This window comes from Stenotrophomonas sp. YJH_SMC_82, from assembly GCF_059368875.1.
This window is the reverse complement of sequence record NZ_JCAFSE010000005.1, coordinates 110,494-221,574: the sequence shown is the minus strand read 5'-3', so window position 1 is coordinate 221,574 and position 111,081 is coordinate 110,494. Positions and strand designations below refer to the sequence as shown.

Sequence of the window (111,081 nt, the reverse complement as noted above, 5' to 3'; positions counted from 1 at the left end):
CTGCCGAACTGAACCAGCAGGGGGCGGATCCCTTTCCAAAGGAAAGGGCTCTGGCCCCGGATGCCTGATAATGGCGCCATCCCGAACTTTCCGGCCGCGCCTGCGGCCAGGACCCCTGCAATGACCTACGCAAAGCACAACGCAAAACCCGGCGCGAAATCCGCCGCAAAGAAGTACTACAAGCACTGGGCCGAATCGGGCCTGGGCAAGGGCAACGTGCTGATGGAAGCGCGCGGCGACAAGATCGTGCGGCAGGTGGAAATCTACGGCACCAAGATGGTCTGGGCCGACGAGCACGCCCACAGCGATGACCGTTTCCTGCTGGCCGACCAGCCGGTGTCGTTCCTGGATTTCGACGAGGACGACGAAATCTCCGCGCGTGAATTCGAAGCCGCCTGGAAGAAGGCACGGGAAGCCACCGGCTACCCGGTGTAATCCTCCCGGCTCCCGCCCTTGTAGCGCCGAGCCTTGCTCGACGCTGCAAAAGCGGGCATGTGAAATGTTATATAATTACATTTCACCGTAACCGCCCCTTCCCATGAAGACTCCCACCCTTGTGGCCGCCCTGGCGGCCGCGCCGTTCGCCCCTGAAGCTTTCGCACAGGCCGCCGATGCCGCGCTCACCCTCGGCAAGGTGCAGGTGCACCAGCACGGCGAAGGCCAGCTCAGTGCGCACCAGGTGCTGACCTCGGTGGACGTGCTGGGTGCAGACCAGATCGAAAACAGCAACGTTTCGCACAGCTGGGAACTGCTCGGGCAGATGCCCGGCATCCAGCTCACCGAAACCCGGCAGGGTGCCGAATCGGGCAAGGTCAGCTTCCGCGCCTTCAACGGCGAGGGCTACCTCAATGCCATCAAGACCCTCATCGACGGCATCCCCAGCAACGTCAACAGCGGCAACCAGCGCTTCATCGACATGCTGTTCCCGCTGGACATCAGCTACATCGAAGTAGTGCGTGGTACCAACGATCCGCGCTATGGCCTGCACAACATCGGCGGCAACGTGAACTTCGGTACGCGCCAGGGCGGCAGCTACACCGATGCGCGCCTGGCCTACGGCAGCTACAACACCCGTGATGCGCAGCTGGCGATTGGCCGCGAAGCCAATGGCTTCGCGCAGAACTACTTTGTCGGCACCCAGGCCAGCGATGGTTATCGCGACCACGACACCTCCAGGAAGTACTCGCTGGGCGGCAAGTGGTTCTTCGGCACGCTGGACGAAGGGCTGCGCGTGGGCCTGACCGCGCGCGCCTACCACCATGAGGCCGACGAACCGGGCTTCATGACCGCCGAGGAACTGCGCACGCACCGCCGTGGCAGCGAGCTGCGCAACGGCAACGACGGCGATGACCGCGACATGCGCCAGATCGCCGCGCACGTCGACCTGAAGCTGTCCGACGCACTCACCTTCGGCACGCGGCTCTACTACAACCGCTATGAAGACGACCGCCGCGTGACCTTCAGCGACCTGCCCACCGGCAACCTGCCGCGCCAGCGCCGCGTGTGGGATGAACGCCAGACTGGCCTGCTCAGCACGCTGACCTGGCAGGCCAGCTCCACGCTTACTGTCGAGGGCGGCCTGAACTACGAGCAGCAGGACAACGGCTATATCCGCGAGCGCTATGCCTACGCCGAACCGACCGATTACAGCCAGCCGCCGGCGCGCGTGCAGAACGACGACCGCCACAGCATCGACAACTGGGGCGCCTACGTGCAGGCGATCTACCAGCCCGCCGAGGCGTGGAAGATCGTGCCGGCCTATCGTATCGATCGCTTCAGTGGCCGCACGCACCTGATGAACGGCATCACCGCCCGGCTGCAGGATTACGGCAGCATCGGCCAGCCCAAGCTGAGCATCATCCACAGCCTGGGCCAGACCACCCACGTCTACGCCAACTGGGGCCGCACCTTCCAGGTGCTGACCGGGTCCACCGCACCGGCCTACCTCACCCCGGGGCAGGCGCCGATGCAGCCGTCCACCAATACGGGCATGGAGCTGGGCCTGAAGTTCCAGCCGTTCCAGGGCGCCCAGGCGCGCCTGGCGGTGTGGCAGCAGGACGCGGAAAACGAGGTATCCAACATGCCTGCCACCGGCACCACGGTCACCCTGGGCAAGACCCGCCGGCGCGGCGTGGATGCGCAGTTGAGCCTGCAGCTGGGCGATGACTGGACGGTATGGGCGTCGCACGCCTACCAGGAAGCGAAGATCACCCGCGACGACCGCGATGCCGGCATCTCCCTGCACGGCCGCGAAGTGGCCGCCACCCCGCGCCACATCAGCAATCTGGGTGTGGACTACCGCGCCAGCGACGCGCTGCGCCTCGGCCTGCAGGCACGCGCGCAGGGCGACTACTACCTTGAGGAGCGCAACGTGGCCGGCAAGTTCGGTGGCTTCGCCGTGCTCGACCTCAGTGCTGCCTATCAGCTCACCCCGCGTTTCAGCGTGGACCTGCAACTGAAGAACGTCACCGGCCGCCAGTACGCCTACGCCTGGTACGACAGCTTCTTCTGGGACAGCGCCCGCCCGATGTTCTCGCCGGCGCCGGGCCGCAGCGTATTCGTCGGCCTCAACATGAAGCTGTAGCCGGCCACGCATCTGGCAATGGTCGAGCTTGCTCGACCTGCAGCAGGGGTCAGATCCCTTTCCGCCAGGAAAGGGCTCTGACCTCGAACCCCGCGTTTTGCACTACATTGGTGCAATGTCCGACCCCGCACCCCCGCCGTCCCTTGATGCCCTGGGCACGCCGCTGGCCTGGGCCGGGGCCGATGGCTGCATTGCCGGCTGCAATCCGGCCTTCGCCCGCTGGCTGGGCGTCAGCGTCCGGCGCCTGCTGGGTCGGCCATTGGCCGCACTGGAAGTGCAGGGCGAGGCACTTGCCCATTTCCTGGCCCGCGATGAGCGCGACAGCCTGCGCCTGAACCGGCTGGCGCTGGCGGTGCCCGGCGAGGCGCCGCGCTTCGCCGAGGGCTGGATGAGCCGCCGCGACGATGGTGGCTGGCTGCTGGAGGCGCATCCGGTCGATGAATTCCCCGGGCTGGACCCAACCCAGGCGCTGCCCAGTGCGCTCAGCGCGGCGCTGAAGGGCCTGGCCCACGAGCTGCGCAACCCGCTGGCCGGGCTGAAGGGCGCGGCCCAGCTGCTGGCCCGCCGCGCGGCGCAGCGCGACGCCAGCGAACGTGAGCTGATCGAACTGATCGGCTCGGAGATCGAGCGCCTCAACGGCCTTCTCGACCAGCTGCTGTCGCCGGCCCCGGCCGCGCCGCATGCGGAACTGAATATCCATGCCGCGCTGGAACGTGTGCTGCGCCTGGCCGAGAACGAGGCCGGCTGGGCGGTACGCCTGCAGCGCGACTACGACCCCAGCATTCCCGAATTCCACGGCGACGCCGACCGCCTCACCCAGGCGGTGTGGAACCTGGTGCGCAACGCGATCCAGGCCGGTGCCGGCAGCATCACCCTGCGCACCCGCGTGGAGCATGGGGTGCGCATCGCCGAGCAGTTGCACACGTTGGCCTTGCGCCTGGAAATCGCCGACGACGGCCGTGGCGTGCCCGAGGAGCTGGCCGAACACCTGTTCCTGCCGCTGGTCAGTGGCCGTGCCGAAGGCACCGGGCTGGGCCTGGCACTGGCCCAGCAGGTCGCGCGCGAGCATCGCGGCACGCTCACCTACCGCTCGCGTCCGGGCCATACCGTGTTCACCCTGCTGTTGCCGATCGGCAACGGCGCCGCTCCTGCCGAGGAGGCCCCGCGCGATGTCTGAGTCCCCCACCACCGCACAGCGCATCTGGGTGGTCGACGACGATCGTGCGGTGCGCTTCGTACTGTGCACCGCGCTGCGCGAGGCGGGGTACCAGGTCGTCGATTTCGACAGTGCCGCTCCCGCCCTGCAGGCGTTGAGCGCGGGCCCGCCACCAGCGCTGCTGTTCACCGATGTGCGCATGCCCGGCGACGATGGCCTGGTACTGCTGGACAAGCTCAAGGCCGCGTTGCCGCAGCTGCCGGTGGTGGTGATGTCGGCCTATACCGATGTCGCCAGCACCGCCGGTGCGTTCCGCGGGGGCGCGCATGAATTCCTGTCCAAGCCGTTCGACCTGGACGATGCCGTGGCGCTGGCGCAGCGTGTGCTGCCGGCCGTGGCGCCCGCGCTGGCCGCCCCCAGCCCCGCCGCCGAAACGCCCGGCGACCAGCCGCCGCAACTGGTGGGCGATACCCCCCCGATGCGTGCGCTGTTCCGCGCCATCGGTCGCCTGGCGCAGGCACCGCTGGCGGTGCTGATCACCGGCGAGACCGGCACCGGCAAGGAGCTGGTGGCCAATGCGCTGCACCGCGAATCGCCGCGTGCGCAGGGCCCGTTCGTCGCGCTCAATACCGCCGCGATCCCGGCCGAACTGCTGGAGAGCGAGCTGTTCGGCCACGAAGCTGGCGCCTTCACCGGTGCGCAGCGCCGTCATGTCGGCCGCTTCGAGCAGGCCAACGGCGGCACGCTGTTCCTGGATGAGATCGGCGACATGCCGTTGCCGCTGCAGACCCGCCTGCTGCGTGTGCTGGCGCAGGGTGAGTTCTTCCGCGTCGGTGGCCGCGAGCTGATCCGCGTCGATGTGCGCGTGGTGGCCGCCACCCACCAGGATCTGGAAGGCCTGGTCGCGCAGGGCAAGTTCCGCGCCGATCTGCTGCATCGCCTGGACGTGGTGCGCCTGCAGTTGCCGCCGCTGCGTGAGCGCCGCGAGGACATCGCGCAACTGGCCAGCACGTTCCTGGCCGCCGCCGCACGCAGGCTGGATACGCCGCCGAAGCGCCTCACCGCCGCGGCTCTGCAGGCGCTGCGCGAACACGACTGGCCGGGCAACGTGCGCGAACTGGAGAACGTGTGCTGGCGGATGGCCGCGCTGGCCGCCGCCGACACCATCGGCGTGGCCGATGTCGATACCGCGCTGAACCGCGCGCGCGGCCGCCGCAACAGCGGCAGCGCAGCCGATCCGGGCCAATGGGAAGCGCTGCTGGCCGAATGGGCGCGCCGTCAGCTGGCCGAGGGCGTGGAAGGGCTGCACGCGCAGGTGCGCGAGCGGGTCGACCATGCCCTGCTGGAGGCAGCGCTGCAGATCACCCACGGTCGCCGCGCCGAAGCCGCTGCCCGCCTCGGCCTCGGCCGCAATACCCTTACCCGCAAGCTGGGCGCCGGGCGCCGCCGCGGGGGCCATTGAACGGTCCCTGCACGCGATCCTCGCGCCCGCTTGCCGAACCGTTGATCGTTCATGGACGATGCAATGCTTAGTGTCACCTGCAAGGAGTCTTCGATGCGTCTGTCCTTTGCCATCCTGCCGTTGTCCGCCGCCGTGCTGCTGTCTGCCTGTGGCAGCGCGCCGAAGAAGGCCGAGCCCACCCCGCCGCCGCCCACCGTGGTCAGCGCAGCGAAGCAGGGCGAGGCCAATCTGTCGCCGGCCTCGGCCAGCATCGTCAGTGGCCGCATCGCACTGATGGTGGAGCCCGGCGGTATCCACATCACCGGCCTGATCGGTGGCCTGCAGCCGTTGCAGCAGGCCGGTTTCCACATCCACGAGCGTGGCGACTGCAGCGCGGTGGATGCCAGCAGCGCCGGCAACCACTTCAATCCCGGTGGCGCCGCGCATGGCCGCGCCGGCACCGGCAAGCACCACCTGGGCGACATGGACAACCTGCGTGCCGATGCCCAGGGCCGCGCCAACGTCGATATCCACCTCAAGGGCGTTACCCTTGGCGGAGGCGCCGCCACCGATATCGCCGGACGTGCACTGGTCGTGCATGCCAACGCCGACGACTATCGCAGCCAGCCCGCCGGCAATGCCGGCGTCCGCATCGCCTGTGGCGTGATCCGGGTCGTCCGCTGATCACTGCAGGCAACATCCAGGGAGAGATTCCAATGCGTCTGATCCACACTTCGCTGTTTGCGGCCATCGCCGCGCTGGGCCTGGCGGCCTGCGGCCAGCAGCCGGCCGCTCCGCAGACGGAAACCCCGCCGGCCGCCCCGGCCGAGGGCGCCACCACCGAACCGGCCGCAACGCCAGCCCCGGCGGATGCACCGGCTGCCGATGCCTCGGCCACCGCCGAACTGGCACCGACCCAGGGCAACGAAACCAAGGGCAGCGTCACCTTCAAGGTGGTCGACGGCAAGGTCCACGTGACCGGCCAGATCACTGGCCTGAAGCCGGGCAGCGAGCACGGCTTCCACATCCACGAGAAGGGCGACTGCAGCGCGCCGGACGGCATGAGCGCCGGCGGCCACTTCAACCCGGGCAAGCAGGATCACGGCAACGTCGCCACCGATCCGCACCACGGCGGCGACATGCCCAACATCAAGGCCGACGACAAGGGCGTGGCCAGCATCGACGGCCCGGTGTCGAGCAATGTCAACATCGGCAAGGGTGATGACTTCGACATCATCGGCCGCGGCCTGATCGTCCACGCCGATGCGGACGACTACAAGACCCAGCCGACCGGCAACGCCGGCGCACGCCTGGCGTGTGCGGTGATCCAGAAGGCCCCGTAAGAATCAAGGAACGCCGGCGCAAGCCGGCGTTCTTCTTTATCGGTAGTGCCGGCCGCTGGCCGGCAATCGCAGATCCGGACGTTGCCGGCCAGCGGCCGGCACTACCCGTCTTCAGCGCGCCAGCAGCTCGCGCGCGTCCTGGCCGGCCTCGCAGTGCACGAACAGCACTGCGGCCATTTCTGCTGGAGACGGAAAACGCCGGCGCAAGCCGGCGTTTTTCATTATCGGTAGTGCCGGGCGCTGGCCGGCAATCGCAGATCCGGACGTTGCCGGCCAGCGGCCGGCACTACCCGCCTTCAGCGCGCCAGCAGCTCGCGCGCGTCGTGCCCGGCCCCGCAGTGCACGAACAGCACTGCGGCCCTTTATGCTGGAAACGGAAAATGCCGGCGCAAGCCGGCGTTCTTCTTTATCGGTAGTGCCGGCCGCTGGCCGGCAATCGCACATCCGGAGGTTGCCGGCCAGCGGCCGGCACTACCCGCCTTCAGCGCGCCAGCAGCTCGCGCGCGTCCTGCCCGGCCTCGCAGTGCACGAACAGCACCGGCACGCCGTGCGCTTCCAGCACCGCGGCCATCTGCCGCTGGCGCATCAGGAACTGCTCGTAGATGCCCTGCAGGCGGTCGCAATCGTTCTTGCTGTGGTTGTAGTACGCGCACCAACCCGCCGGATCGAACAGCGCCATGCGTGCCTCGCCATGGGTATAGCGCAGCAGCGGCTCGGGCGCGGCATTGAGCCACTCGTCTTCGCCCGGCGCCATGATCGCGGTCTCGATCAGCGGCCACAGCGCCGCCAAGCCCTGGTTGTCGTACTGCATCGACATCATCGCGGCCAGGTCGTTCACGGTGAAATAGCGCGCGTGTTCGATGCGGGCACCGAAGCTGTTCTGTGCCATCAACGCGGTGTCGGCATGCGCCATGCCGTTGGCCAGCAGTGTTTCTTCCAGCGCATTGGCCACCGCGTTGGTGGTGGCCACGTCGCTGCCGGTCAGCAGGAACGGCACCACGCGCAGGCCGCCCCCCACCAGGGTCGCATCGGCCTGGAACGGCAGCGGCACATCGCCTGCGGCATCGGTGCCGAAGGCCAGCAGGCGCGGGCCCTGGTTGCGGCCCGGGGCACGCATCTGCAGTTCTTCCAGGCGGCGATGGATCGGCCAGCCCGGGCGCAGTACTTCGGCCGGGTCGAAATGGGCGGCCGCGAACACCAGGTCCAGCTCGGCCACCTGCGGCACCAGCTTGGAAAGGTCACGGCCGACGCGTTCGGCCAGTTCACCGGCCTGTTCAGCGCTGAGCACCGCCTGGCGGGGGATTTCGCCGCCGGCCAGTTCCAGGGCCAGCACGCCAAGGGCATTCATCGCGGGGTCGGGTTTGCTCATGGTTCCACGGTTGGCCCATCACAGGGCGGCAGCTACACTTGGCTCCATTATGCCTGCTCCGCCGTGCAGGCCATGTTGCAGACACCCTCATCCATGCCAGGTATCTCCATGCCCAACGCTCGTCCCGTCGCCATCCTCGGTGGCGTCCGCATTCCGTTCTGCCGCCAGAACACCGCGTATTCGGATGTCGGCAACCTCGGCATGTCGGTCCGTACGCTGGGCGCGCTGGTCGAACGGTTCGGCCTGCACGGCCAGCAACTGGGTGAAGTGGCGATGGGTGCGGTGATCAAGCACTCCAGCGACTGGAACCTGGGCCGTGAAGCCACGCTGTCCTCCGGCCTGTCGCCGCTGACCCCGGGCATCACCCTGCAGCGCGCCTGCGGCACCTCGCTGGACAGCATCATCACTGTCGCCAACAAGATCGCGCTGGGCCAGATCGAATCGGGCATCGGCGGCGGTTCGGACACCACCTCCGACGTGCCGATCGTCTACGGCAAGAAGCTGCGCGCGCGCCTGCTGGCCGCCAACCGCGCCAAGAGCACTGGCGACAAGATCCGCGCGCTCACTTCCGGCTTCAAGTTCTCCGAGCTCAAGCCCGAGTTCCCGGGCGTGGCCGAGCCGCGCACCGGCAAGAGCATGGGCGACCACTGCGAGGACATGGCCAAGGAATGGAACATCTCGCGCGACTCGCAGGATGAGTGGGCGGTGTCCTCGCACAAGAAGCTGGCCGCCGCCTATGAGCGTGGCTTCTTCAACGACCTGATCGCACCGTTCCGTGGCGTCGAGCGTGACAACATCCTGCGCCCGGATACCTCGCTGGAAAAGCTGGCCACGCTGAAGCCGGCGTTCGACAAGGTTTCCGGCCGTGGCACGCTGACCGCCGCCAATTCCACCCCGCTGACCGACGGTGCCGCTGCGGTACTGCTGGCCAGCGAAGAGTGGGCGCGCGCGCACGGCCATGAGCCGCAGGCCTACCTGCGCGACGCGCATGTCTCTGCGGTGGACTTCGTGCATGGCGAAGGCCTGCTTATGGCGCCAACCATCGCGGTGCCGGAGATGCTCAAGCGTAATGGCCTGACCCTGCAGGACTTCGACATCTACGAGATCCACGAAGCCTTCGCCGCGCAGGTGCTGTGCACCCTGCGTGCGTGGGAGAGCGAGGATTACTGCCGCAACCGCCTGGGGCTGGACGCACCGCTGGGCCGCATCGACCCGGACAAGATCAACCTGCTGGGTTCGTCGCTGGCCACCGGTCATCCGTTCGCCGCCACCGGCGCCCGCGTCATTGCCACCGCCGCCAAGCAGCTGGCCGAACGCGGCGGTGGTCGCGCGCTGGTGTCGATCTGCACCGCCGGCGGCATGGGCGTGGTGGCGATCGTCGAACGCTGATCGCTGCGACCGCGCGCTAACCAAGGTTGGCGACTACCAGAAATGCGTGCTGGATCTGCTGTGGTAGATGCCGACCTTGGTCGGCCGTGAAACGGCATCGCTCGGAAAGGCCACGCGCCAACCAGGGTTGGCGACTACCGGGTCCCGCAGATGAAAACGCCGCCCAGTGGGCGGCATTTTTTGTCCGGTGGGTGCCGACCGTTGGTCGGCACGCTTCAGCAGCGGTCACGGCAACCGCGGATTACCGAATTCGTCGCGCTCTTCGTTGGCGTCATACACCGGCGGCTGCACCGCGAGCGGCTGTTCTTCCACCGTGGCACGCAGTGGCGTCTCGCCGCCGCGCACCAGCGCCACGCTGTCCTCGCCGCGCTGCAGGCGCAGCGCATTGGCCAGGCACTGCGCGGCCAGCGCGTGTTCGCCACGCTGGGCGAACAGTTCACCCAGCGCTTCCCACGCCGGTGCACCGGCGCCCGCGGCGATGGCCTCGTGCAGGAACGCATCGGCGGCCTCCCACTGCTGCTGGGCCAGGGCCACGCGGCCCTGCGCCAGGCGCAACGCGGCCGAGCCGTCATGCACGTTGCGCCAACGTGCGAGGTTGGCCTGGCGGGTAGCCAGGCGCTCGGCCGGCAGACGGCCATACAGCGCCACCAGTTCGTCATCCCAGCGCTGGTCCAGGGCCTGTTCCAGCGCCAGCAGCGCCGGCTCGTCCCAGTCCAGCGCCACCGCGCGGCTGGCATAGGCGCCAACCACGTCCGGAGTCGGTCGCAGTGCCTTCGGCGTGGCTTCCCACTGCGCGGCCAGTGCGTTGACGTCGGCCGCTTCCAGCAGCGCTTGTGCAGCCAGGCGTGCTTCCAGTTCACTGCTGGCCTCGGCCGGCAGCACCTTGCTCTGGCGCAGTGCACCCAGCTGGCCATACGCCTCGTGGGCGCGGCCGGCCTGTGCCAGTGCCTCGGTGCGCAGCCACAGGCCACGTGGCGGCAGCGGCTGGATCGCCGCTACGTCCAATGCGTTGATCGCATCCACCGGCAGATCGCGCGCCAGCAGCTGTTCGGCGCGCAGCAGCGCCTGCAGGGTGGCATCACTTTCGCCCAGGCGCTGCAGCAGCGCCTCGCCAGCCGGGCCGTCGGCACGTGCCTGCGCGCTGCGCACGGCGTTGGCCAGCGCCACCGCGCTCACTTCCGGATCCTTGGCGGCACCGTCCAGCAGTTTCTCGGCACGCTGCCACTGGCCGTGCTCATAGGCCTGCAGGCCGTCGATCAGGCGCACCCGGCCCTGTTTGCGGCGGTAGCGGCCCCAGGCGCGGAACGGTGCGGCGATCAGGCTCCACAGCAGCCATAGCACCAGCACCGCGATCACTGCCAGCAGCGCCACCTTCGGCAGGTTGCTGTGGTAGTCGTAGCCGCCGTAGCGCAGGGTCACTTCGCCGAAGCGGTTCAGGTCATCGGCGCCGAGCCATTGCGCAGCGACCACGCCGATGGCCACGGCCAGCAACAGCACGACCAGGGATTGCAGGGGTTTCATGCGGGCTTACCTCCGGTCGGTCTGGGTGCGCAGTTGTTGCAGGGTGCTGCCAAGGACAGCGTCGTTGGCCTGCAGCGGCAGTTCGCGCAAGGCCTTCAGTTCAGCACGTTGCGCGCGCAGGGCTGGTGAATCCGGCCAGCGCCGCTGTGCCCAGTGCTCCACGCGGTCCAATGCGGTATTGCGCCCCGCGCGGTCGCCGCGCTCGATTGCCGCACGTGCCAATGTCAGTTCCAGCTGCAGCGCGTCGTCGGCATTGCGCTGTTCGGCGGCGGTCAGCGGGCCGTTCTGGCGGCTCGGGGTGATGTCCACGAACGGCGCCAGAGCTGCCTGCCACCAGGGTTTGGCGGTGCTGCTGCCGGTTGTGCCGGTGATCTGCGAAGGCAGGCCCTGCAGTGCCCTGCCCACAGCATCCAGACGCTGCAGCGACTGCACGCGTGGGCCGCTGCCGAGCGCATCCAGTGCCTCGCGCTCCTGCACCAGCGCCTGACGCAGGTTCAGGCCATCACTGTCGGGCAGTTCGGCCAGTGCCGTCGCGGCCTGGGCGTACAACCGGCGTGCGCCTTCCACATCGTCGGCGTAGTTCAGGCGCTGCGCGGCCTGGGTCAGCAGCAGTTCGGCCTCATCGCGCTGTACCGCCTGGCGGCCCTGGTTGGCGCTGTCGGCCAGCTTGGCCAGGTTCTCTTCCAGCAATGCGCTGCGCTGGGAAAGGCCCAGCATCTCGTCGCGCAGCACGCGGTTGGTGGCGGCCGCGTCCTGCAGGCGCTGGCTGGTCGCGCGCTGGTCACGACGCAGCGCATCCAGCGTGGCCTCCAGGCCCTTCAGCTGGACAGCCGTGGTCTGTGCCTGCGCTGCCTGTTCGTTCTGTTGCTGTTGCCAGACATACCAGCCGGCATAGCCGCCCACGCCGAGCACGACCACACCGGCCAGCGGCAGCAGCCAGCGCACGGGTCGACGGGGCGGGGAAACGGGCGGAGTGTCGTTCATCGGGCTTCCTTGTCGGCAACGTCGCCGGTCGGGGGCCGGCAGGCCGCGTTGTGCACAGCATCACTGTTGCCGACGACAGCGGCAAGCGTGACCCACGTCCCTGTTCAGGTCGCTGCCGGGACGGTGAGCGTGGCGTGTGCGGCCGCCACCAGCTGCGCGCTGGTGGGGCCTGCCGCGCGCACGACATGCTGCAGGCCCAGTGCCCGGGCCTGTTCGCCGAGGCGATCACTGGCCACCACGGCAGTCGCGTGCGCCTGCAGGCGCTGCTGCAAGGGCGGCGGAAGCTGCTGCCAGAAATGCTGCAGCGCTTCGCCACTGCTCACCGCCAGCATCCACGGCTGCGCTGAATGCGCCAATCGGGCCAGCGCACGGGGCGGCAGGTGCAGAAGGCGACGCTGGTAGATGTCGGCACGTTCGATTGTGGCGCCGGCCGCCTGCAGCTGCGCGGCAATCAGGCCACGCCCGCCGGGCGCGGTCACCAGGCCGATGCGCAGGCCCTGTACGTCAGCCAGCACCGGCAGCGCCAGCAGGCCTTCACTGTCCATCCGCTGCGGCGCATGCACCTCGGTGATGCCGTGTGCCCGCAATGCGCGCGCGGTGCCTTCGCCGACGGTCAGCCACGGGCTGCGCTGCGCCTCGGCCAGCGGCAGCAGGGTGGCGGCCGCGGTCACGGCGGCCGGGCTGGTGAACACCACCCGATCACAGTTCAGCGCGCGTTGCAGCTGGCGCAGCACGGGCGTGCCGTTCAGGCGCTGCAGGCGCCAGGGTGGCAGGGCCAGGACATGCCCGCCCAGCCCAGCAACGGCGCGGCGCAGCGCCACATTCTGGCCCTGCGGGCGCAGCGAGATCAGGGTCCAGCGCGCGCCGGAACGGGTGGCGCCAGTGGGTATCGTATGGTCGGCCATTGCCTGCATTATGCGGGCCCTTCGTTGTCGTGGTCGCTGCTCCGATGTCCGTTGATGCCCTGACTTCCTCGTTGGCCGCCCTGCAGGACGTGCTGGACTGCATGCCGGCGGTGCGCGCCATGCAGATCCAGCTCGACGGCTATGCCGATGGCGTGCTGCGCATCACCGCGCCGCTGGCCGCCAACGTCAACGACAAGGGCAACGCCTTCGGCGGCAGCCTGGCCTCGGTGCTGACCCTGTCCGGCTGGGCGCTGGTCAGCCTGCGCCTGCGCCTGGCCGGCCACGATGCCGAGGTCTACGTGGCCGACAGCAACCTGCGCTACCTGGCCCCGGTCTACGAAGACCTGCACGCCCACGCCGAAGCGGCCGAGGCCACCGGCTGGGATGCCTTCCTGAACACCTTCCGGCAGCGCCGCAAGGCCCGCATCAGCATCATCGCCACCCAGCCCGGCGCCGATGGCAAGCCCGCCGCCGAATTCAGCGGTCGCTTCGTTGCCTTCGCCAAAGGGTAGGATGGCAGGCTGACGTTCTGGGGAAACCACTGATGCGCCGCCTGATCCAGTTCCTGATCTGTTCCCTGCTGCTGGCCAGTGCCGTGGCCTCGGCCGACGACCTCAGCCGCAAGCAGCGCAAGCTGCTGGAAGAGACCCAGATCGCCTACGGGGCGACCATCCGCTGGGGCAGCATGGACGATGCCATCGGCTACCTCGACCCCAAGCTGCGCAAGGAAAAGCCGCCCACCGAGTTCGAGCTCAACCGTTACGCGCAGCTGCGCGTGTCGTCCTACCGCGAGCGCAGCAGTGCCTCACTGGACGGGGGACTGGTCGAGCGCCGGGTCGAAATCGGGGTGATCAACCAGAACACCCAGGCCGAGCGCACGGTGGTCGTGGTCGAGCGCTGGCGCTGGGACCCGGAAGCCAAGCGCTGGTGGCAGACCGCCGGCCTGCCGGACCTGTGGAAGGGGCAGTGACGGGCCGCGTCCGGCTTGTGCGACAATCGGCGCCCGCTTAATCGACCCGTGACCTGAGTGAATTACGAAGAGTTGCTGGCCTTTGCAGGCCGAAACCCGATGCTGTCCGCGGCCCTGGTCGGCCTGACCGTGGCCATCATCGTCACCGAGATCCGCCGCCTGTTCCGGGGCTTCAAGGGCATCAAGCCCGCCGAACTGACCCAGCTGATCAACGCGGGCGGCACGGTGGTGGTCGACCTGTCGGCCAGCGGTGACTTCGAGAAGGGCCACATTGCCGGCAGCCGCAACGCCCAGGCCAGTGCCTTCGGCCCGGACCACAAGCTGGTGGCCAACGCCAAGCAGTCGCCGGTGGTGCTGGTGTGCCGCAGCGGCAACGCCTCGGAAACCGCCGCCAAGGCGCTGAAGAAGGCCGGCTTCGAGAAGGTCTACGTGCTCGACGGCGGCATTCCCGCCTGGCAGCAGGCCGAGCTGCCGCTGGTCAAGGGCCGCAACTGATTGCCGCAGGTGGCGGATCCGGCCTTGTATGGGCCTGATCCCGCCCCCATCGCAGTAATTCGACCATCGTTTTCATTGCATTCATTGGAGTTACTGGAAATGTCCGAAGAGATCACCAACGGCGCTGCTGCGCCGGTCGATGCCGCCACCGGCCCCGCTTTCACCGTCGAGAAGATCTACGTCAAGGACGTCTCCTTCGAGTCGCCGAACGCCCCGACCATCTTCAATGACCAGGTGCAGCCGGAGCTGCAGCTGAACCTGAACCAGCAGGTGCAGCGCCTGGGTGAGAACGCCTTCGAAGTCGTGCTGGCCGTGACCCTGACCTGCCAGGCCGGTGAGCGCACCGCCTACGTGGCCGAAGTGAAGCAGGCCGGCGTGTTCGGCCTGGTCGGCCTGGACCCGCAGTCGATCGACGTGCTGCTTGGCACCCAGTGCCCGAACATCCTGTTCCCGTACGTGCGCCAGCTGATCAGCGACCTGATCCAGGCCGGCGGCTTCCCGCCGTTCTTCCTGCAGCCGATCAACTTCGAAGGCCTGTACGCAGAAACCCTGCGCCAGCGCCAGGAGCAGGGCGACGCACCGTCGCTGGCTGACTCCGAGCCGGCTGGCAACGCCTGATTCCTGCCGCGACGTCACGGATGAGCACTCCCGCTGACAAGATCGCCGTGCTGGGCGCCGGTTCCTGGGGAACCGCGCTGGCCAGCCTGCTCGCACGGCACGGTCATCCGACCGTGCTGTGGGGGCGCGACGCTGCCGTGGTCGAGGCCATCGACCAGCGCCACGAGAACCCGCGCTACCTGCCGGGCATCCCGCTGCCGGACAGCCTGCGTGCCACCACCGACCTGGCGTCGGCGGTGGAAGGCGCGGCCTGGATCCTGGTGGTGACCCCGTCGCATGCCTTCGGTGAAACCGTGCGTGCGCTGGCGCCGCTGCGTCCGGCCGGTGCCGGCGTGGCCTGGGCCACCAAGGGCTTCGAACCCGGTTCGGGCCGTTTCCTGCATGAAGTGGCGCGCGAAGTGCTGGGCGAGGACGTGCCGCTGGCCGTCGTCACCGGGCCATCGTTCGCCAAGGAAGTAACCCAGGGCCTGCCCACCGCGATCACCGTGCACGGCGACGTGCCCGAGTTCGCGCAGACGGTGGCCGAGGCGATGCATGGCCCGGCGTTCCGCGCCTACACCGGCGACGACATGGTCGGTGCCGAGCTGGGCGGTGCGATGAAGAACGTGCTGGCGGTGGCCACCGGCGTGGCCGATGGCATGCAGCTGGGCCTCAACGCCCGTGCCGGCCTGATCACCCGCGGTCTCAATGAAATGCTGCGCCTGGCTGCGGCGATCGGCGCCAAGCCGGAAACGCTGATGGGCCTGGCCGGCCTGGGCGATCTGGTGCTGACCTGCACCGGCGATCTGTCGCGCAACCGTCGCCTGGGCCTGGCCCTGGGCCGTGGCCAGACGCTGCAGGATGCCGTGCGCGAAATCGGCCAGGTGGTCGAGTCGGTGCAGACCGCCGACGAAGTGATGCGACAGGCACGCCGCCATGGCATCGACCTGCCGATCTCCGACGGCGTGCGTGCCGTGCTGCACGGCGAGCAGACTCCGGAAGAAGGCCTGCGCGCACTGCTGGCGCGGGAACAGAAACCGGAATACCCGGACACGCTGTTCAAGTGAATCGAAAAACCCCGGCCACGTGCCGGGGTTTTTTATGTGCGCGAGCCATCCACGCATGGCGTGGATCTACTGCCGAACCCGCTTCTGGTAGCTGCCAACCTTGGTTGGCGCCCGACGGCGGCAATCACCGCGCCCGTGGCGGCGCGCTGGTGTTGTCCATGTCCGAGAAGATCAACCACGGCCCGTCGCCCACGCGCTTCAGCGTCAGCGTGAACTTGCCGGTGTCCCCCTCGTTGCTGCCGTAGCGATACGCACCAATGATGTAGCCCCTGTTGCCCTCCACCGAGTGAGCCAACGCCCGCAGCCGCAACGGACTGCCGCCCTGGCCGGCATACGCGGCCTCGATCGCAGTACGCCCGCGCACCGGCGGCTGGTTGCTCTGCAGTACAAGACCATCCTCGGCAAGCAGCGCAGCCAATGCCCTGGCATCAGCCGAGCGCCACGCCCGCTCGTAATCGCGTAGTACGCGCTCCAGCGGTGCGGGCAGGGCTGCGCCCGGGAGAGGCCGTGCAGGCTTCGCGTTTTCTGCATCGTGGGCAATTGCCGGCGATGCCAGCCGCAGGGCACTGCAGAAGATCTTGGCGAGTCGTGTACGGCGCATGCGTCCGGCTCCAGGCGATGACGGGACGCTACGAACGCATCCTGGCACGGTGCTGGTTAGAATCACGCGGCTGCCGATTTGCTGGATGCAGCGCAGATCAGACAAGGACAGGGAATGAAGATTCGAATCACAGGGATGGCACTGACGGTCGCATTGCTGGCCGCCTGCGGGCAGGCACCGGCACCCGATGCAGCACCAGCCGCACCAGCACCGGCCACAGAAGCACCTGCGGCCACGGCAACGGTGGGCGAGAAGGCGCCATCCATCGAAGGTGGCGTGGATCCCTCGGTGTGGGACAACGAAGGCGAACCGGAAGACCCGAGTGCCGGCGGCGAACTCACCTGCGCGGACAACCCGCTGGCGACGCATTTCTTCACCCTGGTGGGCGGCAATACCGTGGACGACTGCGGCCGCAAGGACCCGAAGGTGCTGGCCGCGTTCAACGCCCTGATGAAGAACACAGCCGCAGCCGAATCCGCTGACAGGGAGATTCCATCGCTGCGCGAACGCCTGTTGAGCGGGCCCAGCGGTCCTGGTGAGCTGCTGGTGCTGCAGGGCGAGCCGTGGTGGTTCTATACCGCCTGCCAGGCCCACGACTGCCCCGGCACCGCGTTGGCGATGCTGTATTCGCCGACGGAGGCGAAGATGGTCGGCCGTCTTACCGCGCGCTGTCGTGTGTGGTGGCTGGGCGAGCCGACGGCGGAACAACGTGCGCAGATTGAACAACGCCAGCCACTGCAGGATGCCGCGTTGAAGGAAGACAGCGCGCTCTGCGAGTGATGTGGTGCCCGCCTCATCCTTCCGGCTGCATGCGCGCGCTGGCCTGTGCGTTCATGGTCAGGCACGCCAGGATCAGCCCTTCCATCACCCGGTCGCCCACGTACTCGGCCTCCGTGCCGTTCTGACGCACGCGCTCGGCCGCCAGCAGCAGCTCCAGCGTCACGCGTTGGCCGGCCAGTGCACAGTCCGCATCGGCCAGCGCCATGCAGCGGCCCGGCATCTGGTGACGCTCTGGCCAGGGCTGGCCGTCGGCGGCCGCGCCTTTGCCGATGCGGTGAAGCGTGGCGATGAAGGCATTCGGATCGGTCGCAGCCGCGTGCTCTGGCGGCCCACCGCCAGTGGCGGATGAGCGATGCGGATGCAGGCGTGGGAAGTCCGGTGATGTCATGGCAGTGCCCCGTGCAGGACAGACGGTAGCCGCCACGCAAAGGTGGCGGGCGGAGACGTGGCTCGAAAACCGGGACAGTGCGTACAAGGCCGGCAGGCACAAGGCCTCCACGCTCCGCCCGCCATAGTCGGCAGACGAATTGCCCGCCGGCGCCACACTGGGTGACGCCGACGGGCAGGCGCATACAACGTACGCATTGCCACGGGTTTTCGAGGCCCGGCCACCTTTTTCCGGTGGCACGCCATCTGTACCGCCGTCGCTGCGAAACGCCAATCAGACGAGTTGCAAACAGCGTTCGATCAAAGACGCTTTCAGCATTCTTGCATGCTGTTAAGTCGTCGCAGACGCAGGCGCCGCAACGGCCGTAGCAGCATGGGGAATATGCGACATGGTTCGAACTTGATGACAGGGATATGGGTACCCCACCAAGCCGATGACGACAGTGCGGAGCGAAGAACGTAAATCGAACTCGCCCCACTCTGGTTGTCAGCGCTCTTGGGGTCTTTCGTACCAGGCCTGAGTACGGTTGACGATGCGCACCACGGACAGCATGACCGGCACCTCGATCAGCACGCCCACCACCGTCGCCAGCGCCGCCCCGGAATGCACGCCGAACAGTCCCACCGCAGTCGCCACCGCCAGTTCGAAGAAGTTGCTGGCACCAATAAGCGCTGACGGGCCGGCCACGCAATGTGCCACGCCCAGCCGACGGTTGAGCAGGTAGGCCAGGCCCGAGGTGAAATAGACCTGGATCAGGATCGGCACGGCAATCAGCGCGATTACCAGCGGTTGCTTCACGATCTGCTGGCCCTGGAACCCGAACAGCACCACCAGCGTCAGCAGCAGCGCGGACAGGGACAGCGGCCCCAACCTTCGAAGCGTGAGTTGCAGGCCCGCCTCGCCGCTGCGCAAAAGGATCCAGTGCCGCAGCAGTGCAGCAGCCAGCACCGGCACCACGATGTAGAGACCAACGGACAGCAACAGCGTATCCCACGGTACGGTGATCGCCGACAGGCCGAGCAGCAGTGCAACCACCGGCGCGTAGGCAACCACCATGATCGCGTCGTTCAACGCCACCTGGCTCAGGGTGAAGTTGGCATCACCGCGGCACAGGTTGCTCCACACGAACACCATGGCGGTGCAGGGTGCGGCTGCCAGCAGGATCAGCCCGGCGATGTAGCTGTCGATCTGTGCTGCGGGCAACCAGTCGGCGAAGGCATGGCGCAGGAACAGCCAGCCCAGCAGCGCCATCGAGAACGGCTTCACGGCCCAGTTGATGAACAGTGTTACCCCGATGCCCTTCCAGTGTTGCTGCAACTGGCGCATCGCGCGGAAGTCGACCTTCAGCAGCATCGGGATGATCATCAGCCAGATCAGCACCGCAACCGGCAGATTGACCTTGGCCACTTCGGCGGACGCCAGCACCGCGAAGGCACCGGGCAGGAAGTGGCCCAGCAGCGTGCCCATCGCAATGCACAGCACAACCCACAGCGTCAGGTGTCGCTCGAACAGACCCATGGCAGTGGCACCGTCACTGCGCGCCGTCGGTCGGCAACAGCTGGCCGATCCGGTCCAGCGCGTGCTGCAGCGCTTCGCGTTCGGACCACACCGATTCGGGCAGTGCGAGCAGCGCACGCAGGCGGGTTTTCACGATGGCATGGGCCAGCGCGAAGGCTGCGGCCTTGTCGGCATCGCTGCCTGCCACGGCGGCCGGATCGGGCAGGCCCCAATGGCTGCGGATGAAGTCACCGAACACCACTGGGCAAGCTTCGGCAGCGGCCGCATCACACACGGTGATGACCAGGTCCATGGGCGCTGCATCCACGAACTCGTCCCATGATTTGCTGCGCAGCCCTTCAACGAGCATTCCTTCGGCATGCAGTTGTGCCAGCGCGAACGGATTGACCTGGCCGGTGGGCTGGCTGCCCGCACTGAATGCCCTGAAGCGATCGCTGTCCCAGGCGCGCAGGGTGGCTTCAGCCAGCACGCTGCGCGCGCTGTTGCCGGTGCAGAGGAACAGGACATTGCGGGTCATGTGGCAATCGCTTCGATGGGGTGGGTCGTGTGCGGTATCAGCACTTGCTGGCGGGTTCGGCGGGGACGCACTGGTTGCTGGATGAGCCCGCGCAACAGTTGTGCGTGAGGTACTCGATCAAGCCGTTCATGGCATCGAAGTTGGCGCGGTAGCAGACGTGGCGGCCCTGGTTCTCGCTCTCCACCAGCCCGGCCTGCACCAGCTCCTTCAGATGGAAGCTGAGCGTGGCCGGCGGCACCTGCAGGGCCGTAGCGATGTCGCCCGCCATGCGCCCTGCCGGGCCGGCCTCCACCAGCAGGCGGAAGGCAGCCAGGCGGGTGGCATGACCGAGGGCGGTCAGGGCGGAGATTGCATTCGATGTTTCCATGTTTCTAGAATAATCGAATGAATGAGCCAATCACAAGCCTGGACCTGCCCAACCTGGTGGAATCGTCATTGCCCCAGCCCAATCATCACCAGCTCGCCGCGGCAGATCTGGGGCCGCCACGCATCCTCCTGCTCTACGGCTCGCTGCGGCCCCAGTCGTTCAGCCGCAAGCTGGCGCTGGAAGCCGAGCGACTGCTGCGCCATCTGGGGTGCGAAACCCGGGTGTTCGATCCGCATGCGCTGCCGATGCTGGACAGCGTGGACCCGCACCACCCTGAAGTGCAGCGACTGCGCGAATGGTCGCAGTGGTCGGAAGGCCAGGTATGGGTCAGCCCCGAGCGGCACGGCACGGTCACCGGCGTGTTCAAGAACCAGATCGACTGGTTGCCGCTGGAAGATGGCAGCGTGCGGCCCACGCAGGGCAGGACGCTGGCGGTGATGCAGGTGGGCGGCGGCTCGCAGTCGTTCAACACGGTCAACGCGTTGCGCGTGCTTGGTCGTTGGATGCGCATGCTGACCATCCCCAACCAGTCGTCGGTGGCCAAGGCCTGGCAGGAATTCGATGACGACGGCCGGATGAAGCCCTCGCCGTACTACGATCGGGTGGTGGATGTGATGGAAGAGCTGGTGAAGTTCACGCTGCTGACGCGGGGCCGGTCGGACTACCTGGTAGACCGTTACAGCGAGCGGAAGGGCGACGCGCACGCCGCGGCATTGGCGCGGGCTGCAGAGGCTACGGCTTCCTGATCCTCATTGGTGCCGATGTGAGGCACGCTCACCCAAGCAGCCTCTTCACCCTTGAAGCTGCAAGGCGGATGATCACCACATAGGCCAGCAACATGCCGGTGCCGATGCCCATTACTTCGATTTCCCAGTTGCGGCGGTAGGGAGAAGGGCCCATGAAGGCCCACGCCAGAAGCACCGCCGCAATCAGCAAGGCGCTGCGATTGGCCTTCGAAATGAGCGCATCTTCGGTCGCGTGCCCCATGTTCGGATCCCAGGAACCGAGCAGCCACCCCAATCCACGCAGGTAGTCGCGCGCCACGAAGAACAGGAAGACGAATACGCCTCCCATCGTGCTCAGCAGAAACTGGAAGAGTGGGTCCACCGGCGGCCTCATGGACGAGGCAGACATTGCCTCGCAGGATCGTCTACGGGCGCAGTATGCCAGCGTGCCGGGCCTCGGGGGCACCACGCCTCACACGCAGGCGACTCTCCATGAGCAGACTGTGCATCGCAGCCGCCCGGCGGGCGGCATGTGCCCACAACGCCCAGGGCGGACGCACAAACGCACTACTCGCCAGCGTGCTGTGCGGTCTTCTTTTGGTTGCCATCTGTGACGGCACGGCTCTGCGCGAACTCCGGGAACGTCTTCGCGATCGAATCCTTGTCCGGCAGGATGTAGAACACACCGCCCTTCTCGAACGTGGACTGCACGATCTGCTCGTAGAACGCGGGCGAGACATTGATGCAGCCGTGGGTGACGCGGTTGTCGTCCGGCGAGGGCGATGCCAACCGCTCGGCGCGCTTTTCCTTCGGGCTGCCCGGCGGTAGCGGGTGCATCGACACGGCGGAATCGTAGTCCACCCACAGCACGCGTCCGGCATCGTCGGACGGGCCGTAACCGCCAATGAAGCGGCCGGCAGGCGTGGTGCGGTCGTGGCCGGGAATCGCGCTCAGTGCGAGCTTGGCGACGCCCGGTGCGGAATGGTCGCCGATCGCCGACCCAAACAGCGCCGGTGCGGCGCCGCGCAGCTTGCCGTCACCGCCGAAGACCAGAACCTGCGCCGCCGCCTTGTCCATGACCGCAAACGGATAGCCCTGGTTGTCCTTGCTGGCGACCACCCAGCCGGCCAGCTCGATCACTGTCTCGGACACGCTCTGGTCGGGCGGAAGTTCATCAACGGCGGCGACCGATGGTGCAGGTGCGTCCTTGTCCCTGGCGTTGGCTACGCCGCTGCACGCAACGGCCAGTGCCATGGCCAGGGAGGCATGGAGGGCGCGGCGTGCAGGGGAGGGGGAAGTACGAATGGGACGGCTCCTTGCAATGCAATCGTGGGTGGAAGGATGCCAGTGGCCGGCGAAGGCCACTGGGTCCCCGATACACCCGATACAGAGGTGGATCAATTCAAAAGGTGAGGGAGCGATTACCCGCGCGGCTTGCGGCCGGCAGGTGCCCTTTCAAGCTGCTGCACGCGACCTTCGATCTGGTCCAGGCGCTGATTGGCCTGCTGTGCGGACTGGTTGGCGGACTCCGCGCTCTGCGCAGCGCCCTGCACCTTGACGTCGAGCTGATCGAGACGCGAGTTGATGGTTGCAAACTCGTTCTTGTATGACGCGCAGGCGCCAAGGCTGACGGTGGCGATGAGCGCTACAGCAAGTGCGCGGGCCGTCTTCATGTGTTGCGGGTTCAGGTTCATTGCACTCCCTCCTTCGTCTGGGGAAGCTGGAATATAGCGGCGTTTGTTCCCGCCGCTACCAAGCGCTTTCAGCTGGAATTTGAATACGTGGAAGCACTGTGAAGCCGGCCTCTGACCCAACATTAACAAGCGGGATCAGGCGAGCTGATCTACGTCGGCGGCGTGCCTTGTGCCTGTTCAAGGTCGCCAATTCATCAGTATGAAGCGGCTCTCACAGCACTTGCGTTTCCATGCCTTTGGCAGCAGTGCAGGCAGGCGTCCATCCACTCGCCTCGAACACGGTCGCGGCGGCGTCGGGCCGCACATCCAGCAGCGTGGCGATGGCCCTGGTCCTGTCTGGCGCGCGGGAAACATAGCTGCGCGCGATGCGGTAGCCGACCCAGTATCCGAGATCTCCACGTCGTGCTTCATCGCCGGGGCCGTTGTACAGCCACTTCGAAAGATCGGTGCCCCCACCGTCCTGTACGAACGCGCGCTCCAGCGCACATTCGCGGCCCTGGGCCCAGCGACGCAGATGCGCGTTGGCCGGTTGCCCCGAGATCAGTTCACCCACGTACTCGGCGCCGCCTTCAAGCAACGTCTGATAGAGCAGGGTGGGCTGCTCTACGTCCACGCGTGCACCGGGCTGTTGCACGTGCACATACTCATGCGCGATCAGATGCACGAAGCGGTCACCTACATCGGCCTGCATCCAGTCGGCGTTGCACAGTGCTTCCAGTCCGATCACCACACCATCTTCGGTGGTGACGCCGCCGCTGTTACCCCGCCCGACCAGCACGGTGACCGGAGGAAAACGTGCAGTGGGGAGCAGCGTGCCCAACCGATCGAGTGCGTCGGCAACCCGCGCGCGGATCGCCGGCAATGCCGCTGCACAGGTCCGCGCCCTGGCGAACAACGCCGGCTTGTCCTGGATGGTCCTGGCCAAACGCTCCATTGATCCGATGCGGCTGTCGGTGAAGCTGCGCAATGCCTCCGTGCCGGTGTCCAGATAGCCGCGCTGCAGGTCTTCGGCACTGGGTTTTCCTCCAGTGGCATCCAGCACGCTGAAGAAACGCGTGACATCGTCTGTCTGTACCACGATGCGTGCAGAAGGTTGGGCGCGCTCGGCCGCGTTGGCTGGCAGCTGCATCATCGGCAGGGCGACGAGGAGCAGCACCCGCACCGCGCGGCGCGCATGGGGCGGAAACAGCAGTGATGCGACGGACGCGTGCGGCATGTGGAGTTCCCTGAACGCCAGCCTTATTTATACACCAGTCAGTTCAATATTCAGGGTCGATTAGACCCCCTAACGGATAATTCACACCTGTCGACCGCCTCCTCTCTCTCCCCCTCCTGGGAGGCGGCCGACGAAACCAAAATAATTAAAGGTGTGTCCCGATGAACAAGAATTCGCTGCTCGCCCTGGGTCTCCTGGCTGCCCTGCCGTTCGCTGCATCGGCAACCGACGGCCTGTCGTACAACTACGTTGAAGGCGGCTACGTGAACACCGATGCCAAGGGCGGCGACGCCGATGGCTGGAAGGTGAAGGGTTCCGTGGCGGTGCACCCGAACTTCCACATCTTCGGCGACTACAGCGCGCAGGAGACCGACAAGTTCAAGAATGACGTCGACCAGTGGCGCATCGGTGCCGGCTACAACTACGGCATCGCACCGAACACCGACCTGGTGGCCCGCGTTGCGTACCAGAAGTTCGACATGAAGCATGGCCTGGACTTCAACGGCTACTCGACCGAAGTCGGCGTGCGCACCGCGTTCAACCCGTACGTGGAAGGCTACGTGATGGCCGGCTACGAGGACTACACCAAGAAGCACGGCATCAACCCGGACGGCGAGTTCTACGGCCGCGTCGGCGCCACCGCCAAGTTCAACCAGAACTGGGGCCTGAGTGGCGAAGTGAAGCTGGCCAAGGCCGGCGACCGCGAGTGGTTCGTGGGCCCGCGCTTCACCTGGTAACAAACGCCTGTCGTTAGTGCGTGTTGTGCTGGCGTGTGACTCTCTCTCTCTCTCCCACACGCCAACCGAAGCCCGGCCTCGCGCCGGGCTTCACTTTTATGGGCCCCGTGGCGCCACAATGCGGCATGGGCGACCCTTCCTCTCTTGCAGGCACCGGCACGACCTACCAGGAACATCTGACGCCTGCGCCGCTGCGCGGCCACTTTGGCCAGCTGTGGCAGAGCCAGCTTCCTGCCGATGCCGATGGGCACATCACCGTATTGCCCGATGGCTGCGTGGATATCCTCTGGCGCGACGGTGCGCTGTTCGTCGTCGGCCCGGACCGTGTGGCCGCGCACCCGGCGCTGGCACCCGGTGCGCAGGTGCTGGGCGCACGCTTCCGCCCCGGCCAGGCATTGGCCGCGCTGGGCCTGCCTTTGGCCGGGATCATCGGCCAGGCCGTGCCACTGGCTGATCTGAAGGGCGCGTGGGCGAACAAGGCGGCGGCCTCCATCGGCGACACCGCGCCTGCACAGCGCCTGCAGCGAATGGCGCACTGCCTGCAACAGCACATGGGTGCGGCCGCGCTCGATACGCCGGCGCAGCGCGCCCATGTCCTGTTCCAAGCGCTCGCCGCGGGTAATGCCACGCTGGATACGCTGGCGGCGCAGTTGGGCCTGAGCCCGCGCAGCCTGCGGCGTTTCAGCCAGTCGCAGTTCGGCTACGGCGCCAAGACGCTGGAGCGGATCCTGCGGCTGCAACGTTTCCTGCGCCAGAGTCGCGCGCTGCCACAGCATTCGTTGGCGATGCTGGCCGCTGATGCCGGCTATGCCGACCAGGCCCATCTCAGCCGCGAGGCGCGCGAGCTGACTGGCATGACCGCCAGCGAGCTGCGCCTGGAGTGGGGACAATGATGGCCGTTTTGTTCAAGACCGCCGTGCCGCGCTGACCGAAGCTGGGGTTCCAATCACGGAGCAACCTCATGAGCCACGAAGCTACCCACGAAGCCGAACGCCGCATCGACAACATCGAATTCAACGTCGCCGACATCGCCCGCAGCAAACGCTTCTACGGCGAGGTGTTCGGCTGGCAGTTCACCGACTATGGTCCGTCCTACACCGAGTTCGACGATGGCCGGCTGAAGGGCGGCTTCGTGTCTGACGCGCCGTTGCGTGCTCACGGAGGACCGCTGGTGATCCTGTACTGCGCGGACCTGGCCGACGCACAGCAGCGCGTGGTCGCCGCCGGTGGCGAGGTGGTGCAGGCGGTGTTCGCCTTCCCCGGCGGCCGCCGCTTCCACTTCCGCGATCTGGACGGCTACGAGCTGGCGGTCTGGAGTGATGTGGACTGAGGTCTTCGTACCTTCGCCGGTGGACGGAACGAGAACCGCTCCGTCCCCGGTCAGGCGGTTCCGCTATGATCGCCCGCACATCGCCACACGCGATGCGTCCGCCTCAAGCCAGCAGGAACCGCCGTGAACTCCCAGCCCGCACCGATCACCGCCGTCAACCACACGCTCGACAACGAGCCGCAGCAGATCACTGCGCCGCTCACCCATTCGGCGGCGTTCCTGGTGCTGAAGGTGAAGGATGACGAGGCGTCGATCGCCAAGGCGCGCGAGGTGCTGGCCAGTACCGACGATCTGATCAAGAACACCGCCATCCGCGAGATCGAGCGCACCTTCACCTGCAACGTGGCCATCGGCCATCGCGTGTGGCAGCCGCTGGTAGGCTCCACGCCGCCACGCGAGCTGAAGCCGTTCCGCGAGATCAAGGGCGCGACCCACACCGCCGTGTCCACGCCCGGTGACCTGCTGTACCACATCCGCGCACGCACCATGGACCTGATCGTGGCCTTCGAGCGCAACCTGCTGATGGCGTTCGGCGATGCGGTGGAAGCAGTCGATGACGTGGCCGGCTTCCGCTATTTCGATGGCCGCGACCTGCTCGACTTCGTCGACGGCACCGCCAATCCGGAAGGACTGTCGCTGCCCGAAGCCACGATTGTTGGTGACGAGGATCCGGACCACGCAGGTGGCAGCTACGTGGTGGTGCAGAAGTACCTGCACAACCTCGATGCCTGGCGCGCGCAGAAGACCGAGGCGCAGGAAGCGATCATCGGCCGCACCAAGCACGACAACATCGAGCTGGATGATGCGCCGGCCGATGCGCAGAAATCGCACAAGACGCTATGCACCATCGAGGACGCCGACGGCGAGCACGAGATCCTGCGCGACAACATGCCGTTCGCCAACCCGGGCCGTGGCGAGTACGGTACCTACTTCATCGGTTACACCCGCCGCCTGTGGGTGATCGAGAAGATGCTCGAGCGCATGTTCATCGGCAATCCCGCACCGCTGCATGACCGCATCCTTGATTTCTCCACCGCCACCACCGGCGTGACCTTCTTTGCACCCTCGCGCAAGGTGCTGGCCGACCTGGGCGAGTGATCAACGCACGCGTATGCATCTGGAGGACGTATGTCTGTCTTGAGAGCCCCATTCCTGGCGGCATTGTTCATGGGCATCGCCGGCTGCTCGACAGCACCTGGTCTGCTTGAACAAACGCCCGAGTCATTTGGTTCTTCGAAATCGGTACAGCAGGTCACCGTTTGCCTGTCCCAGACATGGACACAACGCAACAAGGTCGTGCGCGTGCTGCCCACCGAATCCGGGCAGCGCATTGTCATCGACAACCCTGTGAACCATGGGGTGATTGCCATTGTCGAGCTTGCCCCTGTCCCGACTGGTACGTCTGCACGCTACTGGAAGGGTGCAGGCCTCACCGGCTGGACACGTGATGATCTGAAGGCTTGTCTGGACTGATCGAAGGCAATCCCTCGCAATCGGGCAAGCTCGAAGCGCCGGGCCATCACCGGCCGCCATCCGCCTGTCATCTATGGCGCCGACCATGGCGCGCTGGATGGGAGTGCAGGAGGCAGGCGATGGTGTCAGCAAACAGGACCGGCCTACGCCGCTGGTGGCGGCGTCTGGCTGCGGTGTTCGGCGCGTTGGCACTGGGGAGTGCCAGCGTTTCCGCGCAGGAAGCCCCTGCGCACTGGATGGCCTACGCCGCCGCCGTGGGTGGCCAGCTGCAGCAGCGCCTGCAGCAGGAACAGGACCCGCAGGCGCAGCGTGTGCTGGCGTGGTTGCAGGCGCACCCTGACACACCGGCACCGCTGCCGGTGAGCGTGTGGATCGCGGCGGATGGCCGTATTTCGAAACTGGAATTCGACAGCCTGGGCGATGCCCAGGTCGACGCCGACCTGCGCGCGACGCTGCAGGCCGCGCCGTTGCAGGCGGCACCGCCGGCCGACATGCGCCAACCGCTGCGCCTGGGCCTGTTGCTGGAGCCGAAGTAGATCCACGCCATGCGTGGATGTGGTGGGTAGATGCCGACCTTGGTCGGCAGGCGCGCACCAACCCAGGTTGGCGACTACCGGTAGCCCGGCCGCGCATGGCGTGGCGCTACCGCGTTGCCACCTGCGGTTCACGCGCGGCGGCGCTCCATGCGCGCAGGCCGAACACGGCCAGGCCGAGGAAGAACACGTACAGTGCCGCGGTCACGTGCAGCGACTTGAACAGGTACGCACCCACATAGACCACGTCCACCGCGATCCACACCCACCAGCAGGCCACGTGGCGGCGTGCCTGCCACCACTGGCCGACCAGGCTCAGCGCGGTCAGCATCGCGTCCAGCCAGGGCAGCGCGGCATCGGTGAAGGTGTGCATGGCCGCACCCAGCGCCACGCCACCGCACAGGCCGAAGGCCAGGTCGCGCAGCAGCGTGCCGCGTGCCAGTGGCACGATGCGGATGCTGCCCTCATCGGCGGCGTGCTGCCGCCAGTTGAGCCAGCCGTAGACCAGGAAGCCACCGAAGGCGACCTGCAGCAGGGTGTCCGAGTACAGCTTGGCCTCGGCGAACACCAGCCCATACAGCGCCACCGACAGCAGGCCCACCGGCCACGCTGCCAGCCGGCGCCGGGCCATCAGCCAGACGCCGAGGATGCTGCACAGCGCGGCGGTCCACTCCAGCATCACGCCGCTCACAGCGCGAACGTCACCGACAGGCGGGCCTGTCGCGGTGCACCGGGGAACAGGTAGTAGTCACCGCCGCTGCTGCCGGTATCGCGCCAGTAGAAGCGGTTGAATACGTTGTCCACCGACAGGTTCCAGGTCACCGCGCGTTCGTGCAGGCGATGCTGGAAGCGCAGGCCGGCATCGAACACCGAGTAGTCCGGCGCGCGCACGCCACCGTCGGCGCGTGCCACGTTGGCACCGGCATAGCGCCAGCCACCGGTCACGTCCAGGCCCTGCACGAACGGCAGCGCGTAGGCCATGTGCACGCTGGCGCGTACCTTCGGCACGTTCACCAGCTGATGGCCTTCATAGGCCGGCGTGCCGGTGTCGCGCGCGCGCGCCTGCAGCACGCTGGCGCTGGCCACGATCTGCAGTGTGTCGGTCAGCTGGCCGTTGGCGGTCAGCTCCAGGCCGGTGTGGGTCTGCGTGCCTTCCTCGACGAAGGTGTAGCCGACGTCGCTGCTGTCGGGCCTGGCGTACTGGTACGGCTGCGAGATGCGGAACACCGCCGCGCCCAGGGTCAGTGCTTCGACCGGCACGTACTTCACGCCCACTTCCAGCTGCCGCGACTGCACCGACGGCAGGAAAGTGTCGGCATTGCTGGTCCAGAACGGCGCTTCCTGTCCCAGCGAAATGCCGCGCACGTAGCTGGCATAGGCGTTGAGCTGATCGGTGGCCTTCCACACCACCGCGGTCTGCGGCAGGAACCGCGACAGGCGGCTGTGCCGCTGCGGAACGCCACGCTTGTCGTAGGCACGCTCGTTCAGGCGCACGAAGCGGCCACCGGCCAACCACTGCCAGTCATCGCCAAAGCTCATCCGGTCCAGCGCGAAGAACGCGGTCTGGCGGCTGTCCAGGCGTCGTGCGGAGGGGCCGGGCATCTTCGGCGACGGCTCGAACACGGGCACCTGCGGGTCGTGGATGTTGCTGGTGCCGACGTACTCGTTGACGCTCGGGCGCTTGTCCACGGTGCGGCGGAAGTAGTCGGCACCGAGGGTCAGCTGATGGCCGACGCTGCCGGTCTCGAAGCGGCCACGCAGCTCGGCACGGGCCTGCTGGTTGCGGCGGGTGTCGTCCGGGCTGCGGTAGTCGTAGACATCGTAGTCGCCGTTGGGCGCGAAGTAGTTGCCTGGCACGCTGCCATCGGCGCACTGCACGGCGTAGTAGCAGCCGTAGGCGAAGGCGACGTTGTCATCGATCACCGAGCGGCTGTGGCCGACCGAGACGCGCGACTGCCAGGCATCGTTGAAGTCGTAGGTATGCAGCGCGGTGATGTTGGTGCTGGCGATATCCACCGGGCGCTGCCACGGCTGGTAGCCGAGCAGGTGCTCGCGGTCGACACCGCGCGGCAGGTCACGCGCGCCCAGCAGCTGGTAGCCGGACACCGAGCGCTGCGAGCTGGTCTGGTAGTTGGCATCCACTTCCAGCTTGCCGCGCTCGCCGATCAGCCAGTCGGCGGCCAGCGAGTAGAAGTTGCGGCGGCCATCGGCGTGCGCGACGTAGGAATTGCTGGAGTCCCATGCGGCATTCAGGCGCAGGCCGAAACGCGGGGTGATCCAGTGGCCGACATCGACGGCGACGTAGCGTGAGCCTTCCGAATCGGTGCCGAGCGTGGCGGTGCGTACTTCAGCCGGGCGCTTGCCGATGTAGTTGATGATCCCGCCCGGCGCCATCACCCCTGCCGCCAGGCCGGCTTCACCCTTGAGGATCTCGACCGACTGCACGTTCTCCAGCGCCAAGCGTTGCTCGCCGGCGATGGACAGCCCGTTGAAGCGGTAGCCGGTGGCGGCGTCCAGCGCGAAGCCGCGGATGGCGATGTTCTGGTAGTAGCCCACAGGTGCATACGCATCACCCAGCGAGGCATCGTTGCTGGCCAGCTCGGACAGCGAACGTACCTGGCGACGTTCGAGATAGTCGCGCTCGAGCACGTTCACCGAAGCCGGCGTGTCCTTCCACGAACCGCCGCCGAAGGCATTCACGCGCGAGGTATCGGCCTTCGGCTTGCCGGCCTCCACGCGCACCGCCGCCAGTTCGGTCGGCGAGCGTTCGGCACCAGTGGCAGCCGCATCGGTGGTGGCCTCGGCCTCGCTGGCATGCAGCGGCAGCGCGGCGCAGAGGGCGAGTGAGAGCAGGGTGGGGCGCAGGCAGCGGTTCATTCGGTTCGTCTTCGGACAACAAGGGAGACGAAGCGACGGCGCGCAGGTGCACCGGCCCATGATGGGGGTGTGGCTGCGGCTCAAAGCTCCCTACGCCGGTGCAAACCGGATCAGGTTCCAAGGGACTCTCTCAGCCTGGCAGATCCAGGCACCCCCGCTTCAGGTGACCATTTCACTACAAATGGTACGGATTTGCGAGCGCCAGCCGGGGTCAGATCCCTTTCCTGCGGAAAGGGATCTGACCGCAACGCTGCGTCAACCGGATCACGCGACGGCGTGCAGGGCCTGCAGCAGTGCCCGCCCCGGCGCGCTGTGGAACCACGCCGGATGGCCCAGCATGAAGGGCTGCCAGGCCACGTCGGCATTCGCGGTTGAGCGGGTGACACCTTCGAAGTACTCCACTTCGGACAGTGCGAAGTCGAAATGGACCATTGGCAGCAGGTCGGCCAGCAGGTGCACGCGTGCCGCCGACAACGGCAGCACCTCGCGGTAGCCGTCGAGCAGGGCCAGCGCGATATCGATGCGCACCGCCTCCATGCCGCGCTCCAGTTCCAGCCACGCCACTGCGTTGCGCTCGATCGCGGTGGCGAGGTCGAACAGCGCGCTGGTGGGCGACGCCAGGCCGAAATCCAGCACGGTGCTGACCTCGCCGTTGCGCCACAGCAGGTTGGAGACATGCCAGTCGTTGTGCGCCCACAGCCGGGGCTCGGCGCGCAGGCGCTCGGCCAGGCCGGCGTGCCACGGCAGCACGTCGCGCTGCAGCTGTGCTTCCCATGGAATGCGCGCGAGATAGCGTGCCAGCCCGGGACGTTCATCCAGTCCTGCCTTGATGGCGGCGATCGGATCGTCGGCACGGATCAGGTCGTCGCGCGCCACCAGCAGATGGGTGCTGCGCTGGGGCGCGTGGTAGCTGGCGGCGGCACGGTGCAGCTGTGCGAGCGTGCGCCCTGCTTCGCGGGCCTGCGCGACATCGGTCAACAGCGACCACGACACCGCGTCGCGATACAGGTCGTCGCCCACGCCGACATCGTGCAGTTCAAACGTCCATTCGCCGTGTTCGACCGCAGTGTGGCCATCGGTGGCCGGCAGCACCTGCACCACTGGCACGCCGGCGGCGGCGAGATGGGCGATGAAGTGGTGTTCTTCTTCCAGACAGGCCGCGCTGCGCACGCTGTGGTGGTGGCGCTTGATGAACACCGCGCCGCGCGTGCCGTCGACGATGGCGGCGGCAGACAGCGGCCGCGGGCTGTGCCAGCGCGGTTGGCTGTGCCCGCCCAGCTGCGGGTAACGCGTACTCAGCCACGCGATGTCCGCCGCGCTGATCGGTGGCCAGTCGGCAGCGACCTCGTCGTTGTTGAGGCCCTGCACGCGGTGGGAGGAAGACGTCATGCCACAGTCCGATCGGGAAAGTCACATCCAAGGCTGCGCATTCAACGCCATGCGCGTGGCCAACGCAAACGGGCGGGTCATCGACCCGCCCGTCTCCGCGTCATCGGTATGTCGGCGCTGCTTACCAGCCGCGATGGCGGCCGCGGTCGTGGTAGTAGCGGTTGTCGTAGTAGCGCTCACGCTGCCAGCGGCGGTCATCGCCACGGTCGTAGTAGCCACTGCGGTAGTAGCCACGGTCGTAACGGCGATCGTAGCGGTCGTCGTAACGGCGATTGTCGTAGTAACGGCGGTCGCGGCGGTCGGAGGTGGTCAGGTTGCCGATCGCGCCGCCGGCCACGGCACCGCCGACGGTGGCCGCAGGGTCGCCGTTGGACAGCAGGTTGCCGGCCACGCCACCGACCACGGCGCCGACCAGGGTGCGCTTGTCCTTCCTCGACATCGCGCTGGCATCGCTGACCACGGCGACACCGGCAACCAGTGCCAGGGCCATCGCCAGACCACGGAAGCTGAGTGTGGAAGTACTGAGCATGTTCGGTTCTCCTGTGAGGTGCATGCCACGCTGGGCAGGGAGGGCGCGGGGCGCCCCGGCTGCCGTGGAGACCACGCTGGCGTTCCGACATTGCCGGAACATTGCCTGGCCTACCGGGCGGCTTGCGCATTCATCTAGCGGCAGGCGGCATGAAGCAAGGCTGAAAGTGGCTTTTACCGCTCAGCTGGCAGAAAGGGAAAGGGCCGCGCATGGCGCGGCCCCTCCCGGTCTGCAAGGCGCTGCGGGCTCAGACGCCCATGGCCTTCTGCGCCTGGCGGGTCTGTTCCTGCTGCGCGTCCTGCTGCTGGTGCAGCACGTTCGGCGCGCCCTGCACCGCGCCGCTGCTGAGCGCCATGCTCTGCTCGCTGGCGGTGCGGGTTTCCACCGCAACGCGGCTGGCCGCCGGGTCACCGACCGTGCCCTGCACGGCGAACAGGCGCTCACCGTTCGGGCTGGGCACCACCGCGTCGATGCGCTGCAGGCCGGCGGCATGCGCCTCCCTGGTCAGGGCCGCTGCGGCGCTTTCCAGCGCGTGGCGGTCCTTGAAGGTGCCCGCCGGCATCCGCTCCAGGCCTTCGGTGGCCTGCAGGTACATCGGATTGCGCGGGTGCCGCTCGTCGTTCAGCAGCGGGCGCTCGCGGGCCTCCTTGATCGCATCCAGCGTCTTTGCACCGACGATGCCGTCGGCAACCAGCCCGTTGTCCTTCTGCAGCTGGCGTACCGCCGCTTCGGTATTGCGGCCGAAGCGGCCGTCCTCGGCCAGCGGCTTGCCGTCGGCCCCGGCATAGCCGAGGTGGCCCAGCTGCTCCTGCACCTTGCGCACGCCCTCGCTGTGCGCGCCCGGCTTGTACAGCTCGGCGTGCGGGGCGGCAGCGGCCTTGTGTTCGGCCGCAGGCTTGCCCTGGGTCTGCTCATGCGATTGGGTGCGGCTTTCCAGCAGGTCGCGCGCCTTGGACAACGGGTCCGACGCGAACAGCTTCCAGTGCGGGTGGTCCTTCACCTGCTTGAGGTAATCCTCCACCGGCATGGTGTGCACGCCCTTGCTGCCGGTGGACTGGCTGATCAGCAGCTTGTCGGTGTTCGGGTCGCGCACCACCATCACGATGTGGTCGATGCCATTCCAGTGCTCGTGGCGGGTCCTGGCCGTATCCAGGCCGATGACCATGCCTTCCTTCAGCGCACCGGGCTTGAGGATGGCGTCGCGCTCGAGCAGCACGCCGGACTGTTCGACGGCCTTGTGCACGATGCCGCCGGAACCGAGGTTGCCCAGGTCGATGCGGTCGGCCTTGCTGAAGACAGCGTGCCCGGCCTTCTGGTTGATCTCGTCCATGGTCCGGTTCTGCAGGGTGCCGACCCAGCCGGAGCAATCGATGTAGCCCTGGTCCACGTTCTTGCCGGTCTTGCCCGGCACGTACAGCGCGTGGCCCGGGATGTTGATGGCGTACTTCACATCGTCGTACTTCACGCCAGCGTCGTACGCGGCGTGCAGTTCGATGCCCGGCTTCGGCGCAGCAGGAGCCGTTGCGGTCGCCGCCAGCGTGGCCGCAGCGGCACCCACTGCGGCGGTCTGCGCAGGTGTGCCTGGAGCCTGGGCCTGGCCCGGTGCCACGGTCTGCGGCGTGATGTGCTTTTCCGGGATGCTGATCGCTGCGTACTTGTGGATGTAGTAGCTGGAGAAGGTCCGCGCCAGGTCGCCGTCGTTCATGCCACGCATTTCGGCCAGGGTGTGGCCGGTCAGCGCCTTGGCATCGGACCCGATCTGGTTGAGCACGTTGCGGCGCATGTTGATCTCTTCGCCATGGCCGTTGCGGACCACGCCGAAGGTGCCGGTGGCGATCGCGGTCTGCACCGAGCCATAGCCGGCGCTGCCCTGCTGGTGGGCCAGGTACAGGTCCAGGCCGGTCGGCGTGTCGCCGCCGGACAGGTACGGGTGGCCGGTGCGCTCATTGCGGCGCGCCATCGAGCCCAGGTTGTCCTGGTACATCTGCGCGGCGGCTTCGGTGTTGCGGGTCGGGTCGAATTCGTGGCCGGTCAGGTGGTATTGGCGGGCCGAGCCGGGCACGAACTGGAACAGGCCTTTGGCGCCGGTCGAAGTGTTGTGGGCGCGCTCGTTGAAGGTGCCGCCGGTCTCGATGTGCGCGAAGCGCATGAAGTCATCGACCGGGATGCCCTTCTGCCGGGCGACCTGCTCGACGATGTCCAGGACTTCCTTTTTGCTGTAGTCATGCTGTGCCATGACGTTTTCCTCGGGGTTGATGGAGCGGCCGATGCCGCGAATCGCCAACCGGACTCATCCGTGAGTCAAGAACATGTCGGTCAACAGGTAACCCGCCTGCGGCGGATGGAAATCAGGGCGCGATGTACTGCTGGGCCTTGCTGTCGAAGCGGTAGTGCACGGTGTCGCCGGCACCCAGCGCGCGGGTCTTGCCCGGGGCTTCGATGGTGGTGCCCTTGAAGGTCACGGTCAGCTGCGGCAGGCCGTTGCCATCGGCCACGAAGGCCAGTTCGCCATCGCTGTCGGTGCACGGCATCACGTTGCCGTCGTCGCAGGCCGCGCTGTTGTCTTCGCCGGTGCGCACCGAGCCGACGTAGCGCCAGACCTTGCTGTCCAGGTCGTCCTCGCTGCGCTTGGGGTTGAACAGCAGCAGGGCGTAGCCGCTGCTGCTGATGCCGCGGTCGAAGCTGCTGGTCGGCACCGCCAGCAGCAGGCGGCCGTCGGCGGTGCGGTGTTCGATCGGCTTGCGCCGGGTATCGACGTCGTCGGCCTTGTCGTAGGCGCCGAGTGCACCGATGGTCCATTCCTGGCCGCGGAACTTCCACGGCTTCTTCGCGTCGCCGCCGGCCAGCACGAAGGTGGCCTCGGCCAGATTGGCGCGGTCGTCGGGGCCGGCCGGCTGCTGTTCGCCCGGCTTGCCGTAATGCTCGCGGGTGTCCCAGGAAAAACCGGTGTAGTAGGTGGTGCCGTCCAGGGTGAAGCGGTGGCCGAACCAGAAGGTCGCCACGCTGCCGTTCTGGACTTCATAGGACGTCGCACCGTCGCCATCGACCTGGTAGATGAAATACATCACGGTCGGCGCGTCCGGCGGGGTGACGGCGGCATCGGGAGAGGGGTTCTGCATCGGGGCAACATCCTGTCGGGGCGCTTTGGCAGCCTGCGCAGGCGCAGGCCGGGAGGACGAGGGGGCCGGATCGGCGGCGCTGCAGGCGGCAGCGGAAAGGGAGACGAGCAGGCACGCCGCGAATGCGCGCAGGGGCCGCAACGGCAGGGTCCAACGTAGCTCGGGGGGGGACTGCATGCGCCTCTCCATGGTCAGCGTTGCCGGGCCAGACGGCCGGCAGGAAGCCGCACCCCATCCACCACGGACGGGAGCGAGGACATGAGCCGGTCGATTCCTTCGACCTCGCATTGAGAACTCATGCCCGTCCATCTTGGCACAGATCCGCAGGCCGTCAAAGAGGGGGGGCGGCAGCCGGGTCTGTGATGTGAAGTGCGTCTCAGATCTTGCCGTCACGCAGGTAGTCGAACAATTCGGCGTCGCCCTTCAGCCCCAGCTTGAGCATGGCGTCGCCCTTCTGCCGGCTGATGGTGCTGACGCTCTTGTGCAGCTGCAGCGAAATCTCCTTCACCGTCATGCCGGTGCCGAGCAGTCGCAGCACCTCCACTTCGCGTGGTGACAACGGCTTGCCGTCGCCCTCGCGCATGCGCCAGCTGCCGGCCGCGTCCACCCGCTCGCGCAGGCTGCGGCTGATGTAGGGCTGGCCGCGGTACACCGACTGGATGGCCTGCGGCAGCTCGTCCATTGACGAACTCTTGTCGACCAGACCGAGCACGCCACTGTCGAGCACCATGCGCAGGATCGCCAGGTTGCTGGAGACGCTGAGCATCAGCACCGGCAGGTCCGGATGCCGGCGGCGGATCATGCCGATCATGGCGAAGCCATCGGCCTGCGGGCTGCCCGGCATGGAGTAGTCGGTGACCAGCAGGTCACAGGGCTGGTTGGCGAGCAGGGTCATCAGCGCCTGCGCGCTGTCGGCCTCGCCGACCACGCGGCCCACGCCGCTCGACTCGATGACGGCGCGGGTACCGATGCGGACCACCGGGTGATCGTCTGCGATGATGATGCGCAAGCTCATGCTCTAGTATGGCCATCGGGCACGCCGGGCCGCGACCATCGCGGTCCCTGGCAGGATTCTAGGAGATCGACGCAGATGCGTAGGTGGGCTGTTCGCGGGCTGCTCCTGCTGCTGGCGGTGCTGGCCCTGCCCGTGGCCCAGGCACAGCCGGCCCCTGGGCTGCTGCCGCTCAGCCCGTTGCAGCGCGAATACCTGGTGGCGCATCCGACCATCGTTGTCGGGCAGTATGACAGCGGTTGGCCGCCCTTCGAGTCCCTCCGTGACGGCCAGCAGGTCGGTCTGGGACCGGACTACCTGTCGCATCTTGCACGCCAGCTCGGCATGAAGGTCGAGGCGCGCCGCTATCCGGACTGGACATCCGTGCTGGATGCGGCATGTCGTGGCGAGATAGACGTGGTGATGAATGTCGGCCTCAGTGCCGACCGCACCCGCTGCATGGTCTATACCGCGGCCTACAGCGAAGCGCCGCTGGCCCTGGTGGGCCGGCCGGACGACCTGCGTGCCTCCGACATGCCCGACCTGGAGGGTCTGCGGGTGGTGATCGAGCAGGATTTCCTGACCGGTCCGCAGGTGCGCGCCCGATTCCCGCGTGCCCGCCAGCTTGTCGTAAACGACACGTTGAGCGCATTGCAGATGGTCAGAGACGACAAGGCCGACGTCTACATCGGCAATGCCTTTGTCGCCACCGAGCTGATTGCCAGCCGGCGCCTGCAGGGCGTGGCGCTGTTGCGGCCCAGCGACCTGCCCCCTGAACGGCTGCACTTCGGCATTCCCAACAGCAAGCAACCCCTGGCTGAAGCCCTGGACCTGGCGCTGGCGGCCACCAGCCAGGCCCAGCGTGATGCCCTCGCACAACGATGGCTGCCACCGCCGCACTGGTCGGCATCGGCGCAGCTGGCGCTGAGCCAGGCCGAGAAGCGCGTGCTGGAGCAGCCGTTGAAGATCGGTTTCGCCCCGAATGCCGCGCCACTGTCGTTCACCGGCGAGGATGGCCGGCCCAGCGGGCTGGCCAGCGAATACCTGCAGCGCCTGATGCAGGCCGGTGCCAACCTGCAGGTCGAGGACAGCCACGACTGGTACGAGGTACGCGAGAAGGCCCGCCGCGGTGAGCTGCAGGCGGTGATGGGCATTCCTGTCGATTCACGGTACCTGGGCCCGGACTGGGTGTTCAGCCAGCCCTTCATCAGCGTGCCGAACGTGATTGTGGTCAGGAGCGATGGCGAGTCGCTGCTGGGCCTGGCTGACCTGCAGGGCAAGCGCGTGCTGCTGTCCGACCCGGAGCGTGTGCGCGGCTACGTGCTGCAGCAGGCACCGCAGGCGCGGATCATCGCTGCACGCAGCGCCGAACAGTCGCTGCAGCGCCTGCTCGCTGGCGACGCCGATGCGTACATTGGCAACCTTGCCGTGGTCGATCACCTGCTGCGCAGCCGTTTCCCGGGGCGGCTGCAGGTGGCGGCACCGGCCGGCTTCAACGACCAGCTGGTGCTGGCTGTGGACCGCCGCCACGCGGCACTGGCTACCACCTTCGATCGCCTGCTGCTGCAGATGACCCCACGCAAGCGCGAGGCCCTGCGCAATGCCTGGCTGGGGGTGGAGTACCGCAACGGTGTCGACTGGAACAAGGTGCTGCGGTGGGGCGTGCCGGTGCTGCTGGTGCTGCTGACCGCGCTGCTGGTACATGGCGTCGGCCATTGGCGGCTGCGCCGCGAGGTGGCAGGACGTCGCCAGCTGGAGCAGCGTCTGGCCGAGGTGACCGACAACCTGCCTGCAGTGGTCTATCAGGCGCGTCGCGACGCCGATGGCACGCTCAGCTTCCCGTTCATCGCCGGTGACCTGCCTGCGTTGTTCGGCATTACACGGCAGCAGGCCGAACAGGATGCGAGGGTGTTGCTGGAACGCATCGAGGAAGAGGACCGCGCGCACATCCTGCACTCCATCGAGCAGGCCGCGCGCCAGTTCGCCCCATTGATCCTGGAGTTCCGCCTGCGCAGCGATGGGGAGGGCGTGCGCTGGGTGCGCAGCCAGGCCCACCCCTATGCCGCCGAAGAGGGCGCGGTGATCTGGAGCGGTTACTGGGTGGACGTGAGCGAAGCGCGGATGCAGGCCGATGCCCTGGCGGCGGCGAAGGCGGACGCCGAGCAGGCCGCCGAGGCCAAATCGCGCTTCCTGGCCACGATGAGCCATGAGATCCGCACGCCGATGAGTGGCGTGCTGGGGATGCTGGAGGTGCTGGCGCACTCACCGCTGGACAGCGAACAGCAGCGCATCCTCGGCGTTATCGAGGATTCGGCCCAGATGCTGCGGCAGATCCTCGATGACATCCTCGATTACTCGCGGCTGGAAGCAGGGGCGTTGCGCCTGGAACCGGTGCCGCAACCGCTGCGGCCCCTGCTGGAGAGCGTGTGCCGCCTGCTGTCGGCCCAGGCCAGCGCGCGTGGCCTGGCGCTGCACGTGCAGATCGATCCCGAGCTGGCGCCGGCCCACGAAGTGGACGGCGTGCGGCTGCGTCAGATCGTGTTCAACCTGCTCAGCAATGCCATCAAGTTCACCGCACAGGGCGAGGTGCGCCTGCAGCTGGAGGTGCTGGGGCCGACCAGCGAAGACGGCGTGCAACCGCTGTGCCTGAGCGTTACCGACACCGGCATCGGCATCGCACCGGAACAACTGCAGCACCTGTTCGCGCCCTTTACGCAGGCCGGTGCCTACATCCAGCGTGACCACGGCGGCACTGGCCTGGGCTTGAGCATCTGCCAGCGACTGGTGCAGATGATGCAGGGCGAATTGACCCTGCACAGCACGCTGGGCGAAGGAACCCGCGCCGAAGTGCGGGTATCGCTGGTGGAGGCCGGCAGCGAGGACGCGGCGGCACTGCTGGCCGAGCAGGACCAGTCCGCGCTGCTGCCCGCCGCGCTGCGCCAGGCGCGGGTGCTGGTGATCGAGGACCACCCGACCAACCAGGCGATGATGGCGTGGCGGCTGCAGCAGCTGGGCGTGCCCCATGTGCTGCTGGGCGATGGCCAGCAGGCGCTGGATCGCCTGTCGTCGGAGAGCTTCGACCTGGTGATCACCGACTGCCGCATGCCGGTACTCGATGGATTTGGCTTCACCCGCCTGCTGCGCGAACGCGAGGGCCGTACCGGCCAGCCGCGGCTGACGGTGCTGGCGCTGACCGCCAGCGTGCTGGACGACGATGCGCGCCGCTGCCGGGAGGCCGGCATGGACGAGGTACTGGCCAAGCCGCTGTCGCTGGCCACGCTGCGTGCGGCGCTGCTGCGCTGGCTGCCGCAGGCCCAGGGCCAGTCGTTCGAGGTGCCGGTGCCGGAGGTTGCCGCCGACGACGGTGAAGCATTGCCTGATCTGGCCACCCTGCAGCAGCGCTTCGGCTCGCGCGTGGTGGCCGAGCAGCTGCGCGACAGCCTGTTGCAGGCCAGCGAGGGTGACCTGGCCGCCGTGCAGCGCGCCGTGCAGGCTGGCGACCGCCAGGCTGCGGCGCTGCACCTGCATCGCCAGGCCGGCGGGCTCGGGGCGATCGGGGCCACGGCACTGGCCCAGCAGGCCAATGCCCTGGTCGAGCGCCTGCAGGATGCGGCAGAGGCCGATACGGCGCCGTTGTTCGCCACCGTAACGACGTTCGTGGCGCGGCTGCAGCAACAGCTGCAGCGCCTGGCTCACTGAGCCGACTGCTGCTGCAGGTAGGCGATCACCAGGGCGCGGCGTTCTGCGCTGGGGAAGGCGTTGTACATGCGGGTGCCCGGCACCAGGTGCGTGGGTGACTGCAGGAAGGTATCCAGCGTCTGTGCGGTCCAGGTGATGTCGGCGCGGCGCATGCCGTCGGAATACCCATAGTCGGGCAGGCTGCCGGCGCGGCGGCCGATCACGCCGTGCAGGTTGGGTCCGAAGCGGTGGATGCCACCGGGCTGCACGGTGTGGCAGCCGGCACACAGTTCGAACGCGCGCTGCATGGCCTGCTGCCGGGCCTGTTCGGGCGTGGCCGGCACCGCGGGCGGGCGCTGGCAGGCCGTGGCAAGCAGGGCCACGGCAACGGCGGTGAGCAGGCGGCAGGCACGCATGGGTGGGCAGGATAGCGGTGCGGTGGAGCGGTCGGGCTGCGACACACGGTCGCAGCCCGGGGCGATCACATGCCCGAGTAGTTCGGGCCGCCGCCGCCCTGCGGGGTCACCCAGACGATGTTCTGGGTCGGATCCTTGATGTCGCAGGTCTTGCAGTGCACGCAGTTCTGCGCGTTGATCTGCAGGCGCGCGTTGTCGGCTTCGCCAACGAACTCGTACACACCGGCCGGGCAATAGCGGGCTTCCGGGCCTGCGTACTCGGCCAGGTTCACCTTCACCGGAATGCTGGGGTCCTTCAGCGTCAGGTGGCTGGGCTGGTTCTCGTCGTGGTTGGTGCTGCTCAGGAACACCGAGCTGAGGCGGTCGAAGGTCAGCACCCCATCCGGCTTCGGGTAGGCGATGCGGGTGTGCTTGGCGGCCGGTTCCAGGCAGGCATGATCCGGCTGCGTGCGGTGCAGGGTCCACGGCGGGTTGCGCACGCCCAGCTTCGGCAGCAGCCACTGCTCGACGCCGGTCATCAGCGTGGCCACGGTCTGGCCCTTCTTGAACCACTGCTTGAAGTTCTTGGCCTGCTGCAGTTCGGTGAACAGCCAGCTGGCTTCGAACGCCTTCGGGTAGGCGCTCAGTTCATCGTGCTGGCGGTCGGCGGCCAGCGCGTCGAACGCGGCGTCGGCGCACAGCATGCCGGTCTTGATCGCGGCATGGCTGCCCTTGATGCGGCTGGCGTTGAGGTAGCCGGCCTCGCAGCCGACCAGTGCACCGCCCGGGAACACCGTCTTCGGCAGCGACAGCAGGCCACCGGCGGTGATCGCACGCGCGCCGTAACCGATGCGGGTACCGCCTTCCAGATGCTTGCGGATGGACGGATGGGTCTTGAAGCGCTGGAACTCTTCGAATGGGCTCAGCCACGGGTTCCTGTAGTCCAGGCCGACCACGTAGCCGATGGCGACCTTGCCGCCGTCGGCGTGGTACAGGAACGCGCCGCCGTAGGTGTCGCTGTCCAGCGGCCAGCCGGCGGCGTGAACCACCAGACCCGGCTCATGCCGGGACGGGTCGATCTGCCACAGCTCCTTGATGCCGATGCCGTAGGCCTGCGGGTCCTTGCCTTCGTCCAGCGTGTAACGCGCGATCAACTGGCGGCCGAGATGGCCGCGCGCGCCTTCGGCGAAGATCGTGTATTTCGCCTGCAGCGCCATGCCGCGCTCGAACGCCGGGCCGATGCTGCCATCCTTCTCGATACCCATGTCGCCGGTGGCCACGCCGATCACTTCACCGTTGTCGCCGTACAGCACCTCGGCTGCGGCGAAGCCGGGGAAGATCGCCACTTCCAGCGCCTCGGCCTGCTGCGCCAGCCAGCGGGTCACTTCGCCCAGGCTGATGATGTAGTTGCCTTCGTTGTGGAAGCACTCCGGCAGCAGCGCGTTGGGCGTGCTGCGCGCGCCGGTTTCGCTGAGGAACAGGAATTCGTCACGGGTGACCTTCTGCTTCAGCGGTGCGCCGCGCTCGGCCCAGTCCGGGAACAGCTCGGTCAGCGCGCGCGGATCCATCACCGCACCAGACAGCACGTGCGCGCCTGGTTCGGACCCCTTCTCCAGCACGCACACCGACAACTCGCGGCCGGCTTCGATCGCGCGCTGGCGCAGGCGGATCGCGGTGGCCAGGCCGGCGGGGCCGGCGCCGACGATCACCACGTCGAATTCCATTACTTCACGCGGGGGCAGGGCGTTGGCTTCAGCGCTCATCGATTGCATGACTCGTGGGTAGGGCCGGCATCGGGGCCACCGGCGGTGCCTGGGAATCGCGCGTGCAGCCACGAGCGAAACGGTTGTTTGAATGTGTCAGGGTACCGGGCCGCGCGTGATCGAGCTAGATCGCCGATGTTCACGTCACGATTGCTGCGGTGCAGCGTAAGGCTGCGGCCCGGGTGGGTGCCGACCCTGGTCGGCACGCTCTGCCCGGATGACCGACAATGGCCGGGTCCTGACTGCGCGTGAGTGCCATGGCTTTGCATCCGTACGATCTGTTCGATGTCCGTTCCCTGCTCAATGAGGAAGAGCGCGCGGTGCAGGAGAGCGTCGCCCGCTTCACCAACGAGCGCGTGCTGCCGATCATCGGCGATGCCTTCGACCAGGCCCGTTTCCCCTCTGAACTGGTGCCGGAGATCGCCTCGCTGGGCCTGCTGGGCGCCACCCTGCCGGCCGAATACGGCGGCGGTGATCTGGGTGCGGTCAGCTACGGCCTGATCTGCCAGGAGCTGGAGCGCGGCGATTCGGGCCTGCGCAGCTTCGTCTCGGTGCAGAGCTCGCTGTGCATGTACCCGATCTATGCCTACGGCAGCGAGGAACAGCGCCAGCAGTGGCTGCCGGCGATGGCACGCGGCGAGCTGATCGGCTGCTTTGGCCTGACCGAGGCGCATGGCGGTTCCGATCCGGCCAGCATGAAGACCCGCGCGGTGCGCGACGGCAGCGACTGGCGCATCAGCGGCAGCAAGATGTGGATCACCAGCGGCCCGGTGGCCGACCTGGCCATCGTCTGGGCGCAGACCGAGGACGGCATCCAGGGCTTCGTGCTGGAGAAGGGCATGGCCGGCTTCACCACGCAGGAGATCAAGCACAAGATGAGCCTGCGCGCGTCGCTGACCGGCGCGCTGTTCTTCGATGACGTGCGCGTGCCCGACAGCCACCGCCTGCCGAACGTGAAGGGCCTGAAGGGGCCGCTGGGCTGCCTGACCCAGGCCCGTTACGGCATCAGCTGGGGCCCGATCGGTGCCGCCGTTGCCTGCCTGGATGAAGCGCTGGGCTATGCCAAGGAGCGCGTGCTGTTCGGCCGCCCGCTGGCGGCCACCCAGAGCGCGCAGATCAAGCTGGCCGAAATGGCCCGCCGCATCACCACCGCGCAGCTGCTGGCGCTGCAGCTGGGCCGCCTGAAGGAAGCCGGGCAGCTGCAGCCGCAGCAGGTCAGCCTGGCCAAATGGAACAACTGCCGCATGGCCATCGACATCGCCCGCGAATGTCGCGATCTGCTGGGTGGGGCCGGCATCACCACCGAACACGTGGCGATCCGGCATGCACTGAACCTGGAATCGGTGATCACCTATGAAGGCACCGAGACCGTGCACCAGCTGGTGATCGGCCGCGAACTGACCGGCATCAACGCGTTCTGAAACCTGGTTCCGGTGGGTGCCAACCTTGGTTGGCACATCTTTCCAGAAGTTTCTGCAGCCGCCTTGACCTGTCTTTGGTAGGTGCCAACCTTGGTTGGCACACCCCTTCGGCACGAGACCGGGGAACAGTGCGGACCAAGGTCCGCACCCACCAGAAGCAGGTCACACCCACCAGCAGCGATCCACAGCCACCCCGGAGCGGTTTACGCGCCGCCGGCAAACCCATGCTGCCGCCACGCCTCGTACATCACCACGGCAACGGTGTTGGAAAGATTGAGGCTGCGGTTGCCCGGCCGCATCGGCAGGCGCAGGCGGCGGCCATCCGGCAGCGCATCGAGCACGTCCTGCGGCAGGCCACGGCTTTCCGGGCCGAACAGGAAGGCATCGCCATCTTCGAACGCCACGCTGTCGTAGCGGACGCTGGCACGCGTACTCAGGGCGAACAACCGCTTCGGTGCGATCCGCGCCAGCGCGGTGTCCAGGTCGGGGTGCACCTGCAGGCGCGAGTACTCGTGGTAGTCCAGGCCGGCGCGCTTGAGCTGCTTGTCTTCCAGTGCGAAGCCGAGCGGCTCGACCAGGTGCAGCTGCGCGCCGGTGTTGGCGCAGAGCCGGATCACATTGCCCGTGTTGGGCGGGATTTCCGGTTGGAACAGGATTACGTGGAACTGGGGCGCGGCATTCATCGGCGCAGTGTACCTGCGACGGCGGCCGCCTCTACGGCGCACGCCCTGCGCTGGGCAGGGCGGCACCGCTTACGGGCGCAGCAGGACCTGGGCGGTTTCGGTGGCCAGGGCCTGCAGGTCTGCAGCGCTCGGACGCACCTGCAGGGCCGGCAGGTTGACGATCACCTGGTTGGCGACGCTGGTGGCAGCGGCAGCCAGGGTGGCGGCGTAGCGCTGGGCTTCCAGTTCGGCGGCCAGGGCGACGCGCTGTTCCAGGCTCGGGCGCACTTCCACCGAGGCCAGGGTGGTGATCGGCATCGCGGCGGCGACCGGGGCGGCGACGTAGCCGTTGCGCTCGGCCAGCTGGTCGGCGCTCGGGCGCACTTCCACGGTGGCCAGGGTCGGGATGCCGCTGGCCTGTTCCCAGGCCTGCTGGGCCAGCTGGTCGGCCGCCGGGCGAACCTGCACGGTGGCCAGGGTCTTGATGGATTCGGAGGCCTGCACCGACGAAACAACCGCGGTGCCGGCGATCAGGGCGATGGCGATGGCAATGGTCTTGGCGTTCATGACGGGGCCTGTTTAGTGTTGGTGATCAGTGGTGTGGTAGTAAGGTAGTACACCAATTCTGGGGATGCAAGAAGAATTTTCGATTTCCTGCATTTGTTCAGTCTTCAGTCAGCTTGAGTCTGAAGCCCTTCCTGGCGCAGGAAGTACCAAGCAATCCCCGTGCCAACTTTTATTCATTGATTTACAAGGGTTTTTTATCAATCGAAAAGTGTCCGGTGGGCGGACACCTGTCCATTCGATATGCCGCGGACACTGTCCGGACGCCTTCAGCCGGCACATGTGACGGTTCACGCCCCCCGGCTGGGGCCGGGCCGGATGGCCTTCAGGGCAAACACCCCCAGTGACTGGCGACCGATTCCTGCCGTTGCCTGCGCAGGCTAGGATCGGGATTCACCTATGTGACCAAGGATCCGGATATGTCTCTCGCCCTTCGCCCGCGCGCCGCATTGCTGGCCGTCGCCCTCAGCACCGCCCTGGGCACGCTTGCGCCCACCTCCGCGCTTGCCGCCAGGCCGACGGCACCGGCCAAGGTCGATATCCCGTACGAGCAGTTCACCCTGCCCAACGGCCTGCGCGTGATCGTGCATACCGATCGCAAGGCGCCGATCGTCGCGGTCAACGTCTGGTACCACGTGGGCAGCAAGGATGAGCCGGCCGGCCGCACCGGCTTCGCGCACCTGTTCGAGCACCTGATGTTCCAGGGCAGCGAGAACCACGACGGCGAATTCTTCGAACCGTTCAAGCAGGTCGGTGCCACCGGCCAGAACGGCACCACCAACACCGATCGCACCAACTACTTCGAGAACGTGCCGACCACCGCGCTGGACATGGCGCTGTGGATGGAGTCGGACCGCATGGGCCATCTGGTCGGTGCGATCGACCAGGCTGCGCTGGACGAGCAGCGCGGCGTGGTGCAGAACGAGAAGCGCCAGGGCGAGAACCAGCCCTACGGCCAGGCCTGGGACCAGATCAACAAGGCGCTGTATCCGGTTGGCCACCCGTACCACCACGGCGTGATCGGCTCGATGAACGATCTCAACGCGGCCTCGCTGGATGACGTGAAGACCTGGTTCCGCACCTGGTATGGCCCGAACAACGCGGTGCTGGTGCTGGCCGGCGACATCGATCTGGCCACCGCCAAGGAGAAGGTCGCCAGGTACTTCGGCAGCATCCCCGCTGGCCCGACCATGGCGCAGCCGGCGGTGAACGTGGCCAAGCGCAGTGCCGATACCCGCGAGACGATGACCGACAAGGTGCCGCAGGCGCGCATCTACCGCGCCTGGAACGTGCCGCAGGTCGGCACCGCCGACATCGACCAGTTGCAGCTGTTCTCCGAAGTGCTGGGCGGCGCCAAGTCCTCACGCCTGAGCCAGCGCCTGCAGCACCAGGACAAGCTGGTGGACAGCATCGGCTCGGGCCTGTCGACGTCGCAGCTGGGCTCCAACTTCGTGATCGTGGCGACCGTCAAGCAGGGCCAGGACCCGGCCAAGGTCGAGAAGATCATCGACGAGGAACTGGACCGCCTGATCAAGCAGGGCCCGACCGCGGCCGAGCTGGAGCGCGCCAAGACCGGCGCCCGTGCCGGCTTCATCCGTGGCATCGAGCGCATCGGTGGCTTCGGCGGCAAGGCCGATGCGCTGGCCGAGTGCGCGGTGTTCACCGGCGACCCGGGTTGCTTCCGCACCTCGCTGGCCAACATCGAGAAGGCCAGTGCCGCCGATCTGAGCCGCCTGGGCGCAGAGTGGCTGGACAAGGGCAGCCACACCCTGGTGATCGCACCGGGTGAGCGCGTGGCGCTGAAGGAAGAACCGAGCCAGACGCCGAAGCCGTTCACCGTGCCGGCGGTGGACCCGAAGTACAGCACCCTGCCGGAACAGGTGGACCGCAAGGCCGGCGTGCCGCAGACCCGCGAGTTCCCGCAGCTGAAGTTCCCGGCACTGCAGCGCGCCACGCTGAAGAACGGCACCCAGGTGATCCTGGCCGAACGCCACGAGATTCCGGTGGTGCAGTTCAGCTACCAGTTCCCGGGCGGCTTCAGCGCCGACCAGGGCCGCAAGCCCGGCACCGCCAACTTCACCATGAGCCTGATGACCGAAGGCGCCGGCAAGCTCGGTTCGCTGGCCTTCGCCGACGCCGCCGACGCACTGGGCGCCAGCCTGGATGCCTCGGCCGGCCTGGACTCGATGAGCGTGGACCTGTCGGCGCTGAAGGAAAACCTGGCACCGTCGCTGGCGCTGTACCGCGACCTGCTGCGCGAACCGCGTTTCGAGCAGGGCGAGATCGACCGGGTCAAGGCGACCTGGATCGCCGGCATCCAGCAGGAGAAGGTGAACCCGGGTGCAGTGGCCATGCGCGTGCTGCCGCCGCTGCTGTACGGCAAGGGCCACCCGTACGCCATCCCGTTCACCGGCAGCGGCGACGAGGCGGCGATCAACGGCCTCACCCGCGAAGATCTGGTTGATTTCCACCACGACTGGCTGCGCCCGCAGAATGGCACCCTGATCGTGGTCGGTGACACCACCCTGGCCGAGATCGTGCCGCTGCTGGACAAGCAGCTGGGTGACTGGAAGGCGACCGGCGAGGCGCCGCAGGTGAAGGCGGCCACCGATGTCGCGCTGCCGAAGGGCCCGCGCGTGTTCCTGATCGACCAGCCGGGTGCGGTGCAGGCCAACCTGTTCGCCGGCCAGGTGGTGGCGCCGTCCAGCGCCGCCAGTTCGACCCGCTTCGACATTGCCAACGGCGTGATCGGCGGCGACTTCACCTCGCGCCTGAACATGAACCTGCGCGAGGACAAGCACTGGTCGTACGGCGCGCGCAGCAGCGCGACCAGTTCGGTGGGCCAGCGCCCGTGGATGGCCAGTGCGCCGGTGCAGATCGACAAGACCGGCCCGGCACTGGCGGAAATGCGCAAGGAGATCGCCGCATTCGCCGACGGCAGCAAGCCGGCCACCGCTGCCGAAGTCAACCGCATCCGCAACATCCAGACCCTCAGCCTGCCCGGTGCCTACGAGACCGCCAGTGCCGTGGCCGCGACCATCGGTTCGATCGTGCAGTTCAAGCGCCCGGACGACTATGTGCTGCGTCGCAAGGCCGAGATCGAAGCGATGACCCCGGCGCAGGTGCAGCAGGCCGCTGCCGAGATCAAGCCGCAGGCCCTGACCTGGGTGGTGGTGGGTGACCTCAAGCAGACCGAAGCGGCCGTGCGCGCGCTGAACCTGGGCGAGGTGACGGTGATCGACGCCGAGGGCAACCCGGTCAAGAAATAAGGCACGACCCGGCCCGCCTGTGGCGGCCCGGCTCCCCCGGTAGTGCCGGCCGCTGGCCGGCAACCCCTTAAGGGGTCGGAGCCCCCTGCGGGGGATCCGACCCCTCCGCCGACCTGGGGTCGGATCCCCCGCAGGAGGCTCTGACCCCGGCCCCGGCTACCCCCGATTCAGGCTGTTCAGGCAGAATCGCCCCATACCCTTCCAGGATCTGCCCATGCGCGTTCTGCTGCTTTCCTCTCTGCTGCTCACCGTCACTGCCTGTACCTGGGTGCCGATCGAACCGGCCGGCAAGGCGACCCGCGTGTTGCCGGCAGGTCCGGTTCCGGCCGGCTGCATCGCCAAGGGCGAGGTGGTGGTCACCGTGAAGAGCAAGGTCGGCTTCTACAACCGCAACCCGCTGCGCGTGCAGGAAGAGCTGGAAACCCTGGCCCGCAACGAGGCCCCGAGTGCCGGCGCCAACGCCGTACAGGCCGCCGCCGCGCCCGCCGATGGCAGCCAGCGGTTCGCCGCGTTCCAGTGCCCGCCGCGCTGAACGCTTCACCATACGGCCAAGCCTGAATTCGTAAAGATGCGGTGAAGGCCCCGGGGGTTATAGAATAGCGCCCCCTTTTGCCTGAGCCTTGGCGCTAACCTCGATGCTCTTCAAGAATGTCTCGATCGCCGGCCTGGCACACGTTGATGCGCCGCATACGCTGACGACCAAGGAAATCAACGAGCGGCTGCAGCCGACGTTGGATCGCCTCGGTATCCGCACCGACGTGCTCGGCGATATCGCCGGCATCCATGCCCGCCGCCTGTGGGACAACGGCGTGCTGGCGTCCGATGCCGCCACCATGGCCGGCCGCAAGGCGCTGGAAGACGCAGGCATCGATGCGACGCAGGTCGGCCTGCTGGTCAACACCTCGGTCAGCCGCGACTACCTGGAGCCGTCCACCGCCTCGATCGTGTCGGGCAACCTCGGCGTCAGCGACGAGTGCATGACCTTCGACGTCGCCAATGCCTGCCTGGCCTTCATCAACGGCATGGATATCGCGGCGCGCATGATCGAGCGTGGCGACATCGACTACGCGCTGGTGGTGGATGGCGAGACCGCCAACCTGGTGTACGAGAAGACCCTGGAGCGCATGACCGCCCCGGACGTCACCGCCGACGACTTCCGCAACGAGCTGGCCGCCCTGACCACCGGTTCGGGCGCCGCCGCGATGGTGATGGCGCGCTCGGAACTGGTGCCGGATGCACCCCGCTACAAGGGTGGCGTGACCCGTTCGGCCACCGAGTGGAACCAGCTGTGCCTGGGCAATCTGGACCGCATGGTCACCGATACCCGCCTGCTGCTGATCGAAGGCATCAAGCTGGCCCAGAAGACCTTCACCGCCGCCAAGATCGCCTTGGGCTGGGCCGTGGAAGAGCTGGACCAGTTCGTGATCCATCAGGTCAGCCAGCCGCACACCGCTGCGTTCATCAAGAACTTCGGCATCGACCCGAAGAAGGTCATGACCATCTTCGGCGAGCACGGCAACATCGGCCCGGCCTCGGTGCCGATCGTGCTGAGCAAGCTCAAGCAGCTGGGCAAGCTGAAGAAGGGCGATCGCATTGCACTTCTGGGCATTGGTTCCGGCCTGAACTGCTCGATGGCCGAAGTGGTCTGGTAAGCAGCCCGCTGCCCGACCTCCTGTAGAGCCGAGCCATGCTCGGCTCACGCGCGCAGCGCGGCTCTTCCGCAGCGGACCGGAGAGCAGCCGAGCATCGGTTCGGCTCCACATTGCGCCGCGACTCTCCCTAGGTGCTCCGCATGCGCGATCTTCCCGGTTACCCCGCCCACCCGCAGCGCTTCGAGGTTCGCCCCGGCCTGTCGATGAACTATCTCGACGAAGGCCCGCGCGATGGCGAAGTGGTGGTGATGGTGCATGGCAACCCGTCGTGGAGCTATTACTGGCGCACGCTGGTGGCCGGCCTGTCGGACACATACCGCTGCATCGTGCCGGACCACATCGGCATGGGCCTGTCGGACAAGCCCGATGACAGCCGCTACGAGTACACGCTGCAGTCGCGCGTTGACGACCTCGATGCGCTGCTGAAGCACCTGGGCATCACCGGCCCGGTGACCCTGGCGGTGCACGACTGGGGCGGCATGATCGGTTTCGGCTGGGCGCTGTCGCACCACGACCAGGTCAAGCGCCTGGTGGTGCTCAATACCGCCGCGTTCCCGATGCCGGCGGCGAAGACGATGCCGTGGCAGATCGCGCTGGGCCGCCACTGGAAGATCGGCGAGTGGATCATCCGCAGCTTCAATGCGTTCTCGTCCGGTGCCTCGTGGCTGGGCGTGGAGCGGAAGATGCCGGCCGACGTGCGCCGCGCCTACGTGTCGCCGTACAACAGCTGGGCCAACCGCATCAGCACCATCCGTTTCATGCAGGACATCCCGCTGTCGCCGGCCGACAAGGCCTGGTCGCTGCTGGAGCGGGCCGGCAAGGCGCTGCCGTCGTTCGCCGACCGACCGGCCTTCCTCGGCTGGGGCCTGCGCGACTTCGTGTTCGACCACCACTTCCTGAAGGGCTTCCAGGCCGCGTTGCCGCAGGCCCAGGTGCATGCCTTCGAGGACGCCGGGCACTACGTGCTGGAAGACAAGCACGAAGTGCTGGTGCCGGAGATCCGCGCGTTCCTGGACGCCAACCCGATCTGATCGGTGTGCCGACCAACGGTCGGCACCCACCCCTTCCTCTTCCGGTGGGTGCCGACCGTTGGTCGGCACACCCGAAGGGTTCATGAGGTTGCCGGCCAGCGGCCGGCACTACTACGCCGCGACCGGTGCCTGCGGCGGTGAGGACGGGCTGTTGCCGTTGTCGTCCGGGTGATCGTCGTCATTATCGGCATCATCGCGCCAGCGCCAGTCGGCCAGCGTCAGCGGGTCCAGGCCATAGGCGATGCGTGCCTTGTCGCACTGCGGGCTGGCCTTGCCGTACTCCCACGATGCATCCACCTCACGGCACACGCTGGGCCGGTTGGGGTGGATGGTGCAGCGTGAGTACACGCCGATCTGCGCGTCCAGCGCCACGCAGCGCACCGGCTTGGAGTGGGTGCCGCGCATGCACAGGCGGTGCGGGTCCAGCACCTCGGTCAGCTGGTGCGGCACGCCGCCGGGGGTGACCTCGTCCGATTCCATCCAGTGGAAGGCCACGCGGTATTGGGTGCAGCAGGCGCCGCAGGTCATGCAGGGATGTTGCATGGGCAAGCCGCCTCGGGCGGCAGTCGGAATCAGGAACGAGGGTGCGGATTTTCCACGAAGTGGGCCGCCGCGCAAGAAATTCCGTAAGCGGCGACAATGAACGGATGAACCGACCCTGCAACATTGCCGCGCGCCTGCCTGAACTGGCGCGTGAACGCCCTGACCAGATCGCCATCCGCTGCCCGGGCCGCCGGGGCGCCGGCAACGGCATGGCCGCCTACGATGTCACCCTGGATTACCGCCAGTTGGACGCCCGCAGTGATGCCATGGCCGCCGGCCTGGCCGGCTATGGGATCGGCCGTGGAGTGCGCACGGTGGTAATGGTGCGGCCGTCGCCGGAGTTCTTCCTGCTGATGTTCGCGTTGTTCAAGCTGGGCGCGGTGCCGGTGCTGGTCGATCCGGGCATCGACAAGCGCGCGCTGAAACAGTGCCTGGACGAGGCGCAGCCGCAGGCCTTCATCGGCATTCCGTTGGCGCACGTGGCGCGGCTGGCGCTGCGCTGGGCGCCGTCGGCGACCCGCCTGGTCACCGTTGGCCGCCGCCTCGGCTGGGGTGGTACCAGCCTGGCTGCGCTGGAGCGCGCCGGCGCCAAGGGCGGGGCGATGCTGGCCGACACCGATGGCGAGGACATGGCGGCGATCCTGTTCACCAGCGGCTCCACCGGTGTGCCCAAGGGCGTGGTCTACCGCCACCGCCACTTCGTGGGCCAGATCCAGCTGCTGGGCAGCGCGTTCGGCATGGAAGCGGGCGGCGTGGACCTGCCGACCTTCCCGCCCTTTGCCTTGTTCGACCCGGCGCTGGGCCTGACCTCGGTGATCCCGGACATGGACCCGACCCGGCCGGCGCAGGCCGATCCGGCACGCCTGCACGATGCCATCCAGCGCTTCGGCGTGACCCAGCTGTTCGGCTCGCCGGCATTGATGCGGGTGCTGGCCCGGCATGGCCGGCCGTTGCCGACGGTGACCCGGGTGACCTCGGCCGGTGCGCCGGTGCCGCCGGACGTGGTCGCCACCATCCGCAGCCTGCTGCCCGCCGATGCGCAGTTCTGGACCCCGTACGGCGCCACCGAGTGCCTGCCGGTGGCGGTGGTCGAGGGGCGTGAGCTGGAGCGTACCCGCGCGGCCACCGAGGCCGGCGCCGGCACCTGCGTGGGCAGCGTGGTGGCCCCGAACGAAGTGCGCATCATCGCCATCGATGACGCGCCGCTGGCCGACTGGTCGCAGGCGCGCATGCTGGCGGTTGGCGAAGTGGGAGAAATCACGGTGGCTGGCCCGACCGCCACCGACAGCTACTTCAACCGCCCGCAGGCCACGGCCGCAGCTAAGATCCGCGAGACGCTGGCCGATGGCAGCACCCGCATCGTCCATCGCATGGGTGACGTGGGCTACTTCGATGCGCAGGGCCGGCTGTGGTTCTGCGGGCGCAAGACCCATCGCGTGGAAACCGCACAAGGGCCGCTGTACACCGAACAGGTCGAGCCGGTGTTCAATACCGTGCCCGGCGTGGCACGCACGGCACTGGTCGGCGTTGGCCCGGCGGGTGCGCAGGTACCGGTGCTGTGCGTGGAACTGCAGCGTGGCCAGAGCGACAGCCCGGCGTTGCAGGAAGCGCTGCGTGCGCATGCCGCAGCGCGCACGCCTGAGGCCGGCCTGCAGCACTTCCTGATGCATCCCGCGTTCCCCGTCGATATCCGTCACAACGCCAAGATCGGCCGCGAGAAGCTCGCCGTCTGGGCCAGCGCCGAACTGGAGAAGCGCGCATGAAGATCCTGGTCACCGGTGGTGGTGGTTTCCTTGGCCAGGCGCTGTGCCGCGGGCTGGTCGAACGTGGCCACCAGGTGCTGGCGTTCAACCGCAGCCACTACCCGGAACTGCAGGCCATGGGCGTGGGCCAGATCCGCGGCGATCTGGCCGATGCGCAGGCAGTGCTGCACGCGGTGGCCGGCGTCGATGCGGTGTTCCACAACGGCGCCAAGGCCGGCGCCTGGGGCAGCTATGACAGCTACCACCAGGCCAACGTGGTCGGCACCGACAATGTCATTGCGGCATGCCGCGCGCACGGCATCAACCGGCTGGTCTACACCTCAACGCCCAGCGTGACCCACCGCGCCACGCATCCGGTGGAAGGCCTGGGGGCTGACGAGGTGCCGTACGGCGAGGACTTCCAGGCACCGTATGCGGCGACCAAGGCGATCGCCGAACAGCGCGTGCTGGCCGCCAACGATGTATCGCTGGCGACGGTGGCACTGCGCCCGCGCCTGATCTGGGGCCCGGGTGACCAGCAGCTGGTGCCACGCCTGGCCGAGCGTGCACGTCAGGGCCGCCTGCGCTTGGTCGGCGACGGCAACAACAAGGTCGATACCACCTACATCGACAACGCCGCGCTCGCGCATTTCCTCGCTTTCGAGGCATTGGCGCCGGGTGCCGCGTGTGCGGGCAAGGCCTACTTCATTTCCAACGGCGAACCGCTGCCCATGCGCGAGCTGGTCAACCGGCTGCTGGCCGCTGTTGGCGCGCCGACGGTGGACAAGGCGATCAGTTTCAAGACCGCCTATCGCATCGGCGCGGTCTGCGAACGGCTGTGGCCGCTGCTGCGCCTGCGTGTCGAGCCGCCGCTGACCCGCTTCCTGGCCGAGCAGCTGTGCACGCCGCACTGGTACAGCATGGAGCCGGCCCGCCGGGATTTCGGCTATGTGCCGCAGGTCAGCATCGAAGAAGGGCTGCGCAGGCTGAAGGCTTCATCTGCTGCATAGATCGCCGTCACTGGTTGCACACCGCAGGATCGGGAGGATGGACCCACGCCATCCAAGGCTCGACCACCCGCGAGGAGCGCCATGCTGCATTACGCCATCATTTTCTTTGTCATCGCCATCATCGCCGCCGTTCTGGGCTTTTCCGGCATTGCCGGCGCCGCAACGAACATCGCCTGGATCCTGTTCGTGGTGTTCCTGATCCTTGCGGTGATCTCGATGTTCCGCAAGCGCGGCTAGCCGGTAGTGCCGGCCGCTGGCCGGCATCGCTTTCCGCAGAGTCGAGCCATGCTCGGCTCTGCGGGCGATCACAACGCTACACGGCGCTGTGCAATCCGCGATCGGCTTCGTGACGCTCCAGTGCCAGTTCGATCAGGCGCGTAATCAACGTCGTGTAATCGACTCCGCTGGCACCCCACAATTTCGGGTACATGCTGATGCGGGTGAAGCCCGGCAGCGTGTTGACCTCGTTGATGACGATCCCGCCGCCGGCAGTAAGGAATACGTCCACGCGCGCCATGCCGGCACACTCCAGCGCCTGGTAGGCCTGCAGTGCGATCTGCTGGATGCGCGCCTGGGTTGCGGCATCGATATCCGCAGGTACCACCACCTCGGCGCCAGTTTCGTTGATGTACTTGGTGTCGTAGGCGTAGAACTCGTCGTGCACCACCACCTCGCCGCACAGGCTGGCCTGCGGGTGCGCGTTGCCCAGTACCGCGCACTCGATCTCGCGGCCGACCACCGCCGATTCCACCAGCACCTTGTGGTCGTAGCGCAGCGCCAATGCCAGTGCGTCGGCGAAGCCCGCTGCGTCCTTGACCTTGCTCACGCCCACCGACGAACCCTGGTTGGCCGGCTTCACGAACAGCGGCAGACCGAGCTGTGCGATCACCGCATCGACATCGACCGTTGCCGCCTGGTGGCGACGGATGCACAGCCACGGTGCCACCTGCAGGCCAGCGTCGCGCAACAGGCGCTTGGTCACGTCCTTGTCCATCGCCACTGCCGAAGCCAGTACCGGCGAGCCGACGAAGGGCAGGTTGGCCATGCGCAGCAGGCCCTGCAGCGCACCGTCTTCGCCCAGCGGCCCATGCACGATCGGCAGCACCACATCGATCTGGCCCAGCGCGCTGGCCGGATCGGACGGCTGCAGCTGTGCCTGTTCCGCACCCGGGCGCACCGCCAGCGACTGGCCCGAGCGATGCAGCGCGATGCGCGACGGATCATCGGCGTTGATCAGGAAGGTGTCCGGCTGGCTCAGATGCCACTGGCCCTGCTTGTCGATGCCGACCAGCACCGGCTCGAAGCGCTCGCGATCAAGCGCATCGAGGATGTTCTTCGCCGACTGCAGTGAAACCTCGTGCTCGGAGGATTTGCCCCCGAAGATGATGCCGACCCGGGTCCGTGCCATGGGAATGCGATGTCCTGTGCGTTGCGTGGCCGTACAGCATGAACCTTCCATAGCCACCCAGGTGAGGCACAGATGAATCACCGGGCTGCCGGCTCGGGTAGCGGCCAACCATGGTTGGCCCCCTGACATCCAGCGCCGACCAAGGTCGGCATCTACCAACGCCAGATCCCATCAGCATTGGGGTCAGAGCCCGTTGCGCAGCAACGGGACCCACCCCGCCATCCCACGGATCGCCAGCTTTTGATGTTGATCTTGCCGGCCAGCGGCCGGCACTACCGCGGGTGCCGGGCGGCAGCCCGGCGCAAGCCCCCCACCCACGCAGGTAGAATGCGCACATGGCTCTTTCCCTGCTCAAGTCCCTCAAGCCGGTCGCTGGCCGCGCCCTGCAGATCGCCCTGAACCGCGCGCTGGCGCTGGATCCGGATACCCGCCATGCACTGGCCAGCCTCGATGGCCGGCACATCGACCTGACCCTGGAAGCGCCGTCGCTGGCGATGCGCATCAGCGTCGACGGCGACCAGCTGCGGGTCGGCCCGGTGGATGCGCAGGAAGCCGACCTGGCCGTGCGCAGCAGCCTGGCCGGCGTGCTGGCGCAGCTGCCGCTGCTGGCCAACGCACGGCGCGGCGAGTCCAACAACAAGGGCCGTGTACGCGTGGCCGGTGACGCCGAACTGGCGCGACGCCTGCAGCAGCTGGCCAAGGGTTTCGATCCGGACTGGCAGCAGCCGTTCGTCAGCGTGTTCGGCGAGGTACTGGGTGTGCAGGTGGCCAACACCCTGCGCAGCGCCCTGCAGCACGCGCGCCAGGGTGCGATCGATCTGGCCCACAGCGCTGCCGAGTTCATCACCGAGGAATCGCGCGACGTGGTACCGCGCGCCGAACTGGATGCCTTCCACGATGATGTGGACGTACTGCGTGATGACGTCGAGCGCCTTGGCGCGCGCGTCCAGCGCCTGCGGGGTGCCGCATGAAGGCCGTGCTGCGGGCAAGCCGCATCGGCCGGGTGATCCTGCGCTACCGCCTGGACGACCTGCTGCACGGCACGCCGGCTGAGCGCTGGCTGCGCCTGGCCAAACCGTTCGTGCCGCGTGCCTCGGCCGACATCGCTGTACAGTCGCGCGGTGCGCGTCTGCGCCTGGCGCTGCAGGATCTCGGTCCGATCTTCGTCAAGTTCGGCCAGATCCTGTCCACCCGCCGCGACCTGGTGCCGCCGGACGTGGCCAACGAACTGACCCTGCTGCAGGACCGGGTCAAGCCGTTCGACGGCGATACCGCGCGCCGCATCGTCGAGGAAGCACTCGGCCTGCCGGTCAGCGAGGCATTCGCCAGCTTCGATACCGAACCGCTGGCCTCGGCCTCGATCGCACAGGTGCATGCGGCCACGCTGGCCGATGGCCGCCAGGTGGTGGTCAAGGTGCTGCGCCCGGGCATCGAGAAGCAGATCGACGCCGACATCGCCCTGCTCAACTCGCTGGCCGCCCTGGTCGAGCGTACCCATCCGCGTGCCGACAAGATCCGTCCGCGCGAAGTGGTGGCCGAAGTCGAGAACACCCTGGCCGCTGAGCTGGACCTGCAGCGCGAAGGCGCCAATGCCAGCGTGCTGCGCCGCTTCTGGGAAAACAGCGACGACCTGTACGTGCCGGAAGTGATCTGGAGCCACACCGCCGAGCGCGCGCTGACCCTGGAGCGCGTGTGGGGCATTCCGTCCGATGACATCGCTGCACTGGACAAGGCCGGCATCGACCGCAAGGCGCTGGCCGCCAAGGGCGTGCGGGTGTTCTACACCCAGGTGTTCCGCGACAACTTCTTCCATGCCGATGCGCACGCCGGCAACATCTGGGTCGATACCGATCCGTCGCGTCGCGCCAACCCGCGCTTCATCGCGCTGGACTTCGGCATCATGGGCCAGCTGTCGCAGGAAGATCAGTACTACCTGGCCGAGAACTTCATGGCCATCTTCAACCGCGATTATCGCCGCATCGCCGAACTGCACGTGCAGGCGCGCTGGATGCCGGACAACGTGCGCATCGATGATCTGGAAGCGGCCGTGCGTTCGGTGTGCGAGCCGTACTTCACCCGCCCGCTGTCGCAGATCTCGCTGGCCGAAGTGCTGATGAAGCTGTTCCGCGTGGCGCAGCGCTACCAGCTGACCCTGCAGCCGCAGCTGATCCTGCTGCAGAAGACCCTGCTGAACATCGAAGGTGTCGGGCGCCAGCTGGATCCGCAGATCGACATCTGGGCGGTGGCCAAGCCGGTGCTGGCGAAGATCCTGCGCGAGCGCTACAGCCCGCGTCGGGTCGTGCGCGAGATCGGCAAGCGCTTGCCGGAAATCATGACCCACGCGCCGGACATGCCGCGCCTGGTGCACGCCTGGCTGACCCAGCAGGTGGAGGGCCGCCATGAGCTGGCGATGCGCTCGCGCGATCTGGTCGCGCTCGATGCCAGCGTGCAGCGCCTGCAGAAGCGCGCGGTCGGTGCGATCACCGGCGTCGGCCTGCTGGCCATCGCCGCACTGGTGTACGTGCTGCAACCGCCAGGCTGGTACTGGGGCGACCTGCCGATGTGGAGCTGGGTGTCCGGTGCCGTCGGCGCGCTGGCGCTGGCGCGCGCGTGGTGGCGCTGAAGCCTGTTGATCGAGGGTCGGCGGCGTCACGCGCCGCCGACCGGCCACGGCTCTACCAGTGGTAGCCCAGGCCCAGGTGCGACTGCACGCTCTGGAAGCGGTCCAGGCGCGTCCTGTGCCAGGTCTTGCCAATGCCCATGTCCAGCACCAGATGCTCCCCCAGCGGCTGGCTGCGGCGCAGGAAGGCACGACGTGCATTGTGTTCGCGCAGCAGCAGCGGATCGGAATCGGCGGTGTAGCCGGACGTACCGCTGCCCAGCCACAGCTGGGTCGAACCACCGCCCTGCGCATCCTTCAGGCGCAGTGACAGCGTGGTGCCATGGCCGTCGGGCCCATTGGACTGGCGATGCCGCTCGTGGCGCAGTGAGGTGGTCACGCGCGGGAAGTAGTGCGAGGCACCTACCGACCAGCCACTCACGTATGCGCCGGCATGGTACTGGGCGTACTTGCCGCCCACGCTCAGCACGGTCTGCGGTGCCACCTTCCACTGGAAGTCCTGGTTGAGCTGGCGGTTGACGAATACCGGGTCATCGTTGGAGGCGGTGAAGGCGGTGCGGGTCGAAAAGCGTTGACTCCAGCGCTGGTGCAGGGAGCCCTGCACCCGATTGCCGCTGAAGCGCTTGCTGCCGTAGTCGCGTTCACCATGGGCCAGGCCCAGATGCCAGCGGCTGTCACCGCTGCGACCGGCCACATCCACGGTCTGTACGTCGCGCTTGCCAAAGCCATCGGTGTAGTCGGCATGATCCAGCTGCACCGACACCCGGTCGATGCCGGCATGGGCGCTGGACACAGCCAGCAGCAGGGCGCACGGTAGTGCGCCACGGATGATCAATCGCATGGGGTTACTCCAGGGGTTGGGAATGCAGCGACTGCAGCAGCCGGTAGCGACCGGGCGGCAGGTTTCGTTCCACGGTGATGCGCGGGCCGAACTGGCTGCCCGGGGCGACGATGCGACCGGGCAGGATGATCACGCCGACGCCCAGCGCGGCACCTTCGCCGATCCAGGCGCCGAGCTTGTCGCGCTGGCTGTCGATGACGGTGTCGCCGATGTGGACGGTGACCGTTGCGCCATCCAGGCGATGGTTGCTGGTACGCACCAGCGCGCCCAGGTAGGCACGGGCGTCGACGCGGCTGTCGGCGATGAAGCACTGCGGGCCGATGCAGGCGCCGTCGCCGATCAGTGCGTTCTTCAGTTCACTGGCAAAGCCGATGCGCACACCGTCACCGATGTGCAGCGGACCGCGCAGCAGTGCGTTGTTGCCGATCAGGCAGTCGCGGCCGATCGATACCGGCCCGTGCAGCTGGGCGCCGTCGCAGATGCGGCTGCCAGCGCCGATCCGTACCTCGCCCCGCACGATCGCACGCGGCGAAACCTGGGCGCTGGAATCGACGTGGGGTGGCAGCGTCGATAGCGCGTCGGCCATGGCGGCGAGGTCATTCCACCACATGCGGATACCTGGTCGGCTTGTCGCGTGCCGGCTCGCGGCCGGTAAACAGCCCGGCCACGCCATGCATCAGCCAGATCGCATAGGCGAGCAGCACGTACAGCATCGAGAACGCGGCGGCAGGGACCAGCGACGCGCGGCGGTGGTGGATCGCACTGATCACCGCCAGCAACATGACGATGCCGATCCAGAACAACGGCATCACCGACAGGGCGAGGCCACCCGGCCCATGCAGCTGGGCCGCACCGAACCAGACCTGCAGCGTCAGCACGATGCCGGCAAGGGCAAGCAGCATCATCGGCAGGATGCTGAACACGCCGAAGCGGGTCAGCAGCAGGCCGCGATGCAGGCGCATGCATACCGCATAGCCGACGATCCAGCGTCGCCAGCGCCGCCATTCCTCCACCAGCGTGTTGCATTCCTGCGGGTAGACCACGCAGCGCACGCTCTGGCGGACACGGTAGCCCTGCGCGACCAGCGACCAGGACATGTCCAGGTCTTCGACGCGGGTACGGTCGGAGAAACCGACCTTGCGCAGCACCGAGGTGCGGAACAGGCCACACGAGCCGGAGACGATGAACGGTGCGCCGCCCAGCCATTGCTGGAAGCTGCGCTTGATGACGATCATCGGCAGCTTCAGGCTGGCGCGCACATGCGGCAGGAAGCCGGCACCCTGCAGGCTGGACGAGGGTACGCCACCGACCGCATCGGCACCGCGCTCGATCTCGTCCAGCAGGTGGCCCAGGCCATGGCCGCGCGGATCGATGTGGGTGTCGGCGTCGGTCAGGAACACCTGCTCGGCGGTGGCGTGCCGCAGGCCATGCATCAGCGCGCCGCCCTTGCCGGTGTTGGCCTGGTGCACGGCCACGAGGCGCCCGGGCCAGCGCGCCTGCAGCGCATCAAGTACCTGGGCGGTGTTGTCGGTCGAACCGTCGTTCACGCAGATCACCCGTGCCACGTAGGGGTTCTGCAGCAGGCCGGTCAACGAGCGCTCCAGGCACGGCGCTTCGTTGTAGGCCGGCACGATCGCATCGATGCTGTACAGGCGCGTGCTGGGGCGACGCGAGGCCTGCACGCACACACGCACCAGGATGAAGGCACACATGGCCAGGAACAGCAGCGTTTTCATCACAGCACCAGCCGGTAGGGCACGAAGCCCTCACTGGGGCCGATGCCGATCTGCTGGCCGCGGAACTGCGCGTGACAGCGCAGGTGGTCCTCCTGCATGTAGTGGCGATCGCCCTGGCTGGCATGCTCGCGCAACGCGTGGATCTTCAGGTCCAGTTGTGCGCTGATGTCCTCGAACACCTGCGGTGCGAACTGCGGCAGGGTGCTGGGGCTCTCGTAGCAGAGGATCTGCGGGATGCTGCGGCAGGCGATGATTGACGCTTCATGGACGGTGCGATGGTCCTGGTGGTGGTCTTCGCCGCACATCGTGTAGACGCGATGCGGTGCGATCTGCGCGCAGGCCTGCTCGATCACCGCGACGATGTCGTTGCGGCAGGCAGGAAAGCGCGTATCCGGGAAATCCTGCTGGATCACCTCGGTCACACCCAGGCGGCGCAACGCGCGGTGGGATTCGTCGCTGCGGTCGATGCCGGCATGGCAGCCACGGCCACCACGGCTGAGCACCAGCGCATGGATGCGTGCACCGTCGCGGGCCAGCTTGGCCAGGCTGCCGCCGCAACCGAGTTCGATGTCGTCGGGGTGGGCGCCGATTGCCAGAATGTCGAGAACCATGGCCGTGTCCTTGCGGAAACCAATGAGGGCCGCGGGCCGGTGGACCATCCCGCGTGAAGAAGGCGGGAACTATCGCAACCCCATCGGAGTACAGGCTTAAGACAAGTACGAAATGTGGCCGGACAGGCCACAATGCTCACCCTTGCTGTGGCAAATGAAAGAAGCAATGACGATGCAGCTTTCGGAATTGAAGAACGAACTGGCACGCTTCGGTGCTGAAAACGACGCGCATGAAACCGAGCGCGCTCGGCGCATGCTCAACATCACGCCGGACACCGGTGAATTCCTGTCGGTGCTGGTGCGTTTCGGCAATGCGCGCCGGGTGCTGGAGATCGGCACCTCCAACGGTTATTCCACGCTGTGGATTGCCGAAGCCGCAGCCGCCATCGACGGCCACGTGACCACACTGGAATACGCCGCGGACAAGGTGGCGATGGCGCGTGACACCTTCGCGCGCAGTGGCCTTGCCGATCGCATCACGCTGGTCCACGGCGATGCCGGGCAGTGGCTGGCACAGGCCGCCGATGCCAGCATTGACCTGCTGTTCCTCGATTCGGACCGCGAACAGTACGCCGGCTGGTGGCCGCAGCTGCGCCGTGTGCTGCGGCGGGGGGGCCTGCTGGTGGTGGACAACGCCACCTCGCACGCCGCGCAGATGGAACCGTTGCGCGCGTTGCTGGATGCCGATCCGGACTTCGGCACCAGCCTGGTGCCGGTGGGCAACGGCGAGCTTCTGGCCGTGCGCAACGCTTGACCGCCGCGCCACCAACCCGGGGTCAGATCCCTTTTCCGCAGGAAAAGGGATCTGACCCCGATCAGGGCGCCCGTATAATCCTGCGGTGAGCACCGAACCTGACACCCTCGCCGCGGTCGAGACCGAAACCGCGCCCCTGCAGCTGCTGCACCTGGACGAGCGCCTGGCCGTGGTCAACAAGCCCGCCGGGCTGATGGTCCACGACAGCAAGCTGGCCCGTGGCGAAGATGATTTCCTGGCCGACCGCCTGCGCGAGCAGCTGGGCCGCCCGATCTTCCTCGTGCACCGCCTGGACCGGGCCACCAGCGGCTGCCTGCTGCTGGCCTTCGACCGCGAGACCGCCAGTGCGCTGGGCAAGGCGTTGATGGGGGGTGAAGTGGCCAAGGACTACCTGACGGTCTGCCGGGGCTGGCCGGCCGAGCTGTCCTGGCGGGTGGACCATGACCTGGATGGCGGCCCGGGCAAGCCGGTGAAGAAGCCGGCGGTCACCGACTTCCAGCGCCTGGCCACCGGCGAGCTGTCGGTGCCGGTGGGTGAGTTCAGCAGTTCGCGCTACGCGCTGCTGCGCTGCCAGCCGCAGACCGGGCGCTTCCGGCAGATCCGCCGGCACCTCAAGCACCTGTCGCACCACATGATCGGCGACACCAGCCACGGCGATGGCCGCCACAACCGCATCTTCCGCATGCAGGGCGTGCACCGCATGCTGCTGCACGCCGAGCGCCTGCGCTTCCCGCACCCGGACGGTGGCAGCGTGGATGTCAGTGCGCCGCTGGATCGCGAGTTCCAGAAGGCGCTGGACCTGTTCGGCTGGCAGGTGGACGACGCCTGATGCTGCTGCGGTAAGCCGAGCGTGGGCTCGGCTCTACAGCCAGCGGCCGGGCGTGGCCCGGCGCACCCCGTTATTTCTTTTCCGGCTCGTTGACGATCGCTTCCAGGTCCTTCTGCAGATCCGCGAACAGCGGCTGCATGCGCGCCTGGATCGCCACCATCACGTTCTGCATCAGCGCCGGGGTCTTGTCCAGCAGGCTCTGGCCGGCCGCGCTCTCGTAGAACTCGGCCATTGCCAGCACGTCTTCCTTGCTGAAGGTCTTCTTGTACAGGTCCACGTACATGGGCCGCAGCTGTTGCCACGACATCGCCTGGCGCAGGGTCTGGCTGGTCCGGGCCTGGATCCGCTTCAGCTGTTCCTGCTGCTGGGCGGTGAGCTGGCGCTGCGCGGCCACCTGCTGGAACTGCTGCTGCTGCATGGCTTCGATCTGCGGCACCATGGTGTCGATCATGCTCTGCGCGCGCGAGGCCGACAGCAGGCGGTTGATGTCGCCGTCGGTCGGCGGGGCGGCCAGGGCCGGAACGCTGGCCACGGCCAGCGCCAGCAGCAGGGCGGCGCGGCGCAGCAGGGACGGCAGGGCGGGTGTGGAGCGGGTCATGCGGGGCTTCCTGCGGTACATGGGACCGCCAGCATACCCGCAGCCCAGGCGAAGGCGGCGTGTTCGGTGCCTGATCGGCGGCATACGGGGCGCGATGGCGTACTTCACCACGTGCCTGCCGCTACAATGCGCGGATGGGCAGTGGACCGGTCACCATCAGCGCGCAGCTTGAAATCCCCGACGGCGAGATCGTCGAGCGGTTCGTGCGCGCCAGTGGCGCCGGCGGCCAGAACGTCAACAAGGTGTCCACCGCGGTGGAACTGCGTTTCGACGTGGCCAACTCGCCCTCGTTGCCCGAACCGTTGCGCGCGCGCCTGCTGGCGCGGCGTGACCGGCGCATGACCGGCGAAGGCGTGCTGGTCATCGACGCGCAACGATTCCGCACCCAGGATCGCAATCGCGAGGATGCGCGCGAGCGGCTGGCGGCCTTCATCCAGGCCGGGCTGAGCGTGCCCAAACCGCGCAAGGCCACCAAGCCGACCCTCGGGTCGAAACTGCGTCGTCTGGACGCCAAACGCGGGCGCGCGCAGATCAAGCGCGGGCGCTCATCACGTGACTGGGAGTGATTGCTTGAACAACCCGACTTCGTTGCTGCCGGCCGTGCCGCCGCAGATGCCGCAGGTCAAACCCAACGCCTTCCTGCGCTGGCTGGCGCGCTGCACCCTGCGCATGGGCGGCTGGAAGGTGACCGGCACCCTGCCGGACATCCCCAGGCTGGTCTTCATCATCGCCCCGCATTCGTCCAACTGGGACGGCCTGTGGGGCATGGCGGCGAAGATCGCGCTGGGCATGAAGGTGAAGGTGCTGGGCAAGGCCTCGCTGTTCTGGTGGCCGCTGGGCCCGCTGCTGCACAAGCTGGGCGTGATCCCGCTCGATCGCAGCTCGCCGCAGGGCACCGTCGGCCAGGCCGTGGACCTGCTGCGCAACAACGAGAAGATGTGGTTCGCCATCACGCCCGAGGGCACCCGCAAGGCGGTGAAGGACTGGAAGGCCGGTTTCCTGAAGATCGCCCGGATGGCTGACGTACCGATCCTGACCGCGTATTTCCACTATCCGGAAAAGACCATCGGCATCGGTCCGCTGTTCACCCCGAGCGGCGACGATGTGGCCGACATGGCTGCCATCCGCGAGTTCTACCGGCCCTGGATCGGCAAGACCCGCGGCACGGTCTGAGCCGGTTGCAGGCCGCCGCATAGACGCCACGTCCGGCACATGCCGGGCGAGCGCGACAGGAGTAGGGTGGAGGGCTGGTATCCATACCGTCTGCCCAAGGAGCGTTTTACATGTCGCGTACCGTAGTCCTGGCCGCCGCCATCAGCCTGGCGCTGGCGGCCTGTTCCGGCAAGGAGTCCACCCCCGTGTCCGATGCCCAGAAGACCCCGGCCCAGCAGCCGGCCGAAGCCTCCACCAATCCGCTGCTGAGTGCCAGCACGCTGCCGTTCCAGGCCCCGCCGTTCGACAAGATCAAGGACAGCGACTACCTGCCGGCCTTCGAAGAGGGCATGCGCCAGCACCTGGCCGACGTGCGCAGGATCGCCGACAGCAGCGAGCCGGCCACCTTCGACAACACCATCGTGGCGATGGAGCGCAGCGGCGAGACCCTGACCCGCGTGTCGCGCATCTTCTTCGGCCTGGTCCAGGCCGATACCAACGACGCACGCCAGAAGATCCAGGAAGAAGTGGCGCCGAAGCTGGCCGCGCACCAGGACGAGATCAACCTCGATCCGAAGCTGTTCGCGCGCGTGAAGTCGCTGTACGACCAGCGTGACACGCTGGAGCTGGACCCGGTGCAGAAGCGCCTGGTGGAGCACTACTACGACGGCCTGGTGCGCGCCGGTGCGCAGCTGTCCGACGCCGACAAGGCGACCCTGCGCAAGCTCAACGTGGAAGAGACCACCCTCTCCACCCAGTTCCATACCCGCCTGGTGGCCGCCACCGCCGCTGCGGCCGTCGTCGTCGACGACAAGGCCAAGCTGGCCGGCCTGGACGAGGGCGCTATCAACAACGCTGCCGCCGCCGCCAAGGACCGCAAGCTGGATGGCAAGTTCCTGCTGCCGCTGCAGAACACCACCCAGCAGCCGGTGCTCGGCTCGCTGAGCGACCGCGACCAGCGCGCCGCCGTGCTGAAGGCCTCGGAAACCCGCGCCGAGCGCGGCGATGCCAACGACACCCGGCAGACCGTGCAGCGCCTGGCCCAGCTGCGTGCGCAGAAGGCCAAGCTGCTCGGCTTTGACACCTTCGCCGACTACCAGCTGGGCGACCAGATGGCCAAGACCCCGGCCGCCGCGCTCAAGCTGCTGACCGATACCGTGCCGGCCGCCACTGCCAAGGCGCGTGCCGAAGCCGGTGAGATCCAGAAGGTGATCGACGCGCAGAAGGGCGGATTCCAGGTGGCCGCTTCGGACTGGGACTTCTACGCCGAGCAGGTGCGCAAGGCCAAGTACGATCTGGACGAGTCGCAGATCAAGCCGTACTTCGAACTGGACAACGTGCTGCAGAACGGCGTCTTCTACGCCGCCACCCAGCTGTACGGCATCACCTTCAAGCCGCGCACCGACATTCCGACCTACAACCCGGACATGAAGGTGTACGAAGTGTTCGACAAGGACGGCACCTCGCTGGCGCTGTTCTACACCGACTACTTCAAGCGTGACAGCAAGTCCGGTGGCGCCTGGATGGACGTGTTCGTCGAACAGGACGGCCTGACCGGTGCCAAGCCGGTGGTCTACAACGTCTGCAACTTCACCAAGCCGGCCGCCGGCCAGCCTGCGCTGATCAGCTTCGACGACGTCACCACCATGTTCCATGAGTTCGGCCATGCGCTGCACGGCATGTTCTCGAACGTGAAGTACCCGTCGATCGCCGGCACCGCGACCTCGCGCGACTTCGTCGAGTTCCCGTCGCAGTTCAACGAGCACTGGGCGCTGGACCCGAAGGTGTTCGCCAACTACGCCAAGCACTACAAGACCGGCGAGGCGATGCCGCAGGAGCTGGTCGACAAGATCCTCAAGGCACGCAGCTTCAACCAGGGCTACGCGACGACCGAGTACCTGTCGGCCGCGCTGCTGGACCTGGCCTGGCACACGCAGAAGGCCGACGCGCCGCTGCAGGATGTCGGCGCCTTTGAAGCCAGCGCGCTGAAGAAGTTCAAGGTCGACCTGCCGCAGGTGCCGCCGCGCTACCGCACCACCTACTTCGACCATATCTGGGGTGGCGGTTACTCGGCCGGCTACTACGCCTACTTCTGGGCCGAAGTGCTCGACCATGACGCCTACCAGTGGTTCACCGAGCACGGTGGCCTGACCGCGGCCAATGGCCAGGAGTTCCGCGACAAGATCCTCTCGCGCGGCAACAGCGTGGAACTGTCGACCCTGTACCGCGATTTCCGTGGCAAGGACCCGTCGGTGGAACCGCTGCTGAAGTTCCGCGGGTTGAAGTAAGAAAGCGAAAACGGCGGGGGCAACCCCGCCGTTTTTCTTTCTGTAGCGTCGAGCCATGCTCGACGTTCTTCTGTAGAGCCGAGCCCACGCTCGGCTGATGGTTCCTGGAAAGGCAGCCGAGCATGGGCTCGGCTCTACAAACAGCGTTACGTTCCCACGTGTACCCGGTTGGCCTGCTCGGCCAGGCCCAGGTGATCCAGCGCGATATCCAGCGCCAGCACGTAACTCTGCGCGCCGTAGCCGGCGGCGATGCCCAGGCGCTGGCCGACACCAGCCGGCAGGCACGGCTCGGCTACCGCGCCGTCGTCATGCACTTCCACATAGGCGTTGTGCAGGTACGGCAGCAGGCGCTGCAGGCGCAGGCTGTTGGCACACGCGCCCGGGTCGAGCAGGGTCACCTCGCCGCGGCTGTGGTCGGCCACGCGTAGGGCGTCCAGCAGTTCCTGTTCAGAACCACAGGCACGGATCGCCACGCTGGTGCCGGCGTCGATCGCACGATGCACCAGTGACTTCAGGACCGGTGCCGGCAGCGGCATCGCGGTGCGGATCAGGGCGCCGGCCGCTTCCGGGCCACGGATGATGAAGATCGACATGGCTCAGCCCTCCTGTGCCAGGCGGCGGCCGACAATGGCCAGCGACAACGGGTAGCCGGCCTGCTGGCTGCGCTGGTCGACCACCACGGCGGCGGGACCGTGCTGCAGGCGCAGGCGTGCCTCCAGACCGGGTTCGCTGGGGGCCTGCAGTTCGATGTACTGCGCCGGCAGCCGTTCCAGCGCCGCCTGCAGCGCGCCACCTTCGGCCTGCCATTGCGCCTCGTCAGCGGTACCGACATCCAGCAGTACCCAGTCGGCCGAGCGCGCCTGCGGCTGGCACAGGCACTGGCGTACCTCGGACAGGCTGGCGCAGTCGCTGCACAGCACGCGATGGCCGGCCAGCTGCGTCGGCAGTTGGGGACGCGGTGCCGACGAAGAGGCGTGGCGGATCACCAGGAGGGTCATACAACACCTTGCGGAATGCGCCCTGCGGCGCGGTGGGCACACGATGCGCGTGCCGCCCGTAAAGGTGCGATGCCCGCGGCCGGTCCCGCGCGTAAAACCTGCGTAACCCTTCCTGTAGAGCCGAGCCTGCGCTCGGCCGCTCTGCGCCCCAGTCGGGCAACCTCGACGCTGCAAGGAACAAGCCGAGCGTGGGCTCGGCTCTACCGGATCGCGTCGCGGGAACCTCTCCCGCCTGGATGTGGTCTGATGCAGCTACCACCTACCCGGAGCCTGTCATGGATGCTGCTGCCCGTCCTCCCTTGTCCGAACGCGCGCTGGTCTGGCTGAAGAAGGAAGCATTGCCGCTGCTGGTGATGCTCGGCCTGCTCGCCGCCGCCCGCGATACCCTCGCCAACCACTACGTGGTGCCGAGTGGCTCGATGCAGCCGACCCTGCAGCCGGGCGACCGGGTGGTGGTGGACATGCGCGCCTACGGCCTGCGCCTGCCGTTCACCGGCAAGGAACTGATGGCCACCGGCGTCCCGCAGCGCGGTGAAGTGGCGGTGTTCGATTCACCGGCCGACGGCACCCGCCTGATCAAGCGCGTGGCGGCGGTGGCCGGTGACCACGTGCAGATGCGCGAGGGCCATCTGAGCATCAACGGCCAGCCGCTGCAGATCGCCGATCTGCAGGACGTGGAAGCCTTCGGCGAGCGCCGTGCCCGCCTCGACCTGGACATGGGCGGCGGTCCGGACATCGCCGATCTGGTGGTGCCGGCCGGCAAGGTGCTGGTGCTGGGTGACCACCGCGGCAACAGCTTCGACGGCCGCTTCTTCGGCTTCGTCGACGCCGACAAGGTCTACGGCCGTGCGGTGGCGGTGTACTACCGCCGCGGCGACGGTTTCGAGTGGCAGCGCCTGTAAGCTGAATTGATACTTCTTGGGTATCAATCCTGACTTATCAGGTTATGGATCGACTGGATCGACAGGCCTAGTCTGAGGCCCGTTCCCTCCCATGCCCGGCCGCCCCACCGGCCCTTCGATCCCATGACTGGCGAAACCGCGGCGGCCGTCGAGCGCCGCCCCCCCACTGTCGATCCCATCGCCGAGACCCGCATCCAGCAGGGCACGCCGGCCTTCCGCCGCACCGCGCTGGCACTGTTCCTGGCCGGCTTCTCCACCTTCGGCCTGCTGTACACCGTGCAGCCGCTGCTGCCCGAGTTCAGCCGCCACTTCGGCGTGTCCGCCGCAGGCAGCGCGATGTCGTTGTCGCTGACCACCGGCACGCTGGCGGTGGCGATGCTGTTGGCCGGCCTGCTGTCCGATGCGGTCGGCCGTCGCCCGTTGATGATCGTTGCGCTGTTGGCGTCGGCCATGCTGTCGCTGAGCACGGCGCTGGTGGACGACTGGACCACGCTGCTGGTGCTGCGCACCCTGCTTGGCCTGGCGCTGAGCGGCGTGCCGGCAGTGGCGATGACCTACCTGGTCGAGGAGATGGACAGCCGCGCGCTGGGCCTGGCGATGGGCCTGTACATCGGCGGCAACGCCATCGGTGGCATGAGCGGGCGCCTGCTGGCCGGCATCATCGCCGATCACTGGGGCTGGCGCTGGGGCATCGGCGTGGTCTCGATCATCGCCGTGGCCAGCACCGTGCTGCTGTGGCTGCAGCTGCCGCCGTCGCGCCATTTCAGCGCGCGACGCGATGGCCTGCGCGAGTTGCCGTCGCGCTGGCGCACGCTGTTCGCCGACCGGGGCCTGCCGTGGCTGTTCGCCACCTCGTTCGTGCTGATGGGCGTGTTCGTCACCCTCTACAACTACCTGGGCTATCACCTGCTGGCGCCGCCGTACCACCTCAGCCAGACCGTGGTCGGGCTGATCTTCAGCGTGTACCTGGTGGGCACCTTCAGTTCGGCGTGGATGGGCCAGCAGGCCACGCGGTACGGGCGCGGCCGCATCCTGTCGATCTCGTTCGCGCTGATCGGCGCCGGCATCGCGCTGCTGGCGATGCCGTGGCTGAGCACGATGGCCCTGGGCATCGCGCTGGTGACCTTCGGCTTCTTCGGTGGCCACTCGGTGGCCAGCAGCTGGGTCGGCAGCCGTGCCGGTACGATGCGCGCGGAAGCGTCGGCGCTGTACCTGTTCGCCTACTACCTGGGCTCCAGCGTGCTGGGCGGGGTGGGTGGCCTGGCCTACGCGGCCTGGGACTGGCTGGGCGTGTGCGCGTTCGCTGCCGTGCTGACCCTGATCGGGGGCGGCATCGTCTGGGCGCTGCAGCAGCACGCGCCGCAGCCGGTCACGGCCTGACGCCAGCCTCGCGTTCCGCACGGGCGCGGCGTTGCTCTGGTAGATGCCGACCTTGGTCGGCGCTCTGGCACGGCAGCCAACCAAGGTTGGCGTCTACCAAACCTAGGTGGGTGGCACTTCACCCTTCGGCGAACGCCCCGCGCAACAGCCCGGCGAAGTTGCGGATCAGCGGCGTCACCCCCTCGCGGTGCCATGCCAGCTGCACCTCCGAATGCGCACCGGCATCGGCCAGCGCCACGAAGCGCGCGCCTTCCACGCGGATGTGATCGCAGGACGAGGGCAGGATCGCCGCACCCAGGCCTGCAGCCGCAAGACTGATCAATGTCGATGCCTCACCGGCTTCCTGCACGATGCGCGGCGTGAACCCGGCGGCCGCGCACAGCGCGATCATGTGGTCATGGATGCCCGCGCCCGCGCTGCGGCGAAATGCCACGAACGGCTCCTGCGCGAAGTCGCGTAGCGACAACGTGCCCTGCTTCGACAGCCTGCGCAGGGCAGGGTGGTCGGCATGCACGATCAACGCCAGTGGATCGACGAACAGGCTGTGCGCCACCAGCTCCGGCGGCAATGCGCGCTTGCGGATGATGCCCACGTCCAGTGAACCGTCGAGCAGCGCATCGATCTGCTGCAACGTGTTCATCTCGCTCAGCTGCAGCCGCACCTGTGGGTACTGCTGGCGGTAGCGCAGGATCGAACGCGGAATCTGCGGCGACAGCGGCGTGGCCCGGGTCAGGCCGATACGCAGTTCGCCCTGCTCGCCGCGCTGCGCGCGCTGTACCTCGTCCACCGCGGTTTCCACCTGCTGCACGATGGCCCGTGCGCGCTCCTGCAGCAGCTCACCCGCAGGCGTCAGCTGCACACGACGATGGCTGCGCACGAACAGGCGCGCCCCGATCAGGTCTTCCAGCTGGCGGATCTGCTGGCTGAGCGGCGGTTGCGACATGCCCAGCCGCTCCGCCGCCTGGCCGAAGTGCAGCGTATCGGCAACGGCGAGGAAGTAACGCAGGTGGCGGAGTTCGATGGACATGCGCCCAGTCTATGCATCGCCAGCCACAAATGGGGTCAGATCCGTTTTCCTGCGGAAAACGGATCTGACCCCGGTCACCCGTCATCCACGCATGGCGTGGATCTACCGTGTCGACCAAGGTCGACACCCACCAACAGCAGCGACCAACTGTCAGAGGCGGGGCGGTGTGGGTGGGGACCGTTGGCGCCATGGATGGCGCCATCGAGCCCCCAAGGAGGGGTTCACGGCGTGTCCTGCCCACCCACACCGCCCCGCCATCTACGGATGGCAGGCTTTTGCTGTTGCTTTGGCTTCAGCAGGTGCAGGGCGCAGCCCTGCCGAACACCCCTCACCGCTCCGAATGCCCGCTCTGGTCGTAATCGCGCGGACTGAACAACTCCGGCTGGATCAGCTCGATGAACGCGCGCGCCTGCGCCGACAGCGCCTTGCCCCGGCGCACGATCACCCCGTAACTGCGCTCGGGGAACCAGCGCTTCATCGACCGCGCCGCCAACCGCTCGCGGTCGGCCTCGTTCAGGCACAGCGCCGGCACGATGGAAATGCCCATGCCCATCGCCACGTACTGCTTGATCACCTCCCAGCCGCCCACTTCCAGTGCCACGGTGTAGGCGATGCGGTGGCGCTGGAATACCTGGTCAACCAGCCGGTAGGTGATCTGCCGCTTCGGCGGCAGCACCAGCGGATAGCGCGCGATGTCGGCCAGCTCCAGCTCGCCGCCACTGGCCAGCGGATGGTCGTGCGGCGCGATCAGTACCTGCTCGAAGCGGTAGGCCGGGGCGTAGGTCAGGTCGGCCGGTACATCGGTCATCGAACCGATCGCCAGGTCGGCGGCGTCCTCGCGCAGCAGGTCGGTGCCATCGGCGCTGATCGCGTTGTGCAGGGTCAGGCGCACGTCCGGGTGGTGCAGGCGGAAGCGCTCGACGATCTTCGGCAGCAGGTACAGGATCGTCGAGCTGTTGGCGGCGATGTTCAGCTCGCCCGCATCCAGGCCGCGCACCTTGTCGCGGAAGCGCGCCTCCAGCCCGTCCAGGTTCTCCACCAGCGGCTGCGCCATCTCGTACAGCAGCTGGCCCTCGCGGCTGGGTACCAGGCGGCGCCCACTGCGCTCGAACAACGGCACCCCCAGTTCCCGTTCCAGGGCCTGCAACTGCAGGCTGATGGCCGGCTGGCTGACGAAAAGTGCCTCAGCCGCCCGTGAGACCGAGCCCAGGCGCACCGTCTGGCAGAACGCACGCAATGGCTTCAGCCGGTCGGATTTGTAGGAAAAACGCGGACTTGGCGGGGTGCGTGTGCTCATCGTGTCACGAGTATTAGCACAACTTATGTCGAACATTGCAAAAACTGTTTTGCCAAATACTCCGGCCCAGCGGCACCGTGGAGACGTTCCCCCACCGCTGGAGTCGCCCCATGTCCGCCGTCGCTTCCGCTGTTCCCACCCCTGCCAGCAAGGCTACCCCCGGCATCGCCCTGGCGACCCGCGTGGCCGGCCAGGACACCGTGCTGCCGGCGCCGCTGCTGGCCCTGCTGGTGTCGCTGCACCGTGCGGTGGAACCGGGCCGGCAGGCACGGCTGCAGGCGCGCCGCGAGCGCCAGGCGTTCTTCGACGAGGGCGGCCTGCCGGACTTCCGCGAGGACACCGCTGCGATCCGTAGCGGCGACTGGCGCGTTGCGCCGCTGCCGGCCGCGCTGCAGGACCGCCGCGTCGAGATCACCGGCCCGACCGATCCGAAGATGGTCATCAACGCGCTGAACTCCGGCGCCAAGGTGTTCATGGCCGACTTCGAGGATTCGACCTCGCCGACCTGGCGCAACCTGCTGGCCGGGCAGCAGTCGCTGGCCGCCGCGGTGCGTGGCGATCTCGACTACACCGCCCCCAATGGCAAGCACTACACGCTGCGCCCGCATGACGAGCAGGCGGTGCTGATCGTGCGGCCACGTGGCTGGCACCTGGACGAAAAGCACGTGCGCATCGATGGCCAGTTCATCGCCGGCGGCCTGTTCGACGCGGCGGTGTTCGCCTTCCACAACGCCCGCACCCTGCAGGCGAAGGACCGCGGCCCGTACTTCTACCTGCCCAAGCTGCAGAGCATGGAAGAGGCGGCGCTGTGGGAAACCGCGCTGTCGCACATCGAAGGCATGCTCGGCCTGCCGCACGGCCAGATCAAGGTGACCGTGCTGATCGAAACGCTGCCGGCGGTGTTCGAGATGGATGAGATCCTGCACGCGCTGCGTGACCGCATCGTCGGCCTGAACTGTGGGCGCTGGGACTACATCTTCTCGTACCTGAAGACCTTCCGGCGCCACGCCGACCGCGTGCTGCCCGAGCGCGGCCAGGTGACCATGACCCAGCCGTTCCTGAAGGCCTATTCGGAACTGCTGATCCAGACCTGCCATCGCCGTGGTGCACATGCGATGGGTGGCATGGCCGCGCAGATTCCGATCAACAACGATGCCGCCGCCAACGAACAGGCGATGGCCCGCGTGCGCGCTGACAAGCTGCGCGAAGTGACCGCCGGCCACGACGGCACCTGGGTCGCGCATCCGGCGCTGATTCCGGTGGCGATGGCGATCTTCGACGAACACATGCCCGGTGCGAACCAGCACAGCGTGCTGCGCCAGGATGTGTGCGTCGGCCGCGACGAACTGATCGCACGGCCGCCCGGCACCATCACCCGCGCCGGCTTCGAAGGCAACGTGGAAGTCTGCGTGCGCTACCTGGCGGCATGGCTGGATGGCAACGGCTGCGTGCCGATCCACCACCTGATGGAGGACGCGGCCACCGCCGAGATCAGCCGCAGCCAGTTGTGGCAGTGGCTGCATACGCCGGGCCAGCAGCTGGACGATGGCACCGCCATCGACCTGGCACTGCTGGATGCCACGCTGGCTCAGCTGCCGGCACGGCTGGGTGACACCGCCACGCTGCCCGGTGGCGCACGCATCGGCGAGGCCATCGCCCTGCTCGGCGAACTGAGCCGCAGCGACGAACTGACCGATTTCCTGACCCTGCCGGCCTACGCGCGCATCGACTGATCGCCGCCCGCGTTTCCCGCCGTTTCCCTCCCCGCTGCACGCACGAACCGAACTGGAGAAAGACATGAGCAAGCTGCCCACTGCCGAACAGATCCAGCACGACTGGGATACCAACCCGCGCTGGGAAGGCATCCAGCGCAACTACAGTGCCGCCGACGTGGTGCGCCTGCGCGGCACCGTCCACATCGAGCATTCGCTGGCCCGCCTGGGTGCGGAGAAGCTGTGGGCATCGCTGCATGAGCGCGAGTTCGTCAACGCGCTGGGTGCATTGACCGGCAACCAGGCCATGCAGCAGGTCAAGGCGGGCCTGAAGGCGATCTACCTGTCCGGTTGGCAGGTGGCGGCCGACGCCAACCTGGCCGGGCAGATGTATCCGGACCAGTCGCTGTACCCGGCCGATTCGGTGCCGGCAGTGGTCAAGCGCATCAACAACACGCTGCTGCGCGCCGACCAGCTGCACCACGCCGAAGGCAAGGACGACATCGACTTCCTGCAGCCGATCGTCGCCGATGCGGAGGCCGGTTTCGGCGGCGTGCTCAATGCGTTCGAGCTGATGAAGGCGATGATTGAGGCCGGTGCCGCCGGCGTGCATTTCGAAGACCAGTTGGCGTCGGTGAAGAAGTGCGGGCACATGGGCGGCAAGGTGCTGGTGCCGACCCGCGAGGCGATCGAGAAGCTCAATGCCGCGCGGCTGGCCGCCGATGTGCTGGGTGTGCCGACCCTGCTGGTGGCGCGCACCGATGCCGAAGCGGCTGATCTGCTGACCAGCGACATCGACGGCAACGACAAGCCGTTCACCACCGGCGAGCGCACCGTCGAAGGCTTCTACAAGACCCGCAACGGCCTGGACCAGGCGATCAGCCGTGGCCTGGCCTACGCGCCCTACGCCGACCTGGTGTGGTGCGAGACCGGCAAGCCGGACCTGGAATTCGCACGCAGGTTCGCCGAGGCGATCCATGCGAAGTTCCCGGGCAAGCTGCTGGCCTACAACTGCTCGCCCAGCTTCAACTGGAAGAAGAACCTGGACGACGCCACCATTGCGAAGTTCCAGCGCGAACTGGGCAGCTACGGCTACAAGTTCCAGTTCATCACCCTGGCCGGGTTCCATGCGTTGAACTACGGCATGTTCAATCTGGCCCACGGCTACGCACGCCGCCAGATGAGCGCGTTCGTCGAGTTGCAGGAAGCCGAGTTCGAAGCGGCCGAGCGCGGCTTCACTGCGGTCAAGCACCAGCGCGAGGTCGGTACCGGCTACTTCGATGCGGTGACCCAGGCGATCCAGCAGGGCCAGTCGTCGACCACCGCGCTGACCGGCTCGACCGAGGAAGAACAGTTCCATGGCGGGCGCAGCGAACGCGCGGCGTGATGCGGCGCGCCGCGTGATCCGGTGGTGCCGGCCGCTGGCCGGCAACCCATCGATGTTTCCGAAGCCCATGCAGTTGCCGGCCAGCGGCCGGCACTACCGGGCTCCGGGTGATCAGGGTGGCCAGGGAAGGGCCAGACAACGCCGGCCGGTCGGGGGACCTGCCGGCGTTGTTGTATCGATGCAAGGGCGCAGCACGCGCGGAGCGTCAATCAGGCGCACCCCGGTGCCGGCAACTTGGCCGAAACCCTGTGAAGCCCGGCATCGGATTGATCCAGCAGGAGTTTTGCCCGGACACCCGTGACCAGAACGGGCCATCACCGATCTTCACATCAATCAAGATCGGCAGAAGGGTCAAAATGAGATAGGGCGCACACTTTAAAGCGGTGCTATGCTCCGCGGCTCACCAGGGGACGCTGGCGGCGGGTGCAGGGAATGACCGGCAGGGGTGCGGCCGAGAACAGTGATGTGACGACAGGTATCGCCCGGGTGGCGATGGCCGAGATCGTGCACGCTCTGTTGTCCGATGCCGAGGTGGCATTGTTCGCCAGATTCGCCCGCGCATGCAAGCTCCGTGCCGGACAGTGGCTGTTCCAGCGTGGCCACCGCGGCGAGCGCATGTATGTGATCCTCGAAGGCCAGATCGAACTGGACTTCGGCGAGGACCTGGTGATCAAGACGCTCGGGCAGCACGAGTTCTTCGGAGAACTGGGCCTGCTGGTCGGCGACCACCTGCGCAGCGCCAGTGCGCGCGCGCTGGTCGACTGCGATGTGCTGGAGCTGGGCCCGGCCGATTTCCATCGGCTGGTCGAATCCGATCCCGGCCTGGTGGCCTATTTCCTGCGCCGTACGATCATGCGCGTGCTGGCCAACGAACAGGCACTGATCGCACAGCTGCGCCGGCGCAACCACGATCTGGAAACCGCGCTGGACAATCTGTACATCACTACCCATCAGTTGACCCACACCCGTGAGCTGGTGCGTACCGATGAACTGACCGGGCTGCACAACCGGCGAGGCCTCACCCTGTACCTGCAGGAGTGCCGCGAGCGGGCCGAGGGGCCGCCGCAGGCGCTGCTGCTGATCGATTGCGACCGCTTCAAGCAGATCAACGACCGCCACGGCCACCAGGCCGGCGACCGCGTGCTGCAGAGCATGGGCAACATCCTGCGCTCGATGGCCGGCGAGCAGGACCTGGCCTGCCGGCTTGGTGGCGATGAGTTCTGCCTGATCCTGCGCCGTGGCAATCACGAGATCGTGCAGCACGCGGCCGAGTTCATCATCAGTGCGGTGCATGGCCTGCTCGAGCGCAGCCATGGCACGCCGCATGTGAGCCTGGTCAGCATCGGCGCCTGCCTGCTGGCGCCGGAGGCAGGCTGGAGCGAGTGGTATGCCTGCGCGGATCGTGCGCTGTACCAGGCCAAGCGCGATGGCGGCAACTGCCTGCGCTGGGCGGATGATCCGGACGGCCAATAGGGAGAGGCAGGCGATGAATGGCGACAACGGAACGTCAGCCCCGCATAGCCCACAGCTGCGCGCCCTGCTGTTCACCGATCTGTGTGATTCGCTGCAGCTGGTCGAGCGGATCGGCGATGTGGCGGCGGCAAGCCTGTTCCAGGAACACGATCGCCTGGTACTGGTGCTGCAGCAGCGCTGGAACGGCCAGCTGATCGATCGCTCCGATGGCTTGTTCATGCTGTTCGAGCGCGTCGTCGACGCACTGGGCTTCGCCCTGGACTACCAGCGCGAACTGCACGCGCTGGGCCAGCAGCGCGCGATTGAACTGCGCGCGCGCGCCGGCCTGCACGTGGGCGACGTGCTGACCTGGGAGAACAGCGCCGAGGCGGTCCGTGCCGGTGCCAAGTCGATGGAGGTGGAAGGCCTGGCCAAGCCGATGGCGGCGCGCCTGATGATGCTGGCCCGCCCCGGCCAGATCCTGCTGTCGGCGGTGGCCGAATCGCTGACCCGCCGTGCCACCGATGCACTGGGCGAGCGTGGCACGCGCCTGCTGTGGAAATCGCACGGGCGCTGGCGCTTCAAGGGCGTGCCGGTGGTGCAGGAAGTGATCGAAGTGGGCGAGATCGGTTCGGCGCCGCTGCGCATGCCGCGCGCCAACGCCAAGGCGCGCCGCGACCTGCCGCTGTGGCGGCAACCGCTGGTGCTGGCCGCCGAAGGCCTGATCCTTGCCGCGGCCGTGCTGGGCGGCTGGCTGCTGCTGCGGTCGGAGCCGGCCATTGCCTTCGCCGAACGTGACTGGGTGGTGCTTGGCGATGTCGACAACCTCACCGGCGATCCGATCTTCGATGACTCGATGCGGCACGCGATCCGGATCGCACTGGAACAGTCGCGCTACGTGAACGTGCTGTCGGAAGGCAAGATCCGCGAAAGCCTGGAAATGGCGCGGCTCTCGGGCGATACCCGGCTCAACCGCGATACCGCGGTCGATGTGGCGGTGCGGGAGGGCGCGCGCGCGGTGCTGCTGCCGACCGTGCGGCAGAAGATCGGTGGCTACGAGCTGGCCATCGATGTTGCCGCACCGGGCAGTGGCCAGGTGATCCAGACCTTCACCGCCACCGCCGATCGATCCGACCAGATGGTGTTCGCCGTGGACGACGTGGTCGGTCGCCTGCGTCGCGGACTGGGCGAGTCGGTGGCCAGCCTGGAGCAATCCCTGCCGCTGCCGCGCGCCTCGACCCAGGACCTGCGCGCACTGCGCGCGTTCGCGCTGGCCGAGAGCGCACTGGGTCAGCGTCGCTTCGAAGAAGCCCGCAACCTCTACCAGGCCGCGATCGACATCGATCCCGGTTTTGCCCTGGCCTACATGGGCGTGGCCAAGCTGCATGCGCGCACCGCGCAGGTCGCGGACGCGCGTGACGCGCTGGAGCACGCGCTGGCCCAGCAGCAGCGCCTGCCCGCGCGTGAGCGCCTGTACCTGAAGGGCTGGCAGGCCGAACTGGAACCCGGTGGCTGGCCGCTGGAACAGTGGCGTGCACTGGCCAAGATCTATCCGGATTCGTTTGCTGGGCTGTCCAATACCTCCTGGGGGTTGCTGCAGGACAATCGCTTCACCGAGGCCGAGCCCTATGCGCGCGCCGCGACGGTGCCTCAGGACCCGTTGCGGCTGTATCCGACCATCCATCTGGCGCGGGCACAGCTGGGCCTCGGCCAGCCGCAGCAGGCAATGCGCACCTTGCGCCAGGCACGGATGTTGCGCGGCAATGACGAGGCCGACGACCTGGATGTGGACGTGCTGGTTGCGCAGGGCCTGGATGCACAGGCGCAGCAGCTGTTGATGCGGTTGCCGCGGGGGGACGACCTGCAACAGCGCATGCGCCTGCGGGCCCACCTGCTGGTGGCTGCGGAGCAGCGTGATTGCAGCAGTTTGCATGCCGCGATTGCTGCGGACGGTCCAGCACCGGATCTGATCGACTACCAGATCCATCAACGCCTGCAGCACGCCACCGTGACCACGCTGTGCACGGCCGGCGATGCGAAGGAGCTTGAATCCATTGCCGCCGTGCTGCGGCCGCTGCTGCGGAACAACGACGACTCCGCCGTGGGCAGCCGCAGCCTGCAGCTGCTGGCCCTGACTTATCTGGCCCAGCGCCAGGGCCAGCATGCGCTGGCCGCAGAGTGGCTGCGCGACCATGGCGAACTGCTGGAGCGGCAGCGCAGCCCTGTGGTGGGCAAGTGGCGTCGGGTTGTGTTGGCGATGGCCGAACTGGCGCAACAGCGTCCGCGGGCGGCACGCCATCTGCTCGAGCCCACCTTTGATGGCAGCGAACCTGTGCAGGCCCACGTTGTGCTGCTGCAGGCACTGCGTGCCGAGCAGGACACTGCCGGCGTGCGTCGCGAGCAGGCCTGGCTGGCCCGGCACCACGGCCAGGCCATTGCCGAGGTGGCGTCCATGCAGGTCTGGCAACCCCTGAATGTGCACGACATCGCCACCGAGGCGACGTCGGTGCGAGTGTCGCGCTGATGCGGACTCAGGCGTTGACGCGCTCGTCGATGCGGTCGGCTTCGAAGCAGAACACCACGGTCATCGAGGCGGTCGAGGTACTCAGGTACGCATGCAGCGAATCACGGGTGCGGCTCAGCTCCTCGACCGAGGCCAGGGTGCCGATCTTCATGCAGTCGTTTTCGCCAACGGCACCGTCCAGCCCGATCGAGGCCAGGGCCTTGGCCGGCGAAGCGGTGAAGTGGCTGCGGAACGCTTCGCTGCCGATCAGGTGGTCCAGCAGGGTGCTGGCGTCGGCGGCGGAAAGACGGGGATGGCTCATGGGGATTGTCCGTAGGTGGAGCTACTCGTATCGGCCGCGACAGCCCGCCATTGAGGGCCGCGCTGTGCACGTCGCTAAAGTTGGCCGCGCTGCGGTCGTTGCTGCTATGCCGGCTGTGCGGCACAAGGAAGGAAACCGATGCGCCTGCGCCGCTGCGCCAGCCTGATGTTCGAGCCTCGCGAGGCGGTCACCCTGGACCTGCGCGCGATGCTGGCCGGCCACGCCGAGATGGACAGCCAGATCAGCTGGGTGGCGCTGGCCGCCCACCTGGACCAGCCACTGCCGGTGGACGCCGAGGAGCGCCAGCTGCTGGGCGGGCTCAGCGCGCACCGCTGGAGCGAACCGCCCGCCGATGCCTCCCCGGCCATGCTGGCCCGCCTGGTCGAACAGGGCCTGCTGTTGACCGACCCACCGAGCGAGGTGGGGCACCAGATGCGCGACGAGGCGCTGCGGCGCAGCCAGTGGTGGCCATTGGCTGCGCTGGCCCATCGCCATGCGCGCTGGCAGGCCGTGGACAGCGTGGAGGACATGCGCCGGCAGGGGTTGGACACCGCGGCCGGCCTGCGCCAGCGCCTGGGGCCGCCACCGCCGGTGGTGCAGCCGATGCAGGGCGACTACCAGCCGCTGCCGCGCAGCGAAGAGGACGCGTTCGATGCACTGCTGGCGCGTCGCACCACCTGCCGCAATTTCGACCCGCAGCGCGCGTTGCCGCTGCCGCTGCTGGCCCAGGTGCTGCAGCGTACGCTGATGGCGCACGCGGTGCAGAAGGTCGAGCGCGATACCGAGTTCCTGAAGAAGAACGTGCCTTCCGGTGGCGGCCTGCACCCCACCGAGGGCTTCCTGCTGGTGCAGAACGTGGAAGGACTGGCACCGGGCTTGTACCACTATCATCCGGTGCAGCACGCCGTGCTGCCGCTGCCCTCGCCACCGCCGCAGGCGTTGCCTGCGATGGCGCGGCGGATGCTGTCCGGGCAGGCGTGGTTCGCCGATGCGCCAGCGCTGCTGGTACTGGCACCGCGTTATGACCGCTGCTTCTGGAAGTATCGCAACCATGCCAAGGCGCACCGTGCGGTGACGCTGGACGTGGGCCACATTTCGCAGTTGCTGTACCTGTGCGCCACCGAGCGCGGGCTGGCAGCATTCGTGACAGCGGCGATCAACGATGCCGATGTCGATCGTGCTTTTGGGTTCGATGGCATCGGCCAGAGCGCGATGGCCATCTGTGGCCTGGGCTGGCGCAGTGCCACGCTGGACACGGCCGAATTCGATCCGGCCGGGCGGGTGGCGACGGGCGACGACCGCTGAGCGGCCGCCGCCCCGGCGATCAGGTCGCCTCGAAGTCCACCAGCACCGCGCCGTCGCCGACCTGGTCGCCGGCCTTGGCACGGTAACCCTTCACCGTGCCATCGGCCGGTGCCTGCAGGGTGTGCTCCATCTTCATCGCTTCCAGCACCACCAGCGGCGTGCCGCGCTTGACCTCGGTACCGGCCGCGACCAGCGTGGCCACGATCCTGCCCGGCATGGGTGCCAGCAGGCTGCCGGCGTCGGCCACGGCGTGGTCCGATTCACCCACTGGATCATGCAGGGTGAAGCGGTGCTGGCCGTCGGCGCCGAACAGGTACAGCTGGTTACCGTCGCGCAGCAGCTGCAGCGACCCGCGGCGCTCGCCCAGCTGCACCGTCAGTCCGTGCACATCGGCCGTGCCGATCACCCGCACCGGTGCAGCGTCATCGCACTGCACGCGCCAGCCATCGGCCTGCGCCCACACCTTCAGCGTGTGCTTGCGTTCGCCCTGCTGCAGCGGCACTACGCGCGGCGCGGACGCACCGAGGCGCCAGCCATCCTGTGACCGCCACGGCGAATGCGGATCGCGCACGTCGGTGCTGGCGGGCGCCGTGCTTGCCACCGCAGCCACGGCGGCCAGCAGCCACAGGTCCGCACCCGCGTCGCCCACGGCACTCAATGCCGCCTGTTCGCGTTCGATCAGCGCCGTATCCAGCCTGGCGTGCGCGAACGAATCGGTATTCACCAGGCGGCGCAGGAAGCCGGCGTTGGTGGTCACGCCCACCACCTGGCAGTCGGCCAGGGCCTGGCTCATGCGGCGCAGCGCGGCGTCGCGGTCCACGTCCCAGACGATCAGCTTGGCGATCATCGGATCGTAGTACGGGGTGATGCTGTCACCTTCCTCCACGCCGGTATCGACGCGCACGTTGGCCGACGCTGCCGGCAGGCGCAGGCGGCGCAGGGTGCCGGTGGAGGGCAGGAAGCCACGGTCGGCATCCTCGGCGTACAGCCGCGCTTCGATCGCGTGGCCATGGATGGCCAGCTGGTCCTGGCGCAGCGGCAGCGGTTGGCCCGAAGCCACGCGCAGCTGCCACTCCACCAGGTCGGTGCCGGTGATGTATTCGGTGACCGGGTGCTCGACCTGCAGGCGGGTGTTCATTTCCATGAAGTAGAAATCGCCGTCCGGGCCGGCGATGAATTCCACCGTGCCCGCCCCCTCATAGCCCACTGCGCGTGCGGCATCGACCGCGGCCTTGCCCATTGCAGCACGACGTTCGGGGCTCATGCCCGGCGCGGGTGCTTCTTCCAGCACCTTCTGGTGGCGGCGCTGCACCGAGCAGTCGCGCTCGAACAGGTAGACCGCCTCACCGTGGCTGTCGCCGAACACCTGGATCTCGATATGGCGCGGGCGCTCGACGTACTTCTCGACCAGCACGTGGTCGTTGCCGAACGCCGAGGCCGCCTCGCGCTGGCAGCTGGCCAGCGCATCGACGAAGTCCTCGCTGCGTTCGACCTTGCGCATGCCCTTGCCACCGCCACCGGCGCTGGCCTTGATCAGCACCGGGTAGCCGATGCCATCGGCCTGCGCGCGCAGGAAGTCCGGCGCCTGCTGGTCACCGTGGTAACCCGGCGTCAGCGGCACACCGGCCTTGGCCATCAGCGCCTTGGCCGCGCTCTTGTCACCCATCGCTCGGATCGCGCTGGGCGGTGGCCCGATGAAGGTGATGCCGGCGGCGGCGCAGGCATCGGCGAAGTCGGCATTCTCGGACAGGAAGCCGTAACCGGGGTGGATGGCCTGTGCACCGGTAGCGCGCGCGGCATCAAGCAGGGCATCGCTGCGCAGGTAGCTCTCGCGTGCGGCGGCCGGGCCGATGTGGACGGCTTCATCGGCCAGGCGCACGTGGTGTGCGTTGCGGTCGGCATCGGAATACACCGCCACGGTGGCGATGCCGAGGCGGCGGCAGGTGGCGATGACGCGGCAGGCGATTTCGCCGCGGTTGGCGATCAGGACTTTGCTGAACATGGCAACGTGCTTCATAGGAGCGTGCTCGGTCATGGCACGGGTCACATGCGGAACACGCCGAAGCGCGTCTGCTGCGGGGCGGCGTTGAGGCTGGCCGACAGCGCCAGCGCCAGCACCTGGCGGGTGTCGGCCGGATCGATCACGCCGTCGTCCCACAGGCGCGCGCTGGCGTAGTACGGGTGGCCCTGCTGTTCGAACTGGTCGCGGATCGGTGCCTTGAAGGCATCCTCTTCCGCCGCCGGCCACTGGCCGCCCTTGGCTTCAATGCCATCGCGCTTGACCGTGGCCAGCACACTGGCGGCCTGCTCGCCGCCCATCACGCCGATGCGCGCGTTCGGCCACATCCACAGGAAGTTCGGCGAGTACGCACGGCCACACATGCCGTAGTTGCCGGCACCGAACGAGCCGCCGATCACCACGGTGAACTTGGGCACCCTGGCACAGGCCACCGCCATCACCAGCTTGGCGCCGTCCTTGGCGATGCCGCCCTGTTCGTACTTGCGGCCGACCATGAAGCCGGTGATGTTCTGCAGGAACACCAGCGGGATGTTGCGCTGGGTGCACAGCTCGATGAAGTGCGCGCCCTTCAGGGCCGACTCGGAGAACAGGATCCCGTTGTTGGCGATGATGCCGATCGGGTAGCCGTTCAGATGGGCGAAACCGGTCACCAGCGTTGCGCCGTAGCGCGGCTTGAACTCGTCGAAGCGCGAGCCATCCACCAGCCGCGCGATCACTTCGCGAACGTCGTAGGGCTTGCGCGTATCGGCCGGGATCACGCCATACAGCTCATGGGCCGGCAGCAATGGCGCTTCAGGGGGCCGCACCGCCATCGCCGGTTCCGGCTTGCGCCAGTTGAGCTGGGCGATGATCGCGCGCACCCGTGCCAGTGCCTGCAGATCGTTGTCGGCCATGTGGTCGGCCACGCCGGAGATGCGGGTGTGCACGTCGGCGCCACCCAGTTCCTCGGCCGTGACCACTTCACCGGTGGCCGCCTTCACCAGCGGCGGGCCGCCGAGGAAGATCGTGCCCTGCTCGCGCACGATCACGGTCTCGTCGCTCATCGCCGGCACATAGGCGCCACCGGCGGTGCAGCTGCCCATCACGCAGGCGATCTGCGGAATGCCCTGCGCCGACAGGTTGGCCTGGTTGTAGAAGATGCGGCCGAAATGGTCGCGGTCGGGGAAGACTTCGTCCTGCAGCGGCAGGAACGCGCCACCGGAATCGACCAGGTAGATGCACGGCAGGTGGTTCTGCTCGGCGATCTCCTGCGCGCGCAGGTGCTTCTTCACCGTCATCGGGTAATAGGTGCCGCCCTTGACCGTGGCGTCGTTGGCCACGATCACGCATTCCACGCCGCTCACCCGGCCGATGCCGGCCACCACGCCCGCGGCGGGCACGGCGTCTTCATACATGCCGTGCGCGGCCAACGGCGCGATTTCCAGGAAGGCGCTGCCGGGGTCGAGCAGGGCGTCGATGCGGTCGCGCACCAGCAGCTTGCCGCGCGCGGTGTGCTTGGCGCGTGCCGCCTCACTGCCACCCAGCGCGGTGCGCGCGAGGGTGGCATGCAGGTCGTCGACTACGGCCTGCATGGCCGCGCGGTTGCTTTCAAACGTTTCGCTGCCCGGTTGCAGCTGGCTGTTCAGGACGGTCATCGCGGTGGCCTTACAGGGTGCGCTGGAACAGTTCGCGGCCGATCAGCATGCGGCGGATCTCCGAGGTGCCGGCGCCGATTTCATACAGCTTGGCGTCGCGCCACAAGCGGCCGGTCGGGTATTCGTTGATGTAGCCGTTGCCGCCGAGGATCTGGATCGCCTGGCCGGTCAGCCAGGTGGCCTTCTCGGCGGCGTACAGGATCGCACCGGCGGCGTCCTGGCGGGTGGTGCGGCCCTGGTCGCAGGCGCGCGCCACGGCATAGACATACGCGCGGCAGGCACCCAGGCCCACGTACATGTCGGCGATCTTGGCCTGGATCAGCTGGAAGCTGCCGATCGGTTCGCCGAACTGGTGGCGCTCGTGCACATAGGGCATGACCACGTCCATGGCCGCGGCCATCAGGCCCAGCGGGCCACCGGACAGCACCACGCGCTCGTAGTCCAGGCCGGACATCAGTACGCGCACGCCACCGCCGACCTGGCCCAGCACGTTCTCTTCGGGAATCTCGCAGTCCTGGAACACCAGCTCGCAGGTGGGCGAGGAGCGCATGCCGAGCTTGTCCAGCTTCTGCGCGGTGGAGAAGCCCTTCATGCCCTTCTCGACCAGGAACGCGGTGATGCCCTTGGCACCGGCCTCCATGTCGGTCTTGGCGTAGACCACCAGCACGTCGGCATCCGGGCCGTTGGTGATCCACATCTTGTTGCCGTTGAGCACGTAGCGGTCGCCGCGCTTGTCGGCGCGCAGCTTCATCGACACCACATCCGAACCGGCACCCGGTTCGCTCATCGCCAGCGCGCCGACCAGGCTGCCGTTGCACAGGCCGGGCAGGAAGCGCTGCTTCTGTTCTTCGTTGCCGTTCTTGCGCAGCTGGTTCACGCACAGGTTGGAGTGCGCGCCATAGGACAGGCCGATGCCGCCGGAGGCGCGCGAGATTTCTTCCATCGCCACCACGTGGGCCAGGTAGCCCATGCCGGTACCACCGTATTCTTCTTCCACGGTGAGGCCGAGCAGGCCCTGTTCGCCCAGCTTCGGCCACAGGGCCAGCGGGAACTGGTTGCTGGCATCAGCCTCGGCGGCCAGCGGTGCGACCTCGGCGGCGGCAAAATGGGCCACGCTCTGGCGCAGCAGGTCGATGTCTTCGCCAAGATCGAAGTTCAGGGATGGCACGTGCATTGTGGTGGCTCCACGGCGGGATGGCAGGGAATGGACGCACCCGGCGGGGGAGCGGGCGGCGGTCGGCAGGACCGCCACCCGCACGGGCGATGGCCCCAGCGTAGCGGGGTTCGGATAAGAAGTGAATACGAATTCAAAAATTGAAACTAGAATCAGAACATGGCCTATAAACGCTCTGCATTGATGGAAGAACGCCTGGCGGGCGCCCGTGAACGGATCCTGCTGGCCACCCGCGAGCTGGTCGCCACCGGCGGCTGGCGCAACGCCCCGGTGACCGCCGTGGCGACCCAGGCGGGGGTGTCCACCGGCCTGATCTATCGCCACTTCCCGTCCAAGGCCGAGCTGTTCGTGGAGGTGCTCAACGCCGCGGTGGCCCACGAGGTCGCGATCATGGAGCGCATCGCCAGCGGTCCGGAGGTGGCCAGCGAGCGCCTGCGGCTGGCAATCACCGCCTTCGTCCGCCGCGCCCTGGCCGGGCCGGGGCTGGCGCACGCCTTCATCGTCGAACCGGTCGATCCGGACGTGGAGGCCGAGCGCATGCGCGGACGTCGCGCGTTCGGCGACGTGTTCCTGCGGCTGGTGGAGGAAGGCGTGGCCGCCGGTGAGCTGCCGGCACAGGACGCGCATGTGGCCGCCGCGTGCCTGGTCGGCGCCTTCACCGAAGCGATGGTCGGCCCGACCGCGCCCAGCCGCGAAGCGCACCGCGACGAAGACGCGCTGGTGGATGCGATCTGCAGCTTCTGCCTGCGCGCGATCGGTGCCCCGGTAATCCGGTAGCGCCGGCCGCTGGCCGGCTTCTGTTGCTGGGGTCAGATCCCTTTTGCGGCGCAAAAGGGATCTGACCCCATCCCCGACCCCAGCCCCCGGCATGTTGCGCCGCACCAGCAGTGACGCCTGTTGTCGCACGCAAGGCGCGTTCTATACTCGGTCCATCACGCAGTCGCTCAGCCGTGGTCCAACGACTATCAGCCAGGGGTAACGAAGAGTGCGGAATTACGATCTGGAGTTCCTGAAACGCTTCTCCATGGTGATCGCGCTGCTGGCGACCATCACCCTCGGCCTCATCCTCCTTGCCGCCTACATCCACACCCGGATTCCGCCCGAGGTGTCGCCCACTGCGGCCAAGCGCACCGAACAGCGCATTTCGCCCACCGGCGCGGTCTATGCCGGCAGCACCGGCGCCGCCGCGCAGGCCGCGGCCAAGGCCGCCGCGCTGGCCAAGGCGGCGTCGCAGGTGGCCTACGGCGGCACCAAGGATGGCAAGGTGATCTTCGACAACCTGTGCACCGCCTGCCACACCAACGGTGTGGGCATGGCACCGACGCTGGACCATTCGCATTGGGACAAGCGCATCGCGCAGGGCAAGGACACCCTCTACAAGCACGCCATCGAGGGCTATACCGGCCCCGACGGCGGGATCATGCCGCCCAAGGGCGGCAACCCGGCGCTGACCGAAGAACAGATCCACGCCACCGTGGACTGGATGCTGGGCAACCTGAAGTAACCGCCGCAACGCGCCGCTTCCTGTAGAGCCGAGCCCGCGCTCGGCTGCTCTCCGCGCGGTGTGGCCAGGTGCAGCCGAGCATGGGCTCGGCTCTACGATCCCCCGGCTTTGCCCACCGAGGCCTGATCGCTCATATGCCCCCGCTGCGCAGGCGGGGTTTCGCATTTCAGGGTTAGTCTGTGCGCCTCTTCCATGGAGTCGCCCGTTGATGCGCCGCCGTTCCCTCGCCCTTGCCCTGTCCCTGCTGCTGCCGGCCGGCGCCTTTGCCCAGGCCCAGCCGCAGGCCACGCCGGTCGCGCCGCCCTCCGTCGCGCGCGGCAGCGCCACTGTGGTGCTGACCGCTGCGCCGGCCGACTGGCGCGCGCTGGATGGGCAGCGCGTGCGCATCGCCGCGCCGCTTACCCTGGCCGGTACCGATGGCCTGCAGCACTTCGGCCAGCTCACGGTGGCGTTCGATGGCCGCCTCTGGCAGCCGACCGAAGTGGCCGCGCCGGGCACTGCCGGCTATGAGCAGGTGATGGCCGACAACCGGCGCCGCCGCCTGGTGCTGGAAGATGGCAGCGATGCCCGCGACCCCGCCAGCGTGCCCTACCTGCCGGGCAACCCGGTGCTGCGCACCGGCATGCAGCTGCGCAACGTGGAGGGCATCGTGCGCGTGGACGCGCAGGGCCATCCGCGCCTGCAGGTCGAAGGCGCGCTGAAGCTGCCGGAACTGAAGCGCCCGGCAGTACCCACGGTGCCGGGAAGCCTGCACGTGGCCGCCTTCAACCTGGAGAATTTCTTCAATGGTGACGGCCAGGGCGGTGGCTTCCCGACGCTGCGCGGCGCGCGCACGCTGGACGAGCACAAGGCGCAGCTCGCCAAGCTGGTCACCACGGTCAATGCGTTGGGCGCTGATGTCGCTGCGCTGATGGAACTGGAGAACGACGGCTACGGCCCGCAGTCGGCCATCGCCGAACTGGTCGATGCGCTCAACCGCGACCGCGGCGCGCAGGGCGACTGGCGCTTCGTCGACGCCGGCAACGGCCCCGGCGACAACCCGATCCGGGTCGGCATCATCTATCGCAGCACGCGCCTGCAGCCGGTCGGCAAGCCGGCCACGCTGACCGGCGGCCCGTTCGTCGAGCACAGCCGCGTACCGTTGGCGCAGGCCTTCCAGGGCAAGCAGGGGGCGCCGTTCGTGGTGGTTGCCAACCATTTCAAATCGAAGGGTTGCCGTGACGCGGCCGGTGCCGACGCCGATCGCAACGACAATCAGGGCTGCTGGAACGCCACCCGTGTGACGTCGGCGCAGCAGCTGCACGCCTGGCTGCAGACCGATCCGACCGGTACCGGTGCCAGGGACGCGGTGCTGCTGGGTGACTTCAATGCCTACGCGATGGAAGACCCGATCCGCGCCCTGCATGATCTGGGCTGGCAGGACGCGTTCAAGGTGGCCAAGGTCGAGCATCCCTACAGCTACGTCTACAACGGCTACACCGGCCGTCTCGACCACGCGCTGCTGAACCCGGGCATGGCCAGGCGCCTGCGTGGTGCCGCCGAATGGCACAGCAACGCCGACGAGCAGGACGCCAGCGGCTACCAGGGCCGCAACGTGCAGGGCCCGTGGCGCAGCTCCGACCACGACCCGCTGCTGCTGGGCTTCGACAAGTAACGCGCCAGGCCGGGGTCGGATGCCATTCCCACGGAATGGGCTCTGACCCAAGGCATCGCGGGGTCTGAGGCGTAGGGGTCAGAGCCCATTCCGTGGGAATGGGATCCGACCCCGGGTATCGCTCACCCCCAGGCGATCATCCCGATCGCCAGCACCGCCAGCGCCAGTCCCGCGCGGTTCCACTTCGTGGTGGCCTCGCCGAAGACGAACATGCCTACCAGCGCGCCCAGCACCACCACGCCGATGTTCATGCCGGCGAACACGGTGGCCGGGCTCTCTGGCATCGCCTGGTGCGCATGCACATAGAACAGGATGTTGCCGCCATTGAGCAGGCCCAGCAGTGCACCCGCGCCGAGGTTGCGCCAGGCCAGTCGGCTGCGGCCACTGACATGCCGCCACAGCTGCATTGCCAGCATCAGCACGAAGGCGACGCTGAAACTGGCCAGCACCGCCGCCATCGACGGCGTGCCGGACAGCGCCACCTGCTTGAGCAGCACGTCCACCACTGCGAATCCGGCCCATACGCCCAGCAGCCAGCCCCAGCCGCCGGGTGAGGACGCCACCGCCGGGCCGCGCGGGCGCAGGCTGATGGCCACCATCGCCAGCAGGCCCAGGCCCAGGCCGGCCAGTTTCCAGGGCGTTGCGGTCTGGCCGAAGCACAGGAAGGCGGCGGCCAGGGAAAGCAGCAACGACAGCCGCTGCGCCACGTCGCTGCGGACGATGCCGGCCACCGCCACCGCGCGGCCCAGTACCAGGAAGATCGAGGGCAGCACCACCGCCAGCGCCAGCAGTGACAGCCACGGCGCATGCGGCGCGCGCAGCGCATCCAGCGGTGGCTGCAGCACCACGGCGGTGAGCGTTGCCGCCACCAGATAGTTCCAGGTGACCATCTGCGCAACATCCAGCTGGCGGCGTGCGGCCACCTTCAACAACACCGAAACCAGCACACTGCAGATCACGGCCAGTGACAGATAGAGCATGGGGCGGGCACAGGGCAGGGGCGGGGGACGGTATCATGGTGCCATGCACAAGCCCTTGTTCCCCGTCGCCCCCGGCGAAACCGCCTGCCTCGAACTGGACGGCCCGGCCGGCCCGCTGGACGTGGTCGTCGACCTGCCCAAGGCCGATGTGCCGGTGCAGCCGATCGTGGCCATCGTCTGCCATCCGCTGTCCACCGAAGGTGGCACCCTGCACAACAAGGTGGTCACCATGACCGCCTCCACCCTGCGCGAGCTGGGCATCGCCACGGTGCGCTTCAACTTCCGCAGCGTGGGTGGTTCGGCTGGCACCTTCGATGGCGGCGTGGGCGAGCAGGATGACCTGAAGGCCGTCGCGGCCTGGGTGCGCAGCCAGCGCCCGGACGACCGCCTGTGGCTGGCCGGTTTCAGCTTCGGCGCGTTCGTGTCGCTGAAGGCCGCCGCCACGCTGCAGCCGGAAGCGCTGATCTCGATCGCGCCGCCGGCCGGTCGCTGGGATTTCGACGGCATCGCGCCGCCGGCGCGCTGGCTGGTGATCCAGGGCGAGCAGGACGAGATCGTCGACCCGCAGGCCGTCTACCAGTGGCTGGACACGCTGGACGCCCCGCATGAGCTGGTACGCATGCCCGAGACCAGCCACTTCTTCCACCGCAAGCTGATCGACCTGCGCGGCGCGCTGACCCACGGCGTCAAGCACTGGCTGGGCGCGGCGGCATGAGTGCACCCGAGCTGACCCCGTCGCAGCGGTATGCGGAAGGGGTTGCCCGTGGCGACTGGCAGAACGATCCGGCCCAGCATGCGGCGCTGGCCGAGCTGGACCGCATCCACCTGGGCCTGCTGGACAGTGCCGAGGATGGCTGGCTGGACCGCCTGTCTTCGTTCTGGAAGAAGCCCGAGCCGATCAAGGGCCTGTACTTCTGGGGCGGCGTCGGCCGTGGCAAGACCTTCCTGGTCGACCTGTTCTACGACGGGCTGCCGATCAAGCAGAAGTACCGCACCCATTTCCACCGCTTCATGCGCAGCGTCCATGAGCGCCTGCGCGAGCACCAGGGCCAGAGCGACCCGCTGGCGAAGATCGCCCAGGAATGGCGCAGCAACCTGCGCGTGCTGGTGCTGGACGAGTTCTTCGTCACCGACATCGGCGATGCGATGCTGCTGGCGCGGCTGCTCGAGCGCCTGTTCGCCGAGGGCGTGACCCTGGTCACCACCTCCAACACCGCAGTGGAGAACCTGTACCTCAACGGCCTGCAGCGCGAGAGCTTCCTGCCGGCCATCGGCCTGCTGCAGCGCTTCTGCGTCGAGCTGTACGCCGAAGGTACCGAGGATTACCGGATGCGCGCGCTGACCCGCTCGCCGGTATACCGCGCACCGCTGGCGGCCGACAGCGACGACTGGCTGGCCACGCGCTGGAACGAGCTGAGCGGCGGCCAGCCGGCCAAGCCCGGCAACATCGAGATCGAGGGCCGCAAGATCCCGGTGCGTGGCCGCGGCAAGAGCATTGCCTGGTTCGATTTCGCCGCGCTGTGCGAAGGCCCGCGCGGGCCCTCGGATTACATCGAGATCGCGCACGAGTTCAACACGGTGCTGCTGGGCGGCATTCCCGCCTTCGACCGCTTGAATGAGGATGCCGCGCGCCGCTTCGTCAACCTGATCGACGAGCTGTACGACCGCCACGTCAACCTGGTCTGCACCGCCAGCACCTCGCCGATCGAGCTGTACACCGGCCAGCGCCTGCAGGGCGCGTTCGAACGCACCGCCTCGCGCCTGATCGAGATGCAGAGCGCCGAGTACCTGGGTACCCCGCACCGGGCGTGAGGGCGGTTTACTGTAGAGCCGAGCCCACGCTCGGCTGCCTCTGGATGATGTGCCGAAAGGGAGCCGAGCATGGGCTCGGCTCTACAGCAGCGCCGCGCAGCTATCGGGAAGGCGCCACCGCATTCCCACGCGGCCGCTCATCCGGCCCGGCCGACACCTGCAGGCCCGAGCCATCGCCGTGCTCCACCCGAACGCTCTCGCTGCGCTCCAGCAGCCGCAGCGGTTGGCCTTGGTAGCGCACTTCCAGCGCGTCATGGGTGTCGGCCAGCGACTGCACCAGCGGGCACAGCGACTGTGCTTGGGCCTCGATGCGTTCGGCGCGGCCTTCCAGCTGCTGTTCCATCTGCGCGTCCAGACGGTCGGCGCGTGCCTCCATCGCATCGCTGCGTCCGGTGAAGATCTGCCACAGCATGCTGCGGGCGATGGAGGCGGACAGCGACTCGGCCATGTCCTGCACCTTGGCCTCGAAGCCTGGCCCGAACACAGCCTGTTCCCAGTAGCCCTTGCCCAGCGTGCCGCCGATCCAGTCATCGGCCTGCCGGCGCAGGCGCCGGACCTTGCGGCTGTTGGCGGTACCGGTGAGGCTTTCATAGACCCCGTCGAGCACGTCGAAGCTCAGTCCGCTCACTTCATGGGCCAGCGCCGTGGCGGCCGGCATCAGCTGCCGTGCCCCGGCCTCCATCTGCCGAAGGCGGGCCGCGTCGGCCTCGCTGACCGGCACGACCGTGTCGTCCAGGCTCAGCACGCCATCGTGGAACACCACCTCGTGCGGTGCCTGCGGGCCATGCCGCAGCCAGATGCCACCGCTGTCCACCAGCACGTCATAGTCGGTGTGGATACCGCACTGGTCCGCGCGCAGCTTCGGGGTGTCAGCGGCAATTGCAGGTACGGTGACCACAGCAGCCAGCAGGGCCAAGGCGGGTGCTGACAGGCGCATGGTGGAATCCTTTCCGGTCATTGCAGGACCCCAGCATCCCGCGTTCGGCAGGCGCCGTCACCCGCCGAAAGTCACTGCGCGATGGCGATTCGTCCGGCCATACCGGCTTTCCCACCGGCTGCCCACCACCTATCCACAGGGTTGTCCCTAGCCAGTTTCATCACTGTCATGTGAAGCTGTCATTGTTCCGTTTTCGCGGTGCGTTGTGCCACCGCAATGACGCCTTTCGGACTTGACTGCGCAGCCCGTTCCGGCAGGTCTGAAGCGTCTGATCAGGGCGCCGATGGCACGATCCTTGCGGCGCAAGGGATTGCCGAATTTCACTACATTTGGCGTTGACGGACCCCATTACCCCCACTATCTTGTGGCCGTCGGTCGCAGCAACCCCCATTCCAGGGGTTGCCCCGGGGTACCCATCCGCGATCGTCAACGGCAGTGGCAGGCGCAGGGTCTCATCCCCTGCGACGCCGTCCTGCCATCCTGGGCTGTCATGTCCCGGGCCGCGTCACCCGATGCATCGAGCACCCCCAAATCACGCCAAGAGGACACACGCCGTGAGCACCGAATCCAGCGCCACCATCGAGAAGGAAAGCGAATTCCTGTTGACGTCGCCGCCGACGGCCAACGCGATGAGTGTGACCAAGCGCAATGGGACCACCGAACTGGTGGACCTGAACAAGATCGTGCGTGCGGTGCAGCGTTCCTCCGAAGGCCTGCACGCCGTCGACCCGATGCGCGTGGCCACCCGCACCATTTCCGGCCTGTACAACGGTGCCACCACCCGCGAGCTGGACGAACTGTCCATCCGCACCGCCGCCCTGCTGATCGGTGAAGAGCCCGAGTACGGCCGTCTCGCCGCGCGCCTGCTGGCCAACTACATCGCCAAGGAAGTCTCGGGCCAGGAAATCTACGCCTTCTCGCAGTCGGTCAGCCGTGGCCATGAAGTCGGCCTGATCAACGACCGCCTGCTGAACTTCGTGCAGACCAACGCACGCAAGCTCAACGATGCCATCGACATCTCGCTGGACCTGAACTTCGATTACTTCGGCCTGCGTACCCTGTACGACCGTTACCTGCTGCGCCACCCGCACACCCGCAAGGTGATCGAGACCCCGCAGCAGTTCTTCCTGCGCATCGCCAGCGCGCTGAGCGAGGACGTGTCCGAGACCCTGGCGCTGTACAAGCGCATGGGCAACCTGGACTACCTGCCGTCCAGCCCGACCCTGTTCAATTCCGGCACCACCCACGAGCAGCTGTCCTCGTGCTTCCTGCTGGACTCGCCGCAGGACTCGCTGGAATCGATCTATTCCAAGTACGGCGACATCGCCCAGCTGTCGAAGTTCTCCGGCGGCATCGGCGTCAGCTACACCCGCGTGCGTTCGCGTGGTTCGCTGATCAAGTCGACCAACGGCCATTCCAACGGCATCGTGCCGTGGCTGAAGACCATGGATTCGTCGGTGGCCGCAGTGAACCAGGGCGGCAAGCGCAAGGGCGCGGCCTGCGTGTACCTGGAAACCTGGCACGCCGACATCGAGGACTTCCTCGAGCTGCGCGACAACACCGGTGACGAAGCCCGTCGTGCGCACAACCTGAACCTGGCCAACTGGGTGCCGGACCTGTTCATGAAGCGCGTCGAAGCCGACCAGGAATGGTCGCTGTTCGATCCGCGCGTCGTGCCGGAGTTCACCGACCTGTTCGGCGAAGCCTTCGAGCAGGCCTACCTGCAGGCCGAAGCCCAGGGCAAGGCCAACCGCACCATCTCCGCGCGCAAGCTGTATGCCCGCATGATGCGTACGCTGGCCGAGACCGGCAACGGCTGGATGACCTTCAAGGACAAGTGCAACCGCGCCAGCAACCAGACCCTGCGCCCGGGCAACGTGATCCACCTGTCCAACCTGTGCACCGAAATCCTGGAAGTCACTTCCAACGATGAAACCGCCGTGTGCAACCTGGGTTCGATCAACCTGGGCAACCACTTCGACGAGCACAACGAGTTCGACTTCGAGAAGCTGGCCGAGACCGTTCGCCTGGCCGTGCGCCAGCTCGACCGCGTCATCGACCTGAACTTCTACCCGATCGAAACCGCCCGCCGCGCCAACCTGCGCTGGCGTCCGGTCGGCCTGGGCTGCATGGGCCTGCAGGACGTGTTCTTCCGCAAGCGCCTGCCGTTCGACAGCGCCGAAGCCCGCGCCCTGTCGAAGAAGATTGCCGAAGCGATCTACTTCCACGCGCTGGAAACCTCCTGCGAGCTGGCCCAGGAACGTGGCAAGCACCCGTCGTTCAACGACACCCGTGCCGCCGGTGGCGAACTGCAGTTCGACGCCTGGAACGTGGTGCCGGAAGACACCGCGCGCTGGGATGCCCTGCGCGCCCGCATCAAGGAGCACGGCCTGCGCAACTCGCTGATGATCGCGATCGCCCCGACCGCGACCATCGCCTCGATCGCCGGCTGCTACGAGTGCGTCGAGCCGCAGGTGTCCAACCTGTTCAAGCGCGAGACCCTGTCCGGTGACTTCCTGCAGGTCAACCGCTACCTGGTCAACGAGTTGAAGAAGCTGGGCCTGTGGACCGCCGACATGCGCGATGCCATCAAGCTGGCCGAAGGCTCCATCGCCGGCGTGGCACAGATTCCGGAAACGCTGCGCGAGGTCTACCGCACCGCGTGGGAACTGCCGATGCGTTCGCTGATCGACATGGCCGCCGAGCGTGGCGCCTTCATCGACCAGTCGGCCTCGCTCAACCTGTTCATGGAAAGCCCGAACATCGGCGCGATGTCCTCCATGTACATGTACGCCTGGAAGCAGGGCATCAAGACCACCTACTACCTGCGTTCGCGCCCGGCCACCAAGATCGCCAAGACCACGGTCAGCGCTGCGGCCCCGGCCAAGGTGTTCAGCCCGGACGAAGCCATCGCCTGCTCGCTGGAAAACCCGGAAGCCTGCGAGGCCTGCCAGTAAGACACCGCGCGGTGGGTGCCGACCGTTGGTCGGCACTCGAACACCTCGCACCTGTAGAGCCGAGCCATGCCCGGCTGCGGAAAAACACCCACGGTAGCGCCGGGCCACGCCCGGCGGCTCACCCAGGAATTCAAGGAAACACCCATGGCCGACAAGCCCAAGCAGATGCTGCTCGATCCCGGTTTTGAACTGACCCTGCGCCCGATGCGCTACCCGCAGTTCTATGACATGTACCGGAATGCGATCAAGAACACCTGGACGGTGGAAGAGATCAACTTCCAGATCGACATCACCGACCTGCACAGCAAGATGTCGCCGGGTGAGCGCCACCTGATCCACCGCCTGGTCGCGTTCTTCGCCACCGGCGATTCGATCGTGTCCAACAACCTGGTGCTGAACCTGTACCAGCACTTGAATGCGCCCGAAGCGCGCATGTACCTGTCGCGCCAGCTGTATGAGGAAGCACTGCACGTGCAGTTCTACCTGACCCTGCTGGACAACTACCTGCCGGATCCGGAAGAGCGCGCCAAGGCGTTCTCGGCGGTGGAGAACATCGACTCGATCAAGAAGAAGGCCGATTTCTGCTTCAAGTGGATCGACTCGATCCAGGACCTGACCCGTATCGAGACCCGCGAACAGCGCCGCCAGTTCCTGCTCAACCAGATCTGCTTTGCCGCCTGCATCGAAGGCCTGTTCTTCTTCGCTGCGTTCGCCTACGTGTACTACTTCCGTTCGCGCGGCCTGCTGCCGGGCCTGGCCTCGGGCACCAACTGGGTGTTCCGCGACGAGAGCGCGCACATGGAGTTTGCGTTCGAGTCGGTGCGCGTGGTGCGTGAGGAAGAGCCGGACCTGTTCGACGACGAGATGAAGCAGCAGGTCTACGACATGCTGGCCGAAGCCATCGAATGCGAAGTGCAGTTCGCCGAGGACGTGCTGTCCGGTGGCGTGGCCGGCATCTCGACCCGCGACATGCGCCAGTACCTGCAGCACTGCGCCGACCAGCACTTCGCCAAGCTGGGCATGGAAAAGAAGTACAACGTGCGCAACCCGCTGCCGTTCATGGAACTGCAGGACGTGCAGGAGCTGACCAACTTCTTCGAACGCCGCGTCTCGGCCTACCAGGTCGGCGTTCAGGGCGAAGTCGCCTTCGACATGAACTTCTGATCGAACCGGCCAGGCCTGCCGCAACGAAGAACCCCGGCCAATGCCGGGGTTTTTTGTTTCCGTAGCGTCGAGCCACGCTCGACTGCTGCTCGCAAGGAAGTCGAGCATGGCTCGACTCTACAATCAGCGCCGCCCTTCCACCGCCATGCGCACCGCCAGCCCGGCCAGCACCGTGCCCATCAGCCAGCGCTGCACCATCTGCCAGGTGGGGCGCGCGGCCAGGAAGCCGGCGATGCTGCCGGCGGTCAGCGCGATCATGCCGTTCACGCTGACGCTGACCAGGATCTGGGTGGAGCCCAGCACGATCGACTGCATCAGCACGCTGCCTTCGCCGTCCGGGTGCAGGAACTGCGGCAGCAGCGACAGGTACATCACCGCCACCTTCGGGTTCAGCAGATTGGTCAGGAAGCCCATCGTGAACAGCTTGCGCGGGCTGTCCTGCGGCAGGTCGCGCACCGCGAACGGCGAACGGCCGCCGGGCCTGAGCGCCTGCCAGGCCAGGTACAGCAGGTACAGCGCGCCGCCGATGCGCAGCGCGTCGTAGGCGAACGGCACGGTCATCAGCAGGGCGGTGATGCCCAGTGCCGCACACAGCATGTAGAACACAAAGCCCAGCGCCACCCCGCCCAGCGAGATCAGGCCAGCCATCGGCCCCTGGCAGATCGAGCGCGAGATGACGTAGATCATGTTCGGCCCGGGCGTGAGCACCATGGCCAGCGAAACCAGCGCAAAGGCCAGCAGGTCGGAAGTGGCGGGCATGGGCAGTCCTGGCAGTGGGCGTGGCGCAGTGTAACGCCTGCCGCAGGCGCGGCCTGCGCAGGCACCGCTGCCGGGTGACCGTTGCACGTGCATGCCGATGGCCATCACGCCGGTCGCTTAGAATCCGCAGCACCCCACACCGAAGCACCCCCATGACCCCGATCCCCGAGACCGTGCCGCCCACCGAAGTGCGCATGGCTGAAATCGTCTTCCCCAACCACACCAACCACCTGGGCACCCTGTTCGGTGGCCAGGCATTGGCATGGATGGACAAGGCCGCGTTCCTGGCCGCCGCCCGCTATTCGCGCCGCACCGTGGTGACCGCGCGCAGCGACCAGGTCGACTTCAAGCTGCCGATCCGCATCGGCCAGATGGTGGAAACCATCGGCCGCATCGTCGAAGTCGGCCGCAGCTCGATGAAGGTCGAGGTGGAACTGGTCGCCGAGGACCTGCACAGCGGCGAGCGCAAGCTGTGCACCCGCGGCCACTTCGTGATGATCGCGCTGGACGAGGAAGGCCACCCGATCGCGGTGCCGCCGCTGCCGGCCGCCTGAGACCACCGGCTGAACCGGTGCTTGCGGGGGCACTGCGGCGCCCCCATCTGGCAGCCATGACCCTGCCACTGACCGACTTCATCGACCGCGCCGAGCGCCTGTTCGTGCTGACCGGCGCGGGTTGCAGCACCGCCTCGGGCATACCCGATTACCGGGACGCCGACGGCCAGTGGAAACGCACGCCGCCGGTGACCTACCAGGCCTTCATGGGCGAGGCGACCACCCGCCAGCGTTACTGGGCGCGCAGCCTGCTGGGCTGGCCGCGCTTCGGCCTGGCCCGGCCCAACGGCACCCACCAGGCCCTGGCCGCCCTGGAAAGCCGCGGCAAGCTGCAGGTGCTGTTGACCCAGAACGTGGACGGCCTGCACCAGCGCGCCGGCAGCCGCAACGTGATCGACCTGCATGGCCGCCTGGATCTGGTGCGCTGCATGGGCTGCGAGCGCCGCAGTGGCCGCGAGGATTTCCAGCAGCGGCTGCTGGACGCCAATCCCGGCTGGGACGCGCTGGAGGCCGGCATCGCCCCCGACGGTGATGCCGACCTGGAGACCGATTTCTCCACATTCGTGGTGCCCGATTGCCCGCACTGCGGCGGCGTGCTGAAGCCGGACGTGGTGTTCTTCGGCGAGAACGTGCCGCGCGAGCGGGTGGCGGCGGTGCACGATCATCTGCAGCAGGCCGATGCGGTGCTGGTGGTGGGCTCGTCACTGATGGTCTATTCCGGCTTCCGCTTCGTGCAGGCGGCGGCGAAGGCAGGATTGCCGGTGGCGGCGCTGAACCGCGGCCGCACCCGTGCCGACGACCTGCTGTTGTTCAAGGATGAGCGGGACTGCGCTGAAGCCTTGTCCGGTTGGGTGGCGGGCTGAGCCGAGCGTGGGCTCGGCTCTACAAGGGGCTGTTCGGCGCTCGGCGGCATGATCGGCTGCGAAACAGCGATCCATCCAGACGGTTGATCCAGAAGCCGCGCAGCGGTGCAATACACACCCCCTACGTCGTTCATCACCCCCTTGAGCCAGCTGTTTTCGCCGATCTCGTTCGGCCCCCTGACCCTGTCCAACCGCATCGTCATCGCGCCGATGTGCCAGTACTCCGCCGAAGACGGCCGCGCCAGCGACTGGCACGCCATGCACCTGGGCAACCTGGCGCAGTCCGGCGCCGGCCTGTTGATCCTGGAAGCCACCGCGGTCGAGCCGCGCGGCCGCATCAGCTGGGCCGACCTGGGCCTGTGGGATGACGGCACCGAGGCCGCGCTGGCACAGGTGCTGGCCAGCGTCCGCCGCTGGTCGCCGATGCCGCTGGGCATCCAGCTGGGCCATGCCGGCCGCAAGGCATCCACCGCCCGCCCGTGGGACGGGGGTGGCCAGTTGCCGGCCGGCGATGCGCGTGGCTGGGCCACCGTGGCGCCGTCGCCGCTGCCGTTCCATGCCGCCGATCCGGCACCGCAGGAACTGGACGAAGCCGGCATCGCCGAGGTCATCGCCGCCTTCGCTGCCAGTGCGGTGCGCGCCGAGCGCCTGGGCTTCGAGCTGATCGAGCTGCATGCCGCGCACGGTTACCTGCTGCACCAGTTCCTGTCGCCGCTGAGCAACCGCCGCACCGATGGTTACGGTGGGTCGCTGCCGAACCGCCTGCGCCTGCTGGTGGAAGTGTTCGACGCGGTACGCGCGGCGGTGTCCGACAAGGTCGCCGTGGGCGTGCGCATTTCCGCCAGCGACTGGGTCGAGGGTGGCTGGGACCTGGTGCAGAGCGAAGCACTGGCCCAGGTGCTGGACGCGCGCGGCTGCAATTTCCTGCATGTCTCCAGTGGCGGCCTGGACGAGCGCCAGAAGATCACCGTCGGCCCCGGTTACCAGGTGCCGTTCGCGGCGGCGATCAAGGCCAAGGTGCGCATGCCGGTGATCGCCGTGGGCATGATCACCGAACCGGAGCAGGCCGAATCGATCCTGCGCCATCGCCACGCCGATGCCGTGGCCCTGGCGCGCGGCATCCTCTACGACCCGCGCTGGCCGTGGCATGCCGCCGCCGCATTGCGCGACAGCGTGGAACCGGCGCCGCAGTACCTGCGCTGCGAGCCGCGCGATGCGCGCGGCGTGTTCAAGGCGCGCTGAGGCTCACACCCGCCAGGCCGGCGCCATGCCGGCCCGCAGGTGCTCGAACAGCGCGCGGATCTTGGCGGTGAAGTCGCGGCGATCGCTGACGCAGAAATAGACCTCCATCGGCTCCGGACGCCACGTGCTGTCGGCGCCGAACACGGCCTGCAGGCGTCCATCGCGCAGGTAGGGCTCGGCCACGAACGCAGCCAATCGCGTGATGCCGGCACCGGCCGCCGCCAGCGACGCCAGCGCATCGATGTCATCGCAGACCATGCTCGGCGGTAGCACGGCGTCCACACGCTGGCCGTCCTTCAGCAGGCCCCAGCGCAACGGCCGGCCATCGGTGGGGAAGCGATGCAGCAGCCCGCGATGGCTGCCCAGATCCGATGGTTCCTGCGGGGTGCCATGGGCCTTCAGGTAGGCCGGCGAGGCGCAGAACACGAACGGCACGCGTGCCAGCTGCCGTGCGACCACGCCGTCTTCCAGCTGCGCGCCGATGCGGATGCTGGCATCCACCGCCTCTGGACCATGCTGCACGGCGCGGTCGGTCAGCCGCAGTTCCAGCTGCAGCTGCGGGTAGCGTTGCTGCAGTGACGGCAGCAACGGGGCCAGCACGTGGCGGCCGAACGCGCTGCTGCTGGCGATGCGCAGCGGCCCGGCCGGTTCGATATCACCGGAGGTGACCATCGCCTGCGCGCGCGCCAGGTCGGCCTCGATGTGGCGCACCTGCGCCAGGTACAGCGCGCCGGCCTCGCTGAGCGCCAGCTGGCGCGTACTCCGGTTCAGCAGCCGTACGCCCAGATGCGCTTCCAGCCGGTTGATGTTCTGGCCGACTGCGGTGGCGCTGATGCCAAGGATGCGGGCCGCGGCGGCAATGCTGCCGGTCTCTGCGGTGCGGGTGAAGCTGCGGATCAGTTGCAACAAGTTCATGACCGACCAGCTTGCCACGGTGATGGCCAAGTATCGCTTGGGACTGAACCAAGCGGTTCGGTTGCATCGGTGATCATCCGGCTGCTGGGCAGGAAGCTGCCCTACACTGTGGCGATGCGCCCCGATTCCATCCTCACCCTGTCCTGCCCCGACCGTACCGGCATCGTCTACCGCGTGTCCGGCCTGCTGTTCGACCACGGCTGCAACATCCTCGACGCCCAGCAGTTCGGCGATGAGGAAAGCGGCCGCTTCTTCCTGCGCGTGCATTTCGACCGTGACGCCGGCCTGCCGCTGGAGACCGTGCACGCCGCGATGGCCACGCTTGCCGAAGGCTTCGGCATGGACTGGCAGCTGCATGATGGCCGCCGCCGGGCACGCCTGCTGGTGCTGGTCAGCAAGCAGGGGCACTGCCTCAACGACCTGCTGTTCCGCGCCCACAGCGGCCAGCTGAAGGTCGACATTGCCGCGGTGGCCTCCAACCACGCCGACTTCGCGCCATTGGCCGCGTCCTACCAGGTACCGTTCCACCACCTGCCGGTAACCGCCGATACGCGTGCGGTGCAGGAGCAGCAGATCATCGACCTGGTCGAGCGCGAGCGCATCGACCTGGTGGTGCTGGCACGCTACATGCAGATCCTGTCACCCACGCTGTGCCGCGCGCTGGCCGGGCGTGCGATCAACATCCACCACAGCTTCCTGCCCAGCTTCAAGGGCGCGCAGCCGTACCACCAGGCGCATGCGCGCGGGGTCAAGATCATCGGCGCCACCGCGCACTACGTCACCGAGGATCTGGACGAAGGACCGATCATCGAACAGGACGTGGCCCGCGTTGACCATGCGATGGCACCGCGCGAACTGGTGCGGCTGGGCAGCGATACCGAATCGCTGGTGCTGGCACGCGCCGTACGCCGCCATGTGGAGCACCGCATCCTGCTCAACGGGCATCGCACGGTGGTGTTCCGGTAATCGCCCATCCCGCGTCCGCCGGGCATGGCCCGGCGCTACCCACGGGTGTGATCCGGTAGTGCCGGCCGCTGGCCGGCAACTGCAGGGATCCAGGCGTTGCCGGCCAGCGGCCGGCACTACCGTTGTGGGTCAGGCGGTCGCGATCCCCGCCTTGCCCAGCGCATCGCGCACCATCGCGTCGTTGGCTTCGGTCACCGGCCGGGTCAGGTCCCACAGGAACTTCACCCGGAAGCCGGACTTCACCGCATCCTGCGCGCTCCACAGCACGCAGTAGTCGCGGGCCAGGCCGCACACGTGCACTTCGCGGATGCGGCGTTCGTGCAGCCAGCCGGCCAGGCCGGTGGCCGGGCGTTCGCCATCGGGGCCATGGTTCTCGCGGAAGGCGCTGTACGAATCCACCTGTTGGCGCGTGCCCTTGCGCAGGATCAGGTCGGCCACGGTCCAGTCCACGCCCGGGTGCAGCGCGGCACCGGCGCTGCCCTGCACGCAGTGGTCCGGCCACAGCGTCTGCGGCTGCGCGTGCAGCAGGATGGTCTCGAAGGGGCGTTGGCCGGGGTGCTGGCTGGCGAACGAGGCATGGTCGGCCGGGTGCCAGTCCTGGGTCGCCACCACGGTGCGGTAGCGGCGCTGCGCCAACAGATCGGCGATCGGTGCCACCAGCGCATCGCCCTGGTCGCAGGCCAAGGCGCCACCGGGCATGAAGTCCGGCTGCAGGTCGATCACCAGCAGGGCGACATCGGCGGGCAGGGCGGTCATGGCAGTTCCGCTACAACAGAAGGGGCGACCAGCGTGGCCGCCCCATGCCTGCACGTCAATCGCCCTGTGGCGTCCCAGCGTCCTGCCCGTAGTACAGCAGGCCGATCCTGATCCGCTCGCGGCCATTCTCGCGGCGATGGCGGTTCGCATCGCGAAGCGAGTACACGCAGCCGCAGTATTCCTGCTGGTAGAACTGCTCGCGCTTGCTGATCTCGATCATGCGGCTGGCGCCGCCGCCCTTGCGCCAGTTGTAGTCCCAGTACTGCAGGCCTTCATAGCGCGACGCCGCACGGATCCCGCAGTCGTTGATCTGCGCCATGTTCTTCCAGCGCGAGATGCCCAGCGAAGAACTGATGGTGTCGTAACCGTGCTCGTGCGCGTACAGCGCAGTGCGCTCGAAGCGCATGTCGAAGCACATCGTGCAGCGGATACCGCGTTCGGGTTCGTTTTCCATGCCGCGTGCACGGCTGAACCAGTTGTCGGTGTCGTAGTCGCAGTCGATGAAAGGAATGCCGTGCTGCTCGGCGAAGCGGATGTTCTCCTGCTTGCGCAGCTCGTATTCCTTCACCGGGTGGATGTTGGGGTTGTAGAAGAAGATCGCGTAGTCGATCCCGGAGGCGGTGATCGCCTCCATCACTTCGCCGGAACAGGGCGCGCAGCACGAATGCAGCAGCAGGCGCTTGCCGTCGGCGGGCAGGGTCAGGGTGGGGCGTTGGAGCTCGGTCATCGTCAGGTACCGCATGGACCGCCGGCAACGGCGGTGGCCCATGCATCAGTGCGTGGGTGAACGGGTCTGGCCGGATACCGTGAACAGGACGCGCGCGGCCACACCGCCTGCACGCGCAGGACGACGACGGCCCCGGCAACCTCCCCGCGGAGATTCCAGGTCGAGTCAGGGGACGGTCGTGTCCCCCGGCCGGGGCCGGTATTCGGGCTGATGGACACGGGCCGCAGCCCACCTACTACCCGCCGCTTCCCAGGCGCGAGCCCAGTGCTGTTGGCAGGATTCGTTTCCATTCACCGCTGCGGGGCAGCTCCGGAATGGACGCGCGAGGCGCCTTCACCGGATTCCCGTTTAAATCCCTCCCCGCGCCGCAGCGATGGGAGGGATACCTTCGGCGTGTGCAAGGTGGACCTGTTGGTGGCGCCGGTCAAGAGCGCAGGGGTCAGAACCCGCTACGCTGCAACGGGATCCGACCCCAGCGGAAGGAAGGGGTCGGATCCCGCTGCCACGCAGCGGGCTCTGACCCCGGTCGGGATGCACCTTCAATGCCCCACGGCCGCCCGCGTGCGGATGTCGTCCAGCCGCTGGTCGTGCAGCAGGCGGCCGTTCTCCCACACGGTCACCATTGCGTCCTCGAAGCCGTCCGGCAGGGTGTCGTCGCCGTTGGCCGGCAGCGGCACCGTGTGCAGGCTGCCATCGTCCAGGCGGCGCAGCAGGCGCATGCGGCCACGCTTGCTGGCCTTGCCGGCGTCGGTGACCGGATCCTTGTAGACGTCGATCCACTCACCCTCGACCCGCGCCGCCGAGCACTTCAGCGCGAACTTCTGCGTATCGCGGTCCAGCCGCTGCAGCAGCGCACCGCCCATGCCGAAGGCCACGTTGTCGGCGGCGTAGCCGTCGTCGGTGATGCGCTGCAGGATCGCGCGGATGGTGTCCGGATTGATGCCATCGCCCTGGATCACCCGCACGTGGTTGAGCACGCGGTAGCCCTTGCTGTTGAGGCTATGGCCGAACGCTTCATCCAGCCGGTGCAGGCTTTCGGCCACCACCTCCACCGGGTCCCCCGAGTCCGGGCGGATGACCAGGGTGGCGCCCGAGGCGATCACTTCATCGCGCAGGGTGGTACCCCAGTGCTCGCTGATGGCGCGGTAGATGTCATAGCTGTCCGATACCACCGCCACGATCGCACCGGGCGTGCCGAACTGGCGCAGCATGTTGCGGTAGGCGTCCACCTCGCGCTCGCGGCCCCAGCTGGTGATGGTGCTGTGCTCGGCGGCGGGAATCGAATAGCCGGCCATCGGCGCGTGGTAGTGCGCGCGCGCCAGGCACAGGGCCGAGACCGTATCGGTGCCGAGGAAGTTGACCAGGTGCGCGGCACCGCCCAGCGCGGCCGATTCCAGGCTCGAGACACCGCGCGCGCCGAAGTCATGCAGCTTGAACGGCAGCTGCCCCTGCGGGTCGTCGCTGGTCTGCTGCAGGAACGCGGCAATGGTCTGCCGTGCGTGCCAGCTGATGGTGGCCACGGTGACCGGGTACCACACGCGCAGCAGCAGCGTTTCCAGGTACGACGGCACCCAGAACGCGGCCGGATCGGTCGATTCGATGGTCATCAGCGCCTGGTGGGTGGGCACCACGCTGCCCTCGGGCACGGCGCGGATGCGCACCGGCAGGTGGCCGCCAAGCCGGTCGACGATATCGCGCCAGCCGGCCTCGTTGAACGGTTCGCCATGCGCGGCGAACACCGCAGCAGCGTCGTCGATGTCGGCGTGGGTGACCGGCCGTGCCAGCGCGTCCTTGAGGATCGCCTGCAGGCCGAAGAACACCGTGCGATCGTGCAGGCCGCCACGTGATTCGACGTAGAAGAACGTGGCATCGGTACCCGGCGGGTACTGCAGCCAATGGCTGGCCTTGTAGCTGTCGGTGTTGAGGAGAAGATTATCGAGGTAGTGCATGACGGAAGCTCCTTCGCGTCGGGTGGCACCGGCGGTCTATCCGCCAGTGGGAAAGCCGGGCCGGTCAGCCGCGGCCGAGGAAGTACTCCAGGATGTGCAGGTGGTCTTCGAACAGCTGCGGGCCCATGTCCAGTGCTTCACTCACCGGTATCCAGCGTGCCTTGTCGGCATCGTCGCCACCGCGCACCGGCGGCAGCTCGCCGGCCGGAAACTCGAAGTGGAAACCGTGGGTGATGGTGCGGCCACGCTGGCTGCGGTCCGGGTGGTCGAACACCTGCTGGCCCTTCAGCGACCCCTTCAACACCGGCAACGGAATCTTCAGCCGGGTTTCCTCGCGCAGTTCGCGCAGGCAGCTGTCGAGCAGGCTCTGTTCCTGGCCGACGAAGCCGCCGGGCAATGCCCACAGCCCCTTGCCGGGTTCCGAGCGGCGACGCACCAACAGCACGTGGCCCGAATGCACCACCACCGCATCGGTGGTGACGAAGGTGGGCGCGTAGGGCGCATCCTTCCAGGCGGCCTTGTACTGTTCGATGAAGCGGTACTCGGCCACCAGCTGGCCATACGCAGGCGCGCTTTTGCGGAACGCTTCGAGCATGTCGTACACCGGCGCCGGCACATTGCCCCGCAGCATCAGCAGCGCGCCGTGGAAGTCGACGTCGCCGGCCTCGAACAGGTAGCGCCGCAGCTCGGTGGCCGACAGGGTGGCGGTGTGCTGCACGTCCACCAGCGGCCACTGCGGGAACTCGCGCAGGTAGTAGCTGGACGCATCCTTGTCCATGCCGATCAGGCCCACCCTGGCATCGGCGGCGGCACCGTCGTTGCGCAGGGCGTCAGCCACCTGGCGCTGCACGTTGGCGATCCATTGTGCTTCGTTGTACAGGTGGTCACGCAGCGGGCGGATCAGCAGACGGTCGGTGTGGCCGTCGAGGGCCGCCTGGATCATCACGGCGCGTTCGGCCACGGTCCAGGGATTGCGCAGGCTGCGGGGGGTATCGGCAGAGCCGACCAGGAAGATCAGCTTGCGGGCCCGGCTCAGGGCCAGGCGGGCAACGGCGGCGTGGCCGTTGTGGAAGGGCTCGAATCGCCCGATGAAGACGAGATAGTCGAATTCCATGAGAATCCCTCATGTCGTTGTGGCAGCCGCGGGTCTGTCCCTTGGCTTGCTGCAGATGCTACGCCGATGGCGGGGCGGGTCAAGCCTGCAGCCGTGCTTTCTGCTGAACGGCGCATTGCGTGCGCGGACTGCGCCGTTGTTCTCAGGCCCTGAGAAGCCCCTGCGCCATACTGCAACCCACGCGGCGGACGGCATGCTCGGGGGCAAGACAGTGGCGGACAAGTACTGCGATCTGGTCATGAAAGGCGGCATCACCAGCGGCATCGTGTACCCCAATGCGGTACTGGCGCTGGCCCGCGAGTATCGCTTCAAGAGCATCGGCGGCACTTCAGCCGGCGCCATTGCGGCAGCGGTGGCGGCTGCAGCGGCCTGCGGCGATCGCCGCCAGCAGGCCGGCGAGCAGCTGCCCGGCGATGCAGGCTATGGCGGGCTGTCGGCGGTGTCGGCACAGCTGTCCCGGCGCGGCTTCATCTACAGCCTGTTCCAGCCGGCGCGCGGCGCGCGCGCGGCCTATCGGCTGCTGGTGGTGCTGACCGGCAATGCCCGCCTGCCGCACAAACTGCTGTGCCTGGCCGTTGCGGTATTCGAGATCGCGCCGCTGGAAGTGCTGGTGTCGCTGGCGCTGCTGCTCGGCCTGGGTTGGTGGGGCGGTGGCTGGAGCGGCGTGGCCGCCACGCTGCTGCCATCACTGCTGTGCGCCTACGGTGCGGGTGTGGCCGGTGCCGCGCTGCGGGTCGCGCGGGTGGCGCGTCGCAACCTGCTGGGCCTGTGCAGCGGCCTCAGCCGCGATCCACGCAGGCCGGCGCTGACCGAGTGGTTGCATGAATGCCTGCAGCAGCTGTCGGGCAAGCCGCTGGATGCACCGTTGACCTTCGCCGACCTGCACGATGCGCCGCGCTACGCCGGTGAGCCGGACAGCCCGCATGCGATCAGCCTGCAGATGATCACCACCTGCATCTCACACAATGAGCCGCGCACGCTGCCGCTGGGCGGTGCGCAGTTCTGGTTCCTGCGCGAGGAGTTCGAGCAGCTGTTCCCCGCCAGCGTGGTGCAGTGGCTGGTGAGCCAGGCCGGCCCGCCGCTGGAGGTGGAAGGGCGGCAGTACTACCACCTGCCACAGGGCCCGAAGCTGCCGGTGCTGGTGGCCACGCGCATGAGCCTGAGCTTCCCGCTGCTGATCAGCGCGGTGCCGCTGCATGAACCCTCACGCCGCGAACGACGCTGCGAACCGACCGCCCCTGCGGCCGACCAGGAGCACAACGTTGCCGACAGCATGGAAGGGCTGACCAGTGCCGGGCAGACCTGCGGCCCGGTGATCACCGCCTTCCGCATCTGCTGGTTCTCCGATGGCGGCATCAGCAGCAACTTCCCGATCCATCTGTTCGATGCCGCCCTGCCGCGCTGGCCGACCTTCGCCATCAACCTGGTCTATCCACAGCACGCCGAAGCGGTGAGCCAGGGCAGCGGCGGCCGCCAGGCGCTGGAACATGCGGTGTTCCTGCCCACCGAAAACCGCCACGGCTGGCAACGGCATTACCAGTCCATCGCCACGCCACTGGCCGCAGCCGAACTGGGGCGCTTCCTCTTCGCCGTCGTGGCGACCATGCAGAACTGGCGCGACCTGCTGCAGGCGCGCGCACCGGGTTATCGCGACCGCATCGTGCACGTCAGCCTGCAGGGCGACGAAGGCGGCATGAACCTGGACATGCCGCAGGAGGTACTCTCCCGCATCGCCGACAAGGGCAGCCTGGCCGGTGCGCGCTTCTGTTCGTTCTCGTTCGAGAACCACTACTGGATCCGCTGGCGCAACCTGGCCTCGGCCTACCAGCGCTACACGCTGGAAGTGGCGCGCACCGATGATCCGGCGCAGCAGGTGCTGGCCTACCGCGCGGCGTACGCGATGGTCGCCAGCGGTCAGCCGACGCCACCGTCGTACAAGCTGGGCTCGGAAGACAAACGGCTGGCCTCGCAGCAGTTGTGGGGCTTGATGGTCGAGCAGGGCCGCACCTGGGAGGACCTCGGCCCGGACCTTACCGACGGCGCACCGCGTCCGCTGCCGCAGATGAAGGTGACCCCGATCTACTGACCCGATCCTGCGGTCGAATCGGGGTCAGATCCGTTTCCGCAGGAAAACGGATCTGACCCCGCAGTGGTTGCTGCTCTTGCCGGCCAGCGGCCGGCGCTACCACGGGTGCAGGGCGCGGCCCTGCCAAACCCGCCCTATCGCCCCGGCAACTGCGCGAACGCGCGCTGCATGCAGTCCTCGCGCGGGCACACCCGGCACCCCGGGCCGATCGATACCGAATTGCCCGGGCTCTGCACATCCAGCCCCAGTGAATACACCAGGCGTTCGGCATGCTGCAGGTCGCAGCCCAGCGCCACCGCGAAGGTCTTGCGCGGTTGGCCATGGCCGACCGGGCCACTGCTGACCTGCCGCGCCAGCCAGAAATGACGGCGGCCATCGGGCATGCGCGCGGTCTGGGTGAGGATGCGCCCGGGTTGGTTGAACGCCTCGTAGACGATCCACAGCGGGCACGATCCACCCACCTGCGAGAAGTGGAAATCGGTGGCCGAATGGCGCTTTGAGACGTTGCCGGCGCGGTCCACGCGGATGAAGAAGAACGGCAGGCCGGGCGCGCTGCGCCGTGCCAGCGTGCTCAGCCGGTGGCAGACCGCTTCGAAGCCGACGCCGAACTGGTGCGCCAGCAGTTCGATGTCGTAGCTGCTGGTTTCGGCTGCACGCAGGAAGCGCATGTACGGCATCACCAGCGCACCGGCGAAATAGTTGGAGAGACCGATCCGCGCCTGCGCGATGCGTGCCTCATCGGTGAACCCGGCGCGCGCCACCACCGCATCGATCTGCGGCAGGTAGCCGTGCAGGGCCAGCTCGGCCGCCATCTGGAACGCCTGCTGTCCGGGCTCCAGGTAATCGGGCAGCCACAGCCGCCGCGCACCGGCATCGTAGTGCCGCTTTTCGCGCCCGGCCTGCAGTGCGGCCACTTCCACCAGCACGCCATGGCGGTCGGCCAGCAGCTGGCGCAGCCGCGGTGCCACATGCCCGGGCGACAGCCCCCATTCGGCGAACAGCTGCTCGGCCAGCTCGTCCAGCTCGGGAATGTGGTTGTGCATGCGGTTGAAGAACTCGCGCACCTGGTCACCGGCGGGCAGGGTGCTGCCGGCGCCGGGCTCGCCCAGCTGGAACTCCAGTGCGGCCGCGTGCTCGCGCAGCGCCAGGTGACGACGGTGCAGGTCCAACAGCGCGCGGCTGACCTGCGGCAGGTTGCCGGCCAGGGCGCGCAGTTCGGTCGCGCTGACCTCGGCCAGGCCCAGATCGCGCAGGGTTTCGCCCAGCGCCTCCTGCAGGGCGGCGGGCTCATCGTCATCGAACAGCGAGGAAACGTCGCCCAGCACCTCTCCCAGCTTCTTCTGCACCGCCGGTGTCAGTGGGCGCTTGTTGCGCTCGATCTGGTTCAGGTAGCTGGCCGACAGCCCCAGCGCACGCGCCAGATCGGCCTGGCTGTAGCCGCGCTGCTCGCGCAGCCGCAGCAGGCGCAGGCCGAGTTGCCGCTGGGGAGCTGAATAATTCACAGAATTAACAGGAATCGTGGGGCGCATTGGCCAGATTAAGCGGATTCAGCCCGGAAATCGAGCCGGGTGCTGTGAATAATGCCAAGCATCTTTCGCACCCTGTGGGATTGTCGTCATGACTGTTGCAGCGCCCCGTATCCGCATGCTGATCGATGGCCAGTTCGTTGAATCGGCCACTTCCCACTGGCAGGACGTGATCAATCCGGCCACCCAGGACGTGCTGGCCCAGGTGCCGTTCGCCACCACCGGCGAAGTGGACGCCGCCGTCGCCGCCGCCAAGGAAGCCTTCAAGACCTGGCGCAAGACCCCGATCGGCACCCGCGCGCGCATTTTCCTGAAGTACCAGCAGCTGATC

General features: G+C 67.6%; 105 protein-coding genes and 2 riboswitches (2 of these 107 cut by a window edge). Of the genes, 57 read left to right on the top strand and 48 right to left on the bottom strand.

Going from position 1 to position 111,081, the window contains the following annotated elements; translation table 11 throughout:
- The 7 genes from mltA to AC5P53_RS18540 all read left to right on the top strand — a co-directional run.
- A protein-coding gene (mltA, locus tag AC5P53_RS18570) for a murein transglycosylase A (RefSeq protein WP_032959393.1) crosses the window boundary here: on the top strand, positions 1-12 show its final stretch. Its footprint begins 1,155 nt before the window's first position; only the last 12 of its 1,167 coding nucleotides appear in the window; its start codon lies off the left edge, out of view; its stop codon occupies positions 10-12.
- A 108-nt stretch (positions 13-120) separates the two neighbouring features.
- Entirely contained in the window at positions 121-435 is a 315-nt protein-coding gene (locus AC5P53_RS18565; protein ID WP_005411860.1) for a hypothetical protein, read from the top strand.
- 103 nt (positions 436-538) lie between these two features.
- Positions 539-2,584 carry a TonB-dependent receptor gene (locus tag AC5P53_RS18560; protein ID WP_241887655.1) on the top strand — a complete coding sequence of 682 codons (2,046 nt, stop codon included), beginning with the start codon at positions 539-541 and terminating at the stop codon, positions 2,582-2,584.
- 115 nt (positions 2,585-2,699) lie between these two features.
- Complete coding sequence (locus AC5P53_RS18555; RefSeq protein WP_032959394.1) at positions 2,700-3,761, top strand: two-component system sensor histidine kinase NtrB; 1,062 nt, start codon at positions 2,700-2,702, stop codon at positions 3,759-3,761.
- Entirely contained in the window at positions 3,754-5,202 is a 1,449-nt protein-coding gene (gene ntrC / locus AC5P53_RS18550; protein ID WP_032959347.1) for a nitrogen regulation protein NR(I), read from the top strand. Before AC5P53_RS18555 ends, ntrC begins: the two co-directional genes overlap by 8 nt.
- A 93-nt stretch (positions 5,203-5,295) precedes the next feature.
- A complete protein-coding gene (locus tag AC5P53_RS18545; protein WP_032959349.1) occupies positions 5,296-5,865 on the top strand; it encodes a superoxide dismutase family protein in 570 nt (189 codons plus the stop codon).
- Positions 5,866-5,897: 32 nt separating this feature from the next.
- Positions 5,898-6,524 (top strand): superoxide dismutase family protein, encoded by a 627-nt coding sequence (locus AC5P53_RS18540; RefSeq protein WP_111206061.1) that lies wholly within the window; start codon positions 5,898-5,900, stop codon positions 6,522-6,524.
- Positions 6,525-7,005: 481 nt separating this feature from the next.
- On the opposite strand, the gene AC5P53_RS18535 is transcribed toward AC5P53_RS18540, so the two are convergent.
- Complete coding sequence (locus AC5P53_RS18535) at positions 7,006-7,893, bottom strand: hypothetical protein (protein WP_041862938.1); 888 nt, start codon at positions 7,891-7,893, stop codon at positions 7,006-7,008.
- Between the two features lie 93 nt (positions 7,894-7,986).
- Here AC5P53_RS18535 and AC5P53_RS18530 point away from each other — a divergent pair, with 93 nt between their 5' ends.
- Positions 7,987-9,282, top strand: a complete 1,296-nt coding sequence (locus AC5P53_RS18530; RefSeq protein ID WP_111206060.1) for an acetyl-CoA C-acetyltransferase — start codon at positions 7,987-7,989, stop codon at positions 9,280-9,282.
- Between the two features lie 225 nt (positions 9,283-9,507).
- Here the strand turns inward: AC5P53_RS18530 and AC5P53_RS18525 are convergent, their stop codons facing one another.
- The 3 genes from AC5P53_RS18525 to AC5P53_RS18515 form a co-directional block, all read right to left on the bottom strand.
- On the bottom strand, positions 9,508-10,803 hold the full coding sequence (locus AC5P53_RS18525) for a heme biosynthesis HemY N-terminal domain-containing protein (RefSeq protein WP_049418860.1): 1,296 nt from the start codon (positions 10,801-10,803) through the stop codon (positions 9,508-9,510).
- Between the two features lie 6 nt (positions 10,804-10,809).
- On the bottom strand, positions 10,810-11,787 hold the full coding sequence (locus tag AC5P53_RS18520) for a uroporphyrinogen-III C-methyltransferase (RefSeq protein ID WP_032959352.1): 978 nt from the start codon (positions 11,785-11,787) through the stop codon (positions 10,810-10,812).
- Between the two features lie 104 nt (positions 11,788-11,891).
- The gene (locus AC5P53_RS18515) at positions 11,892-12,701 is read right to left on the bottom strand and encodes a uroporphyrinogen-III synthase (protein WP_075076520.1); all 810 of its coding nucleotides are present in this window, start codon (positions 12,699-12,701) and stop codon (positions 11,892-11,894) included.
- 35 nt (positions 12,702-12,736) lie between these two features.
- Between AC5P53_RS18515 and AC5P53_RS18510 the strand changes: the two genes are divergently transcribed.
- From AC5P53_RS18510 to AC5P53_RS18490, 5 genes are all read left to right on the top strand, one after another.
- On the top strand, positions 12,737-13,204 hold the full coding sequence (locus tag AC5P53_RS18510; protein ID WP_005407593.1) for a YiiD C-terminal domain-containing protein: 468 nt from the start codon (positions 12,737-12,739) through the stop codon (positions 13,202-13,204).
- Between the two features lie 32 nt (positions 13,205-13,236).
- On the top strand, positions 13,237-13,662 hold the full coding sequence (locus AC5P53_RS18505) for a hypothetical protein (RefSeq protein ID WP_014035526.1): 426 nt from the start codon (positions 13,237-13,239) through the stop codon (positions 13,660-13,662).
- Positions 13,663-13,719: 57 nt separating this feature from the next.
- Positions 13,720-14,157, top strand: a complete 438-nt coding sequence (locus tag AC5P53_RS18500; RefSeq protein ID WP_014645505.1) for a rhodanese-like domain-containing protein — start codon at positions 13,720-13,722, stop codon at positions 14,155-14,157.
- Between the two features lie 99 nt (positions 14,158-14,256).
- Entirely contained in the window at positions 14,257-14,775 is a 519-nt protein-coding gene (gene secB / locus AC5P53_RS18495) for a protein-export chaperone SecB (protein WP_005407596.1), read from the top strand.
- A gap of 20 nt (positions 14,776-14,795) precedes the next feature.
- Positions 14,796-15,821 carry an NAD(P)H-dependent glycerol-3-phosphate dehydrogenase gene (locus tag AC5P53_RS18490; protein ID WP_005420929.1) on the top strand — a complete coding sequence of 342 codons (1,026 nt, stop codon included), beginning with the start codon at positions 14,796-14,798 and terminating at the stop codon, positions 15,819-15,821.
- A 124-nt stretch (positions 15,822-15,945) separates the two neighbouring features.
- Here AC5P53_RS18490 and AC5P53_RS18485 read toward each other — a convergent pair whose 3' ends face one another.
- On the bottom strand, positions 15,946-16,422 hold the full coding sequence (locus tag AC5P53_RS18485) for a DUF4440 domain-containing protein (RefSeq protein ID WP_049441734.1): 477 nt from the start codon (positions 16,420-16,422) through the stop codon (positions 15,946-15,948).
- A 114-nt stretch (positions 16,423-16,536) separates the two neighbouring features.
- Between AC5P53_RS18485 and AC5P53_RS18480 the strand changes: the two genes are divergently transcribed.
- On the top strand, positions 16,537-17,202 hold the full coding sequence (locus AC5P53_RS18480) for an Ivy family c-type lysozyme inhibitor (RefSeq protein WP_197574344.1): 666 nt from the start codon (positions 16,537-16,539) through the stop codon (positions 17,200-17,202).
- A 13-nt stretch (positions 17,203-17,215) separates the two neighbouring features.
- Here AC5P53_RS18480 and AC5P53_RS18475 read toward each other — a convergent pair whose 3' ends face one another.
- From AC5P53_RS18475 to AC5P53_RS18460, 4 genes are all read right to left on the bottom strand, one after another.
- On the bottom strand, positions 17,216-17,590 hold the full coding sequence (locus AC5P53_RS18475) for a hypothetical protein (protein WP_049441737.1): 375 nt from the start codon (positions 17,588-17,590) through the stop codon (positions 17,216-17,218).
- A 486-nt stretch (positions 17,591-18,076) separates the two neighbouring features.
- Positions 18,077-19,108, bottom strand: coding sequence for an ACR3 family arsenite efflux transporter (gene arsB, locus AC5P53_RS18470; RefSeq protein WP_241887704.1), 1,032 nt, complete (start codon positions 19,106-19,108; stop codon positions 18,077-18,079).
- A gap of 13 nt (positions 19,109-19,121) precedes the next feature.
- Complete coding sequence (locus AC5P53_RS18465) at positions 19,122-19,625, bottom strand: arsenate reductase ArsC (RefSeq protein WP_241887706.1); 504 nt, start codon at positions 19,623-19,625, stop codon at positions 19,122-19,124.
- A 37-nt stretch (positions 19,626-19,662) separates the two neighbouring features.
- A complete protein-coding gene (locus tag AC5P53_RS18460) occupies positions 19,663-19,992 on the bottom strand; it encodes an ArsR/SmtB family transcription factor (RefSeq protein ID WP_241887707.1) in 330 nt (109 codons plus the stop codon).
- A gap of 17 nt (positions 19,993-20,009) precedes the next feature.
- Between AC5P53_RS18460 and arsH the strand changes: the two genes are divergently transcribed.
- Positions 20,010-20,738: an arsenical resistance protein ArsH gene (gene arsH / locus AC5P53_RS18455; RefSeq protein ID WP_241887709.1), complete on the top strand. Its 729-nt coding sequence runs from the start codon at positions 20,010-20,012 to the stop codon at positions 20,736-20,738.
- Positions 20,739-20,766: 28 nt separating this feature from the next.
- Here arsH and AC5P53_RS18450 read toward each other — a convergent pair whose 3' ends face one another.
- The 4 genes from AC5P53_RS18450 to AC5P53_RS18435 form a co-directional block, all read right to left on the bottom strand.
- A complete protein-coding gene (locus AC5P53_RS18450; protein ID WP_227864434.1) occupies positions 20,767-21,099 on the bottom strand; it encodes a hypothetical protein in 333 nt (110 codons plus the stop codon).
- Positions 21,100-21,284: 185 nt separating this feature from the next.
- The gene (locus tag AC5P53_RS18445) at positions 21,285-21,971 is read right to left on the bottom strand and encodes a L,D-transpeptidase (RefSeq protein ID WP_014645514.1); all 687 of its coding nucleotides are present in this window, start codon (positions 21,969-21,971) and stop codon (positions 21,285-21,287) included.
- A gap of 167 nt (positions 21,972-22,138) precedes the next feature.
- A complete protein-coding gene (locus AC5P53_RS18440; protein WP_010487149.1) occupies positions 22,139-22,411 on the bottom strand; it encodes a hypothetical protein in 273 nt (90 codons plus the stop codon).
- A gap of 211 nt (positions 22,412-22,622) precedes the next feature.
- Positions 22,623-23,627 carry a DUF2268 domain-containing putative Zn-dependent protease gene (locus AC5P53_RS18435; RefSeq protein ID WP_241887711.1) on the bottom strand — a complete coding sequence of 335 codons (1,005 nt, stop codon included), beginning with the start codon at positions 23,625-23,627 and terminating at the stop codon, positions 22,623-22,625.
- 161 nt (positions 23,628-23,788) lie between these two features.
- On the opposite strand from AC5P53_RS18435, the gene AC5P53_RS18430 reads away from it, so the two are divergent.
- The 6 genes from AC5P53_RS18430 (at position 23,789) to AC5P53_RS18405 (ending at position 27,703) form a co-directional block, all read left to right on the top strand.
- Positions 23,789-24,364 (top strand): OmpO family porin, encoded by a 576-nt coding sequence (locus AC5P53_RS18430; RefSeq protein ID WP_005411880.1) that lies wholly within the window; start codon positions 23,789-23,791, stop codon positions 24,362-24,364.
- A gap of 125 nt (positions 24,365-24,489) precedes the next feature.
- Positions 24,490-25,257: a helix-turn-helix transcriptional regulator gene (locus AC5P53_RS18425; protein ID WP_046427864.1), complete on the top strand. Its 768-nt coding sequence runs from the start codon at positions 24,490-24,492 to the stop codon at positions 25,255-25,257.
- A gap of 68 nt (positions 25,258-25,325) precedes the next feature.
- Complete coding sequence (locus tag AC5P53_RS18420; protein ID WP_032959386.1) at positions 25,326-25,694, top strand: VOC family protein; 369 nt, start codon at positions 25,326-25,328, stop codon at positions 25,692-25,694.
- 123 nt (positions 25,695-25,817) lie between these two features.
- Positions 25,818-26,792 carry a Dyp-type peroxidase gene (locus tag AC5P53_RS18415; RefSeq protein WP_241887712.1) on the top strand — a complete coding sequence of 325 codons (975 nt, stop codon included), beginning with the start codon at positions 25,818-25,820 and terminating at the stop codon, positions 26,790-26,792.
- 69 nt (positions 26,793-26,861) lie between these two features.
- Entirely contained in the window at positions 26,862-27,167 is a 306-nt protein-coding gene (locus tag AC5P53_RS18410; protein WP_134808392.1) for a hypothetical protein, read from the top strand.
- A 119-nt stretch (positions 27,168-27,286) separates the two neighbouring features.
- The gene (locus AC5P53_RS18405) at positions 27,287-27,703 is read left to right on the top strand and encodes a hypothetical protein (protein ID WP_241887713.1); all 417 of its coding nucleotides are present in this window, start codon (positions 27,287-27,289) and stop codon (positions 27,701-27,703) included.
- Positions 27,704-27,809: 106 nt separating this feature from the next.
- On the opposite strand, the gene pnuC is transcribed toward AC5P53_RS18405, so the two are convergent.
- The 7 genes from pnuC to AC5P53_RS18370 form a co-directional block, all read right to left on the bottom strand.
- Positions 27,810-28,379 (bottom strand): nicotinamide riboside transporter PnuC, encoded by a 570-nt coding sequence (pnuC, locus tag AC5P53_RS18400; protein WP_041864011.1) that lies wholly within the window; start codon positions 28,377-28,379, stop codon positions 27,810-27,812.
- An 8-nt stretch (positions 28,380-28,387) separates the two neighbouring features.
- Complete coding sequence (locus AC5P53_RS18395) at positions 28,388-30,577, bottom strand: TonB-dependent siderophore receptor (protein ID WP_241887714.1); 2,190 nt, start codon at positions 30,575-30,577, stop codon at positions 28,388-28,390.
- Between the two features lie 70 nt (positions 30,578-30,647).
- A riboswitch (TPP riboswitch) is annotated at positions 30,648-30,743 on the bottom strand.
- A gap of 98 nt (positions 30,744-30,841) precedes the next feature.
- On the bottom strand, positions 30,842-31,966 hold the full coding sequence (locus AC5P53_RS18390; RefSeq protein ID WP_053494681.1) for a phosphotransferase enzyme family protein: 1,125 nt from the start codon (positions 31,964-31,966) through the stop codon (positions 30,842-30,844).
- A 121-nt stretch (positions 31,967-32,087) separates the two neighbouring features.
- The gene (locus AC5P53_RS18385) at positions 32,088-32,495 is read right to left on the bottom strand and encodes a glycine zipper 2TM domain-containing protein (RefSeq protein WP_014645533.1); all 408 of its coding nucleotides are present in this window, start codon (positions 32,493-32,495) and stop codon (positions 32,088-32,090) included.
- A 247-nt stretch (positions 32,496-32,742) separates the two neighbouring features.
- Positions 32,743-34,731, bottom strand: coding sequence for a peptidoglycan-binding protein (locus AC5P53_RS18380; RefSeq protein WP_032959398.1), 1,989 nt, complete (start codon positions 34,729-34,731; stop codon positions 32,743-32,745).
- Between the two features lie 112 nt (positions 34,732-34,843).
- A complete protein-coding gene (locus AC5P53_RS18375) occupies positions 34,844-35,614 on the bottom strand; it encodes a hypothetical protein (protein WP_014645535.1) in 771 nt (256 codons plus the stop codon).
- Between the two features lie 376 nt (positions 35,615-35,990).
- Entirely contained in the window at positions 35,991-36,629 is a 639-nt protein-coding gene (locus tag AC5P53_RS18370; protein WP_014035550.1) for a response regulator, read from the bottom strand.
- A gap of 75 nt (positions 36,630-36,704) precedes the next feature.
- On the opposite strand from AC5P53_RS18370, the gene AC5P53_RS18365 reads away from it, so the two are divergent.
- A complete protein-coding gene (locus AC5P53_RS18365) occupies positions 36,705-40,304 on the top strand; it encodes an ATP-binding protein (RefSeq protein ID WP_241887715.1) in 3,600 nt (1,199 codons plus the stop codon).
- On the opposite strand, the gene AC5P53_RS18360 is transcribed toward AC5P53_RS18365, so the two are convergent.
- Together AC5P53_RS18360 and AC5P53_RS18355 are read right to left on the bottom strand one after the other, a co-directional pair.
- The gene (locus tag AC5P53_RS18360) at positions 40,298-40,699 is read right to left on the bottom strand and encodes a c-type cytochrome (protein WP_014645538.1); all 402 of its coding nucleotides are present in this window, start codon (positions 40,697-40,699) and stop codon (positions 40,298-40,300) included. The two genes, AC5P53_RS18365 and AC5P53_RS18360, sit on opposite strands and share 7 nt — an antisense overlap.
- Positions 40,700-40,764: 65 nt before the next feature.
- Positions 40,765-42,441, bottom strand: a complete 1,677-nt coding sequence (locus AC5P53_RS18355; RefSeq protein ID WP_041862952.1) for an electron transfer flavoprotein-ubiquinone oxidoreductase — start codon at positions 42,439-42,441, stop codon at positions 40,765-40,767.
- Positions 42,442-42,698: 257 nt separating this feature from the next.
- On the opposite strand from AC5P53_RS18355, the gene AC5P53_RS18350 reads away from it, so the two are divergent.
- The gene (locus tag AC5P53_RS18350) at positions 42,699-43,862 is read left to right on the top strand and encodes an acyl-CoA dehydrogenase family protein (RefSeq protein WP_046427898.1); all 1,164 of its coding nucleotides are present in this window, start codon (positions 42,699-42,701) and stop codon (positions 43,860-43,862) included.
- Between the two features lie 203 nt (positions 43,863-44,065).
- On the opposite strand, the gene AC5P53_RS18345 is transcribed toward AC5P53_RS18350, so the two are convergent.
- Together AC5P53_RS18345 and AC5P53_RS18340 are read right to left on the bottom strand one after the other, a co-directional pair.
- Positions 44,066-44,545, bottom strand: coding sequence for a tRNA (cytidine(34)-2'-O)-methyltransferase (locus tag AC5P53_RS18345; RefSeq protein ID WP_014645541.1), 480 nt, complete (start codon positions 44,543-44,545; stop codon positions 44,066-44,068).
- A 69-nt stretch (positions 44,546-44,614) separates the two neighbouring features.
- Positions 44,615-45,091 carry an XAC0231 family protein gene (locus AC5P53_RS18340; protein ID WP_014645542.1) on the bottom strand — a complete coding sequence of 159 codons (477 nt, stop codon included), beginning with the start codon at positions 45,089-45,091 and terminating at the stop codon, positions 44,615-44,617.
- Positions 45,092-45,507: 416 nt separating this feature from the next.
- Here AC5P53_RS18340 and AC5P53_RS18335 point away from each other — a divergent pair, with 416 nt between their 5' ends.
- The 4 genes from AC5P53_RS18335 to AC5P53_RS18320 all read left to right on the top strand — a co-directional run bounded on the left by AC5P53_RS18335 (position 45,508) and on the right by AC5P53_RS18320 (position 51,040).
- A complete protein-coding gene (locus AC5P53_RS18335; protein ID WP_126411591.1) occupies positions 45,508-48,357 on the top strand; it encodes a M16 family metallopeptidase in 2,850 nt (949 codons plus the stop codon).
- 214 nt (positions 48,358-48,571) lie between these two features.
- Complete coding sequence (locus AC5P53_RS18330) at positions 48,572-48,889, top strand: DUF4156 domain-containing protein (protein WP_005407628.1); 318 nt, start codon at positions 48,572-48,574, stop codon at positions 48,887-48,889.
- Positions 48,890-48,992: 103 nt separating this feature from the next.
- Complete coding sequence (locus AC5P53_RS18325) at positions 48,993-50,009, top strand: 3-oxoacyl-ACP synthase III (RefSeq protein ID WP_014035559.1); 1,017 nt, start codon at positions 48,993-48,995, stop codon at positions 50,007-50,009.
- A gap of 140 nt (positions 50,010-50,149) precedes the next feature.
- On the top strand, positions 50,150-51,040 hold the full coding sequence (locus AC5P53_RS18320; protein WP_049405193.1) for an alpha/beta fold hydrolase: 891 nt from the start codon (positions 50,150-50,152) through the stop codon (positions 51,038-51,040).
- A gap of 111 nt (positions 51,041-51,151) precedes the next feature.
- On the opposite strand, the gene AC5P53_RS18315 is transcribed toward AC5P53_RS18320, so the two are convergent.
- Complete coding sequence (locus AC5P53_RS18315; RefSeq protein WP_029380125.1) at positions 51,152-51,583, bottom strand: YkgJ family cysteine cluster protein; 432 nt, start codon at positions 51,581-51,583, stop codon at positions 51,152-51,154.
- 104 nt (positions 51,584-51,687) lie between these two features.
- On the opposite strand from AC5P53_RS18315, the gene oleC reads away from it, so the two are divergent.
- From oleC to AC5P53_RS18300, 3 genes are all read left to right on the top strand, one after another.
- Complete coding sequence (gene oleC / locus AC5P53_RS18310; RefSeq protein ID WP_134808402.1) at positions 51,688-53,346, top strand: olefin beta-lactone synthetase; 1,659 nt, start codon at positions 51,688-51,690, stop codon at positions 53,344-53,346.
- Complete coding sequence (gene oleD / locus AC5P53_RS18305; protein ID WP_241887719.1) at positions 53,343-54,335, top strand: 2-alkyl-3-oxoalkanoate reductase; 993 nt, start codon at positions 53,343-53,345, stop codon at positions 54,333-54,335. Before oleC ends, oleD begins: the two co-directional genes overlap by 4 nt.
- Before the next feature lie 81 nt (positions 54,336-54,416).
- Entirely contained in the window at positions 54,417-54,572 is a 156-nt protein-coding gene (locus AC5P53_RS18300) for a DUF1328 domain-containing protein (protein WP_005407633.1), read from the top strand.
- 76 nt (positions 54,573-54,648) lie between these two features.
- On the opposite strand, the gene ddlA is transcribed toward AC5P53_RS18300, so the two are convergent.
- Positions 54,649-55,743: a D-alanine--D-alanine ligase gene (ddlA, locus tag AC5P53_RS18295; RefSeq protein ID WP_241887721.1), complete on the bottom strand. Its 1,095-nt coding sequence runs from the start codon at positions 55,741-55,743 to the stop codon at positions 54,649-54,651.
- Positions 55,744-56,078: 335 nt separating this feature from the next.
- Between ddlA and AC5P53_RS18290 the strand changes: the two genes are divergently transcribed.
- Together AC5P53_RS18290 and ubiB are read left to right on the top strand one after the other, a co-directional pair.
- Complete coding sequence (locus AC5P53_RS18290) at positions 56,079-56,714, top strand: ubiquinone biosynthesis accessory factor UbiJ (protein WP_005420772.1); 636 nt, start codon at positions 56,079-56,081, stop codon at positions 56,712-56,714.
- The gene (gene ubiB, locus AC5P53_RS18285) at positions 56,711-58,366 is read left to right on the top strand and encodes a ubiquinone biosynthesis regulatory protein kinase UbiB (protein WP_014645548.1); all 1,656 of its coding nucleotides are present in this window, start codon (positions 56,711-56,713) and stop codon (positions 58,364-58,366) included. Before AC5P53_RS18290 ends, ubiB begins: the two co-directional genes overlap by 4 nt.
- 52 nt (positions 58,367-58,418) lie before the next feature.
- Here the strand turns inward: ubiB and AC5P53_RS18280 are convergent, their stop codons facing one another.
- The 4 genes from AC5P53_RS18280 to AC5P53_RS18265 are packed head-to-tail and all read right to left on the bottom strand — an operon-like array spanning position 58,419 to position 61,551.
- The gene (locus AC5P53_RS18280; RefSeq protein WP_495227480.1) at positions 58,419-59,204 is read right to left on the bottom strand and encodes a YaiO family outer membrane beta-barrel protein; all 786 of its coding nucleotides are present in this window, start codon (positions 59,202-59,204) and stop codon (positions 58,419-58,421) included.
- 4 nt (positions 59,205-59,208) lie between these two features.
- On the bottom strand, positions 59,209-59,814 hold the full coding sequence (locus AC5P53_RS18275; protein ID WP_032962223.1) for an LbetaH domain-containing protein: 606 nt from the start codon (positions 59,812-59,814) through the stop codon (positions 59,209-59,211).
- Positions 59,801-60,940, bottom strand: a complete 1,140-nt coding sequence (locus AC5P53_RS18270) for a glycosyltransferase family 2 protein (protein ID WP_014645551.1) — start codon at positions 60,938-60,940, stop codon at positions 59,801-59,803. The genes AC5P53_RS18275 and AC5P53_RS18270 overlap by 14 nt, the downstream gene beginning before the upstream one ends.
- Entirely contained in the window at positions 60,940-61,551 is a 612-nt protein-coding gene (locus tag AC5P53_RS18265) for a PIG-L deacetylase family protein (protein ID WP_014645552.1), read from the bottom strand. Before AC5P53_RS18265 ends, AC5P53_RS18270 begins: the two co-directional genes overlap by 1 nt.
- A 166-nt stretch (positions 61,552-61,717) precedes the next feature.
- Between AC5P53_RS18265 and AC5P53_RS18260 the strand changes: the two genes are divergently transcribed.
- Complete coding sequence (locus AC5P53_RS18260) at positions 61,718-62,305, top strand: O-methyltransferase (RefSeq protein WP_014645553.1); 588 nt, start codon at positions 61,718-61,720, stop codon at positions 62,303-62,305.
- Between the two features lie 85 nt (positions 62,306-62,390).
- The gene (locus tag AC5P53_RS18255; RefSeq protein WP_014645554.1) at positions 62,391-63,134 is read left to right on the top strand and encodes a pseudouridine synthase; all 744 of its coding nucleotides are present in this window, start codon (positions 62,391-62,393) and stop codon (positions 63,132-63,134) included.
- Positions 63,135-63,204: 70 nt separating this feature from the next.
- On the opposite strand, the gene AC5P53_RS18250 is transcribed toward AC5P53_RS18255, so the two are convergent.
- Complete coding sequence (locus tag AC5P53_RS18250; RefSeq protein WP_401730180.1) at positions 63,205-63,753, bottom strand: DUF2059 domain-containing protein; 549 nt, start codon at positions 63,751-63,753, stop codon at positions 63,205-63,207.
- A 113-nt stretch (positions 63,754-63,866) separates the two neighbouring features.
- Between AC5P53_RS18250 and arfB the strand changes: the two genes are divergently transcribed.
- From arfB to dcp, 3 genes are all read left to right on the top strand, one after another.
- Entirely contained in the window at positions 63,867-64,298 is a 432-nt protein-coding gene (gene arfB / locus AC5P53_RS18245) for an alternative ribosome rescue aminoacyl-tRNA hydrolase ArfB (protein ID WP_005420755.1), read from the top strand.
- A gap of 4 nt (positions 64,299-64,302) precedes the next feature.
- On the top strand, positions 64,303-64,905 hold the full coding sequence (locus AC5P53_RS18240; protein WP_014645556.1) for a lysophospholipid acyltransferase family protein: 603 nt from the start codon (positions 64,303-64,305) through the stop codon (positions 64,903-64,905).
- A 110-nt stretch (positions 64,906-65,015) separates the two neighbouring features.
- Positions 65,016-67,172, top strand: a complete 2,157-nt coding sequence (gene dcp / locus AC5P53_RS18235; RefSeq protein WP_142235528.1) for a peptidyl-dipeptidase Dcp — start codon at positions 65,016-65,018, stop codon at positions 67,170-67,172.
- A 146-nt stretch (positions 67,173-67,318) separates the two neighbouring features.
- Here the strand turns inward: dcp and AC5P53_RS18230 are convergent, their stop codons facing one another.
- A complete protein-coding gene (locus AC5P53_RS18230; protein WP_004153636.1) occupies positions 67,319-67,765 on the bottom strand; it encodes a 3-dehydroquinate dehydratase in 447 nt (148 codons plus the stop codon).
- 3 nt (positions 67,766-67,768) lie between these two features.
- Positions 67,769-68,170 (bottom strand): hypothetical protein, encoded by a 402-nt coding sequence (locus AC5P53_RS18225; RefSeq protein ID WP_014645558.1) that lies wholly within the window; start codon positions 68,168-68,170, stop codon positions 67,769-67,771.
- A gap of 275 nt (positions 68,171-68,445) precedes the next feature.
- Between AC5P53_RS18225 and lepB the strand changes: the two genes are divergently transcribed.
- Positions 68,446-69,072 (top strand): signal peptidase I, encoded by a 627-nt coding sequence (gene lepB, locus AC5P53_RS18220; RefSeq protein ID WP_014645559.1) that lies wholly within the window; start codon positions 68,446-68,448, stop codon positions 69,070-69,072.
- 123 nt (positions 69,073-69,195) lie between these two features.
- Positions 69,196-70,452 carry an MFS transporter gene (locus tag AC5P53_RS18215; protein ID WP_134808405.1) on the top strand — a complete coding sequence of 419 codons (1,257 nt, stop codon included), beginning with the start codon at positions 69,196-69,198 and terminating at the stop codon, positions 70,450-70,452.
- Positions 70,453-70,570: 118 nt separating this feature from the next.
- Here the strand turns inward: AC5P53_RS18215 and AC5P53_RS18210 are convergent, their stop codons facing one another.
- Together AC5P53_RS18210 and AC5P53_RS18205 are read right to left on the bottom strand one after the other, a co-directional pair.
- Entirely contained in the window at positions 70,571-71,479 is a 909-nt protein-coding gene (locus AC5P53_RS18210) for a LysR family transcriptional regulator (protein WP_014645561.1), read from the bottom strand.
- Positions 71,480-71,807: 328 nt separating this feature from the next.
- On the bottom strand, positions 71,808-72,776 hold the full coding sequence (locus AC5P53_RS18205; RefSeq protein ID WP_046427979.1) for a LysR family transcriptional regulator: 969 nt from the start codon (positions 72,774-72,776) through the stop codon (positions 71,808-71,810).
- A gap of 110 nt (positions 72,777-72,886) precedes the next feature.
- Here AC5P53_RS18205 and aceB point away from each other — a divergent pair, with 110 nt between their 5' ends.
- From aceB to AC5P53_RS18185, 4 genes are all read left to right on the top strand, one after another.
- The gene (gene aceB / locus AC5P53_RS18200; RefSeq protein WP_075076692.1) at positions 72,887-74,509 is read left to right on the top strand and encodes a malate synthase A; all 1,623 of its coding nucleotides are present in this window, start codon (positions 72,887-72,889) and stop codon (positions 74,507-74,509) included.
- A 64-nt stretch (positions 74,510-74,573) separates the two neighbouring features.
- Entirely contained in the window at positions 74,574-75,875 is a 1,302-nt protein-coding gene (gene aceA, locus AC5P53_RS18195; protein ID WP_019337654.1) for an isocitrate lyase, read from the top strand.
- A 432-nt stretch (positions 75,876-76,307) separates the two neighbouring features.
- Positions 76,308-77,348: a GGDEF domain-containing protein gene (locus tag AC5P53_RS18190; RefSeq protein WP_032956218.1), complete on the top strand. Its 1,041-nt coding sequence runs from the start codon at positions 76,308-76,310 to the stop codon at positions 77,346-77,348.
- Between the two features lie 13 nt (positions 77,349-77,361).
- Positions 77,362-79,851 (top strand): putative peptide modification system cyclase, encoded by a 2,490-nt coding sequence (locus AC5P53_RS18185; protein WP_046427990.1) that lies wholly within the window; start codon positions 77,362-77,364, stop codon positions 79,849-79,851.
- Between the two features lie 7 nt (positions 79,852-79,858).
- Here AC5P53_RS18185 and AC5P53_RS18180 read toward each other — a convergent pair whose 3' ends face one another.
- Positions 79,859-80,152, bottom strand: coding sequence for an NHLP-related RiPP peptide (locus tag AC5P53_RS18180; RefSeq protein ID WP_014645567.1), 294 nt, complete (start codon positions 80,150-80,152; stop codon positions 79,859-79,861).
- A 138-nt stretch (positions 80,153-80,290) separates the two neighbouring features.
- On the opposite strand from AC5P53_RS18180, the gene AC5P53_RS18175 reads away from it, so the two are divergent.
- The gene (locus AC5P53_RS18175) at positions 80,291-81,457 is read left to right on the top strand and encodes a putative peptide maturation dehydrogenase (RefSeq protein ID WP_241887689.1); all 1,167 of its coding nucleotides are present in this window, start codon (positions 80,291-80,293) and stop codon (positions 81,455-81,457) included.
- 19 nt (positions 81,458-81,476) lie between these two features.
- Here AC5P53_RS18175 and AC5P53_RS18170 read toward each other — a convergent pair whose 3' ends face one another.
- Genes AC5P53_RS18170 through AC5P53_RS18160 form a run of 3 tightly spaced genes read right to left on the bottom strand, consistent with a single transcriptional unit; the run spans position 81,477 to position 86,285 of the window.
- Positions 81,477-83,492 carry an acetyl/propionyl/methylcrotonyl-CoA carboxylase subunit alpha gene (locus tag AC5P53_RS18170; RefSeq protein WP_495227479.1) on the bottom strand — a complete coding sequence of 672 codons (2,016 nt, stop codon included), beginning with the start codon at positions 83,490-83,492 and terminating at the stop codon, positions 81,477-81,479.
- Between the two features lie 8 nt (positions 83,493-83,500).
- Positions 83,501-85,111 (bottom strand): carboxyl transferase domain-containing protein, encoded by a 1,611-nt coding sequence (locus AC5P53_RS18165; protein ID WP_014645570.1) that lies wholly within the window; start codon positions 85,109-85,111, stop codon positions 83,501-83,503.
- Between the two features lie 10 nt (positions 85,112-85,121).
- Positions 85,122-86,285, bottom strand: coding sequence for an isovaleryl-CoA dehydrogenase (locus AC5P53_RS18160; RefSeq protein WP_014645571.1), 1,164 nt, complete (start codon positions 86,283-86,285; stop codon positions 85,122-85,124).
- A 159-nt stretch (positions 86,286-86,444) separates the two neighbouring features.
- Here AC5P53_RS18160 and AC5P53_RS18155 point away from each other — a divergent pair, with 159 nt between their 5' ends.
- The 3 genes from AC5P53_RS18155 (at position 86,445) to AC5P53_RS18145 (ending at position 89,443) form a co-directional block, all read left to right on the top strand.
- Positions 86,445-87,062 carry a TetR/AcrR family transcriptional regulator gene (locus AC5P53_RS18155; protein ID WP_014645572.1) on the top strand — a complete coding sequence of 206 codons (618 nt, stop codon included), beginning with the start codon at positions 86,445-86,447 and terminating at the stop codon, positions 87,060-87,062.
- Positions 87,063-87,270: 208 nt separating this feature from the next.
- A complete protein-coding gene (locus AC5P53_RS18150) occupies positions 87,271-87,789 on the top strand; it encodes a c-type cytochrome (protein ID WP_014035592.1) in 519 nt (172 codons plus the stop codon).
- A 208-nt stretch (positions 87,790-87,997) separates the two neighbouring features.
- Complete coding sequence (locus tag AC5P53_RS18145) at positions 87,998-89,443, top strand: ExeM/NucH family extracellular endonuclease (RefSeq protein ID WP_014645574.1); 1,446 nt, start codon at positions 87,998-88,000, stop codon at positions 89,441-89,443.
- Between the two features lie 122 nt (positions 89,444-89,565).
- Here AC5P53_RS18145 and AC5P53_RS18140 read toward each other — a convergent pair whose 3' ends face one another.
- Complete coding sequence (locus AC5P53_RS18140) at positions 89,566-90,423, bottom strand: membrane protein (RefSeq protein ID WP_046428023.1); 858 nt, start codon at positions 90,421-90,423, stop codon at positions 89,566-89,568.
- A 43-nt stretch (positions 90,424-90,466) separates the two neighbouring features.
- On the opposite strand from AC5P53_RS18140, the gene AC5P53_RS18135 reads away from it, so the two are divergent.
- Together AC5P53_RS18135 and zapE are read left to right on the top strand one after the other, a co-directional pair.
- Positions 90,467-91,138, top strand: coding sequence for an alpha/beta hydrolase (locus AC5P53_RS18135; RefSeq protein WP_134808409.1), 672 nt, complete (start codon positions 90,467-90,469; stop codon positions 91,136-91,138).
- Complete coding sequence (gene zapE / locus AC5P53_RS18130) at positions 91,135-92,235, top strand: cell division protein ZapE (protein WP_049441797.1); 1,101 nt, start codon at positions 91,135-91,137, stop codon at positions 92,233-92,235. The genes AC5P53_RS18135 and zapE overlap by 4 nt, the downstream gene beginning before the upstream one ends.
- A gap of 100 nt (positions 92,236-92,335) precedes the next feature.
- Here zapE and AC5P53_RS18125 read toward each other — a convergent pair whose 3' ends face one another.
- Entirely contained in the window at positions 92,336-93,172 is an 837-nt protein-coding gene (locus tag AC5P53_RS18125) for a DUF2884 family protein (RefSeq protein WP_032956617.1), read from the bottom strand.
- Positions 93,173-93,726: 554 nt separating this feature from the next.
- Between AC5P53_RS18125 and AC5P53_RS18120 the strand changes: the two genes are divergently transcribed.
- The gene (locus tag AC5P53_RS18120; RefSeq protein WP_014645579.1) at positions 93,727-96,129 is read left to right on the top strand and encodes a ribonucleoside-diphosphate reductase subunit alpha; all 2,403 of its coding nucleotides are present in this window, start codon (positions 93,727-93,729) and stop codon (positions 96,127-96,129) included.
- A gap of 144 nt (positions 96,130-96,273) precedes the next feature.
- Complete coding sequence (locus tag AC5P53_RS18115; RefSeq protein ID WP_005420683.1) at positions 96,274-97,293, top strand: ribonucleotide-diphosphate reductase subunit beta; 1,020 nt, start codon at positions 96,274-96,276, stop codon at positions 97,291-97,293.
- A 123-nt stretch (positions 97,294-97,416) separates the two neighbouring features.
- Here AC5P53_RS18115 and AC5P53_RS18110 read toward each other — a convergent pair whose 3' ends face one another.
- Positions 97,417-98,052, bottom strand: a complete 636-nt coding sequence (locus AC5P53_RS18110) for a LysE family translocator (RefSeq protein WP_032956621.1) — start codon at positions 98,050-98,052, stop codon at positions 97,417-97,419.
- 152 nt (positions 98,053-98,204) lie between these two features.
- Between AC5P53_RS18110 and AC5P53_RS18105 the strand changes: the two genes are divergently transcribed.
- The 3 genes from AC5P53_RS18105 (at position 98,205) to AC5P53_RS18095 (ending at position 100,711) form a co-directional block, all read left to right on the top strand.
- A complete protein-coding gene (locus tag AC5P53_RS18105) occupies positions 98,205-98,606 on the top strand; it encodes an acyl-CoA thioesterase (RefSeq protein WP_004153688.1) in 402 nt (133 codons plus the stop codon).
- Between the two features lie 56 nt (positions 98,607-98,662).
- Positions 98,663-99,469, top strand: coding sequence for an NAD-dependent protein deacetylase (locus AC5P53_RS18100; protein ID WP_100450898.1), 807 nt, complete (start codon positions 98,663-98,665; stop codon positions 99,467-99,469).
- A gap of 141 nt (positions 99,470-99,610) precedes the next feature.
- Complete coding sequence (locus AC5P53_RS18095; RefSeq protein WP_014645582.1) at positions 99,611-100,711, top strand: NADH:flavin oxidoreductase/NADH oxidase; 1,101 nt, start codon at positions 99,611-99,613, stop codon at positions 100,709-100,711.
- A gap of 3 nt (positions 100,712-100,714) precedes the next feature.
- Here the strand turns inward: AC5P53_RS18095 and AC5P53_RS18090 are convergent, their stop codons facing one another.
- Positions 100,715-101,626 carry a LysR family transcriptional regulator gene (locus AC5P53_RS18090; RefSeq protein ID WP_049441881.1) on the bottom strand — a complete coding sequence of 304 codons (912 nt, stop codon included), beginning with the start codon at positions 101,624-101,626 and terminating at the stop codon, positions 100,715-100,717.
- 114 nt (positions 101,627-101,740) lie between these two features.
- On the opposite strand from AC5P53_RS18090, the gene purU reads away from it, so the two are divergent.
- A complete protein-coding gene (purU, locus tag AC5P53_RS18085; RefSeq protein ID WP_005411937.1) occupies positions 101,741-102,592 on the top strand; it encodes a formyltetrahydrofolate deformylase in 852 nt (283 codons plus the stop codon).
- A 129-nt stretch (positions 102,593-102,721) separates the two neighbouring features.
- Here the strand turns inward: purU and pncA are convergent, their stop codons facing one another.
- The 4 genes from pncA to AC5P53_RS18065 form a co-directional block, all read right to left on the bottom strand.
- Positions 102,722-103,348: a bifunctional nicotinamidase/pyrazinamidase gene (gene pncA / locus AC5P53_RS18080; protein ID WP_014645585.1), complete on the bottom strand. Its 627-nt coding sequence runs from the start codon at positions 103,346-103,348 to the stop codon at positions 102,722-102,724.
- 55 nt (positions 103,349-103,403) lie between these two features.
- Positions 103,404-104,090 carry an epoxyqueuosine reductase QueH gene (locus AC5P53_RS18075; protein WP_080281917.1) on the bottom strand — a complete coding sequence of 229 codons (687 nt, stop codon included), beginning with the start codon at positions 104,088-104,090 and terminating at the stop codon, positions 103,404-103,406.
- Between the two features lie 161 nt (positions 104,091-104,251).
- Positions 104,252-104,481, bottom strand: a riboswitch (cobalamin riboswitch).
- Positions 104,482-104,614: 133 nt separating this feature from the next.
- Positions 104,615-106,024: a nicotinate phosphoribosyltransferase gene (locus AC5P53_RS18070; protein WP_241887687.1), complete on the bottom strand. Its 1,410-nt coding sequence runs from the start codon at positions 106,022-106,024 to the stop codon at positions 104,615-104,617.
- Positions 106,025-106,088: 64 nt separating this feature from the next.
- Positions 106,089-107,138 (bottom strand): bifunctional nicotinamide-nucleotide adenylyltransferase/Nudix hydroxylase, encoded by a 1,050-nt coding sequence (locus tag AC5P53_RS18065; RefSeq protein WP_014645588.1) that lies wholly within the window; start codon positions 107,136-107,138, stop codon positions 106,089-106,091.
- 193 nt (positions 107,139-107,331) lie between these two features.
- Here AC5P53_RS18065 and AC5P53_RS18060 point away from each other — a divergent pair, with 193 nt between their 5' ends.
- On the top strand, positions 107,332-109,224 hold the full coding sequence (locus tag AC5P53_RS18060) for a patatin-like phospholipase family protein (RefSeq protein WP_053494644.1): 1,893 nt from the start codon (positions 107,332-107,334) through the stop codon (positions 109,222-109,224).
- Between the two features lie 134 nt (positions 109,225-109,358).
- On the opposite strand, the gene AC5P53_RS18055 is transcribed toward AC5P53_RS18060, so the two are convergent.
- Complete coding sequence (locus tag AC5P53_RS18055; RefSeq protein ID WP_181454198.1) at positions 109,359-110,753, bottom strand: helix-turn-helix domain-containing protein; 1,395 nt, start codon at positions 110,751-110,753, stop codon at positions 109,359-109,361.
- Between the two features lie 88 nt (positions 110,754-110,841).
- Here AC5P53_RS18055 and AC5P53_RS18050 point away from each other — a divergent pair, with 88 nt between their 5' ends.
- On the top strand, positions 110,842-111,081 hold the beginning of the coding sequence (locus AC5P53_RS18050) for a CoA-acylating methylmalonate-semialdehyde dehydrogenase (RefSeq protein WP_014645591.1). It continues 1,266 nt past the right edge of the window; 240 of the gene's 1,506 nt are visible here — the first part of the coding sequence; it begins with the start codon at positions 110,842-110,844; its stop codon lies beyond the right edge, outside the window.

What these genes read in the sequence shown, in the direction of transcription:
- AC5P53_RS18565 (WP_005411860.1), top strand. Translation starts at nt 121, where the DNA reads ATGACCTACGCAAAGCACAACGCAAAACCCGGCGCGAAATCCGCCGCA.
- AC5P53_RS18560 (WP_241887655.1), top strand. Translation starts at nt 539, where the DNA reads ATGAAGACTCCCACCCTTGTGGCCGCCCTGGCGGCCGCGCCGTTCGCC.
- AC5P53_RS18555 (WP_032959394.1), top strand. Translation starts at nt 2,700, where the DNA reads ATGTCCGACCCCGCACCCCCGCCGTCCCTTGATGCCCTGGGCACGCCG.
- ntrC (WP_032959347.1), top strand. Translation starts at nt 3,754, where the DNA reads ATGTCTGAGTCCCCCACCACCGCACAGCGCATCTGGGTGGTCGACGAC.
- AC5P53_RS18545 (WP_032959349.1), top strand. Translation starts at nt 5,296, where the DNA reads ATGCGTCTGTCCTTTGCCATCCTGCCGTTGTCCGCCGCCGTGCTGCTG.
- AC5P53_RS18540 (WP_111206061.1), top strand. Translation starts at nt 5,898, where the DNA reads ATGCGTCTGATCCACACTTCGCTGTTTGCGGCCATCGCCGCGCTGGGC.
- AC5P53_RS18535 (WP_041862938.1), bottom strand. Translation starts at nt 7,893, where the DNA reads ATGAGCAAACCCGACCCCGCGATGAATGCCCTTGGCGTGCTGGCCCTG.
- AC5P53_RS18530 (WP_111206060.1), top strand. Translation starts at nt 7,987, where the DNA reads ATGCCAGGTATCTCCATGCCCAACGCTCGTCCCGTCGCCATCCTCGGT.
- AC5P53_RS18525 (WP_049418860.1), bottom strand. Translation starts at nt 10,803, where the DNA reads ATGAAACCCCTGCAATCCCTGGTCGTGCTGTTGCTGGCCGTGGCCATC.
- AC5P53_RS18520 (WP_032959352.1), bottom strand. Translation starts at nt 11,787, where the DNA reads ATGAACGACACTCCGCCCGTTTCCCCGCCCCGTCGACCCGTGCGCTGG.
- AC5P53_RS18515 (WP_075076520.1), bottom strand. Translation starts at nt 12,701, where the DNA reads ATGCAGGCAATGGCCGACCATACGATACCCACTGGCGCCACCCGTTCC.
- AC5P53_RS18510 (WP_005407593.1), top strand. Translation starts at nt 12,737, where the DNA reads ATGTCCGTTGATGCCCTGACTTCCTCGTTGGCCGCCCTGCAGGACGTG.
- AC5P53_RS18505 (WP_014035526.1), top strand. Translation starts at nt 13,237, where the DNA reads ATGCGCCGCCTGATCCAGTTCCTGATCTGTTCCCTGCTGCTGGCCAGT.
- secB (WP_005407596.1), top strand. Translation starts at nt 14,257, where the DNA reads ATGTCCGAAGAGATCACCAACGGCGCTGCTGCGCCGGTCGATGCCGCC.
- AC5P53_RS18490 (WP_005420929.1), top strand. Translation starts at nt 14,796, where the DNA reads ATGAGCACTCCCGCTGACAAGATCGCCGTGCTGGGCGCCGGTTCCTGG.
- AC5P53_RS18485 (WP_049441734.1), bottom strand. Translation starts at nt 16,422, where the DNA reads ATGCGCCGTACACGACTCGCCAAGATCTTCTGCAGTGCCCTGCGGCTG.
- AC5P53_RS18480 (WP_197574344.1), top strand. Translation starts at nt 16,537, where the DNA reads ATGAAGATTCGAATCACAGGGATGGCACTGACGGTCGCATTGCTGGCC.
- AC5P53_RS18475 (WP_049441737.1), bottom strand. Translation starts at nt 17,590, where the DNA reads ATGACATCACCGGACTTCCCACGCCTGCATCCGCATCGCTCATCCGCC.
- arsB (WP_241887704.1), bottom strand. Translation starts at nt 19,108, where the DNA reads ATGGGTCTGTTCGAGCGACACCTGACGCTGTGGGTTGTGCTGTGCATT.
- AC5P53_RS18465 (WP_241887706.1), bottom strand. Translation starts at nt 19,625, where the DNA reads ATGACCCGCAATGTCCTGTTCCTCTGCACCGGCAACAGCGCGCGCAGC.
- AC5P53_RS18460 (WP_241887707.1), bottom strand. Translation starts at nt 19,992, where the DNA reads ATGGAAACATCGAATGCAATCTCCGCCCTGACCGCCCTCGGTCATGCC.
- arsH (WP_241887709.1), top strand. Translation starts at nt 20,010, where the DNA reads ATGAATGAGCCAATCACAAGCCTGGACCTGCCCAACCTGGTGGAATCG.
- AC5P53_RS18445 (WP_014645514.1), bottom strand. Translation starts at nt 21,971, where the DNA reads ATGGCACTGGCCGTTGCGTGCAGCGGCGTAGCCAACGCCAGGGACAAG.
- AC5P53_RS18440 (WP_010487149.1), bottom strand. Translation starts at nt 22,411, where the DNA reads ATGAACCTGAACCCGCAACACATGAAGACGGCCCGCGCACTTGCTGTA.
- AC5P53_RS18435 (WP_241887711.1), bottom strand. Translation starts at nt 23,627, where the DNA reads ATGCCGCACGCGTCCGTCGCATCACTGCTGTTTCCGCCCCATGCGCGC.
- AC5P53_RS18430 (WP_005411880.1), top strand. Translation starts at nt 23,789, where the DNA reads ATGAACAAGAATTCGCTGCTCGCCCTGGGTCTCCTGGCTGCCCTGCCG.
- AC5P53_RS18425 (WP_046427864.1), top strand. Translation starts at nt 24,490, where the DNA reads ATGGGCGACCCTTCCTCTCTTGCAGGCACCGGCACGACCTACCAGGAA.
- AC5P53_RS18420 (WP_032959386.1), top strand. Translation starts at nt 25,326, where the DNA reads ATGAGCCACGAAGCTACCCACGAAGCCGAACGCCGCATCGACAACATC.
- AC5P53_RS18410 (WP_134808392.1), top strand. Translation starts at nt 26,862, where the DNA reads ATGGGCATCGCCGGCTGCTCGACAGCACCTGGTCTGCTTGAACAAACG.
- AC5P53_RS18405 (WP_241887713.1), top strand. Translation starts at nt 27,287, where the DNA reads ATGGTGTCAGCAAACAGGACCGGCCTACGCCGCTGGTGGCGGCGTCTG.
- pnuC (WP_041864011.1), bottom strand. Translation starts at nt 28,379, where the DNA reads ATGCTGGAGTGGACCGCCGCGCTGTGCAGCATCCTCGGCGTCTGGCTG.
- AC5P53_RS18395 (WP_241887714.1), bottom strand. Translation starts at nt 30,577, where the DNA reads ATGAACCGCTGCCTGCGCCCCACCCTGCTCTCACTCGCCCTCTGCGCC.
- AC5P53_RS18390 (WP_053494681.1), bottom strand. Translation starts at nt 31,966, where the DNA reads ATGACGTCTTCCTCCCACCGCGTGCAGGGCCTCAACAACGACGAGGTC.
- AC5P53_RS18385 (WP_014645533.1), bottom strand. Translation starts at nt 32,495, where the DNA reads ATGCTCAGTACTTCCACACTCAGCTTCCGTGGTCTGGCGATGGCCCTG.
- AC5P53_RS18380 (WP_032959398.1), bottom strand. Translation starts at nt 34,731, where the DNA reads ATGGCACAGCATGACTACAGCAAAAAGGAAGTCCTGGACATCGTCGAG.
- AC5P53_RS18375 (WP_014645535.1), bottom strand. Translation starts at nt 35,614, where the DNA reads ATGCAGAACCCCTCTCCCGATGCCGCCGTCACCCCGCCGGACGCGCCG.
- AC5P53_RS18370 (WP_014035550.1), bottom strand. Translation starts at nt 36,629, where the DNA reads ATGAGCTTGCGCATCATCATCGCAGACGATCACCCGGTGGTCCGCATC.
- AC5P53_RS18365 (WP_241887715.1), top strand. Translation starts at nt 36,705, where the DNA reads ATGCGTAGGTGGGCTGTTCGCGGGCTGCTCCTGCTGCTGGCGGTGCTG.
- AC5P53_RS18360 (WP_014645538.1), bottom strand. Translation starts at nt 40,699, where the DNA reads ATGCGTGCCTGCCGCCTGCTCACCGCCGTTGCCGTGGCCCTGCTTGCC.
- AC5P53_RS18355 (WP_041862952.1), bottom strand. Translation starts at nt 42,441, where the DNA reads ATGAGCGCTGAAGCCAACGCCCTGCCCCCGCGTGAAGTAATGGAATTC.
- AC5P53_RS18350 (WP_046427898.1), top strand. Translation starts at nt 42,699, where the DNA reads ATGGCTTTGCATCCGTACGATCTGTTCGATGTCCGTTCCCTGCTCAAT.
- AC5P53_RS18345 (WP_014645541.1), bottom strand. Translation starts at nt 44,545, where the DNA reads ATGAATGCCGCGCCCCAGTTCCACGTAATCCTGTTCCAACCGGAAATC.
- AC5P53_RS18340 (WP_014645542.1), bottom strand. Translation starts at nt 45,091, where the DNA reads ATGAACGCCAAGACCATTGCCATCGCCATCGCCCTGATCGCCGGCACC.
- AC5P53_RS18335 (WP_126411591.1), top strand. Translation starts at nt 45,508, where the DNA reads ATGTCTCTCGCCCTTCGCCCGCGCGCCGCATTGCTGGCCGTCGCCCTC.
- AC5P53_RS18330 (WP_005407628.1), top strand. Translation starts at nt 48,572, where the DNA reads ATGCGCGTTCTGCTGCTTTCCTCTCTGCTGCTCACCGTCACTGCCTGT.
- AC5P53_RS18325 (WP_014035559.1), top strand. Translation starts at nt 48,993, where the DNA reads ATGCTCTTCAAGAATGTCTCGATCGCCGGCCTGGCACACGTTGATGCG.
- AC5P53_RS18320 (WP_049405193.1), top strand. Translation starts at nt 50,150, where the DNA reads ATGCGCGATCTTCCCGGTTACCCCGCCCACCCGCAGCGCTTCGAGGTT.
- AC5P53_RS18315 (WP_029380125.1), bottom strand. Translation starts at nt 51,583, where the DNA reads ATGCAACATCCCTGCATGACCTGCGGCGCCTGCTGCACCCAATACCGC.
- oleC (WP_134808402.1), top strand. Translation starts at nt 51,688, where the DNA reads ATGAACCGACCCTGCAACATTGCCGCGCGCCTGCCTGAACTGGCGCGT.
- oleD (WP_241887719.1), top strand. Translation starts at nt 53,343, where the DNA reads ATGAAGATCCTGGTCACCGGTGGTGGTGGTTTCCTTGGCCAGGCGCTG.
- AC5P53_RS18300 (WP_005407633.1), top strand. Translation starts at nt 54,417, where the DNA reads ATGCTGCATTACGCCATCATTTTCTTTGTCATCGCCATCATCGCCGCC.
- ddlA (WP_241887721.1), bottom strand. Translation starts at nt 55,743, where the DNA reads ATGGCACGGACCCGGGTCGGCATCATCTTCGGGGGCAAATCCTCCGAG.
- AC5P53_RS18290 (WP_005420772.1), top strand. Translation starts at nt 56,079, where the DNA reads ATGGCTCTTTCCCTGCTCAAGTCCCTCAAGCCGGTCGCTGGCCGCGCC.
- ubiB (WP_014645548.1), top strand. Translation starts at nt 56,711, where the DNA reads ATGAAGGCCGTGCTGCGGGCAAGCCGCATCGGCCGGGTGATCCTGCGC.
- AC5P53_RS18280 (WP_495227480.1), bottom strand. Translation starts at nt 59,204, where the DNA reads ATGCGATTGATCATCCGTGGCGCACTACCGTGCGCCCTGCTGCTGGCT.
- AC5P53_RS18275 (WP_032962223.1), bottom strand. Translation starts at nt 59,814, where the DNA reads ATGTGGTGGAATGACCTCGCCGCCATGGCCGACGCGCTATCGACGCTG.
- AC5P53_RS18270 (WP_014645551.1), bottom strand. Translation starts at nt 60,940, where the DNA reads ATGAAAACGCTGCTGTTCCTGGCCATGTGTGCCTTCATCCTGGTGCGT.
- AC5P53_RS18265 (WP_014645552.1), bottom strand. Translation starts at nt 61,551, where the DNA reads ATGGTTCTCGACATTCTGGCAATCGGCGCCCACCCCGACGACATCGAA.
- AC5P53_RS18260 (WP_014645553.1), top strand. Translation starts at nt 61,718, where the DNA reads ATGACGATGCAGCTTTCGGAATTGAAGAACGAACTGGCACGCTTCGGT.
- AC5P53_RS18250 (WP_401730180.1), bottom strand. Translation starts at nt 63,753, where the DNA reads ATGTACCGCAGGAAGCCCCGCATGACCCGCTCCACACCCGCCCTGCCG.
- arfB (WP_005420755.1), top strand. Translation starts at nt 63,867, where the DNA reads ATGGGCAGTGGACCGGTCACCATCAGCGCGCAGCTTGAAATCCCCGAC.
- dcp (WP_142235528.1), top strand. Translation starts at nt 65,016, where the DNA reads ATGTCGCGTACCGTAGTCCTGGCCGCCGCCATCAGCCTGGCGCTGGCG.
- AC5P53_RS18230 (WP_004153636.1), bottom strand. Translation starts at nt 67,765, where the DNA reads ATGTCGATCTTCATCATCCGTGGCCCGGAAGCGGCCGGCGCCCTGATC.
- AC5P53_RS18225 (WP_014645558.1), bottom strand. Translation starts at nt 68,170, where the DNA reads ATGACCCTCCTGGTGATCCGCCACGCCTCTTCGTCGGCACCGCGTCCC.
- lepB (WP_014645559.1), top strand. Translation starts at nt 68,446, where the DNA reads ATGGATGCTGCTGCCCGTCCTCCCTTGTCCGAACGCGCGCTGGTCTGG.
- AC5P53_RS18215 (WP_134808405.1), top strand. Translation starts at nt 69,196, where the DNA reads ATGACTGGCGAAACCGCGGCGGCCGTCGAGCGCCGCCCCCCCACTGTC.
- AC5P53_RS18210 (WP_014645561.1), bottom strand. Translation starts at nt 71,479, where the DNA reads ATGTCCATCGAACTCCGCCACCTGCGTTACTTCCTCGCCGTTGCCGAT.
- AC5P53_RS18205 (WP_046427979.1), bottom strand. Translation starts at nt 72,776, where the DNA reads ATGAGCACACGCACCCCGCCAAGTCCGCGTTTTTCCTACAAATCCGAC.
- aceB (WP_075076692.1), top strand. Translation starts at nt 72,887, where the DNA reads ATGTCCGCCGTCGCTTCCGCTGTTCCCACCCCTGCCAGCAAGGCTACC.
- aceA (WP_019337654.1), top strand. Translation starts at nt 74,574, where the DNA reads ATGAGCAAGCTGCCCACTGCCGAACAGATCCAGCACGACTGGGATACC.
- AC5P53_RS18190 (WP_032956218.1), top strand. Translation starts at nt 76,308, where the DNA reads ATGACCGGCAGGGGTGCGGCCGAGAACAGTGATGTGACGACAGGTATC.
- AC5P53_RS18185 (WP_046427990.1), top strand. Translation starts at nt 77,362, where the DNA reads ATGAATGGCGACAACGGAACGTCAGCCCCGCATAGCCCACAGCTGCGC.
- AC5P53_RS18180 (WP_014645567.1), bottom strand. Translation starts at nt 80,152, where the DNA reads ATGAGCCATCCCCGTCTTTCCGCCGCCGACGCCAGCACCCTGCTGGAC.
- AC5P53_RS18175 (WP_241887689.1), top strand. Translation starts at nt 80,291, where the DNA reads ATGCGCCTGCGCCGCTGCGCCAGCCTGATGTTCGAGCCTCGCGAGGCG.
- AC5P53_RS18170 (WP_495227479.1), bottom strand. Translation starts at nt 83,492, where the DNA reads ATGACCGAGCACGCTCCTATGAAGCACGTTGCCATGTTCAGCAAAGTC.
- AC5P53_RS18165 (WP_014645570.1), bottom strand. Translation starts at nt 85,111, where the DNA reads ATGACCGTCCTGAACAGCCAGCTGCAACCGGGCAGCGAAACGTTTGAA.
- AC5P53_RS18160 (WP_014645571.1), bottom strand. Translation starts at nt 86,285, where the DNA reads ATGCACGTGCCATCCCTGAACTTCGATCTTGGCGAAGACATCGACCTG.
- AC5P53_RS18155 (WP_014645572.1), top strand. Translation starts at nt 86,445, where the DNA reads ATGGCCTATAAACGCTCTGCATTGATGGAAGAACGCCTGGCGGGCGCC.
- AC5P53_RS18145 (WP_014645574.1), top strand. Translation starts at nt 87,998, where the DNA reads ATGCGCCGCCGTTCCCTCGCCCTTGCCCTGTCCCTGCTGCTGCCGGCC.
- AC5P53_RS18140 (WP_046428023.1), bottom strand. Translation starts at nt 90,423, where the DNA reads ATGCTCTATCTGTCACTGGCCGTGATCTGCAGTGTGCTGGTTTCGGTG.
- AC5P53_RS18135 (WP_134808409.1), top strand. Translation starts at nt 90,467, where the DNA reads ATGCACAAGCCCTTGTTCCCCGTCGCCCCCGGCGAAACCGCCTGCCTC.
- zapE (WP_049441797.1), top strand. Translation starts at nt 91,135, where the DNA reads ATGAGTGCACCCGAGCTGACCCCGTCGCAGCGGTATGCGGAAGGGGTT.
- AC5P53_RS18125 (WP_032956617.1), bottom strand. Translation starts at nt 93,172, where the DNA reads ATGCGCCTGTCAGCACCCGCCTTGGCCCTGCTGGCTGCTGTGGTCACC.
- AC5P53_RS18115 (WP_005420683.1), top strand. Translation starts at nt 96,274, where the DNA reads ATGGCCGACAAGCCCAAGCAGATGCTGCTCGATCCCGGTTTTGAACTG.
- AC5P53_RS18110 (WP_032956621.1), bottom strand. Translation starts at nt 98,052, where the DNA reads ATGCCCGCCACTTCCGACCTGCTGGCCTTTGCGCTGGTTTCGCTGGCC.
- AC5P53_RS18105 (WP_004153688.1), top strand. Translation starts at nt 98,205, where the DNA reads ATGACCCCGATCCCCGAGACCGTGCCGCCCACCGAAGTGCGCATGGCT.
- AC5P53_RS18100 (WP_100450898.1), top strand. Translation starts at nt 98,663, where the DNA reads ATGACCCTGCCACTGACCGACTTCATCGACCGCGCCGAGCGCCTGTTC.
- AC5P53_RS18090 (WP_049441881.1), bottom strand. Translation starts at nt 101,626, where the DNA reads ATGAACTTGTTGCAACTGATCCGCAGCTTCACCCGCACCGCAGAGACC.
- purU (WP_005411937.1), top strand. Translation starts at nt 101,741, where the DNA reads ATGCGCCCCGATTCCATCCTCACCCTGTCCTGCCCCGACCGTACCGGC.
- pncA (WP_014645585.1), bottom strand. Translation starts at nt 103,348, where the DNA reads ATGACCGCCCTGCCCGCCGATGTCGCCCTGCTGGTGATCGACCTGCAG.
- AC5P53_RS18075 (WP_080281917.1), bottom strand. Translation starts at nt 104,090, where the DNA reads ATGCGGTACCTGACGATGACCGAGCTCCAACGCCCCACCCTGACCCTG.
- AC5P53_RS18070 (WP_241887687.1), bottom strand. Translation starts at nt 106,024, where the DNA reads ATGCACTACCTCGATAATCTTCTCCTCAACACCGACAGCTACAAGGCC.
- AC5P53_RS18065 (WP_014645588.1), bottom strand. Translation starts at nt 107,138, where the DNA reads ATGGAATTCGACTATCTCGTCTTCATCGGGCGATTCGAGCCCTTCCAC.
- AC5P53_RS18060 (WP_053494644.1), top strand. Translation starts at nt 107,332, where the DNA reads ATGCTCGGGGGCAAGACAGTGGCGGACAAGTACTGCGATCTGGTCATG.
- AC5P53_RS18055 (WP_181454198.1), bottom strand. Translation starts at nt 110,753, where the DNA reads ATGCGCCCCACGATTCCTGTTAATTCTGTGAATTATTCAGCTCCCCAG.